Here is a 111,933-nt window from a genome sequence, read left to right as displayed (position 1 = left end):
GTCGGCCGGTGGCGAAGGCGGCTTCGGCGAAAACGACCGCGTCAGCCTGCGCGGCACCAGCCCCAGCTTCCAGCAAACCCTGTTCAACGGCCATGCCATCAGCACGGGTGACTGGTTTGTCTTGAATCAATTTGGCGGCAACGTCGGCCGCAGCAGCAGCTTCTCCCTGTTGCCATCGGAGTTGGTGAGCTCCGTGGTCGTGCACAAGAGCGCCACGGCGGACCTGCCTGAAGGCGGCGTCTCGGGCGTGATCGACGTGATTACCCGCCGTCCGCTGGAATTCAAGAACCAGATCACGGCCGAAGGCTCGATCCAGGCTTTCCATAATGACCTGGCCGGCAAGACGGACCCGCAGTTCTCCGGCCTGGTGAACTGGAAGAATGACACGAATACCCTGGGCATCATGGTGCAGGGTTTCTCGCAAAAATCGACCGTGCGCCGCGATGGCCAGGAAATCCTCGGCTACACGCCGATCTCCGCTACCAGCAATGCGGCCTTGGCCCATCCTGAACTGGCCGGCGTAAAAGTGCCGACCTTTATCGGCGCCAGCCTGTTCGAGCAAAAGAAAACCCGCGAAGGCGGCGCATTCGACATCGAATTCAAGCCCAGCAAGGACCTGACCCTGGACGTGAACGGCTTCTATTCGCAACTGAAGGCACCGCATCAAAACACCAACTGGCTGGCTGCACCGGCCAACTCGGTGAACAGTACCAACGATAAAGGTGTCTCGACCGGTCAGGTGCCGACCAACTACACGGTCAAGAACGGCACGCTGACAGGCGCTACCTTCGCAAAAAACTCTGGTGAAGTCGACAATATCTACCGTCCTGATGCCGGCGGCGAATCGTACTACCTCGATTTCAACTTCAAATACCGCGCCACCAAGGACCTGACCCTGACCGGCAAGCTGGGCAAGACCCATGGCGTCGGCTATGACCGCGACGATGTGTACTACCAGAACAACGTCGATGGCGGCATGGTGTATCAATTGAACGGCATGAGCCCGGCCAGTGTTTCCTATCCGGGCGGCACCACCACCAAGCCAGGCTCGACGGCATGGGCCGGCGGTGGCGAATCGCGTTCCGTCGACCAGGAAAAATATGCCCAGATCGACGCGGAGCTGCGCCTGTCGTCGGGTATCTGGGATTCCGTCAAGTTCGGTGGCCGTTTGACCGATCACAAGCGCGATGCCGAGCATCCGTTCGAAACCCGTCCGGGCGACCTGGGCTTCTCCAATCCGGGCCCCGTGTGGAATGGCACGATGTACCCGAGCGACTTCGCCAACAACCTGGGCGGCAACCTGTCGAGCAACTACTTCAAGTACGACGGTTCGGCACTGGGCGCGTGGGGCGCGGCACCGGGCAACCGCCTGTTCGACTACGTGCGTCGCCATAACTGGACCGACGAATTCAAGCTGAAGGAAAAAACCTCGGCAATCTATGCCATGGCCAACCTGACGGGCGACAACTGGAGCGGCAACTTCGGCCTGCGCGCCGTTCACACCAAGCAGTCGACCCTGGTGAACCAGGCCGGCGGCCCGATCACTGGTTCCGACTGGGGTGCGTACTCGCAGCATCTGTATGAGCGCAGCTACAACGATTTCTTGCCTAGCGCCAACATCAAGTTCGATGTGCGCAACGACCTGGTGGTGCGCGCCGCCGTGGCCCGCACCATCGCCCGTCCCGACTACAGCGCGCTCGGTGGTTCGGTATCGCTGAACGACGATGCATTGAGCGGCAGCGGCGGCAACGTCAACCTCAATCCGGTGAAGTCGGATAACGCCGAAGTCAGCGCCGAATGGTATTTCGCACCGAAGTCGGCCTTCTCGGTGGGCCTGTTCTACATGGACCTGAAATCGGTCGTGTCGAACGGTACCGTCAACGCTACCTACTTCAACAGCAAGCGCAATGCCAACGCCGTGTACCAGATCACGTCGCCATTCAATACCAGCGGCAAGAACAAGGGCGCTGAGTTCAGCTATCAGCAACCGCTGTTCGGCGACTTCGGCATCTTGGCCAACTACACCTATGCCGATGGCAAGCTGGACAACGGTGACGAGCTGGTCAACGCATCGCGCAGCACGTACAACCTGACGGCCTTCTATGAAGCCAATGCCCTCAGCGCACGCCTGGCCTACAACTACCGTTCGTCCTACAAGGCGGGCGTGGATCGTGGCGCCAGCCAGCACGTCGAAGGCGCGGGCGGCCTGGCCGGTTCGCTCAACTACAAGATCAACGAACACTTCACGGTCACGTTCGATGCGCTTAACCTGACGAACACGACCATCAAGATGTACGCTGAAAACCGCGATCAGCCGCGCGCTTTCTACAGCAATGGCCGTACCTTCTACCTGGGCCTGCGCGCCAAGCTGTAAGCAAGACGATCTGGCCTGATGCGCATGCGTCTGGCCGGGTCTTCCTCGGTCTTTTCAAGGCAAGTTCCTGTTCCAGGGGCTTGCCTTTTTTTTCGGCGCTCGCGCCGGTATCAGTCCCTTTCTGCTGCACCCCGTCGTTTGCCGTCTGTACTCATTCATAAAAACCGTCCCGCCAGCGTGGCGGGCATCGATAACGAGGAGTCTATGAACAGCCGTTTGCATCCCGTATTACACCCCATCGCCACCGCAGCCGCTTTGTTGTCCATCAATATCGGCGCCCAGGCGCAGCAAGCCCCCCTGCAGGAGGTGGTCGTGACCGGTATCCGCGCCTCGCTGGAGCAGTCGCTGAGCCAGAAGCGCAACAGCGATTCCGTGATCGACGTCGTCAGCGCGGAAGACATCGGCAAGTTGCCCGACAAGAATGTGGCCGATGCCGTGCAGCGTGTGCCTGGCGCCAACATTTCCTCGTCGGCCGGCGGCGAGGGCGGCTTCTCGGAAAATGACCGTGTGAGTATCCGTGGCACCAGCCCCAGCCTGACGCAAACGCTGATCAACGGCCACGCCGTGGGCACGGGCGACTGGTTTGTCACGGACCAGGTGGGCACCGTGGGGCGCAGCGTCAGCTTTGCCTTGCTGCCGTCGGAAATCGTCAGCCGCGTCACCGTGCAAAAGAGCGCGCAGGCGGACCTGGTGGAAGGGGGCGTGGCCGGCTCCATCAATATCGAGACGCGCAAGCCCCTCAGTTTCAAGCAGCCGTTCACGGCCGAGCTGGCCGTACAGGCCATCTACGCGGACTTGCCGGGCAAGACCGATCCGCAGATGAATGCCCTGTTTAACTGGAAGAACGAAGCGAAGACCATGGGCGTGCTGTTCCAGGTGTTTTCCGAGAAGCGCCACGAACGCCGCGACGGGCAGGAATTCTTCGGCTATGGCGCCATCGACGCCAACAGCCCGGCCGCGCAAAAGCATCCGGAACTGGCCGGCGTGCTGGCGCCGCTGGGGATCAACTCGGCCTTGTTCGAACAGGTACGCAAGCGCCAGGGCGGCAGCCTCGACCTGCAATTCAAGCCGACGTCTGATTTGATGCTGGACGTCAACGGCTTCTATTCCAAGCTGGACGCGGCCAATTACAACCGCAGCTTTTATAACCAGCCCGGCGCCAACCTGAATGCCGTCGACAATGACGGCAAGCATGTGGGCGTGATTCCCAGCGCGTTTACGGTCAAGAACAATACCCTGGTGGCGGCCGATTTTCCCGCGTCGCAGTTTCCTGCCGCCAATGCCACCACGCCCTACAACGGCCAGCTGTATCCGGCCCTGGTGGACCAGATCTACCGCCCCGGCTCGAACTCGTCGACCGCCTACATCGACTTCAACGGCAGCTACCGCGCCAGCGAGCGCCTGCGCATCACGGGCAGCCTCGGCTACACGCGCGGCATAGGCGAAACACCCGTCGACCTCGGCTATGAGGCGGGCTTGACGGGCGTGGGCGTGTCGTACCAGCTGAACGGCCTGTCGCCGGCCAGGCTGAATTTCCCCGGTCTCGACATTTCCAGGTTATCGAATGCGGTAACGGCATCGGCCTGGGGTTCCCACGTGGAAACCCTGGACACGGAAAAATACGGCCAGGCCGATGGCGAGCTGAGCATGGATTATGGCGTGCTGGAATCGCTGAAGTTCGGCGCGCGCTACGCGGAACACCACCGCAATGTGTCGTGGCCGGAAAACCGCAGCTGCGCCGTGTGCGACGGCACGACGAATGCGCCCCTGCCGAAGTGGAATGGCGGCACCTACCCGGGCGACTATGGCAAGGGCCTGGGCGGCAATGCGCAGGGACGCTACTGGCAGCTCGATCCGGCCGACCTGGTGGCATGGGCCAACAAGTACGACAATACGGGCGGCCCGAATTCGCGCAACTGGCCGGCCGAGCTGGATGTGAAGGAAAAGGATAGCGCAGCCTACCTCATGGCCAACCTGGCAGGCAACAAGTGGCGCGGCAACGTGGGCGTGCGCGTGGTGCGCACGCAGCAGACGACGGTGACGAACGTGCCGGGCGGCGAGAACCCGATTGGCCAGGAAAACATCTTTGGCACCTACACGCCCACCGTCGTCAAGCACAGCTACACGGATGTGCTGCCGAGCGCAAACATCAAGTTTGACGTGAGCAAGGACCTGGTGGCCCGCGCGGCAGTGGCGAAAACCATGGCGCGCGCCGACTACAGCGCCCTGGTGGGCGCCGTCAACCTGAACGACCAGTTGCTGACCGGAACGGGCGGCAATCCGGACCTGAAACCGATACGCTCGACCAACTACGACGCCACCCTGGAATGGTATTTCGCGCCGAAAGCCATGCTCTCGGTGGGGGCCTTCTATATGGACATGAAATCGTACGTGACGTTTGGTACGGCGCCCGTGACCTACTACAATAATACCTTCAAGAAATTCAACACCTATGTGATCCAGTCGCCGACGAATATCGGCGCCAGGAACAAGGGTGTAGAACTCAGTTACCAGCAGGGCTTGTGGGGCGGTTTCGGCGTGGTGGGCAATTACACCTATACGAACGGCAAGGCCGACGATGGCGCCGCCGTGGTGGGCAGCTCGCGCGGCACCTACAACCTGGAAGGCTATTACGAGGATGAGCGCCTGAGCGCACGCCTGGCCTATACCTACCGCTCCAGCTTCCTGGCCGGCCTGTTCAGCAGCTCGCCCCAGTATGTGCATGGCGTGGGCAACCTGGCCGCTTCGCTCAACTACAAGATCGACGAGCGCTATTCGCTGACCTTCGATGTGCTGAACCTGAATAATCCGGTGCTCAAGTATTACGGCGCCAACCAGGACCAGCCGACGGCCCTGTATTCGAACGGCCGCCAGTTTTACTTTGGCCTGCGCGCCAAGCTGTAGTTTTTTTTACCGGCTTTCCGCCACAAGCGGGGAGCTGGTTTTTATCTTTTGGAATTGTTTGACCATGACTATTGCTTCTCAACGCTACCTCGCCCTCGACGTGCTGCGCGGCCTGACCGTCGCCCTGATGATCGTCGTCAATACCCCTGGCGACTGGGGTAGCGTGTATGCGCCTTTCCTGCATGCCGAATGGCATGGATTTACCCTCACGGACCTGGTCTTTCCCAGCTTTCTGTTTGTCGTCGGCAATGCCCTGGCGTTTGCGCTGGGCAAGTATGAGCACCTGGGGCATGGCGCCGTGCTGGCCAGGCTGTGCAAGCGCAGCGCGCTGATCTTCTTGCTCGGCTTCCTGCTGTACTGGTTTCCCTTCTTCAAGATCGACGACGCGGGCCAGTTCGCCTGGTCGCCCCTGTCGCACACGCGCATTCCCGGCGTGCTGCAGCGCATTGCCGTGTGCTACCTGGCCGCCGCCCTGATCCTGCATTACTGGAAGACGCGCGGCGCGCTGGTCTTCAGTGCCTGCGCCTTGCTCGGCTACTGGGCCATCCTGGCATGCTTTGGCGACTACAGCCTGCACGGCAATGCGCCGGCCAAGCTCGATCTGTTCCTGCTGGGCGACAGCCATTTGTACCACGGCGAAGGCATTGCCTTCGACCCGGAAGGCGTGCTCGGCACCTTGCCGGCCATCGTCAACGTGATTGCCGGCTATCTGGCGGGCAGCTTCGTGCGCCAGGCAGCGCCGGCGCAGCTGCGCTCCAGCCTGGCTCAACTGGCCGTGGCCGGCGTCATCTGCGTGGCCGTGGCCCTGTGCTGGAATGAAGTGTTTCCGATCAATAAGAAGCTGTGGACCAGCTCTTACGTGATGCTGGGCATCGGCCTGGATTTGCTGCTGCTGGCGTTGTTGATGTTCATCATTGACGTGCGTCAAATGACGGGCTGGACCTACTTCTTTGAAGTCTTCGGCAAGAATACCCTGTTCATCTACCTGGTGTCGGAAGTGCTGGTGATCATCGCGTTTACCGTGCGCATCGGCGGCGGCAACCTGTACCAGTGGCTGTACCAGCACTGGTTTACGGGCTGGGCGCCGGCGCGCGTGGGCTCGCTGCTGTTTGCCGTCAGCTTCATGCTGCTGTGCTGGCTGATCGCCTACGGCATGGACAAGCGCAAGATCTATATCAAGGTCTAGAACTTCAGCTTCAGACCGTACCGGGTTGCCAGCGCGGTCAACAGCAGCATCAGGCCGGTGACGGCGGCGGCATTCCACAGGCCGGCCGTGCCGCCCGTGGCCAGATACGGCCACCAGAAGCGCGGCAGGTGCAGCACGGCCGCCAGCTGCTGCCACAGGTCGGGCACGATGTAGGCGAACAGGGCATTGGTACCGGCCGGCAAGAGCACCACGGCCCAGGCGCGCCAGCGCCACACGTCGATGACGATGTAAAACGCCAGAAACAGGGCCAGGATGAGGGCGCTGCACACGAGTGTGTAGGATTCCGTCGCCGCGATCTTGTTGATGTGGTGATACGGCCGCAGCAGCAGGCCGGCAGCGAACAGGCCCAGCGCGAACCATGCCATGAAGCGGATGCGCTGCCCATGGTTCAGGGCGGCGCCGCGCAGGAACAGCTGGCCCACCAGGGTGCCGGCCAGTACATTGGCCGCCGTCGACCCGAGTACTTGCGGCACGTTGACGAAGGCGTTGATGCTTGCCGGCAGGAAATCCAGGCTGCCCGCCGTGCCGCCCATGTACAGCACGAGCAGCAGGGAAAACATGCCCATCAGGGCCGTGCCGCTGCCCCGGCACGCCAGGTACAGCAGGCTGCACAGCAGGTAGGACCAGCCTATCATGCCGAGGATGCCCCACCAGGACGGCTGCAGCCAGGTGCTGGAAAATTCGCTGTTCAGCTCTCCGCGGAACGTCGCCAGCAGGAACAGCATCAGCGCGCCGCCCGCGGCCAGCTCCAGCTTGCCCGCGCCCTGGCGCCACAGCAGGATCATGGCCACGTAAAACAGCAGGAAATACAGGGCGTGCGGCAGCGGCGCCGCCTGCGCATCGTAGCGGTAGGCGTTGGCCAGCACCACGCCGGCCAGCATCAGGCTGGCGGAGCGCCACAGCAGGCGTCCCAGCAGGGCGGGCGTGACGTGGCCGCAATGGCGCTGCAAGGCCAGCGGTATGGCCATGCCCACCATGAACAGGAAGCCGGGAAAGACCAGGTCGGGCAGGGTGATGCCGTCGGCGCGGGGCCCCGCGTGTTCGAGCCACCAGGCGATGCCGGGCATGCCGGCCAGATAGTTGACCCAGATCATGACGACGATCACGCAGCCGCGGAAGGCATCCAGGCTGGTCAATCGTTCAGGTACAGGTGCGGAGGCGGTGGCTGGCGGCATGGGGGAGTGAAAAAGGTCGAAAAAAAAGCAGCCCCGGCGTGAGCCGGGAACTGCCTTGCGCATGCTGGCGGGAACAGGAATTACTGTGCCGCTGCTGCCGGTGCCGCCGCTGCCGTGGCAGGACGGTTCAGCCACAGGATCCAGTAGCGGGCCAGGTCGCCCACGCCGTCGCCGCCCTTGACGGTTTCCAGGACCTTGATGGCGTCATCTTTCTTGCCAGCCATGGCGTAGGAATAACCGAGGCGCAGCTTGGCGTCTTCAGGACGCTTCAAGCCGCCCTTGGCGATGCCTTTCTGGATCAGGTCGATACCTTTGTCGAACTGGTCCATCGTCACGAAGGCGTAGCCGAGGTTGATCAAGCCCGTGCCATCCTTGCTCTTCATGGCCGACGCTTCGCCGCTGGCGATGTTCTTCGCATCGTCGGCGGCCGCCTTGTTGGCCTGGTCGCGCAGTTTCTTGTGCTTGGCGGCATTTGCGCCCGTGCCCAGCACGCCTTTGGCAAAGCCGGCGTCCAGCACTTTTTTCGCTTCCGTCGGGAAGGCGTTCTGCAAGGCAATTTCAGCCATGTCGCTGTAGTCTTGCGGCGGCATGGTGCCCACGGCCTTGAATTGCAGGCGCAGCACGTCGAGCGCGAAGCGGTCGGAATAGCCGGCCTTGCCTTGCGTGCGGCTCAGCAAATCGCTCCAGTAGTCATCCGACGGGTAGTAGCGCACCAGGTTTTCCATGGCGATCAGGTAGGTGGCCGGGTCCTTGCTTTTCGAACCCGTGTTGGCCAGCAATTGCAGTTCTTCGATGGTCGGCGTCTTGCCCGCTTGCTGCTTGGCCGTCAGGTCGGCCATCAGTTCCTGTTTCGCGCGCGCGAAATCATTGCTGAAGTAGTAGGCGCGGATGATGTACTGGCGCACGCCCGCGACGTCACCTGTTTCCGTCTGGTAACGGGTGAACCATTTGATGGCGTTCGGATAATCCTTGGCGTTGTAGTGGTAGTTGGCCAGCGCCTGGATGAAGTCGCCCTGGGCCTTCTTGTCCAGCTTGCCCGATTCGATGACCGCTTCCAGCGCCGTCATGGCCATCGGCGCATTGTTGGTGGTCGACGCCAGCGCCACGCGCAGGCGGTTCAGCACGAACAATTCGTAGGGCGTCAGGGCGGGAATGGCGGCGGTCTGGTCGATGCGGCTTTGCACGTCGGCGTAGTTTTTCGCATCCATCGAGGCCTTCACGGCGGCCGGATCGAGCAGTTTGAACACTTCAGGACGCACCGAGTCGGCCGGGGCGGCCGCGGGCGCACCGGCGGCTGCGGCCGGCTTGGCATCCTGCGCGTGCGACAGGGCAGGCAGGACGTTCAGGCCGATGGCGGCCAGGAGCAGGCTAAGGCGTGCAAGACGGAATTGGGACATGGTCAATCCTTCAATCAATAACAAAAATACGCTCCGGTACTGGTTGCCGCAACAGCGTGTGGCGGCATTTGCCGGGGGCAGGGAATCTTAAAAAACACGTATTCTGCCATCCTGACCGCACAAGTCAAAGGGCGGCAGCATGGTAAACAACGGCTATTGTCACATAAACGGCTGGGCTGGAGCGCCAAACGTGCGCGCCAGGGCTTGCCCTTTGGCATCGAACAGCAGGCAGCGCTGCGGCGGCAGATGCAGGCGCATGGCGTCGCCTGCCTGGCGCAAGCCAGCCTCGGCCGGCAGCTTGACGGCCAGCATCTCGGTCACGCCCGGCATGCTGGCGTAGACGATGGCCACGTCGCCCAGGTATTCGACGTGGCTGACGGCCGCGTCGACGACGTTGTTGTTCGCCGTCGCCCCGTCCTGCAGGCTGACGTGCTCGGCCCGCACGCCCAGGGTCAGCCGGTCGCCCGGCGCCACGCTCTCGCCGTGCGCTTCGACGTCGATCACGGCGCCGCCGGGCAGGCGCACGGCCACCGAGCCGGGGCCGCAGGCGACGGCGTCGCAAGCGATGAAGTTCATCTTCGGCGCACCGAGGAAGCCGGCCACGAACAGGTTGCCGGGATTGTTGTACAGCGCGTGCGGACTGCCCACCTGCTCGATGCGCCCGCCGTTGAAGACGACGATGCGCTCGCCCAGGGTCATCGCTTCGACCTGGTCGTGCGTGACGTAGATCATGGTGGTCTTCAATTCCTGGTGCAGGCGCGAGATTTCCACGCGCATCTGCACGCGCAGCGAGGCGTCGAGGTTCGACAGCGGTTCGTCGAACAGGAACACCTTGGGTTTGCGCACGATGGCGCGGCCGATGGCCACGCGCTGGCGCTGGCCGCCCGACAGGTCCTTCGGTTTGCGCTTGAGCAAAGGCGTAATCTGCAGGATCTCGGCCGCGCGCTCGACGGCGGCGCGCACCTCGGCCTTTTTATGTCCGGCCAGGCTGAGGGCGAAAGCCATGTTTTCGTACACCGTCATGTGCGGATACAGGGCGTAGCTCTGGAAGACCATGGCCAGGCCCCGCTCGGCCGGCGCGATATCGTTGGCCAGCTGGCCGCCGATATGCAGTTCGCCGTCCGTGATGTCTTCCAGCCCGGCGATCATGCGCAGCAGGGTTGATTTACCGCAACCGGACGGTCCCACGAAGACGACGAATTCACCGTCGCGGATATCGAGGTCGATGCCGTGGATGACGGGGTGCTTGTCGTCGTACAGCTTGACGATATTCTTTAAAACGATGTGTGCCATGGGTTGTGCGATTCCTAGCTGGCGCTGGCCGGCGCGGACGTGGCGCCGGCGTCAGAAGGGTCGGAGGTATCCTTCGGGCCGATGCGCATGAAGCGCGACAGGATCAATACGGGCACGGCCGACACCAGCACCCACAGGAAAAAGGTCTTGTAGCCGAGCGCCGTCTGGATGTCGCCGCTGATCATCTTGAACAGCACGAAGCCCAGCTGCATCACGCCGGTGGCGAACGCATAGTGGGCCGTCTGGTACTTGCCGACAGAAACGACCTGCATCATGAACAGGATCAGGCCGACGAAGCCGAAGCCATAGCCGAACATCTCCACGCTGAGCGCGGCCGTGATCAGGGTCAAATCGGTCGGCATGCTGTGGCTCAGGTAGTAGAACACCAGGTTCGGCAAGTTCATGGCCAGGATCAGGAAGAACATGGCGCGCTTCAGGCCCAGCCACGACGTGAAGTAGCCGCCGCCTATGCTGCCCAGCAAAAAGGCCACGGTGCCGGCCGTGCCGTACACGGCGCCCACTTCCGTCGTCGACAGGCCCAGGCCGCCCAGTTCGCGCGCTTCGCGCAGGAACAGCGGGCCGATGGTCTGCACTTGCGCCTCGCCCGCGCGGAACAGGATGATGAAGGCGATCATGCCCCAGATGCCGGGCTTTTTCAGGAAGTCCGCCAGCACGTTCCACAGCGTGCGGCTGATGCCGGCCACGCTCTTGTCGGCCACGGCCGCGTTGCGCACCTGCGGCAGCGCCCACAGGTGGTAGGCGGCCAGCGACAGCATCATGGCGCCGATGATCAGGAAGATGACCGACCAGGCGGGCTGGATGCCGATTTTCTTCTCCAGGTAGCCGGCCAGGATCACCAGGCCGCCCAGCGAGATGAATTTGCCCGCGTTGAAGAAGGCGCCTTGCCAGCCCGCGTATGCCGCCTGCTGCTTGTCCGACAGGCTGGCGATATACAGGCCGTCGCAGACGATGTCGTGCGTGGACGAGGCCAGCGCGGCGACGAACAGCACGGCGATGCAGGCGGCAAACCACAGCGGCGTCTGCAGCGCCAGCGCGATCAGGCCCAGGCTCAGGCCGCCGAGGAACTGGAACAGCACCACCATGCTCTTCTTGCTCGACGCCAGCTCCAGGAAGGGGCTCCACAGCGACTTGAAGACCCAGGCAAAGCCGATCAGGCCCGTCCAGCGGGCGATCTGGTCGTTCGGCACGCCCATGCTCTTGAACATCAGGCCGGCCACCAGGGCCACGGCGTAGAACGGCAAGCCCTGGGCGAAGTACAAGGTGGGCACCCAGGTGATCGGGCTGCGTGTGTTGGTGCTGATGCGCTTGTCGTGCATGGAGGCTTCCTTATCGAGAGACGTTTTCATTTGACTGCGCCGTCCATGCCGCGCATGAAGAAGCGTTGGGTAAACAGGAAGGCGAGCAGGGTCGGCACGATGGTGATCAGGGTGCCGGCGGCGATCACGCGCGTGCTGCTGCCGAAGGTGCCGCGCAAATACAGCACGCCCACCGACAGGGGGAATTCATCGGGCTTGCTCATGACGATGGAGGGCCAGATGTATTCATTCCACGATTCGACGGCCGTCAGGATGCCGACGGTGGCCAGCCATGGCGTAATCAGGGGCAGCATGATGCGGCTGAAGATGACCCATTCGGAGGCGCCATCGACGCGCGCCGCGTCGATCAGGTCTTGCGGCACTTCCTCGAACGCCTGCTTGAGCAGCAAGATGGCCACGGCCGTCACCACGTTGGGCAGGATCACGCCCGTGTAGGTGTCGACCAGGCTCATTTGCGTGATGGTGATGAAGTTGACGAGGAAATTCACCTCCGACGGCAGCACCAGGGTGGCCAGGATCAGGCCGAACACCAGTTTGCGGCCACGGAATTTCAGGCGCGCCAGCGGATACGCGGCCAGTGAACACAGCAGCAGTTTCCAGAACACGGTAAATACGGCGATCAGCACGGAGTTCTTGAAGAACGACCAGATGGGAATCGCATTGAACACTTCGATGAAGTTCTCGAACGACGGCGCCTTCGGCCAGAAGGTGGGCGGGAAGGCGAAGATATTGCCTTGCGTGGAAATGGCCGTCACCAGCGTCCACCAGAACGGGAAGACGCAGACGACGGCGATCGCGCACAGCACGGCATAGTGGCCGGCATATTGGCCGATGCGCTGCAAGCGGGTCTTGAATGGGCGGGAACGCAGTTTCATGGTCATCGGTGCTTGGGTTTGAGGTAGCGCAGGCACAGCAGGGCGATACCGATGCAAAATAGGGACACGACGAAGCTGGCGGCCAGCGCGCGCGGCAGCTTCAAGTGTTTGAGGCCCTGGTCATACGCGTAATACAGCGCCGTGAAGGTGGAATTCATCGGGCCGCCCTGGGTCAGCACGTCGACTTCCTGGTACGCCTTCAGGGCCGCCAGCACGGACAGGATGGAGCACAGCATGATGGTCGGGCGCAGCATCGGCACGGTGATCTTCCAGAAGCGCTGCCAGCGGTTGGCGCCATCGAGCATGGCCGCTTCCTGCATGTCCGACGGGATCGACTGCAGGGCCGCCAGGTACATCACCATGTACCAGCCCAGGCCGCGCCACAAGGTGACGAACATCACGGCAAACAGGGCCAGGCTGTCGTTCGTCAGCCAGCCCACGGGCGCGTTCACCAGCTTTAGCGTCATCATCACGTAATTGAGCGCACCCTGTTCGTGGAACATGAAGCCCCACATGATGCCGACGACGGACACGGTGGTTACCACAGGCACGTAGAAGGCGGCGCGGAACAAACGGATGCCGGGCAGGCGGTTGTTCACCAGCACGGCGAGAGTGATGGCGCCCACCTGCACGAAGGGCACCATCAGCAGGAACATCAGCGAATTCTTCAGGCCCGAGACGAACATCTCGTTGTTGAAGATGTAGCGGAAGTTATCGAGGCCGACGAAGCGCGTCTCGCGTATCAGGCTGTAGTCGGTGAAGGCCAGCACGGAGCCGTAGCCGACGGGCCAGAAGGAAAAGGCGGCCAGCAGCAGCAGGGCCGGGGCGAGGAACAGCCAGGCTTGCAGGGTGTGGCGGTGGGCGAGTTTCATGGTGTCCTTGTTGGCCTTAATGGCGCGGCAGGGTGGCCAGCTTGCGGTTCCAGATGGCGACGGCCTGGTCCAGCGCCTGCTTGACGTCCTGCTTGCCCGTCACGCCCGCCTCGACGGCTTTCACCAGCGAGCGGCGCAGTTCGTCGTAGTCGTCGATGCCGGCCACGTACAGCGTGCGCGAGTGGCCCATCGACAGGGCGCCGGCGGCCACGGCCTTTTCGGCCGCGCCCGCATTTTTCGGCGTGGACAGGAAGAACGGATCGGCCGCGGCCTTCACGGTGGTGGGGAAGACGCTGGCCTGGCGCGCGAACGCCAGCTGGTTTTCGTCGTTCGTCAGGAAGCGTGCGAACTTGCCCACCGAAGGCAGCTGGCGCGCCGGCACGCCTTTCGGGATGGCGAAGTGCACCAGCCAGCCGCCATCGGCGATGCCGGTGGGGCCCAGCGGCGCGGGCGCCACGTCGGTGATGGCGTAGATGTCCTTCGCGTCGCCGCGGATGCGCTGCATGGCCGTGGGGGGCGCCAGCAGCATGCCCAGGCGGCCGCCCTTGTAGGCGTCGATGACGGCGGGGAAATTGTCTTCGGCGAACAGGCTTTCCTTCAGCAGGCCGCCGACCTTGTAGGTGTCGGCCAGTTTCTGCACCAGCGCCACGTGCTGCGGCGAATTGAAGACGGCGCGGTTGTCCGTGATGACGGACAGGCCCTGCTGCATGAACAGGCCATCGATTTTCGAGAGGGCCGGGGCGATGCCGGCCTTGCCCGTGCGTTGCGCGATCTGGCGCGCGAACGCCAGCTGCTCATCGAGGCTGGCGGGGCCGCGCGTGAGCCCGGCCTGCCTGAAAATGGCGGTATTGAAGGCGATCACCGCGACATTGCTGTACATGGGAAACCCGTAGGTGCGGCCCTTGAAGCGCAGGTCGTCCAGGGCGCTGGGAATGTAGCTGGCGCGCGCTGGCGCGATCAGGCCGTCGACTTGTGTGAGCAAGCCGTCGCGCGCAAATTCGTCGGCCCAGGGCACGTTCAGGCTGACCAGCGCGGGCGGCGTGCCGGCCACGATGCGCGTGACCAGCTTGGTCTGGATGACGTCCCACGGGAAGTCGATCCATTCGATCTTGACGTCGGGATTCTGCGCCTCATAGCGCGCCACCACCGCATTGAAATACGGCGTGAACTTGGGCTTCATGCTGAAGGTCCAGAATTCGATTTTCTCGGCAGCCCATGCCTGTGGCGCGAGCAGGCCCGCGCAGGCAAACACTGCCAACAGTCTCTTGATCGTCATTTTTATCCTGGAGCGTGGCGCTCCAATGTCCATGAGTCCGCGGCGCGGGTACATGCCCTTGCCGTCGCTTATATTCGGGTCCTGCGGACGGCAGCTTCGTCCCGTGCCGGGGGCGCAGCTGCCGCCTACTGCTTAAATACTGCCTAGTTGGTCTTCGTGACCTTGCTCAGGTGGCGCGGCGCGTCCGGGTCCATGCCGCGCGCGGCCGACAGTTTTGCCGCCATCACGTAGAAGGACTGGATGGCGACGATCGGATCGAGGTCCGGCGTGGCCGCCACGGGCAGGGTCAGGTCGCGTTCGGCCACGTCGGCGGGGGCCGCCAGCAAGACCTTGGCGCCGCGGCCGCGCATTTCCGTGGCCAGCTGCAGCAGGCCGGCCTGGGTCGGGCCGCGCGTGGCGAAAATCAGCAGCGGGTAGCCGTCTTCGATCAGTGCCATGGGGCCGTGCTTGATTTCGGCGCCGCTGAAGGCTTCCGCCTGCAGGGCCGAGGTTTCCTTGAATTTCAGGGCCGACTCCAGCGCCACGGGGAAGCTGATGCCGCGGCCCACGACCATGATGTTGCGCGCCGGCGCCAGCACGTCGATGGCGGGCGACCAGTCGACGCGGGTCGCTTCGAGCAGCGCCTCCGGCAGTGCCTCCAGGCCTCCCAGCAGCTCGGGATCGTTCTGCCACTGGGCCACCATGCGCGCGCCGGCGACCAGGCTGGTGATGAAGCTCTTGGTGGCGGCGACGCTTTGTTCCTTGCCGGCGCGCAGGGGCATGGCCCATTCGGCGGCGTGCGCCAGCGGCGAATCGATGTCATTGACGAGGGCCACGGTGGTGGCGCCGCCGTCGCGGAAGTAGCGGATCGGTTCGACCACGTCCGGGCTCTGGCCCGATTGCGAGATCGAGATGGCCAAGGTATCGCGCGTCACCAGCGGCGACTTGTTCAGCGTGACCAGCGACATCGGCAAGGATGCCACGACGCGGCCCAGGCGCGCCATGATCAGGTAGGCGACGTAGTTGCAGGCGTGGTCCGAGCTGCCGCGCGCGATGGTCAGTGCCGTGGAGAACGAGGTGCTCCTCAATTTGCGGCCCAGTTCCGCGTAGCGTTCCGTGTCGCTGGCCAGTTGCAGGGCGACGCATTCGGCGGCGGAAACGGCTTCTTTAAGCATCATTGAGGTCACAGATTTCTCCTTCTATATAGACAGCTTTGAGTTTGAGATCGCGATCGAGTACTACCAGATCGGCGTAAGTGCCGGGGGCCAGCCGGCCGCGTTCTTCCAGGCCCAGGTAATCGGCGGCATTGGTCGACACGCGCTTGGACGCGTCGGCCAGGTCCAGTCCCAGTCCCACCAGGTTGCGCAGCGCCTGGTCCAGGGTCAGGGTGCTGCCCGCCAGGGTGCCGTCGGGCAGGCGCACGCCGCCCATGCATTTCTGCACGGCGTGGCGGCCCAGCATGTATTCGCCGTCCGGCATGCCGGTGGCGGCCGTCGAATCGGTGACGCAGTACAGGCGCGGGATGGCGCGCAGGGCCACCTTGATGGCGCCCGGATGCACGTGCAGCAGGTCGGGGATCAGTTCCGCGTATTCGGCGTGCGCCAGGGCGGCGCCGACCATGCCCGGTTCGCGGTGATGCAGGCCGCTCATGGCGTTGAACAGATGCGTGAAACCCATGGCGCCGTGTTCCAGCGCGGCCACGCCGTCTTCATAGGAGCCCAGCGTGTGGCCGATCTGCACGCGCACGCCGGCGTCGGCCAGGGCGCGCACCAGTTCCAGGTGGCCGGCGATTTCCGGCGCCACGGTGATGACGCGCAGCCTGGCCAGGGTTTGCAGGCGTTCGATTTCGGCCAAGGTGGCGGCGCGAGCGTAGTTCGGCTGCGCTCCGAGCTTGCCGGAATTGATGTACGGGCCTTCCAGGTGGGCGCCCAGCACGCGCGCCGTGTTCGGGCGGCGGTGGTTGGCGGCGATGCCGATGGCCGTCAAGGCCATGTCGATGTCTTCCGGCGGTGCCGTCATGGTGGTGGCCAAGAGGCTGGTGGTGCCGTGGCGCGCATGGATGGCCGCGATAGTGTAGACGGCTTCGCCGCCTTCCATGATGTCCTTGCCGGCGCCGCCATGCACGTGCAGGTCGATAAAGCCGGGCAAGATATAGTCGTCGCTGTTGCCCGACGGGTGGAGGGAATCGCCCGTGATGCTGTCGACTCTTTCGCCGAAGGCGATGGCGCCGTGGATCCAGCCGCCGGGGGTAAGGATATTGCCTTTGATAGTGCTGCTCATCTGCGCGACTCCGCTACGAATTCATAATAATCACTGCGGCAATACGAGTGGGTCAGTTCCACCGCTGCGCCGTTGTCGAGATAACTGACACGGGTGATGTGCAGCATGGCTTCACCCGTCTTGATATTGGCCAGCTTGGCCTGTTCCGCCGTGGCGTTGACGGCGCGGATATGCTGCAGCGCGCGCATCGGGATGGTGCCGCGCGACTCCAGGTAGCCGTACAGCGAATCGGTCACCTGCTGCGGGTCCGGCATGTACAGCGCGGGGATGGTGGTCGTCTCGATCGCCATCACCACTTCGTCGGCCGTGCGCAGGCGGCGCAGGCGCGCCACCGGCATGTGCGGCGACAGGCCCAGCGACAGCAGTTCCAGCGGCGCGGCTGCGCCGATGTCGCGCTGCAGCCAGCGCGAACCGGCCGTGAAGCCCCGCTGGCGCAATTCTTCCGAAAAGCTCGTCAGGCGCGACAGCGGCTGCTCCAGCTTGGGCGTGATGTAGGTGCCCGAGCCGCGCTTGCGCGTCAGCATGCCCCGGTCGCACAGCATGTCGATGGCCTTGCGCGCCGTGACGCGCGAGATTTCCAGGATGTCCGACAGCACGCGCTCGGAAGGCAAGGCCTGGTTGGCGCGCCAGTCGCCGCTGGCGATGCCGTCCGACAACATGTTCGCCAGCTGCATGTAGAGCGGCGTGTCGCTGGCGGGATTGGGTTTGAAGGCGGACAGTTTGGCCAGCATGGTCATTGCTCCTGCAAATGCTTGCGTATCAGGCGCAGGCCGCCTGCGGCCGAGTCGCCCTGTGCCGGCACGACCAGTTTCAGCAGTTCCGCCGGCAGGTAGGCGGACAAGGGCGCCGCCAGGCCGCCGCACAGGGCCACGGGCAAGGTGCCGGCCGGGTCGAGCGCCCTGGCGATGAGGGCGATCTGCTGGCCCGCGTCGACCAGGATGCTGCGCGCCACGGCATTGCTGGCCGCGTGTTCAAGCACCAGCCGTGCCAGTTGCGCGAAGGTAGTCTGGCTGGCGGCGGCCAGCCACACCTGCATGGCGTCGCGCTGGCCGCCGCAGGCGTCGATGACGGCCGTGGCGAAGGCGCTGCCGGGCACGCGGCCGTCGACCACCTGCTGCACGTGGTTGATGGCGCGCATGCCGATCCAGGCGCCACCGGCTTCGTCGCCGGAGGGGAAGCCCCAGCCGCCCACTTCATGGCGGCTGCCGTCCGCGTGCAGCACTTCGCCCACGCTGCCCGTGCCGATGGCAACGATGGCGCCCGGCTGGCCCGCATGCGCGCCCAGCAGGGTGGTCAGGGCATCCGATTCGAGTGCGACGGCGGCATAGCCGGGATTGTGTTCGACGAAGCTGGCGGCCCACTGCTTGTTGTGCACGCCGGCCAGGCCCAGGCCGATGGCCATGCGCTGCAAGGAGGGCTGTTCCAGGCCGGCCGTGCGGAAGGCCAGAGTGACGGCATGCGCTACGGACGTCCACGCCCGTTCGATGCCCAGTCCCAGGCCGGATGGGCCGCTTTGTCCCTGTGCCAGTTCCTGGCCATCGAGGCGCGCCAGGCGTACGCGGGTACCGCTGCCCCCGCCGTCGACGCCGATTATGTATTCGATCATGTTATGCAGTCCCGCGTTTGGTTGAGTGCGCCTGTCTCGTTTCTTTTATTTGTCGGGCGGCGAAAAAGCTGAAGGCACTATATTGTTGCCCCGATGGCTTGTCAACAGGTATTTAAGTGGTATTAATAAATGCGTTGCGCGGAGTCGCGCCATGCCCGATGGTGTGATTGCAAGTATTTGTTAATAAAGGAGTTTTTGTCGATACTGAATGGTATTGAAATTGGCCTTGTTTAATGCCAATTTTTTCCAACTGGTCTGTTGTTGGCCGTGCGGTATTGCTTGTATGCATGCTTGGCAAGGGACGCCATGAAGAGTAAAGTCCGCCTTTTACACCTGAGTTGGAAGAGCATGATGAACGACAAGGCAGCAAAGAGCGAGTACTGGGACGACTGGCAGCAAGAGGCGCTGGCCGCCGGTGTGTCGGCGCCGCTGGCCGCGCTGGGCATGGAAATGATGCGCACGCACCGCAAGAACCGCTGGCCGAAGGATTTCCTGGGCCGCGAAAGCGATGGCCCGGTCATGATCGAAATGTGCCTGGAAGACGAAGCGGAAACGGAATTGTTCTTTATCGAGAACCTGTATCCCTACGATGCGGCGCTGATCGAAAAGACGCGCCGCCGTCTGTGCCTGCACTGATCCGGCACTGACGCGCGACTGGAGCGGCCGCCTTGCGCGGCCGTTTTCACGTCAGGCACTGAATTTTTCGCTGCTGGCGCGCACGCGCATGCGCAGGCTCAGCAGTACGATGGCGACCAGCAGCAGCGACGGCGTGCTCGGTTCATACGGTGCCGGCGCGCGCGGGCTGGCCTCCGGCGACTGGAAGCTGGCCAGGCGCATGGCCAGGGCGGCGGGCGCCGCCTGGTAGGCGGCCAGCTGGATCGGCGGCGTGCCGGCCGCATGCGTGTTGCCAGCGGCCCAGAGCGACAGGGCCGCGCACAGCAAGATCATCTTTCTCATCATGTTCTGTATTTCTGCCGAGGGCTGTAAGTCGATCACACATGGCCCCGCCGTATGCCGGCCCATGTCCTGTCCCCAGTTTGTATGCTTTCCGGCCTTGCTCATGCTGCGCCGAAATAATATCTTTTTATAAAGTTCGTGTATTAAAACATAATAAAATGAAAATGCAAACGTCTTTTTGCAAATAAGCGCATGCGCTGACCGTGCTTGCCAGCCGGGATCTATTGCATGGGGGAAATGACGTGGCATTTTCATGGGGGAGTGTCATAATGGCCCAGGCATTTCCGCCCAGGCATGGAGTAGATGATGAGCAAGGCACAGGACAGCAAGAAGGAAGCCAAGAAAGAACCGGCCAAGACCATGAAGGAAAAGAAGGAAGCCAAGAAGGTCAAGAAAGAAGAGCGCAAGCGCTGATCATGCGCGTGCGCCGTTCATTGACGCGCCCGTGGCGTGCGCCGGCCCTGCTGGCGGCGTTCGCCCTGCTGGCCGTTGGCGTGCCCGTGTCCGGCGTGCTGGCGCAGCAAAAGCCGCCGCCGTCCACGTTCGGCCAGGTGGTGGGCAATGCCGTGCTGTGCATCGACCAGATCGACAACAAGGCCTTTTATGCCTATCTGCTGACGGCTTTCGGCCCCGCCTACAAGCATGAAGGGGGCGCCTACTGGTTCCGCACGGACGCCACCTTGTGGGGCGCGCCGATTACCGACGTGATCGTCAGCGACGATACCAGCCCCCTCGTCTTCATGGGCGTGGTGGCGGACGCGACTCCGGAAAAGCTGGAGCCGGCCATCCGCGGCGCCTCGGGCCTGCGTTTCAACAAACTCGACAATTCCGCCTTTCCTGTCCGTGGTTCCGTGCCTGGCAGTAAAATCGTCTACTTCCGTAGCAAGGCGAAAGTGTATTGCGCCAAATACAAGCCGCTGCCGCCCGCCCGCACCCGCTGAGGGTCTCGGCTTGCCGCCGCGCATTTTGATCGTTTCATCCGCAGGGTCTCCATGTACACGCATTATTTCCAGCTCAAGCAATCGCCGTTTTCGATCGCCCCCGATCCGCGCTACCTGTTCATGAGCGAACGCCACCGCGAAGCGCTGGCGCACCTGCTGTATGGCGTGGGCAGCGGCGGCGGCTTCGTCCTGCTGACGGGAGAAATCGGCGCCGGCAAGACCACCGTGTGCCGCTGCTTCATGGAGCAGATTCCGGAAAATTGCCAGTTGGCCTATATCTTCAATCCGAAATTGTCCGTCGAGGAATTGCTGCTGTCGATCTGCGAGGAATTCCGCATCGCCCTGGCGCCCGGCGTGGCCAGCGTGAAAGGCTATGTCGACGCCATCAATGCGCACTTGCTGGCCAGCCATGCGCAGGGCAAGAATAATGTGCTGATCATTGATGAAGCGCAAAACCTGTCCGCCGCCGTGCTGGAGCAGCTGCGTCTGCTGACCAACCTGGAGACGAGCGAGCGCAAGTTGCTGCAGATTATCCTCATCGGCCAGCCGGAATTGCGCGCCATGCTGGCGCGGCCCGAACTGGAGCAGCTGGCGCAGCGCGTGATCGCCCGGTATCACCTCGGTTCGCTGACGGCGGACGAGACGGCCAGCTATATCCGCCACCGCCTGGCCGTGGCGGGCAGCACGGCGCAGGCGCCGTTCGCGCCGCGCCTGATGGCGTCCATCCATGCCTTGAGTAAAGGCGTGCCGCGCCGCATCAACCTGCTGTGCGACCGCGCGCTGCTGGGCGCCTACGTGGAAAACCAGCCGCAGGTGACGCGCCAGATACTGCGCCGTGCCGCCGAGGAAGTGTTTGCGGAAGAGGGCAAGCCGGTTGCCGGACGTGGCCTGCGCTGGCCGCACGTGGCCGCTGGCGTGCTGGCCGGTGCGCTGGTCACGGCTGCGCTGGCCTGGCATTTCATGCCGCATGCGCCTGCCACTGTGGCCGTGGCGAAAGCACCCGCCGTGGTGGCGCCGCCGGCGCCCGCTGCGGCACCTGTTCCTGCGCCCGCGCCCGTCAGCGTGCCGGACCGCAACGCCGTGCTGCGCCAGCTGGCCGCCCTGTGGGGCGAGCAGTTGCCGGCAGGCGATGCTTGCCAGGCGGGCGCCCGCACGGGCCTGCGCTGCCTGCACAGCCGGGGCGGCATCGCCGAGCTGCGCGTGCTGGACCGTCCCGCCATGCTGGCCGTGCGCGATGCGGGTGGCACGGAACAGCTGGCGCTGCTGACGCGTCTGCAGGAGGATACGGCCACTTTGATGCTCGACGGCCAACAGCAAAGCTTGCCGCTGGCCCAGCTGGCGCAGCGCAGCGATGGCAGTTTCACGACCTTCTGGCGCGCCCCGCGCAGCTGGCGCGACGAAGTGCCGCTGGGCGCGCGCGGCGCCGACGTGGACTGGCTGGCGCAGCGGCTGGCGCAACAGCGGGGCTTGCCGGCGCCGGCCGCCAATCTGCCGCTCGATGCCGAGATGCAAAGCCAGCTGCGCGCCTTCCAGCAAAGCCAGAACCTGCGGGCCGATGGCCTGGCGGGCCCGAAAACGTATATACGCCTGATGCAGCTGGGTGACAACGCGGAGCCGAGCCTGAGCAGCGCAGCTCCTGCCGTGGCAGCGCCCGCTGCGACGGCGATGGTGGCGGGGAAATAAGATGTCCTACATACTTGAAGCACTGAAAAAATCGCAGGCCGAGCGCCAACTGGGCGAGTTGCCCTCGATTCACGCACCGCAAGTGCAGCTGCACGATGGCGCGGCGTCCGGCGCGGCGCGGCGCGCGCCCGTCTGGCTGGCACTGGGCGGCGTGACGCTGGCGGTGGCTGCCGCGTTGCTGCTGTGGCAGCCCTGGCAGGCAGCGGCCACGGCGCCTGCGCCTGCGCTTGCACCTGCCGTGCTGGCCCAGGCTGTGCCGGCGCCGATGCCGGCAGTCGTCCCGCCGGCAGTCCCGGCACCCGCGCCCGCGCCTGCGCCGGCCCCCGTCACGCAAGTCACGCCCGTGCCGCCGGCGGCCACGGCCGCGCCCGTGCACCATGCCAGGCCCGTGGCGGAACCGAAGCAGGAAACACCCGGCCAGGCCGCGCCGCCGCCCGTTGCGGCCCCGGCCCCGGCCCCGGCTTCGGCGCCGGCCGTGCCTGCGCCCACGCCGGCGGGCGAGGAAAGCGTGCCCGGCATGCGCGACTTGCCCGAGCCGATACAGCGGCAAATCCCGCCCATCGCCATCGGCGGCTATATCTACTCGAAGAATCCGGCCGATCGTCTATTGTTGATCGACAAGGTCTTGCGTCACGAAGGCGAGGAGCTGGCGCCCGGCCTGGTGCTGGAAAAGCTGCAGCCGAAGGCGGCCATCTTCAGTTTCAAGGGCTACCGCTACCGCGTGCCGTATTGAGTTGTTGTGCATCAAGGCCGGGCCGCCATAGCTGAACCATACTGGCCTGGCCTGGTCGAACCAGGGTCGCTGCGCCCGTGTGCGCGGCCGGGGAGGTCCCATGATTGCTGCTGCCGGTGAGGGTGTGCTTGATGCGGATGCGCCGGGAAACCTGGCGCGCATCGACCACATCGTCGTGCTGATGATGGAAAACCGCTCGTTCGACCACATGCTCGGCTACCTGAGCCTGGAAGGTGGGCGCGCCGACATCGACGGCTTGCAGGCCGGCCATGCCAACGTGCATGCGGGCGTGCGCTATCCCGTGCACCATTTGCGGCGCACGGCCTTCGGCCCGCAGCAAGACCCCTCGCATACGGGCCTGTCGGTGGCGCAGCAATTGCAAAACAACAATGGCGGCTTTGTCGATGACTATGCGCAAACGCATCCGGGCGACCCCGACATCGATCTGGTGATGGGTTACTATAATGCGGCCGACTTGCCCATGTACGATTTCCTGGCGCAGCAGTTCTGCGTCTGCGACCGCTGCTACAGTTCCGTGCCGGGCGCCACCTGGCCCAACCGCCTGTATGCGGTCAGCGGCAAGGCGGCCGGCAGCAAGGACAGCAAGCGCGTGCCCCTGTATGCCAATAAATCCTTCGTGCGCCACCTGGACCGTGCCCAGGTCGGCTGGAAATTTTATTCCGCCTGGAAACCCTGGAGCCTGGCCCTGACGGATGACCATTACCGCTCGTCCGAGCTGTACGAACCGTTCGGCTCCAGCGCGCGCCGCTATGGCTTCATCGGCGACGCGCTGGCGGGCACCTTGCCCCCGGTCAGCTGGATCGATCCGCATTTCTTTGAAAACGACGACCACCCGCCGGCCGACATCCGCGCCGGCCAGGCGCTGGTGGCGCAGGTCTACCAGGCCCTGTCGCGCGGTCCCGCCTGGGCGCGCACCTTGCTGATCCTCAGCTATGACGAGCACGGCGGCTTTTTCGACCATGTACCGCCGCCTGCCGCCGTCGACGACGACCCCGCGTTTCGCCGGTACGGCGTGCGCGTGCCCATGCTGCTGGTGTCGCCGCTGATCGCGCCGGGCAGCGTCAGCCACGAGGTAGTCGACCACACGTCGATCATCAAGACCATCCTGCAGCGCTTTTGCCGGGCCGCCGATGGCAGCTTGCCCCAGATGGGCGCGCGCGTGGCGGCCGCCAGCGGCCTGGGCGCCGTGCTGACCCTGGCGCAGGCCCGCGCGGCGCCCGTCGTGCCCGCTACGGTGCCGGCGCAGCGGGCCGCCTGGGAAACGGATGGGCGGGCGCAGGATTTCGCCCCGCTGGCGCCCGCCAGCTCGCCTGATGGCGGGCTGGCCGCCGCTGCCGCCGTCCCCTTCCAGTCCGATGCCGAGGCGGGCACGATCGCCGCGCACCGGCAATTGGCGCGCACGGCCAGGAATGCGCAGGCGGTGAATGATAAAAAAGCGGGCAAAACAGCGGGCAAAATGGCGGGCAAGACGGCGGGACGGCGCCCGCGGCAGGGCGGCAAGCCGGCGCCGGCCAGTGCTGGGAATGGCGGAAAATCCGGCGGCGCTTGACCTGGGTGATGCCCTGGGCAATGCATGCCGCTGGCGCCGGTGGGGCTGCGTATAATCATTCCTTCTCAATCAAGGAGTGACCATGCACGATGCGATGCCCGCCCACCCGGTACTGGGTGTGATCGGCCGTTCCGGTAGCGGCAAGACGACCCTGCTGGAATTTGTGGTGAAGGAACTGGCGGCGCGCGGCTTGCGCGTCAACCTGGTCAAGCACAGCCACCATGACCTGGCGCTGGAGCCGCCGCAAAAGGACAGCGCCCGCCTGCGCCAGGCGGGGGCGGCGGAAGTGCTGGTGGCGTCGCCATACCGTTTTGCCATCGTGCATGAGCTGCGCGGCGCGCCCGAACCGAGCCTGGCGCAGCAATTGGCCCGCATGGGGCCGGCAGACCTGACCCTGGTGGAGGGCTTCAAGACGGACCCCATCCCCAAGCTGGAAGTGTTCCGCCCGGAAGTGGGGCAGGCGCCTTTGTATCCGCATGACCCGCACGTGATCGCCGTCGCCTCCGACAGCCCTGCGCCGGCCGGCCTGCGCGAGGGCGTGCAATGGCTGGACTTGAATGCGCGCGAACACGTGCTGGCCTGGCTGCTGCTGCAGTTGGAAAATAAGCTGGAAAAATAAGTTAAAGGTTTGCCGGCGGCATCCGTTAACAAGGGTAGACCCTCATTGGAGAAACGTATGGACGTCGGAAGCATTGCTCAACTGTCAACCACGATGGCGGAGACAGGCACGCGGCAAGCCGTCGGCTTGACTGTCCTGAAAAAAGCCCAGGATATCCAAAGCTCGACTGCCACTGCCTTGCTGGCTGCGCTGCCACCGGTACAGTCGGCGCCGAGTTTGCCGGCTCACCTCGGTAACCGCATCAACACGACAGCCTGAGTGCAGTCCCGCGGCGCCAGCCTGGCGCCTGCACTATTTACGCCCACACCACCGTCATCGACGGTGGCGAGTGGGCGTTTTTGTCTGCTGCCTTCCGCCTTCCTCCTGCCTTCCTCCCCGCCCCAGTAAAGTTAATTAATTTACCATAGTTCGCCATGGCACGGCCGATTCAGTAAAATGACGCCCATCACCTCGCGTTGCCCATCGTGCAGCCTGGGGCGTGCCGTCAGGACTTACCGATTACTTTGACCCATGCAAGAGGATTCTCCATGAACAAACGTCAAGCTCTCATCGCCGCCGCCCTCGCGGGCCTTTGCGCCGGCGCCGCCGTCAATGCGGCCGCGCACGACGGTCCCGCCCCCGGCGACAAGGAAAAATGCTACGGCGTGGCCAAGGCGGGGCAGAACGATTGCGCTTCGTCCGATGGAGCGCATTCCTGCGCGGGCCAGGCAGAGGCAGACAACCTGCCCACGGAATGGACGTATGTTGCCAAGGGCACGTGCGAACAGGCGGGCGGCTCCGTCAAGGCCGGCAAGGCTGCCAAGCCGGCCACGCAGCCGTAAGCGTTCGCCGCCTGCCCATGCCGCCGCCCATCCAGGCGCTTGCCGGCGTCGGCTTGCGCGCCGCGCACTACCGCGACTTCCTCGAACGCCGGCCCGCCGTGGGCTGGCTGGAAGTGCATACCGAAAATTATCTGCAGCCTTCGGGCTGGGACTGGCACGTGCTGCAGACCTTGCGCCAGGATTACCCCGTCAGCCTGCATGGCGTGGGACTGGGCCTGGGTTCTGTGCAGGGCTTTTCCGAGGCCCATTTGCAGCGCGTGCGTGCCGTGGTCGAGCGTATCGAGCCGGCCCTCGTGTCGGAGCACTTGTGCTGGGGCGCCGTGGCGCAGCAGCAACTCAATGATTTGTTGCCGCTGGCCTTGAATGGCGCCGCCCTGGATTTGCTGTGCGCCAGAGTGGGGAGGGTGCAGGATGTGCTGAAAAGGCCGATCTTGCTGGAGAATGTCGCCACTTACCTGCGTTTTGCCGACGATGCCATGAGCGAGGCGCAATTCCTGGCGGAACTGGCACGGCGCAGCGGTTGCGGGCTGCTGCTCGATATCAATAATCTGTATGTGAACCAGTGCAACCACGGCGAAGATGCCTTGGCGGCCATGCAGTCCATCGCGCCGGGCAGCGTGGGCGAACTGCACCTGGGCGGCCATCTGCTGACGCCGCATGCCGTGATCGATCACCATGGCGCCGCCGTGGCCGATCCCGTCTGGGATTTGTATGCAGTCGCCTTGCAGCGCTTTGGCGCCATTCCCACCCTGGTCGAATGGGACACGGATGTGCCGCCGCTCGATATCCTGCTGGGCGAGGCGAGCAAGGCGCAAGCCATGCTGGCGCGCCATGCGCCGCAAACGCCATGGCAGGAGGCGGCGCTGCCGACCCCGCCGCCACCCGCAGCGCCAGACGCGCTGGCGGCAAGCCAGCAAGCGTTTGTCACGGCCCTGCTCGATATGGTGGCAGTCCTGCCGGCGTTCGCGGGAGCGGCGGTGCCGCAGCGTTTTGCACTGTACCGCGGCAATCTGGGCGCCACCTGGCGCCGCACGCTGGCGCACGCCTATCCCGTCGTGCTGGCGCTGGTGGGCGAGGATTTCTTTGGCGGCCTGGCGCGTGCGTATGGCCGGAAGATGCCATCCGATAGCGCCGATTTGAACCAGTTTGGCGCCCGTTTCGCCGATTTTCTCGCTGCGTTCCCGCCAGTGGATGAGTTGCCTTACCTGCCGGACATGGCGCGCCTGGAATGGGCCGTGCACCTGGCCCATTACGCGGCCGACGGACAGGGCCTGGCGCCCGAGTCGCTGGCCGCCCTGCACCCCGATCAGCTGGAAGCGCGTCGTTTTACCCTGCATCCCGCTTGCGCCTTGCTGGCGTCGCGCTGGCAGGTGGCGGCACTGTGGCAGGCGCATCAAGAGGGGGAAGGAGCGGGGGAAGGGCAGCGGGTGTTTTCGCAGGATATGCAGGTGGCCAGCTGGGCACTGGTATGCCGGACGGGCTGGAAGGCGCAGGTGCTGGTGCTGGATGCGGCCGCGCATGCGGCGTTGGCGCTATTGCAGCAAGGGCAGACCTTCGGCGCCGCGCTCGATGTGGCGTTCGAACTGGTCCCGGCATTCGACCTGGCCGCGCACTTGCGCCAGTGGCTGGCGCATGCGGTGCTGGCGGCGTAGCTATTTACTCGAAGGCCCGCAGTACGCGTGCTTCGCCCGTCTGGTCGCGGTACAGCGCGTTGGCGGCCAGGGTGGCGTCCATCATGCGCGTGACTTGCTCTTCTTCAAAACGGGCCAGTTCGGCGGTGGCCGCGACGAGGGCCAGCTGCAGCCTGGCGCGCGCGCTCTGGTAAAGGCTGCTGGTGTATTTGTCTGTGTTACGCAGCAATTCTTCCGCGTTTTCTATTACCTGGCGCAAGTCGCCGATCAGGCGTTCCTGGCTGCGCGTACCTTGTTCGGGATGGTGGTCCATGGCGCTTCCCTTCTGCAATCGATATTTATCTGACAATAGCGACGTCTTGCAGCTTGATCCAGGCAGCCGGGCTGGCAGGCATGCTGGCTGGACGCATGGGGCCGCTTTCGCGCCCCATGCCGGGGTCAGACAGGAGCGACGACCGTGATACGGATATCGCCCACGCTGACGACCTGGCCGGCGCGGATCTTGGCGGTCTTGCGCAATTCCTTCTTGCCATCGACCTTCACCACGCCGCTATCGACCATGACCTTGCCTGCGCCACCGCTGTCGCACAGGCCGACCAGCTTCAGCAGCTGGTTCAGCTCGACGAACTCGGATGTTAAATCAAAGCTTACTTTTTGCATTGTATCCCTTATTGCAACGATGTGTTTTCAACACTGAATGACGGTGTCAACTAAGGTCATAGTTTACATGAAGCCTGGGGCAATGCAGGCTGAGCCTTAACTTTTGTTGGGCTGCGTCATCTCCAGTGGCACGATCCATGCGCTGAATTGCTCTTCCGTCACAAAGCCCAGGGCCAGCGCCGCTTCCTTCAGGGTCGTGCCTTCGTGCTGGGCCTGCTTGGCGATTTGCGCCGCCTTGTCGTAGCCGATGTGCGGCGCCAGCGCCGTGACCAGCATCAAGGAGCGTTCCATCAGTTCGGCGATGCGACCACGGTTCGGCGCGATGCCGTGCGCGCAATGCTCGTCGAAGCTGCGCATGCCGTCGCCGAGCAGGCGCGCGCTTTGCAGGAAGTTGTGTGCAATCAAGGGCTTGAAGACGTTCAGCTCGAAATTGCCCGAGGCGCCGCCCACCGTGATGGCCACGTCGTTGCCGAACACCTGGCAGCAGAGCATGGTCAGCGCTTCGCACTGGGTGGGATTGACCTTGCCCGGCATGATGGAGCTGCCCGGCTCGTTTTCGGGGATGGTGATTTCGCCGAGGCCGGAACGGGGGCCGGACGCCATCCAGCGCACGTCGTTGGCGATTTTCATCAGGGCCGTGGCCAGGGTTTTCAAGGCGCCATGGGCGGCCACCAGCGCGTCGTGGGCGGCCAGCGCGGCAAACTTGTTGCTGGCCGTTTCGAATGGCTGGCCCGTCAGGCGCGCCAGTTCCGCCGCAATGCGACCGCCAAATTCCACGTGGGCATTCAAGCCCGTGCCGACAGCCGTGCCGCCGGCGGCCAGCTGCAGCAGCGGCGGCAACGAGGCGGTAATGATGTGCTCGGCGAAGTCCAGCTGCGCCACGTAGCCGGAAAATTCCTGGCCCAGGGTCAGCGGGGTCGCGTCCTGCAAATGGGTGCGGCCGATCTTGACGATGTCGGCAAATTCCGTGGCTTTCGCATCCAGGGTGGCGCGCAGCTGGCGCAGCGGCGGCAAGACCGTGTTGGCGACGGCCAGCGCGGCCGCCACATGGATTGCGGTGGGAAAGATGTCGTTCGAGGACTGGCCCAGGTTGACGTCGTCGTTCGGGTGCAGCAGGCGCTCGGCGCCCCGCAAGCCGCCGATCAGCTCGGAACCGCGGTTGGCCAGCACTTCGTTCATGTTCATATTGCTTTGCGTGCCGGACCCCGTCTGCCAGACGGCCAGCGGGAATTCTGCGTCATGCTTGCCGGCCAGCACTTCGTCGGCCGCCTGCGTGATGGCGATGGCTTTCTTGCCATCCAGTAATCCCAGGTCCAGGTTGACGTGGGCGGCCGCGCGCTTGACGGTGGCCAGGGCGGCGATCAGTTCGGGCGGCATCTTTTCCGTGGAGATATGGAAGTGCTCGAGCGAGCGCTGCGTTTGCGCTCCCCAAAGCCGGTCGGCGGGTACGTCGATCGGGCCAAAACTGTCGCGTTCGATTCTGCTGCTCATGGCATCCCTTTCATCGATGGAGGTGGATCGAGTGTACTCCAGACGTCAAAAAGGCACAGGATGATGCTGTATTGCATCATTTTTGCCCTGACCCATCTATATTTTTGGGATTTCCTGCCGTTAAAGACGGGCGAGTCCCCATTATTTATCCTGTTATCAAAGCGATCAGTCCATGCAGAGCAGCATCCTTCCCCGTTGGTCCCTGATCGCGTGCGTCGCCGCCAGCCTGGCCTTGCCGCCCGTCATGGCGGCCGAACTGGGCGAGATGGCGGTGCTGTCGCACATGGGCCAGCCCCTGCTGGCCGAGCTCGAACTGACGGCGCTGGCGCCCGATGAGGCTAACGGCGTGGCCGTGCGCCTGGCCTCGCCCGATGTGTACCGGGGCGGCGGCATCGGCATGGACCCGGCGCTGCAAACCTTGACGATCAGTCCGTTTGAGCGCGGTGGACGCCACTATGTGCGCGTGGCCACGCGGCAAGCGATTCAGGCGGGCCATGTGCACCTGTATTTATTGCTGGGCAATGGCAATGGCGCCATCGTGCGCCTGGGCACCTTGTGGCTGACGCCGGCGCCGCCCGCCGCCGTTGCCATCAGTGTGCCAGCCAGGCCAGCCGTTCCGGCGCCCGCGCCTGTCTCCACGCCTGCGCCGTTGCCGCGCGCCGTACCCGTCGCGTCGCCCGACGCCGCCGCGCTGGCGGCCCGCGCGCGGGCCGAGGGCCTCGTGCGTCCGGCGCGCGTGTTCGTGCCGCCGCCCGCTGCCCCCAAACTGACCGCCCCGGCGCTGCCGCGCCGTGCCACGGCGCCCGTGGCCGCCTGTACGCCTCAGGCGGATACGGGGCAGGCGGCAGCGTGCCTGGCGCTGGACGAGAAAAATACGGCCCTGAATGAAAAGCTCGGTGAGCTGGAAGGCAAGATCGGCGTCTTGCAACAGGCGCTGGCCCTGCCTGCGGCCGCGGCCGCCGTGCCGCCCGTCGCCGCGCCAGCCGTGGCGGAAGCGCCCCATGGCAAACCCAAGCCCCTGCACGCGGCGCCTGCCGCCGAGAAGGAAAAGAAATCGGCCAGCAACGGCTTGTTGTGGCTCGGTATCGGCACTTTGCTCTTCCTGCTGCTGACGGCGCTCATCGTGTACATCGTGCGCAAGCGCAGGCAAGCGGCGGGGCCGGGTGCGCCGTCGAAATACTGGGTTCTGCTGCGCAAGCCGTTCGGCCGCAGGAAGAAGGATGTGCCCGTGTTGACGGAAGCGGTGGAGGAGGAAGCGGCCGCGCCGGAAGCAGAGCCGTTCTCGCGTTAATGCTGTTGCAAGGCCGCTCTACAATTTGATATAAAAAAAGATATTGAAAAAATACATGGAAACGCTTGCCAATCACGTTGCCTATTTTTTAAAGATGGTGATATGATTAATTCAGTGGACTTGCTCTACGACAAAACAGCCCCAGCCTGGCGCAGTCACCAACGATAGTGTGGCGCGGCAAACCAGGTGTAGCGTTGCATAAACGCCTGGGTCTGGAAGCGGTTTGCGATGCCGACGATGTGCTCGCGAACGCCGGATGCAACCGGCAGCGAGGCGACGCCAGGAGATACCTGGGGCTCGCCTTCCACATTCCCCTCCTTGTTTTTCGCGCGCCGCAGACGCCGCGCTCCCGGCAAGGCGGCAGACGTAAAAAAAGCACCCGCGGGTGCTTTTGTCGTTTCTGGCGCGGCTAGCTTCTTACATGCGGGCGCGCGAACCTGGCATGGCGTTCGACAGCTGCGTCATCCACGGTTCCGTGATGGCGCGGATTTCGCGGTCATTGGCCAGGATTTGCTTGAGCAAGTCGATCTTGCGCAGGCGCGAGGCGCCGGCCAGGGCAGGCACCTTGCCCGCCATGGTTGCGCTGGCGGCGCTGGCGCACTGGTTTTCCAGGGTGTCCAAGTTGTCCCAGTCGCTCGAACGTGCGGCCACGACCATTTTATTGGTCATTCCTGCAATATTTTCATACATCGAAAGAACGTCGTTGGAGGTCATGAGCACACCCGTAACTAGTGAATGGATTACCGCTTGTCTAGATTAACGGCGGCTCCAACGGGAACTTGAGGGTGTTTTTGAAAAAAAAGTGAAAATAATTGGGACGTTTGCTGGCTGGCCGCCGGAATCGTCCGCAAACCCCCCATGGATGCCGGGGTGGCGCTGCCGGCAGCGGCGGATTTATTTGACGAGTTCTTCCAGTCCGGCACTCAGTTCGGCCGGCGGCGGCATCCTGTCGACCAGCACGGACGGCGGCAAACCGAGCGCTTCGGCCACCTCGTTGGGGTAGCAGGCGATGATTTCTTCATTGCTCAAGGCATTTTCCTCGATGCGCGCGCGCCAGGCGGCCAGGTGGATGATGGCGGCCAGGCGGTTCAACGGCGCCTTGGCCAGCGGATCGGGAAAGGCGGCGATGGCCTCGGCAAAGGCGGGCGGAAACTTCCAGCGGCGCGCCAGTTCGGCGCCCACCTGCGCAAAATCGTAGCCCAGCGATACCCGTTCCGCATCGAGCCGGCGCGCGTCGAGCGGCGGGGCAATCTTGTCGAGCTGCATGGCTTGCTCGGGCATGGCGGCATGGATCACCAGTTGTCCGATCGCATGCATCATGCCGATGGTGAAGGCCAGGTCCTGGTTGTCGCCCGTCTGCCTGGCGATCCAGCGGGCGGATACGGCGCTGTGCAGGCTGTAGCGCCAGAACTGCGGCAAATTCAGTCCCGGCACGGCCTTGAAACCGCTGACCAGGCCGGAACTGATGACGAGGGTGCGCACGGTAACAAAACCGAGCATCAGCACGGCGTCTTCCACCGTGCCGATGCTGCGCGAGACGTGGTAATAGGCCGAGTTGGCCAGCCGCAGCAGCTTGGCGCTCAAGGCCGGGTCCGCTCCCAGTTGGCGCGCGATGTCTTCGGTGGCGATGGCGGGGTTGTCGAAACTGCGCACCAGTTCATCGACGATCTTCGGGGCGGCAGGCAGGGCGTGGGGATGCTGGAACAGCGCTTCCAGTTGCATGGCAATCTCCTTGGCGTTCGCGCGGTACGGCGTGCAGTCGTGCAACTATATGCTGATTTTTTTGTCCGCATGCAAAAAAGTTCCGGGACGGTTTTTTGCCCAAAAAGGCAGGGTTTTCAGGGTATGATTTTGGCTATTACATCGAAAGGATCGCCATGCACGGTTTGCGTTTTTCCTGGTCCCGGACGCCAGTCCAGGCTGCCATTATCCTCGCCCTGGCCGGCGTCTCGCTGACCGGTTTGCCTGTCCAGGCGCATGGCCAGCAAGCGGCCGCCAGCGCCGGCGTTCCCGCTGCCGCGAAGGCCTTGCCCGGCGACGATTTCTACGATTACGTGAATGGCGACTGGCTGCGCAGCACGGAGATTCCTGCCGACCGCAGCAGCTGGGGCTCGTTCGCCATCCTAGCCAACGCCACCAACGAGCGCATCATTGGCCTCGTCGAAGGCCTGGCGGCGGCGCCACAGGCGGATGCGGGCGCGCGCCAGGTCAGCGATTTTTACCGGTCCTGGATGGATGAAGCGGCTATCGAAGCGAAAGGCTGGGCGCCGATCAAGCCCCTATTGACAAAGATCAATGGCATACGCGACCAGGCAGGGCTGGCCCGCGCGCTGGGCGAGAGCTTGCGCGCCGACGTCGATCCGCTCAACTCCACCAATTTTTATACGGAGAACCTGTTCGGCCTGTGGGTGGCGCAAGACTTGAACGACACCACGCGCAATGTGGCCTATCTGCTGCAGGGCGGACTGGGCTTGCCCGACCGCGCGTTCTACCAGAGCGACAGCGCGCGCATGCAGGGCTTGCGCGCGGGCTACCAGGCGCATATCGCAGCCATGCTCAAGCAGGCCGGCTACCGCGATGCGCCGGCCCGCGCCGCGCGCGTGTTTGCGCTGGAGCAACAAATTGCCGCGAGTCACGCCAGCCGCGAGGATTCGGCCGATGTTGCCAAGGGCAACAACGCCTGGCGCGCCGCCGACTTCGCCAGCAAGGCGCCGGGACTCGACTGGAAAGCCTTCTTCCAGGCGGCAGGGCTGGGCCAGCAGACGGATTTCATCGTCTGGCATCCGACGGCCATGACGGGCAGCGCCGCGCTGGTGGCGAGCGTGCCGCTGGCCACTTGGAAGGATTTCCTTGCCTTCCACGCGATCAACCATTTCAGCACCATCTTGCCGAAGGCGGCCGCCGACCAGCGCTTCGCCTTCTATGGCAGCGTCCTGAGCGGCACGCCGCAGCAGTCGCTGCGCAGCAAGCGGGCGCTGGCCGCGACGAATGCGGCCCTCAGCGACGCCGTCGGCAAGCTGTACGTGGAACGCTATTTCCCGCCGGAATCGAAAGCCCGCGTGCAAGACATGGTGACGAATATCGTCGCCGCCTTCTCGCGCCGCATCGACAAGCTGGACTGGATGGCGCCGGCCACCAAGGCGCAGGCGCAGGAAAAGCTCAAGACCCTGTACGTGGGCGTGGGCTACCCCGAGCGCTGGGAAAACTATGCGGGCTTGCGCGTGGTGCGCGGCGATGCACTGGGCAATGTGCAGCGGGCGGAACAGTTTCATTACCGGCATGAGCTGGCCAAGCTGGGCCAGTCGCCCGACCGCAAGGCCTGGGCCATGCCGGCGCAACTGGTCAACGCCGTCAATTTGCCGCTGCAAAATGCACTGAACTTTCCCGCCGCCATCCTGCAGCCGCCATTCTTCGACCCGCAAGCATCCGATGCGGCCAACTATGGCGGCATCGGCGCCACCATCGGCCACGAGATCAGCCACAGTTTTGACGACCAGGGCGCGCAGTTCGACGCCCAGGGCAAGCTGCGCGACTGGTGGACGCCGGCCGACCTGGCGCATTTCCAGTCGGCATCCAAGCAATTGGTGGCGCAGTTCGCGGCCTACAAACCGTTCCCGGACCTGGTCGTGAATGGCCAGCTGACCCTGAGCGAAAACCTGGCCGACCTGGCCGGCGTGGCGGCCGCGCATGACGCGTTTGCGCTATCGCAACAGGGCAAGCCGGCGCAGGCGGACGCGGACCGCGATTTCTTCACCGGCTACGGCGTCAGCTGGCGCAGCAAGGCGCGCGAAGCGGCGGCGCGCCAGCAAATCCTCACGGATGGCCATGCGCCCGCGCAATACCGCGCCGCCACCGTGCGCAACCTCGACGCCTGGTATCCGGCCTTCGACGTCCAGCCGGGGCAGCAGCTGTACCTGGCGCCGGAACAGCGCGTGCGCGTCTGGTAGTCATTGACGGTGCCGGACGCGCAGCGCGCCGGCACCGTAAAATGGCGTGATTACAGATTGGAGCGCCATGAAGCCGACCCCGCCGCAAGATCCCATCCACGCCATCACCGGGCGTACCCTGGCCCATTACGACGCCAGTGCCGAGCAGTTTTTCGAAGGCACGCGCGACCACGACGTCAGCCAGAACATCGCTGCGCTGCTGAACGCCATCGGCCAGCCGGCGCCGCTGGCCATCCTCGACCTGGGCTGCGGCCCCGGCCGCGACCTGAAGGCGTTCACGGCCCTGGGCCACCACGCGACGGGCGTCGATGGCTGCCCCCGTTTCGTCGAGATGGCGCGCGCCTACAGCGGCTGCACCGTATGGCAGCAGGATTTCGTCGACCTCGACTTGCCGGCTGCGCATTTCGACGGCGTGTTCGCGAATGCCGTGCTGTTCCACGTGCCCAGCGCCGCCTTGCCCGGTGTGCTGCGGGCTTTGTACGCGTGCCTGAAACCGGGCGGCGTGCTGTTCAGCTCGAACCCGCGCGGGCAGAACCAGGAAGGCTGGAATGGCGCGCGCTACGGCAGCTACCATGACGAAGCGAGCTGGGCCGCGTACGTGCAGGCGGCCGGTTTCAGCCTGGTCGAACAGTACTACCGTCCGCCGGGCTTGCCGCGCGAACAGCAGCCGTGGCTGGCCACCGTCTGGCGCAAGGATTTGACGGCCTGATCGACGATGTTGGCACTGTGTTAGGAACCGTACAGAGCCTTTGATCCCCACTGCGTACTATGGACACATCGACACGCAACAAGCAGCGTGTGAGCCGCAGTACCGGCCCTTGTCGGGCTGGACAACAGATGTACCAACTACAGTGAGGATCCATCATGAACAAAGATCAAGTCGAAGGTAAACTGAAGGAAGTCGGCGGTAAAATCCAGGAAGCCGCTGGCAAAGTCGTCGGCAGCGAAGAACAGCAAGCCAAGGGCCTGGCAAACCAGGTCGAAGGCAAAGTGCAGAAGAAAGTTGGCGATGTGAAAGAGGCGGTGGAAACTGTCACGCGCAAGCCATAATTTCTGCTCCAGTATAAAAAAACCGCCGCCTGTCGCAAGACAGGCGGCGGTTTTTTATTTGATGCAGCGCAAGCTTACTGTGCCGGCTTCATCAGGTTCTGCTTGAAGAACAGCTCGATTTTCTTGTACACGTGGCGCTGGCCCGCGCGCGACGAGATGCCGTGCTTGGCGCCCGGATACGTCATCAGGTCGAACTGCACGCCGCGGTTGACCAGCGCGTCGATCAGGCGCGTGCTGTTGCTGAACAAGACGTTGTCGTCGGCCATGCCGTGCACCAGCAGCAGCGGCGACTTCAGGCCGTCGAGGTGGGCGAACACGGTGCTGGCCTTGTAGCCATCCACGTTTTCCTTCGGCATGCCGAGGAATTGCTCCGTGTAATGGGTGTCGTACAGCGACCAGTCGGTGACGGGCGCAACCGACACGCCCATGGCGATCTTGTCGGACGCTGCCGACAGCAAACGCAGGGTCATGAAGCCGCCGTAGCTCCAGCCGAACACGCCGATGCGTTTAGGATCGACGAAGCTTTGCTTGCCCAGCCAGTCGATGCCCACCAGCTGGTCCGCCACTTCGGCCGCGCCCAGGTTGTGATAGATGGCGTCCGTGAAGGCGCGCTCGCGGCGCGACGAGCCCCGGTTATCGAGGCGGAAGACGACAAAACCCTGCTGCGCCATGTACTGGTCGAAGTTGTTGCCCCAGCGGCGGGCCACGTGCTGCGAGTGCGGGCCGCCGTACGTCGACAGGTAGACGGGATAGCGCTTGCCCGCGTCGAAGTTCGACGGCTTGACGATCGAATAGTGCAGGGTCTGGCCATCGTTGGCCTTCAGGGTGCCGTACTGCGTCGGCAGGTGGTCGGCCTTGTACTTGAAGTACGGGTGGCTGGCGTTGAGCGCATTTTCTTCCAGCCAGCCCACCATGGCGCCGTCCGGGCGGCGGATGCTCACTTGCGGCGGCGTGGCCGGGTCGGAATACGTGTCGACGAAGACTTCGCCATTGCGCGAGAACGTCGTGTCGTGCCAGCCATCGGCCTTGGTGACGCGCTGCGGCTTGTCGGCCGTGCTGCCGTCCAGCGCCAGGGCGTAGGTCTGCTTGTCGATCACGGCGTCGCGGTTCGACGACACGAACACTTTACCCGTCTTCTGGTTCACGGCCAGCACGCTGTCGATGCCCCATGCGCCGGAAGTGACCGGGTGCAGCAGCTTGCCGCTCATGTCGTACAGGTACAGATGGTTGCGGCCCGTGCGCTCGGACGACCACAGGAAGGTGCCGTTCGACAGGAAGCGCAGGTCGTCATGGATGCTGACCCAGGTTGTCGATGTTTCCGTCAGCAGGGTGCGCTGCGCCAAAGAACCGGCGTCGACGGCGACCAGGTCCAGCGTCTTCTGGTCGCGCGACTGGCGCTGGTAGACCAGCGATTTGCTGTCCGCGCTCCAGTCGGCGCGCACCAGGTAGATGTCCGGGTTCGTGCCCAGGTCCACCTGGCGCTGCGCGCCCGTTTCCGGCGAGACGATCAGCAGCTGCACCAGCACGTTCGGGTCGCCCGCGGCAGGGTAGCGCTGTTCCACGACGTCGGTGCGGTCGGCGAAGATTTCAAAGCGGCGCGCCACGGGCACGGGTGCTTCGTCATAGCGTTTGTAGGCGATGGCGGAATCGTCGGGCGCCCAGTAGTAGCCGGTGCGCTGGCCCATTTCTTCCTGCGCCACGAATTCGGCTTCGCCGTTGCGGATCGTGCCCTTGCCATCGGTGGTGAGCTGGCGTTCCTTGTCCGTCTTGAGATCGATCACATAGATGTTTTGATCGCGCACAAACGACACGTAGCGGCCCTTTGGCGAGATTTTCGGATCGAGCACATTGCCCTTGGCGACCAGGCGCGCCTTGTCCGGGTGGGCCGCGTCGACCAGGTACAGATTGCCGGCCAGCGGCACCAGCAGCTGCTTGCCGTCCGGCGACCAGCTGTAGCTGAGAATGCCGTTCAGGCTGGCCGTGCGCTCGCGTTCGCGGCGCGCCTGCTCTTCGGGCGAAATCGTTTCATTCGGCACCAGTGCCTTGGAGTCGACCAGGCGGTGCGTGCTCTTGTCCTTCAGCTTGAATTCCCACAGGTCGAGCTGGAACTGGTTGTCGGCGCGGCCGCGCAGGAAGGTGACGCGTTCGCCGTCGGGCGAGACCTTCAGGTTGCGTACGCCGGGGCCGGCCAGCGCCGGATCGGCGTGGATGCGTTCCAGGGTCAGCTTTTCAGCCGATGCGGGAACGCTGGCCATCGCGGCCAGAAAACAAAGAATAAAACGCATGGATGTCTCGGTAGTTGGAAGAAGAAGGGCACTGCATGTACAGGCGAGCTTGAGCGTTGCCTAAGCGTAAGACGATACCAGAGCGTGCCTGTTTATGCGATAGCGCCAGCCACGGAATAAACCGTTGCTGGCCGTATTTCCTTCGTCAAAAATGTCCAGCAGCCGCCCATTCCATGGCGCTTTGCCCCGTTCAGGCCAATATCGTGCCTTCGATCACGGTCAGGCATGCGCCGCCTATCCAGGCGTGGCCAGCGCGGAAACTGACGGACACGCGGCCGTCGCGCTGCAGGCAGGTGCCCTGGCGCACCGTGTAGTCGGCGCCCGCCAGCAGCTGCGCGATGCAGGCGTTGGCGCTGCCCGTGACGGGGTCTTCCACCAGCGCGCCGTGTTCGCTGAGCAGCGCGCGCACTTCGTAGTCGGCCGGCCCGCCGGCGTCGTGCGGGCCATACAGCGCCAGGCCGTCGGCGCCGGCGGCGGCCAGCAATGGCGTCAGCGCGGCGATGTCGGCGCGCACGGCCAGGCAGGCGGCGGCGCTGGCCAGCGGCACGCACAGCCAGCGGATGCCCATGTCGGCGACGGTGGCGCCAGCGGCCAGTTCTCCGCCCAGCGCCGTTTGCAGCAGCGGCAGCAGCGCCGGGGCCAGCGTGCGCGTGCTGCAGGGCGGCGCCTGGAACGCCAGCACGCCGCCGGCGCCGCGTTCTATCTGTACCAGGCCGACGCCGCATTCCTGCACGATGCGCGCCCCCTTGGGCTGCATGCCCGCATCGAGCAGGGCGTGCGCCGTGCCCAGGGTCGGGTGGCCGGCGAACGGGAATTCCATCTCGGGGGAAAAGATCCGCACGCGGTAATCGGCTGCCGGGTCGCGCGGCGTCAGCACGAAGGTGGTTTCCGACAGGCCCGTCCAGCGCGCGATGGCCTGCATCTGCGCGGCGTCGAGGCCATTCGCGTCCAGCACCACGGCCAGCGGATTGCCCGAGAAGGGAACCGTGCTAAAGACGTCGACTTGCCTGAAGGGGCGTTGTTGCGGCATGGGGTGCTCCTTGTCTCAGGCTGCGCGCAGGCGCTGCAGCGACAGGCGGTTCAGATACCAGGTCAGCAGCACGGCGGCCACCGTCAAGCCCGTGACCAGGCCGATCCAGAAGCCGGCGGCCGCCATCGGTTCGGCCGGCGACCAGATGAAGCCTTGCGGCGCCAGGCCCAGCACATAGCCGATCGGCAGCGAGAAGCCCCAGAAGGCCAGCAGCTGGATCAGCATCGGCTGGCGCGTCACCTTGTAGCCGCGGATGGCGCAGGAAGTGGCCACCTGCGTCGCGTCGGACAGCTGGAACAGGGCGGCGAACAGCAGCAGCTGCGCGCACAGTTCCTGCACCTGCGGGTCGGACGTGTAGGCTTGCGCGATCTGGTGGCGGAAGATGGTGATGACGGCGGCCGAGACGATGGCCGCCGTCAGCGACATGGCCACGCCCACCCACGAAATGAAGCGCGCGCGGCGCAGATTGGCTTCGCCCACGGCATGGCCCACGCGCGTGACCAGCGCGATGCCGAAGGTGAGCGGCACCATGAAGACGACGGACGAGAAATTGAGGGCGATCTGGTGCGCCGAGACCTGGATCACGCCGAAGCGCGCCACCAGCAGGCTGATGACGCCAAACGCGCTCACTTCGGCAAAATACGTGACGCCGATGGGCAGGCCCAGGCGCAGCATGGGGCCGATCGACGACAGCTGCGGCCATTCCCAGTGCGTGAACGGATACGTGGCGTGATAGGCGGGCGCGATCCGGATCCACGCCAGCATGGCCAGCAGCATCATCCACACGCAGCAGGTGGTGGCCACGGCGCAGCCCACGCCGCCCAGTTTCGGCATGCCCCAGTGGCCGTAGATCAGCAGGTAGTTGACGAAAATATTCAGCGCCAGCGCGGCCAGCGCGATCACCATCACGGGCTTGGTCTGGTTGATGCTGGTGCTGTAGCCGTACAGCGCGCGGTAGGCGGCGAACGGCGGCAGCGCGCAGCTGATGATGTGCACGAACAGCTTGGCCTTGGACGCCACGGCGGGTTCCAGCATCAGGTGGTCGAATACCAGCGCCGCCATGTTCGTCAGCAGGCAAGCGACCAGACCGACGAGCAGCGCCTTCCACAGCGACTGGCGCACGATGTGCGGCACCCGGTCGTGGCGCGCGGCGCCGATTTCATGCGCCACCAGGGTATTGATCGCCATCATGATGCCGCTCACCGTAACCAGTACGATGGACCAGATGGCCGCACCCAGCGACACGGCCGCCAGTTCCTCGGGATTCGTATGCCCCGTCATCGCCACGTCGGCCGCGCCCATGCCGACGGTGGCCAGCTGGCCGATCAGGATGGGCCAGGCCAGCTTCCACAGCGAGGACACTTCAGTACGGATGGCGGGCAGGGTGAACGAGGTAGTGTGTGGCATGGTCTGCAAGCTTGACTAAACACAAGATTCTACCGGCATTCGCCGTGCTTGTCCGCCGCGGCGCCCCGGGGGCCGGCCCGGCACGGTAATCATTTGTTACAGCTAAGTGGGCCAGTCGCGGATAGACTGCGCGCTCTATTTGGCAAAATGACCAAATAGTCACACCGCAATATCCTGACTATGGAGCAAGACCATGCTGAAACACACCCTGAACTGCGCCCTGTTGCTGGGCGCCGCCATGACGGCTGAACTGGCCGGCGCCGGCGAACTGACCCTGTATTCGCGCGACGATTATCACGGCCGCTCGCAAACCGTGCGCGAGGCCGTCGCCGACCTTGAAGACCTGCGTTTCAACGACACGACGCAAAGCATCCGCGTGCGCTCGGGCCGCTGGGAAGCGTGCGAGGACGCCGATTTCCGCGGCGCCTGCTTCCTGCTCGAGACGGGCGAGTACCCGTCGCTGGACGGCCAGGCCAACAAGATCACGTCGCTGCGCGAAGTGCGCGGCGGCTGGGACGGCCATCGGGGCCGCGACCGTGACGGTGACCGCGACCGGGGACGCGACTGGGACGACCGCCGTGACCGCGAGCGCGGCCATTTGCCGGGGCGCTCGCTGGGCGGCGAGCTGACCTTCTATACGCGCGACGATTTCGCCGGCCGCAGCTTGAGCGTGAGCAATGCTTCGGCCGATTTGCGCGAGCGCGACTTCAACGACACGGTGCAAAGCGTGCGCGTGCGCTCCGGCTATTGGGAAGTGTGCGAAGACGTGGGCTTCCGTGGCCGCTGCCGCACCTTGGCGCCGGGCGAGTACGCGAGCCTGGAACGCATGAGCAACCGCATCTCGTCGGTGCGCGAAGTGCGCTGACGCGGGGCAGGTAGTAGCCAAGTGGCAATAACAGGCCCGCGCAGGGCCTGTTATTGCTTTTGGTAACAATTTATTGTGCTTTTCCCATACTTTGTTACACCGTTTTTTCTGTGGATGGCTACACTGACATCAGTTGTCATGTCGATCACTTGCTTTTGCCGCCACCGGAGACCGTCCCATGAATCGCCCGTTCGCCTTTGCTCTGCTGTGTGCCAGTTCGCTGTTTGTCCACCTCGCGGCGCAGGCCGGCGAGATCCGCCTGTACACCGATGACAATTTCAAGGGCAGGGTGGTGGTCTTGCGCGATACGACGGATGACTTGTCGCGCGTCAATTTCAATGACACCGTGTCGAGCATCCAGGTCGATTCGGGCAGCTGGGAAGTGTGCACGCATGCCGATTTCAAGGGCGATTGCAAGACCCTGGAACGGGGCGACTACCGCTCGATGCCGGGCATGAACGATAAAATCTCGTCTGTGCGGGAAACCGGCACCGGGCAGGGCAGCGGCAGCGGCGGTGGACGCCGCGCGGCGCTGGAGCTGTTCGCCGACAGCGGCCAGCGCGGCGCGTCGGCCGGCGTGAACTCGGACCGCGACGACCTGGTCGACATCAGCTTCAACGACCGCGCCAGCAGCGCGCGCGTCGAGTACGGCTACTGGCAGCTGTGCAGCGATTCCAACTACCGTGGCAGCTGCCGCGTGTTCGGGCCTGGCCGCCATGATGATCTGGGCAGCCTGAACGGGCGCGTGTCGTCGGCGCGCCTGGTCGATCCGCGCGAGGAGAACCGTCCGCAAAATGACGAAGGCCTGGTGGTGCTGTATGGCCGCGCGTTCCTGAAGGGGCCCGGGCTGCAGGTGAACCGCGACGTCAGCGACCTGGTGCGCCTGAACTTCAACGACCAGGCCGCATCCCTCGCCATCAACGAAGGCACCTGGGAAGTCTGCACGGACTCGCAGTTCAACGGCAGCTGCGAGCGCATGGGGCCGGGCAAGTATGAAGTGCTGAACACGACGTTTGACAAGCGTATTTCCTCGCTGCGCCGCCTGTACTGAACGCGTGATCGGACCTTCCGCGTGGCCTTGTATTTGTTACACTAACATCCTGGCGTTTTGGCCAGGCAAATCATCACCAAAGAATGAAGAATGGAGTTAATCATGACGGGCCCTTTCAAACACACGCTGGCATGCGCGGCCACCTTGCTGCTCTCGCTGGGGGCCCATGCGGCCGCCCATGCGGGCGATATCACCCTGTTCGAGGACGTGGATCTGCGTGGCCGCGCGGTGAACCTGCGCGAAACGACGGACGACCTGTCGCGCATGGGCTTTAACGACAAGGTGTCGAGCATCCTGGTGCGTTCGGGTACGTGGGATGTGTGTACCGATGCCGGTTTCCGCGGCAATTGCCGCACCCTGGGACCGGGCGAATACCGCTCGCTGCCGGGCATGAATGACGCCATCAGTTCGGTGCGCGAGTCGGGACGCGGCGATGGCAACAATCCGGGACGCCCGGGACGCGATCCCGACCGGGGCCATGGCGGCTATGGCCGTGGCGGCTCGCTGGAAGTGTATTCGGGTGCCGGCCAGAATGGCGGCTCGGCGCGCCTGAACCGCGACACGGACGATTTCGTCAGTATCGGCTTCAACGACCGCACCACCAGCATCGTCGTTTATAACGGCTACTGGCAGCTGTGCAGCGATTCGAACTACAACGGCGTGTGCCGCATCTTCGGCCCTGGCCGCCATGACGACCTGGGACGCGGCCTCGATGGACGGGTCTCGTCGGCGCGCATGGTCGACGAACGCGAAGCGCGCCGCCAGCAGCAGTACGATAATCAGTACCAGCGGCCGCAGTACGACCAGCCGCAATATCCGCAATACCAGCAGCCGCAGTACCAGCAGCGCGGCGCCGTCCTGCTGTTCCCCGAAGCGGGCATGCGCGGCGAGCCGCTGGCGCTGGACCGCAATGCGGAAGACCTGGTGCGCTACAACTTCAACGACCGCGCCTCGTCCATCGTCGTCAACGAGGGCCAGTGGGAAGTGTGCAGCGATTCGAATTTCCATGGCCGCTGCGAAGTGATCGGGCCGGGCGAATATGGCCGCCTGAACAGCATGGAAAACCAGATTTCCTCGCTGCGCCGCGTGCGCTGATCCCGTCCTGACGTCGTGCTGACAGGCCGCCTGCCGGGTTGATCCCTCCAGGCGGTTTTTACATTCGCTGCCGTGCGCTGACATTTGCTTTCCCTTTGTTACACTCGCCGCCTGCCGCCTGGTCTACACTGGCGAAAATGTCATCAGTATTGGAGTTGTCATGGTTCGATCTTTCCGGCCCGCGCTGTTGTGCGCCGCCACCTTCCTTGCCCCCCTCGCCGCATCGGCGGGCGAAATCACGCTGTTCGAGGACGCCGGTTTCCGCGGCCGCCCCGTCACCCTGCGCTCCGACACGGGCGACCTGTCGCGCATGGGCTTTAACGACAAGACCTCGAGCATCATCGTGCGCTCGGGTACCTGGGAAGTGTGCAAGGACGCCAATTACCGGGGCAACTGCCGCGTGCTGCAGCCTGGCCGCTACGACACCATGCCAGGCATGAACGATGCCGTTTCCTCCGTGCGCGAAGTGGGCCGCCCGGGCCATGGCGGCGGCGACCACCGGCCTTACCCGCCGCGTCCGGAACGTCCTCATCCCGGCTATCCCGGCCATGGCGGCGGCCATCGTCCCGACATGAATGGCGCCGTGCTGCTGTTCCCCGATGCCGGCATGCGCGGCCGGCCCGTGCGCCTGGACCGCGAGGTGCACGACTTGAGCCGCTATGGCTTCAACGACCGCGCCGAATCGGTCGTCGTCAATTACGGCCGCTGGGAATTCTGCGTCGATGCCAACTTCCGTGGCCGCTGCGTGGTGATGGGGCCAGGCAGCTACGGCCGCCTGCACGGTGGCCTCGACCGCCGCATTTCTTCCGTGCGCCGCGTGCGCTAGGCGTTTTTCGCTGCCGCTTTCACCGCCCGCGCGCCCTGTGCCCCGTGGGCGGTGTTGTATCGTGCACACGCTGTCCACGGCCCAATTCGTGTACTCTTCCCACAGGCAGTTCAACCATGGGGAGCAGGCACGGTGGAATACAAGGACTACTACAAGGAGCTTGGCGTCGAGAAGACGGCGACCGAGGCCGAGATCAAGAAGGCGTACCGCAAGCTGGTACGCAAATACCATCCCGACGTGAGCAAGGAGCCGGACGCCGACAAGCGCACCAAGGCCCTCAACGAGGCCTACGGCGTGCTGGGCGACGCGGAAAAGCGCGCCGCCTACGATGAACTGGGGCGTAACCAGGGCGCGCAGGGCCAGCCCTTCCGGCCGCCGCCGGACTGGGGTTCGGGCTACGAATCGTCTGGCGCCGACGACAGCGACTTCTTTGCCGACCTGTTCGCCCACGTGGGCGGGCGCCGCCGCGCCGGCGGCAGTTTCCAGATGCAGGGCGAAGACAGTCACGCCGCCATCACCATCGACCTGCAGGACAGCTACCAGGGCGCCAGGCGCCACATCGTCATGCGCGTGCCCGAAGCGGATGCGCAAGGCCACGTGGTGACGCGCGAGCGCACCCTGGAAGTGACGATACCGAAAGGCGTCACGGAAGGGCAGCAGCTGCGCATGAAGGGGCAGGGCAATCCCGGCAGCGGTGGCGCGCCCGCCGGCGACTTGTACCTGGAAATCCGCTTCCGGCCAGACGCGCGCTACAAGGTGGAAGGGCGCGACGTGTTCGAGACGGTGCCCGTCACGCCGTGGGAAGCGGCGCTCGGCGGCGAAATCGATGTGCCTACGCCATCGGGCACGGTGTCCGTCACCGTGCCGCCCAATTCGCAGACGGGGCGCAAGCTGCGCCTGAAGGGGCGCGGTATTCCCGCCGCCCAGCCGGGCGATCTGTATCTGCTGCTGGAAGTGGTGCTGCCGCCGGCGAACGACGACAAGGCGCGCGAACTGTATGCAACCATGGCGCGCGAGATGGCTTTCAATCCACGCCAGAAGCTGGGAGGGTAAATCATGACAAACAAGGTAATTGGCGAACTGCTCGAAGATCGTGCCCTGAGCCTGGAGGAACTGGCGCGCGCCTGCGCCGTGGAACCGGATTGGGTGGTGCAGCATGTGCAGACGGGCGTGCTGCTGCAAGGCGGCCCGCCGGCGGGCCAGCTGACGGCCTGGCGCTTCACCAGTCTGGACCTGGTGCGCGCGCGCCGCCTGCACGAAATCGAATCCGTGTTCGACGCGAACGCGGAACTGGCCGCGCTGGTGGTCGATCTATCGGAAGAAGTGGCGCGCCTGCGCCGCCGCCTGCACGTGCTGGGCGTCGAGTAGCTTTTATTCGGGCTCGCCGTGGCGTGCCACGGTGAGCCTGGCAATATAAAACTGCCCGTCGACGACGACCCGGTGCGGGATGCCGGCCACGTCGAAGCCGGGGCCGCCGTCTTCCATCCATTCCTGCGCCAGCGAGTCGAACTGCTGCGGCGTCATGCGCAGCATCTGCGCCGTGATGACGAAGCGCGCGCCTGGTTTTTGCTTGTTGACGAAGTCGTCGATGCCGGCCATGGTGTTTCCTTTTGATACTGATCAATGTATGCGCGCATGATACCCGTCCGCGCGCGCATCTAGAAGACTTGTTCCAGCAGCGGCAGCTGCTCCGCAAAGCGCTCCGTCAGCCACTTGCCCGCCTGGCCCGGCGGCGTGTCGGCGCGCTGGATCAGGTAAATCGGGTAATTCTCGCCATTGTCGACGGCCAGCGGCAGGTGCACCAGCCGTCCCTCCGTCAAATCCTCGCGCACCATCGCTTCGGGCATATTGCCCCAGCCCAGGCCCGCGCGCAGCAGCGCGTGCTTGGAGCCCAGGTCGCCCAGGCGCCAGTTGCGCAATCCCAGCACGCCGAAATCCTGGCCTTCCGTCAGCACGCTGCGGTCGCTGAGCACCAGCTGCACGTGTTCGCGCGCCACGCCGGAGGCAATCGGGCCGGCCAGCTGCGCCAGCGCGTGGCTGGGCGCGGCCACGGGAATCAGGCGCACGTGGCCGACGGCCAGGCGCTCGAAGACGCTGGCCGTGGCCGTCATCCAGCCGCCGAGGCCGATGTGGCAGCTGCCATCCATCACCAGCTGCGCCACGGCGCCCATGGCTTCGATGCGCAGGCGCAGGGCGACGGTGGGGAACTGCGCCTGGAACGCCTCAAGCACGCGCACCAGCACGCAGGTGGGGAACATCACGTCGACCACCACCGATACTTCCGCCTCCAGCCCGCCGGCCAGCGCCTTGGCGCGCGCACGCATGCCGTCGACCTTCAGGGCCACGGCGCGCGCGTCGGCCAGCAGGGCCTTGCCCGCGTCCGTCAGCGTGGGCTTGCGCTTGCCGCGGTCGAGCAGCACCACATTCAGTTGTTCTTCCAGGTTGGCGATGGTGTAGCTGATCACCGACTGTGTGCGGTGCAGCTGGCGCGCCGCGTGGGCGAAACCGCCCGCGTCGATGACGGCGACGAACACGCGCAACTGATCGAGCGAAGGCTGGCCCGGTTCTCTCATGATGATTCCCTATCTAAAAATTCGATGCTAACCATTTATATTTACATGGTTTTCTCGATGGTAGACCCGAACTATGCTGTATGCAAGGGCTGCGATGCGGCCATTCCCGTCACCCGTTTTCCCAGGAGCACTTCATGAGCAAGGTCTTGTACATCAATAGCAGCGTGCGCAACAGCGGTTCCCTGTCGCGTCAATTGTCCGGCGAATTCGTCGCAAAACTGGCCGCGCAAGGCGCCAGCGTGGTCGAGCGCGACCTGTCCGCGCAACCGGTGCCGCACCTGACGGAAGAGGTGATGGGCGCCTTCTTCACGCCGGCCGACCAGCGCAGCGCGCAGGCGGCAGCGGCGGTGCAGTTGTCCGATACCCTGGTCGATGAATTGCTGGCGGCCGACGTGCTGGTGCTGGCCGCGCCCATGTACAACTTTTCCGTGCCGTCGACCCTGAAGGCGTGGATCGACCACGTGGCGCGCGCGGGCCGCACTTTCCAGTACACGGCGACAGGCCCCGTCGGCCTGGCCACGGGCAAGAAAGCATATATTTTTACGGCCAGCGGTGGCGTCTACAGCGAAGGCCCGGGCGCCGCGTATGACTACCTGAGCACCTATCTGCGTACGGCGCTGGGCTTCATCGGCATCACCGAGATCGAGTTCGTGCAAGCGGAAGGCGTGGCCATGGGCGAGGATGCCGTCGCCAGTGCGATCGCCAAGGGCCGCGCGTCGATCGAGGCCCTGGCTGCCTGAGTTTGCCGCTACTAGTTCCAAAGAGGGATTGCCAATCTGCCATGGTTGACATAAGCTTGCCGGCGGCACGCCCCGTGCCAGGCCGGCGAGCCGTTCGCCATGAAAGTCCCTCATGCACAAGTTGGCAAGCGCAGTACTGTTCGGATGTTCCCTGCTTTCAGCAGGCATTGCGCTGGCGCAAACTGCGCCCGCTGCACCGCCTGCGCCGCCCCATGTGGGCCGCCATGCCTCCTCGCCCGAGGATATCCGCGCCATCGAAAAGGTGGTCGCCGACTTCCAGGCGGCCCTGATCGCCAAGGATGTCAAACTGCTGTCGTCGCTGATGTTGCACACCAACATCCTGTTCGCCTCGCCGGCCGACGACGGTTTCATCAAGAAAATGCGCGATACGACGGACGTCCACTTCGACGGCGTCGGGGCGGCCGGCTATGTCGGTTTCGCCAACTTCATCAAGCGCGAACCGCAGCGCACGGAAGAAAAATTCTACAACGTCAAGATCACCCAGGACCGCCATGTGGCGTGGGTCAACTTCGACTACGAATTCCTCGTCGGCGGCAAATTGTCGAACTATGGCGTGGAAGCCTGGCAGATGGTCAAGCGCGACGGCGCATGGAAAATCCTCAGCGTCGTCTGGTCCATGCATCCCGCGTCCGAGGCGGGAAAATAGCCGCCCGCCTTGCCGCCTCAGTCGCGCGGCAGCGCGCGGATTTCCACCGTGCCCCCCGCGTTCAGTACGGGGTTTCCTATCAACAATTTTTTTGCATCGTCTATACTTTCAGCTTGCACACGTAGATAGCCTGACAAGTGTGGCGTGACCGGTCTGGCCTGGCCTGAGCGGTGCACGCAGATGCCGGGCCCGATGGAGCTGCCGCCGCAGAAGCGGCCGCTGGCCCTGAGCATGGCGAAGTAGTCTTCCCAGGCGGACGTGGCGACGTCCATCGGTGTTTCCGTGTCGTCATGCATGAAGATGATGTAGTCATTCATCCTTTTTCTCCTGTGCCGCGTGATAAAAAGAGAGCTGAATCAAGTATCCCAAGCAATCGCGAGCGCATGGTTTTACCCCCACCGCGTCAGTCCGTAGAGACAAGCTGTCCGGCCATGTCATTTTTGGAGCGAACATCGTGCCGATAAAGTATGTTGATTTTTATGAGGTGAATTACACGGCAGAGCGCTTGCGGGGCTGCAAGCTATGGGGCGCGTACGTCGCCATCTATGCCCCTTCGCCCAACCCCATGCACCGGGTGAACCTGGTGAAAAAGCGCCGGGTGTCGGCCGACCACCAGTTTACAACGGAAGCGGACGCCATGGCGGAAGCGGGCGAGGTGGCCGTCAAGCTGGTCGAGCGGCGCCGGCGCCGTTATGTCTTCCACCCCTGACCTGGCTTGTTCCGACGCAAGTTATTGCGAATGAGCACGGTCCTGGCGCCGGCGGGCTAGGCGCGCCAGCGAAGTTGCCCGTATTATGCAAGATATCGTCACGCCAGAGGACCGCCATGAAACGCCAGCTGCACCTGCTCGTCATCGACCCGCAAAACGATTTTTGCGATTTACCTCCCGCCTGGCTGCCGCCAGATGCGGCGCCGGCGCTGGCCGTGCCCGGCGCCCACGCCGACATGCTGCGCGTGGCGCAGCTGATCCGCGAAGGGGGCGGCGGCTTGACGCAGATCAGCGTGACGCTCGACGCCCACCACCGCTACGATATCGCCCACCCCGCCTTCTGGCGCACGGGCGATGGCGGTCCCGTCGCCCCGTTCACGCAGATCGGCGCGCAGCAGGTGCGCGACCGCCTGTTCCTGCCCGCCGCCAGCGGCGCCTTGCCGCGCGCGCTGGCTTACCTCGATGCCTTGCAGCAAGCGGGGCGCTACCAGCTGATGGTATGGCCCGTGCATTGCGAGATCGGTAGCTGGGGCCAGAATATCCACGCGGCCGTGCGCGCCGCCTACAACGCCTGGGAAGTGGCCAAGCTGCAGGTGGTGGCCAAGCTGAGCAAGGGTTCGAATCCGTGGACCGAGCATTATTCGGCCGTCATGGCGGAAGTGCCCGATGCGCAGGATGCAGCCACGCAGCTGAACCGTGCTTTCCTCGACACCCTGCTGCCGGCGCAGCAGATTTATGTCGCCGGCGAAGCGGGCAGCCACTGCGTCAAAGCCAGTACCGAGCACATCGCCGATTACCTGCAAGCGCAGCAAAGCAAGGCGGCCCTGTCGCGTCTGGTCTTGCTGACCGACTGCATGAGCCCCGTCACGGGCTTTGAAGCGCAGCAGCGCGAGTTTCTTGCTGCCATGCAAGAGCGCGGGGTACGTCTGGCCACGTCTGCCGACATCGTTCCCGAGCTGCTGGCCAATGCGGCTGCCTGAGCCACTGTTAATCGTGCCCTGCTGAAATGCTTGCGGTGGCGTACTATTCTGGCTTCAGGAAGTTGGAGAAAACACACATGACCCCGATAGTGCGCAGTTTGCTGGAAACCGATCTGTATAAATTTACAATGTGGCAAGCATTGCTGCACGGTCATCCGAATACCCATACCGAATACGAATTTGTCTGCCGGAATAAAACGGCGTTCCCCCTGGCCGAACTGAAGGGCGAGCTGGAAGAACAGCTCGACCACCTGTGCTCGATGTCGTTCGCCGACGACGAGCTGGCCTATTTGCGCACCTTGCGCTTCATGAAGAGCGATTTCGTCGACTTTTTGACGGTGTTCCGCTTCCAGCGCAAGTTCATCGAGGTCAGCACGGACGGCGATACCCTGCTGGTGCACGCGGCCGGGCCGCAGGTGCATGTGATGGGCTTCGAGATTTTCGTGCTGTACATCATCAACGAACTGTATTTCCGCCGTTTCGACCTCGATGCGGCCATGCGCGAAGGGCGTCACCGCCTGGGCTTGAAAGTGGCGGCCGTCAAGGAATTCGGCAAGTTGCCACGGCGCAAGCATCCATTTGAATTTTCCGACTTCGGCGTGCGCCGGCGTTTTTCCGGTGCCTGGCACGACGAGGTGGTGCAACGGCTGGCGCGCGAAGTGCCCGAGTATTTCAAGGGCACGTCGAATGTCTACCTGGCGAAAAAGCTCGGTATCGTGCCGATCGGCACCATGGCGCATGAATACATGCAGTCGTTCCAGTCGTTCGGCGTGCGTCTGCGCGACTTTCAAAAGGCGGCACTGGAAGACTGGGTGCAGGAATACCGTGGCGACCTGGGCATCGCCCTGACGGACGTGGTCGGCATGGATGCCTTCCTGGCCGACTTCGACCTGTATTTCGCCAAGCTGTTCGACGGCTTGCGCCACGATTCGGGCGACCCCGTCGAGTGGGGCGAGAAGGCGCTGGCCCACTACGCGGCCCTGCGCATCGACGCCAACACCAAGCGCCTCGTGTTTTCCGACGGCCTGGACCTGGACAAGGCGTTTGCCCTGTACCAGCACTTCGCCGACCGCATCATGACGGGTTTCGGCATCGGCACCAATCTCACCAACGACGTCGGTTTGACGCCGCTCAACATCGTCATGAAACTGGTGCGCTGCAATGGCCAGTCCGTGGCGAAATTGTCGGATTCGCCGGGCAAGACCCTATGCAAGGATGAAACCTTCCTCGCGTATCTGCGGCAAGTGTTCCATCACCCTGCGGCATGACGGCGGCATGACGGCGGCAGGGCAGGCGCTGCCCGCTTAAAAACCCGTCAGCACGGTGTTCATGTGTTCGACCTGCGGCGGAGCGGCGAAGAATTCGCCCACCAGGCCGCGCCAGGCCTGGAAGTCGTCGCTGCCGCGGAAATGCACGGTATGGTCTTCCAGGGTCGTCCAGCCCACGACGAGGCGGTAGGCGTCGCCGTTTTCGATCGAGCGCTCCAGGCGCATCGATTCACAGCCGCGCGCGCGCCGGAACAGGGGCACGGCTTGCGTCACGGCCGCTTCGAAGGCTTCGTGCGTGGCCGATTTGATCTGGATATGGGCAATTTCATAAATCATGGCAAGTTCCACTGTGGAATGAAGGAACGCTGATCTTGCCATAATTTCGCCGCGCGGGGGAGGCGTCAGCCTGCCAGCGCCTGTTTGCCTGCACCTGCGCCCGCGCGCTGGCTGCCCGCGTGGCTGGCCGTGCGCTGTTCGATATCGCAGCCATTGCAGGCCTGCACGATGGCGTGCGCCCGTTCCCGTTCCTGGGAAGTGCCGATGGCGACGACGAGGCGGAACATGCCGCGCCACGCCGCCTTGCCCTGCACGGGAACGGCCTCGTCGTCGACGGTGTCGAGCTGCACGGCGTGCGCGGAAAACCCATCGCCCAGCAGGGCGCTGCGGGCCTGCTGGGCATCGGCAAGATGGTCGAAGATACGGATCAGGGCAGGCGCAGGGTTGGCAAGGGGGCTGGAGGAGGTGCTCATGGCCAGGCTTTCAAGAGGGTCGTCTGTATTTGACCTGTGAGCCTTGAAATAATTCTGCCTCAGCCTCCAAATGCCTGCATTCAGTGGCAAAAGTTTGATAAATATCCAGTATGGCTGCCAAGTCGCGCTAAGATACGCCTTGCGGTGCGTCCGGCAGGCAGGGATGCGGGATCAATCTTTCATAGGAGAACTAAATGGCAGCGAAGAAAATTCTGTTTTTGACCGGCGATTTTGCAGAAGATTATGAAACGATGGTGCCGTTCCAGGCCCTGCTGATGCTGGGCCATACCGTGCATGCCGTCTGCCCCGGCAAGAAGAGCGGCGAGACGATCAAGACGGCCATCCACGATTTCGAGGGCGACCAGACCTACACGGAAAAGCCGGGCCACCTGTTCACCCTCAACGCCAGCTTCGACGAGATCGACCCGGCCCACTATGACGCCGTGATGATCGCCGGCGGCCGCGCACCCGAATATCTGCGCCTGAACGAGAAAGTCATCGCCGCCGTGCGCCATTTCGCCGAAGCGGGCAAGCCCGTCGCGGCCGTCTGCCATGGCGCGCAATTGCTGGCCGCCGCCGACGTCATCCGCGGCAAGCGCATTTCCGCCTATCCCGCTTGCGCGCCGGAAGTGAAATTGGCGGGCGGCACGTATGCGGACATCGCCGTCACGGACGCCGTCACCGATGGCCAGTTCGTCACGGCGCCCGCCTGGCCTGCGCATCCGGCCTGGCTGGCGCAGTTCGTCAAGCTGCTGGGTACCGAGATCCATTTGTAACCTTTACCAGCCCGGCAGGCCGCAGCGTTTGCCGGGCGTACCACTTTTCAGATTCGAGTTCTTCATGCATGCGCCGCGCAGTCAACCTTCCCGCAAACAACTTCCAGCGTCGCGCTGGCGCCAGCGCCGCCTGGCGCAAGCCGCATCGGGCCTGAGCGCCGCGCAGGAACGCCAACTGGCCACCCTGCATGAGATTTCCACCTTGCTGGCGGGCCAGCACGCCATCGATGCCCTGTGCCGCGGCTTTCTGCGCCACGTGATGCAGTTCGCGCAGGCCGAAGGCGGCACCGTGCGCATCCTTGATCCGCAACAAGACACCGTGCACATCATCGTGCATGAAGGCATTTCCGACGCCATGGTGGAAGAGGAACACTGCATCCGCAACAACGATTGCCTGTGCGGCGCGGCCGTGGCGCAGGGCGTGATCCAGATCCGCGATTTCCGCCAGGTCGATGCGCTGCAGCGCTACCGTTGCCAGGACGAAGGTTTCATTGCCATCGCCGTCTTTCCCATCCTCGCGCGCGAGCAGGTGGTGGGCAGTTTTTCGCTGCACTTTGCGCGCCCGCAAGCCGTGCATGCGCAGCAGCAGGGCTGGCTGGAGACACTGGGCCAGAGCCTGGGCATCGCCATCGAAAACCAGCGCCTGATTGCGCGCGAAAAGGAATTCGCCGTAGCGCGCGAACGCAGCCTGCTGGCCGAGGGCTTGCACGACAGTATCGCGCAAAGCCTCAACTTCATCAGCCTGCAAGTGCAGATGCTCGACGATTCCGTGCGCCGGGGCCAGCTCGACGAAGCGGCCGAAGTGTTGCCACTGATGCGCATGGGCGTCGAACAGAGCTACCAGGACGTGCGCGAATTGCTGGTCAATTTCCGCACGCGCTGGCATGGCAGCGACCTGGAAAGCAAACTCAGCGAAGTGCTGGCCAAGTTCGAGCTGCAGACGGGCGTCGCCGGCACGCTGGACATGAGCGGCAATGGCGCGCCGCTGGCGCCCGAGCAGCAGTTGCAGATCCTGTTCATCGTGCAGGAAGCGCTGTCGAATATCCGCAAGCATGCGCAAGCGAGCAACGTGGCGCTGCGCGTGGAAAACGGGCGCGATTTTGCGCTGCAGGTGCGCGACGATGGCGAAGGCTTTGCCGCCAACTTGCGCGACAAGAAAACGGAATTGCAGATCGGCTTGCGTATCATGCAGGAACGGGCAGAGCGGCTCGGTGCGCAATTTGCCATCGACAGCACGCCCGGCGGCGGCACGACGATCTCGCTGGCCTTGCCGGCGGCGCGGCGCCAGGCCGCGTAACAGATGATTCCGAACTTATTCCCGCTATTTATCAGGCAACAAACATAGTGAACGCACCAATCAAAATCCTGCTGGTCGACGACCACACCCTGCTGCGCAGCGGCGTCAAGCTGCTGCTGCAGCGCAATCCTCAATTCCAGGTGGTGGGCGAGGCATCGAACGGGCTCGACGGCGTGCGCCTGACGGCCGAACTGCAGCCCGACGTGGTGCTGATGGACTTGAACATGCCCGGCGTATCCGGCGTCGAGGCGCTGCAGCTGATCTTGCAGGACATGCCGCAGATGGTGGTGCTGATGCTGACCGTGTCGGAAAACGCGGCCGACCTGGGCGCGGCCCTGCGCGCGGGCGCACGCGGCTACTTGTTGAAAAATATAGAAGCCGAGCAGCTGGGGCAGGCCATTTGCCGTGCCGCCGCCGGCGAATCGGTGATTGCCGACGCCATGACGGCCAAGCTCGTGTCGCAGTTCCGCGCCGGTCAGAACGCCCCGCAGGAAGACTATGACAAACTGACGCCGCGCGAACGCGAAGCCATGGCGTGCCTGGCGCAAGGGCTGAGCAACAAGGAAATCGCGCGCCAGCTGGACGTGGCCGAAAGCACGGTGAAAATCCACGTGCAAAACATCCTCAAAAAGCTTAAGCTCAGCAGCCGCGTGCAGATCGCCGTGTATGCCGTCGAGCGCGAACTCGGTAAATAAAGATCAAGCAAAGCATAAATACAGTGCCAAAAAACCACAAGGAATGCGCGATTGTTTGATCTGCATGGCGTTCCGGCCTAGACAACCCTAGTTCCTTTGACGTATGGCCTTGACCGTGCCTGCGCATTACACTCTTAGTCATTCGCTAATCTAATAAGAGAGTGTCATGCATAAGGTCAACGTCGATGGCTTGCTATCGAGCCAGGCTCTGTTCCGCCATATTTCCCCTTCGCAATTAGAGCAATTGCGCCAGGATGTCGTGCGTGTCGAAGTGGAAAAAGGCAAAGTGTTGTTCCGCAAGGGCGAAGTGGCGGAAGGCGCCTACGTGGTGGTCTTCGGCCTCGTCAAGCTGAGCGTGTTTTCCATGGAAGGGACGGACAAGGTCCTGGAGCTGATCCGTCCGGGCCAGAGCTTCGGCGAAGCCATGATTTTCCTTGATGAACCGTACCCGTTCTGCGCCGAAGCGCTCGAGCACTGCCTGCTGCTGCGCATCCCGCCGCACGCGCTGCTGCGCCTGCTGGACCAGTCGCCCCGCATCGCGCGCCAGATGATGAACAGCCTGTCGCACCACCTGATGGGTTTCATTCGCAACGTGGAACGCTGCTCCGTGCAGAACGCCACCCAGCGCGTGGTCGAGTATCTGTTGCAGGCATCGGACCAGCAGCGCTCGAACGAGGTCAAGCTGGACCTGAAGAAAAGCCTGTTGGCATCGTTCCTGAACCTGGCGCCCGCCACCCTGTCGCGCGTGCTGCACCAGCTGACGGACTTGCATTTGATTAAAGTCAGCGGTTCGCTGATCCAGATCCAGTCCGATGCCTTGAAAACCTACCGTCATGGTTCCGCCACCACGGCCATGCTGAACTAAGCTTTTTCAGCCGGCAAGGTCAGCCGCCAGAACAGCAGGGCGAGCAAGCTGACCGCCGCGCCCAGCGCGCATACCCCATGCCAGCCCGCCAGCGCATACACGCTGGTGGCGGCAATCGCCCCGAGTCCGCTTCCCACCGCATAAAACAGCATGTAGCACGCCACCAGGCGGCTGTGCGCGTCGCTGTCCTGCTTGAAAATCAGGCTCTGGTTCGTCACGTGGATGGCCTGGCCTGCCAGGTCCAGCGCGATGATGCCGACGACCAGGGGCCACAGGGCAGCACCGGCAAAGCTGAGCGGCAGCCATGCGGCCAGCAGCAACAGCAGGGCCGCGCCCGTCGTCCACTGCGCGCGTCCGCCGTCGGCCAGCGCCCCGGCCCGCGCGGCACCCAGCGCGCCGATCACGCCCACTAACCCGAAAGCGCCGATGGCCGCATGGCTATAGCCTTGCGCCGTCAGGGGCAGCACCAGGGCGCTCCAGAAGATATTGAACACGGCAAACATCAGCAGGGCCAAGGTGCCGCGCACGCGCAGCACCTTGTTGTGCATCAACATCTCCGCCATCGAGGCGAGCAGGGCGCCGTAAGCCAGCCGTTGACTGGTCGGTTGCGCCGGCGGCAGCTTGCGCCACAGCAGCAACAGCAGGGCGCAGGCGATGGCCGCGGAAACAAAATACACGGCGCGCCAGTCGGCGAGATCGGCCACCACGCCGGACAGGGTGCGCGCCAGCAGCAAGCCGATCACCACGCCGCCCTGCGCCATGCCAACGACCCTGCCCCGCTCATGGCTGGCCGCCGCGCTGGCCGCGTAGGCGATCAAGCCCTGCGTCATGGCCGTGCCCAGCAAGCCCACCAGCAGCATGCCGCCCAGCAAGGCGGCCGTGGAACGGGCACAGCCCAGCGCCGCCAGCGAGACGGCCAGCATGCCCAGCTGGAACAGGGTCAGCCGGCGCCGGTTCAGCATGTCGCCCAGGGGCACGAGCAGCAGCAGGGCCAGCGCGCAGCCGAGTTGCGTGGCCGTGATGACCATGCCGCTGGCGGCCTCCGTCATGCCGAATTCCTGCGCCAGGGTGGCGAGCAAAGGCTGGGCGTAATACACATTGGCCACGCTGAGGCCGGCCGCGCAGGCAAACAGCCAGACAAGGGAGGGGGCAAGCGTTGCCAGGGGAAGGGGAGGGGTCGTGTCGCGCATGGATGCCTATGTGGTTTCAAATTAAAACCAGTTGGAGTCTACGCCGAGAAGTTTTAAAATGCAACCACTCAATCAAGGAGACATCCGTGGCCAAGCGCAAGAGCCTGAAAACTGACCCCTGTCCCGTGGCGCGCGCGCTCGACGTGATCGGCGAGCGCTGGTCGCTCTTGATCGTGCGCGACGCCTTCGACGGCATGCGGCGGTTTGGCGAATTCCAGAAAAGCCTGGGCGTGGCGAAGAACATCCTGGCCGACCGCCTGCACACGCTGGTGGAAGAGGACATTTTTACGGTCGCGCCCGCCTCGGACGGAACGGCCTACCAGGAATACGTGCTGACGGCCAAGGGGCTGGCGCTGTTTCCCGTCGTCGTCGGCTTGCGCCAGTGGAGCGAGGCGCAATTGTTCGCAGCTGGCGAGGCGCATTCCACCTTGCTGCAGCGCGGGTCAGGCTTGCCCGTGCGCAGGCTGGACGTGCTGGCCGAGGATGGCCGCGTCCTGCAGGCGGGCGATACCATCGTGCAGAAGGTGGAGGCGCCATGAGCCGCACGGTGGCCGTCATCGGCGGCGGCATCACGGGCGTCACCACGGCTTACGCGCTGGCGAAACGGGGCGTCGCTGTCACGCTGGTCGAGCGCCACCGCTATGCCGCCATGGAAACGTCGTATGCGAATGGCGGGCAATTGTCGGCCTCGCACGCGGAAGTGTGGAACCACAAGGCGACGATATGGAACGCCTTGAAATGGATGGCGCGGCGCGATGCGCCGCTGCTGCTCAATCCGACTCCCGGCTGGCACAAGCTGAGCTGGTTTGCGGAGTTTCTCGCCGCCATGCCGGATTACGAGCGCAACACCATCGCCACGGCGCGCATGGCGATTGCCGCGCGCGCACACCTGTTTGCGTGGGCCGAGCAAGAAAACATTGATTTTGATCATCGCCGCGCCGGCATCCTGCATGTGTATCGTGACCAGCGCGGCTTCGAGCGGGCGGCCGGCGTGTCGCGCCTGCTGGCGCAGGGCGGACTGGAGCGGCGCGCCGTCACGCTTGCGGAAATGCGCGCCATCGAGCCGGCCCTGCAGGGCGACTTTTACGGCGGCTATTACACGGACAGCGATTCCACGGGCGACATCCACAAATTCACCAGCGGCCTGGCCGATGCCTGCGTGCGCCTGGGCGTGGCCTGCCGCTATGGCGCACAGGTCACCGCGCTGGCGCGCGAGCACGGCAAGGTGCGTGTCTCCATGGGCGAGGACAGCGCCGTGTTCGATGCCGTCGTCATCTGCGCGGGCACGGCCAGCCGCGCCATGGCGGCAATGCTGGGCGACCATGTGAATGTGTATCCCGTGAAAGGCTATTCGATTACCGTGCAGCTCGATGACGCCGCCAGCCAGGCGGCCGCGCCTCAGGTCAGCCTGCTCGACGATGCCACCAAGCTGGTCAGCAGCCGCCTGGGCGAGGACCGGCTCAGGGTGGCGGGCACGGCGGAATTCAATGGCGTCAATCACGACATCCGCGCCGACCGCATCCGTCCGCTATTGGAATGGGTCGAGCAGTGCTTTCCCGGCGTGAGTACGCGCAAGGTCGTGCCGTGGGCCGGTTTGCGGCCCATGCTGCCGGCCATGCTGCCGAAAGTGGGGCCCGGCAAGGCACCGGGCGTGTACTACAACACGGGCCACGGCCACCTGGGCTGGACCCTGGCGGCCGCGACGGCGGAGATGGCGGCAGAGGCGCTGCTTAATTCTTCGGCAGCAAATCGCTGAGCGCGGCGCGGCCCTTGACGGTGAGGAAGGGGCCGACCTTGCTGTAAGGCAGTAAAAAATCGTTTTCGCAGCCGCTGCCGTTCGCGTCTTCCCAGAACGACACGCCTTCGGGTTTCAATGACAGATGGAAGCGGCCGCGGCCATCGTAATCCGTGCCCTTGCACTCGGCGTCGATCTTGACATCCTTGAAGAGGGCCTGGCGCAGGCGGTCCGGCAGTTCGGCCTTGTCGTCGCCATCGCTGGCGCTGGCGCCAAACCAGTTCCACACGTCCGTTTCCTGGCCCGTCTTCACGTCCCAGGTGCGGAAGCGGATGGAAATGCCGCTGGCGCCATAGCCGGCCGGCCAGCGGTAGAATTTGATCGTCACCCAGCGCGGCGACCAGTAAGTCGGCTCCGCATACACTTCGTCTTCCGTCGTGAAACCGTTGCGGCCCAGGTATTCGCGGCGCGTGGCATAAAAGTCTTCCAGGTCTTTCTTGTCCTTGGCCAGTACGGCGCGCAGCTGCGCGTTGATTTTCGCCACACCATCGCCGGGCGCCATCAGTTCCACGGTGATGGTGTCGCCCACTTGCAGGTTGCGGTATTGCTTGCCTTCGAAGGTCATGGGCTTGCTGACCTTGGTGCCGGGAAAGTCTTCCAGCGCCAGGTTGTAGGCATCGCTGGCGCAGGACGGATGGTCGCGGTCGCCCGCCGCTTCCAGCAAGGTCAAGGCCAGGGGCAGGGTCTTGCCGCTTTTCGGCTCGGTCCACGTGCCGGTGAGCTTGCCGCCCTGCGGCGCGTTGAGGCGCCACGTGCCCGTGGTGTCGCCCTTGGCGTCGGATTCGCTCCAGTTGCTCTTGCCGTTCGCCATGGACAGCATGATGGGCGTCTTGTAGCGCGTGTAGTAATAATTGCCGCTGCGGTCAGACCCTTGCGTGGGGCTGGGCTGGTTGAAGCAGGCGACGATATTGGCCTTGCCCAGGGTGCCCTGCCACACGCCTTGCACGGGCGGCTCGGCCGCCATGGCGGCATTCAGGGCGGGCAGGGTCAGACATATAAGCAAAAAGCGGCGCATCGGATTTTCCTGTGACTGGCGATGGCCGATTCTACATGGCCACCGCCTGAAAATGCCGCACACCAACTTTTACGCTTGTCTTTCCTGCGCCACCACGGCCATCGCCGCGCCCAGGTATTGCAGCATGGCGGCGTCGACGAAGCTGCCTTCCATCAGACGCGGTTCCTGCTGGTGCGCCTGGCGGAATTTCAGCTGCGTGGCCGGGGCCGTGCCCGCATACGAGCGGAACAGGTCCAGCCACTGCCGTGCCAGTTGCAGCACGGCCGGGTCGGTGGGCGGCGTGCGCGCATCGATGGCGGCGCGTACGGCGGCGATCAGGGCTGGCCACTCGCCCGAACGCCTGCCGTAGTTGGCGAGTAAATACGCATATTCCTGTTCATCGAGGAAAGGTCGATATAGCGCAATGCGCGAAGCGTTGAAGGCGGCGATGATGAACTGCATCAGCTCCGCATCGATGCTGGTGGTGGCCTGCATCGATGGCTCCTGCTCGTGCATGTCGTTCAGGCGCGCGAACAGGCCAGGGTGGGCGCCCGTGTCGCGCACCAGCTTGACCATCCATTCCGTGGCCAGCGCCTGCGCCTGCGCATCGTCGGGGCCGGCGCCCGCGTCCCTGGCGGCGCGTACTCTCGCCACCAGGGCCTTCCATTCCTGTTCCACGGCGCTATCTGTCAGCAGCGGCATCTGCTGCAATTCCTCGGGACTAAAATATTTGTCGTACATGGTCATCAACTCCATTGTGGTGAGCCACTCGGCCAGTTCCGGTGCCTGTCCTTGCGCCAGTTGCGCCTGCAAGCTGCGCAGGCGTTCGCGCAGGGTGGAGGCTTGCGCGATCTGGTGCTCCAGCATGGCGATCTGCTGCGCCACGATGGCGCTCAAGGGCAGATCCGGGCCGGCGAGTGCGTTGGCGATATCGGCCAGCGACAGCCCAAACTTGCGCAGCGCCATGATCCGGTGCAGCCGGTCCATGTCGCCGTGCTGGTACAGGCGGTAGCCAGCTTGCGTGCGCGCCGAAGGCGAGAGCAGACCGATGCTGTCGTAGTGGTGCAGGGTGCGGATGGTCAGGCCCGTGAGCCTGGCCAGTTCACCGATTTTCAACAGCATCGTCTTCTCCTTGTCTTCAGTACGTACCATCACGATGGTGCCTGACGCTACGTCAGGGGCAAGCAGGAATGTAGCAGAAGACCCGAAAAAACCCGCAAAAGAATCCGTTGACCTTCATTTTTTTGTACGGTATATTTATAAAACCGAATGACGACAGCAGCTAAAGAATGGGGTTCGGGCCAGGCGGCATGACGGCATGATCGTTGTGCGGCGCAGCAAGACGCGCCACTGGCAGGGCTGGAAAGACAATCCGCGCAGACGGATTTTTTTCACAGTTAGTTTGTACGTTAAATATAATATGCCGCCGGCAAGATCCGGACGGCGAGAGAGACGACCATGATGAAAAGCATCGTTTGCGATACGCCCGGCAGTTTGCGCATGGAGCAGCGCCCCGTGCCCGTACCCGCCGAGGGCGAAGTGCTGCTGCGCATACGCCGCGTCGGCATCTGCGGCACCGACATGCATATCTTCCGCGGCACCCAGCCTTTCCTCAGCTATCCGCGCGTGATGGGGCATGAATTGTCCGGCCATATCCACAGCGCGCCGGCCGGCTCGCGCCTGGCCGTGGGCGACCAGGTCTACGTGATGCCCTACCTGTCCTGCGGTACTTGCGTGGCCTGCCGCCAGGGCAAGACCAACTGCTGCACCCGCATCGAAGTGCTGGGCGTGCACCGCGACGGCGGCATGACCGAATACCTGGCGCTGCCCGAGCGCTTCGTCTTCAAGACGGAAGGCATCTCGCTCGACGACGCGGCCATGATCGAATTTCTCGCCATCGGCGCGCATGCCGTCAAGCGCGGCGCGGTCGATGCGGCCAGGCGCGTGCTGGTGGTGGGCGCCGGCCCGATCGGCATGGCCGTGATGTTGTTCGCAGCGTTGAAAGGCGCCGACGTGACGGTGCTCGACGGCCGCGCCGACCGCCTGCAGTTCTGCCGCGACACGCTGGGCATCGCCCGCACGGTGCAGCTGGGCGAGGGCGACAAGGAGCTGCTGTCGGACGCCACGGGCGGCGAATTCTTCGACGTGGTGTTTGACGCCACCGGCAATATCGCCGCCATGGAGCGGGGCCTGGACTTCGTCGCCCATGGCGGTTCCTATGTGCTGGTATCGATCGTGCGCGACCGCCTGTCGTTCTCCGACCCTGAATTCCACAAGCGCGAAACGACCTTGCTGGGCAGCCGCAATGCCACCGTCGATGATTTCGAGGAGGTGGTGGCGGCCATGAAGGCGGGGAAAGTACCCACCGCGCTGCTCAATACCCACCGCACCACGCTCGACGAATTTACCAGCGTGCTTGATCGCTGGATGCAGCCCGAGGCGGGCGTCATCAAGGCCATCGTCGAGGTCTGAGATGGCGCATTCGAACCATAATCCCATCCTGCAGTTCGGCACCAGCCGCTTCCTGCAGGCGCACGCCGACCTGTTCGTCAGCGAAGCGGCCAGCCTCGGCGATATCACCATCGTGCAAACGACCGGCAGCGCGCAGGGCGCGGCCCGCGTGGCGGCGTTTCGCCGCGGCGGCGGCTACCCCGTGCGCATCCGCGGCTGGCAGGACGGCGCGCAAGTCGATGAAGAGCGCCGTGCCCACGCCGTCACGCAAGCGTGGCAAGCGGGCAGCGACTGGCGGCAGGTGCGCGATGCGGCCGTGGCCGCGCGCGTGATCTTGTCGAATACGGGCGACACGGGCTACCAGCTGGACGAATCCGATCACGCCGGCATGCTCGACGGCGCGGCCGTTCCTGCCAGCTTTCCCGCCAAGCTGCTGGTGCTGCTGCACGGGCGCTTCCTGGCCGGCGCCGCGCCCATCTCGATTTTTCCGTGCGAACTGGTGGCCGACAACGGTCATGTACTGCACCAGGTGATCGTGACATTGGCGCGGCAGTGGCGCTGCGATGCCGCGTTCATCGGCTACCTGGAAACGGGCTGCCTGTGGATCAATTCCCTCGTCGACCGCATCGTTTCCGAGCCGATCGAACCGGTAGGCGCCGTGGCCGAGCCCTATGCGCTGTGGGCCATCGAAGCGCAGGAAGGCATGCTGCTGCCGTGCCGCCACCCGCAACTGGTGGTCACAAATAGCCTGCGTGAGTATGAACAGCGCAAGCTGTTCTTGCTGAACCTGGGTCACACCTATCTGGCGCAGCTGTGGATGGAGCGGGGCAGCCCGGCCGGCATGACGGTGCGCGAGGCGATGGACGATGGCGCCATGCGCGCCGCGCTGGAAGCCCTGTGGCAGGAGGAAGTGCTGCCCGTGTTTGCCGCCATGGGAGAACAGCACGGCGACGCCGCGCTGGCCTATGTGGCGCAGGTCAGGGAACGCTTTTGCAATCCCTTCCTCGCGCACCGCCTGGCCGACATCGCCCAGCACCACGCCGGCAAGATCGAGCGCCGCATGGCGCCCGTGGCGGCCCTGGCGCGGCAGTTCTGTCCCGCCCTGGTGCAGCCGCGCCTGCGCGCCATGCTGGTGCCGGGAGCGCAGCCATGAAGGCCTCCGCCACCGCAGTTGTTTCTTTTTCGGCATGCCGATCCAATCCGATATCGACTAAAATGGCCCACTCATCCACTTTCCCTTTCGCTGGCATAGCGCGTTCATTCATCCATGTCCAAACCCGCCACCGTCTTCAAGCGCAGTACCAATCTGCTGTTGCAATTTCTCGCCGAGAATGTCGCAGTGGGCGAGATGCTGCCGACGGAGCAGTTCCTGACCACCATCTGCCAGGGCAGCCGCACGGCGGTCCGCAGCGCGATCGCCTACCTGTCGACGCGGCGGCTGATCGCCAGCCCGGCGGACCGGCGCCTGCTGCGCAAACCCATACCGGGCGACTACTTCGATATCTCCGAATTGCAGTCGGGGGCCGAGCGTATCCAGCAAGTGCTGATGGAACGCGTGTACCAGCGCGACATGCCGCCCGGCGCGGAATTTTCGGAAGCGGAACTGGCGCGCGAGGCGGGCGCCAGTACCGTCAGCGTGCGCGAATTTCTGATCGGCTTTTCGCGCTTCGGCCTGATCGAAAAGAAGCCGCGCGGCGGCTGGCGCCTGTGCGCGTTCGACCGCTCGTTCGCCACCGAACTGGCGGACATGCGGCGCATGTTCGAGATGGCGGCCGTGGAGCAGTTTGCGCACCTGCCGCATGGCGACCCGGCGTATGCGGAACTGGCGCGGCTGATCAAACAGCACGAGAAGCTGGCGGCCAGGATCGATACTCGCCACAACGCCTTTCCGGCGCTGGACCGCGAGTTCCACACCTTTTTGATCGGCCTCTTGAACAACCGCTTCGCGCAGGGCTTCTACGACATCGTCTCGTTTGTCTTCCACTATCACTACCAGTGGGACAAGGGCGAGGAAAAGGGCCGCAACCAGTACGCGGTGCAGGAGCACCTGGCGATCCTGCATGCGCTGGCGGAGCACGACATACCGAAGGCGCTCGAGTGCATGCGCTCGCACCTCGACTCCTCGCGCCGCACCATGCTGTCATCGATAGGCACGCGCGAAAAACTGAGCCAGCCAGGCGCCTAGCCGTTCTTGCCGGGGAGGGTGCGCCATGAGCCTCGCTTCCCGGCCTGCCAGCCTGCTCCTGATGTCGCCCGAGGATAACTGCCTGATCGCCAGGACAGCATTGGCCAGCGGCGACGTCGTCGCCATCGATGGACTGCCCGTCACCCTGGCGCAAGACATCCAGATCGGCCACAAGGTGGCGCGCCGCGCGCTGGCCGTGGGCGACAAGGTGCTGCGCTACGGCGCCCTGATCGGCAGCATCACGGCTCCCGTCGCCATCGGCGAGCATATTCACACGCACAACCTGGCAAGCGACTACATCCCCACGTTTACCCTGGGCCAGGACGGCCACCATTTCCTGCACAAGGACGACCAAGCATGAACGCTCCCGTAACGACACCCGCCCTGTCGGGCTACCTGCGCGCCGATGGCCGCAAGGGCATCCGCAATATCGTGGTGGTGGCCTATATGGTCGAATGCGCGCACCATGTGGCGCGCCTGATGGTCAATGCCTTTCCCGGCCAGCCCGTGCACCTGATCGGCTTTACGGGCTGCTTCCCCAACGAATACGCGGACCAGGTGATGCGCCGCCTGCTGACGCACCCGAACGTGGGCGCCGTGCTGCTGGTCTCCCTGGGCTGCGAAGGCTTCAACAAATATGGCCTCTCCAGCGCCGTGGCCGACAGCGACCGCCCCGTGCACACGATCACCATCCAGGAAAACAGCGGCACGCGCCCCAGCGTGAGCAGCGGCGTCGAATGGATAGGCTGGGCTTTGGAACACCTGGCGCGGCAGGAGCGCGTGCCGATGGGGATCGATGAACTGGTCGTCGCCACCATCTGCGGCGGCTCCGACAGCACCAGCGGCATCAGTGCCAACCCGGCCGTCGGCGTCGCCTTCGACACGCTGATCGCGGCCGGCAGCCCCTGCATCTTCGAGGAGACGGGCGAACTGGTGGGCTGCGAATACCACATGCAGCGGCGCGCCGTCAGCCCGGACCTGGGCAACGCCATCGTCGAAACCGTGGCCAAGGCCGCGCGCTACTACACCATCATGGGTCATGGCAGCTTCTCGCCGGGGAACGCCGATGGCGGTCTGACCACGCAGGAAGAAAAGTCGCTGGGCGCCTACGCCAAGAGCGGGTCCTCGCCCATCGTCGGCATTCTGAAACCGGGCGACCAGCCGGCCGGCGGCGGCCTGTACCTGCTCGACGTGGTACCGGACGGCGAGCCGCGCTTCGGTTTCCCGAACGTGTCGGACAACGCGGAAATCGTCGAACTCATTTCCTGCGGCGCCCACATCACCTTGTTCACTACCGGACGCGGCTCCGTGGTGGGCTCGGCGATTTCTCCCGTCATCAAGGTGTGCGCCAATCCGCAAACCTTCGAGCGCCTGGCCGACGATATGGATATCAACGCCGGCAAGATCCTCACGGGCGCAGCCACGCTGGAAGAGGTGGGCGCCGAGATCGTCACCGCCGTGCTGAACGTGGCCAACGGAGAACTGAGCCGCTCGGAAGACCTGGGCCACCAGGAATTCGTGCTGACCTATAAACAATTCGCCGCGGTGGGGCCAGGCTGCTTCCCCTTGCGTGCTGCTTGAGGGCCGGGCTCATGGATGTCACACAATTGCGTACCTTGCCGCGTGGCGGCCTGTCGCTGCCCTGCATCGGCATGGGCTGCGCACCGCTCGGCGGTTTGTACCAGCCCGTCAGCGACGCGCAGGCGCGCGCCACCCTCGATGGCGCCTGGGACGCCGGCGTGCGCTTCTTCGACACGGCGCCATTCTATGGCTATACCCAGTCCGAGCACCGCCTCGGCGCGGCGCTGCGCGAGCGGCCCCGCGATCATGTTGTCGTCAGTACCAAGGTGGGACGGCTGATGCGGCCCGACGCCTGCGTGCGTCCCGGCGACGACGGCTTTGCCGCGCCGCTGCCGTTCCGTCCCCATTACGACTACACGTATGACGGCGTGCTGCGTTCGCACGACGACAGCCTGCAGCGGCTGGGGCTCGAGCGCATCGATATCCTGTTCGTGCACGATATCGGCAAGGCCACGCATGGCGAACGCGAGCAGCAATACTGGCGCCAGCTGACGACCGGCGGCGGCTTTCGCGCGCTGGACCAGCTGCGCGCCAGCGGCCAGGTGAAGGCCGTGGGCCTCGGCGTCAACGAATCCGAGATCGTGCTGCGGGCGATGGCGGAATTCGACCTCGATTGCACCCTGCTGGCAGGCCGCTATACCTTGCTGGAACAGGCTTCGCTGTCGCCATTGCTGGACCTGTGCGTGGAACGCGGCAACGCCATCGTGATCGGCGGCCCGTTCAACTCGGGCGTGCTGGCCGGGAACGGCAAATTCAATTATGCCGACGCGCCGGAGGCCATACTCCAGCGCGTGGCGCAGCTCGACGCCATCTGCCGCGCATTCAATGTGCCGCTGCAGGCCGCCGCCCTGCAGTTTCCGCTCGCCCATCCGGCCGTCGTTTCCTGCATCCCGGGCGGCCAGGACCTGGCGCAGCTGCGGCAAAACCTCGACTGGTTCGCCACACCCTTGCCGGATGCCTTGTGGACGGCCTTGCAGGAAGCTGGCCTGATCGATGCGCGCGCGCCGGTGCCCAAGGGAGCCGCATGATGCGCATCGACGCCCACCAGCACTTCTGGCAGCTGGCCGCGCGTGCCGGCAGCTGGCCGCCGCCATCCCTGGCCGCCATCCACCGAGATTTTGCTCCCGCCGATCTGGCGCCCCTGCTGGCCGAACATGGCATCGCTGGAACGGTGCTGGTGCAGTCGCTGCCGTCCTCCGCCGATACCGATTACCTGCTGGCGCTAGCGGAAAAGACCAGCTTTATCCGTGCCGTCGTGGGCTGGACCGACTTGTTGGCCAAAGACGCACCGGCGGCGATTGCCCGCCTGGCGTCGCACGGCAAGCTCAAAGGCCTGCGCCCGATGCTGCAGGACCTCGACGACGATGCATGGATCGCCAATCCCGCGCTGGCGCCAGCCTTGGCCTCCATGGCGGCACACGGCTTGCGCTTTGACGCGCTGGTGCTGCCGCGCCACTTGCCCGCGCTGCTGCAATGCGCGCGCGATTATCCGCTGCTTTCCATCGTGATCGACCATGCGGCCAAACCGCCGATCGCCGATGCTGCCTTCGGTACCTGGCGCGAAGATATGGCGCAGCTGGCCGCGCTGCCGAACGTGCATTGCAAGCTGTCCGGGCTGGTGACGGAAGCGCGGCCCGGCTGGAACGTGGATGATTTGCGGCCGTATGTGGCGCATGTGCTGGAAGTCTTTGGTATCCAGCGCGTGATCTGGGGCAGCGACTGGCCGGTAGTCGACCTGGCGGGCGGCTATGGCGCCTGGCTGGCGGCCAGCGAAACCTTGCTGGCGCACCTGGGGCAGCAGGACCGGAACGATATTTTCGGCCTCAATGCGCTGCGCTTTTACGGCATCAAACAGGGCACGTCATGAAAAGAATGGGCATGGTCATCGGCATCGCGCCGGAGCGCATCGCTGAATACAAAAACCTGCATGCCGCAGTCTGGCCGCAGGTGCAGGAACGGCTGGCGCAAGCGCATGTCGGCAATTATTCGATCTTTTTGCGCGAGCCGGAAAACCTGCTGTTTGGCTACTGGGAGTACCACGGCGAGGATTTTGACGCGGACATGGCGGCCATCGCCGCCGACCCGGAAACGCAGCGCTGGTGGACCTTTTGCGCCCCGTGTCAGCAGCCGCTGGCCTCGCGAGCCGAGGGCGAGCACTGGGCGATGATGGAACACGTATTTCATATGGCTTAGGCCCAAAACAAGGAGACAACATGACCGCCAGACTACAAGGAAAAATCGCCCTGCTCACCGCCGCCGGCCAGGGCATCGGCCGGGCCACGGCCGAAGCGTTCGTGCGCGAAGGCGCCACCGTGATCGCCACCGATATCAACCAGGCGCAGCTCGACGCGCTGAAGGAAGCGACGGGCTGCGCCATCCGCCTGCTCGACGTGACCGATGGCGCGGCGATCACTGCGCTGGCCGACGAGATCGGCCCCGTCGATATCCTGTTCAATTGCGCCGGCTTCGTCGATGGCGGCACCATTCTCGATTGCGACGATGCGGCCTGGGACCGTTCCTTCGACATCAATGCCCGCTCCATGTACCGGCTGATGCGCGCCGTGCTGCCCGGCATGCTGGCCAGGGGCGGCGGTTCCATCGTCAATATGTCGTCGGTGGCGTCGAGCGTGAAGGGGGCGCCGAACCGCTTTATCTATGGCACCTCGAAGGCGGCCGTGGTGGGCATGACCAAGTCGGTGGCCGCCGATTTCGTCACGCGCGGCATCCGCTGCAATGCGATCTGTCCCGGCACCATCGAGTCGCCGTCGCTGAAGGAACGCATTGCCGCCCAGGCGGCAGCGACGGGCGTGAGCGTCGATGAAGTGCAAGCCGCTTTCGTGGCCCGCCAGCCGATGGGACGAGTGGGCAGGGCAGAGGAAATCGCCGCCCTGGCCGTGTATCTGGCCTCCGACGAATCCGCCTTTACCACCGGCATGGTGCACGTCATCGATGGCGGCTGGTCAAATTAATCACTACAACGAGAGAACCACATGAAACTGATGCGTTATGGCGCCAAGGGCGCTGAAAAACCTGCCTTGATCGATGCTGACGGCGCCGTACGCGACCTGTCCGGCGTGCTGCCCGATATTACGGCTGCGACCCTGGGCAAGGATGGCCTGGCGACCCTGGCCGCCATCGACATCGCCAGCCTGCCGGTGGTGGCCAACCCCGGCCGCATCGCGCCGCCGTGGCAGGGCGTGGGCAAGTTTTTGTGCGTGGGCCTGAACTATGCCGACCATGCGGCCGAATCGGGCATGGCCGTGCCGTTTGAGCCGGTGCTGTTCATGAAGGCCACCAGCGCCATCATCGGCGCCAACGACGCCGTCGTGCTGCCGCAGGATTCGCACAAAAGCGACTGGGAAGTGGAGCTGGGCGTGGTGATCGGCACCACCGCGCGCTATGTGAGCGAAGCGGAGGCGCTGTCGCACGTGGCCGGCTACTGCGTGGTGAACGATTTGTCGGAACGCGAATACCAATTGGAGCGCGGCGGCCAGTGGGACAAGGGCAAGGGATGCGATACCTTCGGCCCGATCGGCCCCTGGCTGGTCACAAGCGACGAAGTGGTGGACCCGCAAAACCTGGGCCTGTGGCTGGAAGTGAACGGCAAGCGCGTCCAGGACGGCAATACCAAAACGATGGTCTTCGGCGTGGCGAACCTGGTCAGCTACATCAGCCGCTTCATGACCTTGTATCCGGGCGACATCATCAGCACCGGCACGCCACCGGGCGTGGGCATGGGGCAGAAGCCGTCAGCCGTGTATTTGAAACCGGGCGACACCATGCGCCTGGGGATCGAAGGCCTCGGCGAACAGCGGCAGACCGTGCATGCGTGGAATCCGCAGCTGATCGACAGTTAATACGGCAGCAGACCGGCGTGCCGCCAAGGTGCTCAGACATCGGCGCGCCGGCCTATGGCAGTGGAGTGGAGGAGACACACCATGAATCAATCCGAAGAGATACTGGCCTTGAACAAGGTCAGCAAGCGCTTTCCTGGCGTGCTGGCCCTGGACAACGTCAGTTTCAGCCTGCGCAAGGGCGAGGCCCATGCGCTGTGCGGCGAAAATGGCGCCGGCAAGTCCACACTGATGAAGGTGATGAGCGGCGTGTACCAGGCCGACGAGGGGGAACTGGTCTACAAGGGCAAGGTGTGCAGCTTTGCCAGCAGCGTGGATGCGGAGGCGGCCGGCATCGCCATCATCCACCAGGAACTGAACCTGATCCCGCATTTGAGCGTGGCGGAGAATATTTTCCTCGCACGCGAACCGGTGCGCGGTATCTTCATCGACCGCAAGAAGATGCGCGCTGACGCGCAGGCGCTGCTGGACCGCTTGAAACTGCGCATCGACCCGCGCCAGCTGGTGAAGAATCTGTCCTGCGCCCAGCAGCAGATGGTGGAAATCGCCAAGGCGCTGTCGCTCAATACGGAAGTGCTGATCATGGACGAGCCCACGTCGTCGCTGACGGAAAGCGAGACGGGCCAGCTGTTCGACATCATCAATGAACTCAAGCGCAACGGCGTGAGCGTGGTCTACATCTCGCACCGGCTCGAAGAAATGCAGCACATCATCGACAGGGTGACGGTGCTGCGCGACGGAAAATTCGTCTGCACCGACGATTTTGCCAGCACCACCCTGGACGCCATCGTGGCCAGGATGGTGGGCCGCACCCTCGATGAAAAATTTCCCGACCGCGTCTCGACGCCGACGGCTGAAGTACTGCTGCGCGTGAGCGATTTGCACCGCAAGGATGTCTTCGGCCCGCTGAGCTTTGATTTGCGGCGCGGCGAGATACTCGGCTTTTCCGGCCTGATGGGTGCCGGGCGCACGGAAGTGGCGCGCGCCATCTTCGGCGCCGACCCGCTCACCAGCGGCGCCATCCACCTGGGCGACGTGGCGGTGACGATCGCCAGTCCCATCGACGCCATCGGACACGGCATCGCCTACCTGTCGGAAGACCGCAAGAGCCACGGCCTGGCGATCCGCATGTCGGTGGCGGCCAACCTGACCCTGACGAATGTATCGGCGCTGGCCAACCGTTTCGGCTTCATCGATTTTGCCAGGGAAGAGGCTGTGGCGCAGCAGTACATCGCGGCGCTGGGCATCAAGACGCCGACCTCGAAACAGGTCGCGCGCAACCTCTCGGGCGGCAATCAGCAAAAGATCGTCATCAGCAAATGGCTGTACCGCGAATCGAAAATCATCTTCTTCGACGAACCCACGCGCGGCATCGACGTGGGGGCCAAGTTCGCCATCTACCAGCTGCTCGACAAGCTCGCGTCGGAAGGCATCGGCGTGGTGCTCATCACGTCCGAGCTGCCCGAGATCATGGGCATGACGGACCGCGTGGCCGTGTTCCATGAAGGGCGCATCAGCGGCATCGTCAATACGCGCGAGTCGTCACAGGAAGAGATCATGCAGCTGGCGTCGGGTCGCGTCGTCGCTCCCACCCCTGGCCAGGCGGCAGTCCATTAAAACAGAAAGCTTAAAAAAAATGAACAAAGAACTGATCCAAAAATTCGCCGCGCTGGGCAGCCTGTCGCTGTTGCTGCTGGTGTTTTCCCTGACCAGCAACGCCTTTTTCTCCGTCAGCAACGGCATGAGCGTGGCCTTGCAAGTGACGTCGATCGCCTACCTGGGCATAGCCGCCACCTGCGTCATCATCACGGGCGGCATCGACCTCAGTTCCGGCTCCGTGCTGGCGCTGGCCGGCGTGGCCGCCGCGCTGCTGGTGAAAAGCGGCGTGCCCGTGCCGGTCGCCATGCTGGGCGGCGTCGTGGTGGGCGCCATGTGCGGCGCCGTCAACGGCTTTTGCATCACGCAGCTGAAACTGCCGCCCTTCATCGCCACCCTGGGCATGATGCTGATCGCGCGTGGCCTGGCGCTGCAGGTGACGGGCGCGCGCGCCATTTCCGGTCTGGGCGAGTCGTTCGGCGAACTGGGCAACGGCGTGCTGTGGCGCATCGAGCGAGACACGGGCGGCACCTTTCCCGAAGTCGTGTTTCCTGGCATTCCGTATCCGGTGGTGCTGATGGTGGTGATCGCCGTGGCCGTCTCCATCATGCTCAGCCGCACCACCTTCGGCCGGCATATCTATGCCGTCGGCTCGAATGCGGAAGCGGCGCGCCTGTCGGGCGTGAAGGTGGGCCGCGTGACCCTGCTGGTGTACACCTTGTCCGGCGCCTTGTCGGGCCTGACGGGCTGCGTGCTGATGTCGCGCCTGGTGACGGCGCAGCCGAACGAGGGCGTGATGTACGAACTCGATGCCATCGCCAGCGCCGTGATCGGCGGTGCCTCGCTGATCGGCGGCATCGGCACCATTTCCGGCACCGTCATCGGCTCCTTCGTCATCGGCATCCTGCGCAACGGCTTGAACATGAACGGGGTATCGAGCTTTATCCAGCAAATCATTATCGGACTGGTCATCCTGCTGACCGTCTGGATCGATCAGAAGCGCAACCGCGCCTGAAGCAGTAGCTGAAAGTAGTCACATCCATAAATCTATAATTACATGAGGACGACAATGAAAACCTTCAAAGCCTTCAACACCACCTTGCTCGGTCTGTTGACCGCAGCCTCTGCCCTGAGCGCCAGCGCTGCCTTCGCCGCCCCGGGCGAGATCGCCGTGATCGTCAAGACGACCAATTCCAACTACTGGCAAAACGTCAGGAAGGGCGCCACGGCCAGCGCCGCCGATGCCAAGGGCTACAGCCTGACCTTTCAGGGGCCGGCCTCGGAATCGGCCATCGCCGATCAGGTCAGCATGGTGGAAAACGCCGTCACGCGCAAGGTGGCCGGCATCGTGCTGGCCGCGTCGGACCCGGACGCGCTGGTGCCGGCCCTGAAGAAGGCGTGGGAGGCGAAGATTCCCGTGGTGCTGATCGATTCGCTGGTGGCCGACAGCGGCAAGCGCTATTACCAGTCCTTCCTGTCGACCGACAATGAAGCGGCCGGCGAGCAAAGCGCCAAGGCCCTCATTTCGCAGGTCGGCAAGACGGGCAAGATCGCCGTGATGTCGTACGTGGCCGGCGCCGGTTCGGAAACGGGCAGGGTGGGCGGCTTCAAGCGTTATATCGAAAAGAACTCGCAGCTGCAGATCGTCGGCACGTATTACTCGCAGTCGCAGATGGCCACGGCATTGAACCAGACGACCGACGTGCTGGCCTCGAATCCGGACTTGAAGGGCATCTTCGGGGCCAACGAGCCGACGGCTGTGGGCATGGGCCGCGCCATCGCGCAGGCTGGCAAGGCCGGCAAGGTGATCGCCGTGGGCTTCGACGGCAATGAAGACCTGAAAAACTTCGTCAAGGACGGCACCCTGTATGCGACCGCCGTGCAGGGTTCGTACTCGATGGGCGCGCTGGGCGTGAAAACCCTGGTCAGCCTGATCGAAGGCAAGAAGGTCGCACCGTTCGTCAATACGGGCGTGGTGATCGTCACCAAGGCCAATGTCGATCTGCCGGAAGCGAAGAACGTTTTATATTGAACGTCAACCGATCGTCAGGCGCTGCTTCAATTCCTTGAGCAGCGTACCGGTCCTGGCGGTCAGCTGGCGTGCCAGCGGCCAGGCCAGCGAGAGCGGCAAGCCTGGCGTGGCGCAGGCCGGCAGCACTTCGACGATGGCGCCGCTGGCCAAGTGCTCGTGCACCAGCCAGGTCGCCTGCTGCGCGATGCCCAGGCCGGCCAGCACGGCGGCCGTCTGCGCCTCGGCGTCCCCCACCGTCAGACGCGGACGCACCGCGCGCCGTTCCACCCCGTCCTCGCCTGCAAACAGCCACGGCGCCGCCGTGCCGTCTCCCCGGCCATAGGCGATGCAGTCGTGGCCATCGAGGTCCATAATGGCGGCCAGCGTGCCGCGCCGCGCCAGGTAGGCGGGCGCCGCGCAAAAGATCAGGCGCTCTTCGCCCAGCTGCATCTGTCCCAGCGTGGGCGGCCAGTTGCCCGGCGCGCCGATGCGCACGGCGATATCGATGCGCTCTTCGAACAGGTCGGCAAAGCGGTCGCTGAAGGCGATCGACGGCTGCAACTGCGGATATTTTTCGCACAGATCGATCAGCGCCGGCATTACGCGCATGCGGCCGTATGACGCGGGCACGCCGATGCGCACCTTGCCTGCCAGTTCGCCTTCCTGCTCGGCCAGCACGTTTTCCGCATCGACCAGTTCCTGCAGCACGCGCTTGCAGGTGGCGTAATAGGCATGCCCCGCGCTGCTCAACTGCAAACGCCGCGTGCTGCGTTCGAACAGGATCACGCCCAAGCGCGCTTCCAGGCGCGCCACGCTCTTGCTCACGGCCGAGCTGCTCAGGTGCAGTCTTTCGGCCGCCCGGGTGAAACTGCCGGCGTCGGCGGTGGCAAGAAACGGCGCGATGCCTTTCAAGTGGTCGGACATGATTGCGGAATATTTTTCATGAATAAGGTGAAATACTATCGCGGATAGGAATTCCTGTCCGCTATATCATGGTTTTTTACACAGGCATTGGAGTATTCATGAAGAAGCACGCATTGATTATCGGCGCCAGCGGCGTTATCGGCAGCAAGCTGGCCACGCACTTGCTGGCGCAGGGCTGGCAGGTGACGGGCGTCTCGCGAGGCCGCACGCCAGTCCCCGCCGGTTGCGCATGCTTGCCGCTCGATGCGACGGATGGCGCGGCAGTTCACGCCGCGCTGGCGGGCCTGGACGCCAGCCACGTCTTTTTCACGGCCTGGGCGCGCCAGGCCAACGAACAGGAAAACATCCGCGTCAATGGCGCCATGGTCGCCAATGTGCTGGCCGCGCTGGGACCGAACGGCCACTTGCGCCATGCGGCGCTGGTCACGGGCCTCAAGCACTATCTGGGGCCGTTCGACGCGTATGGACAGGGAGCCGTGCCCGTCACGCCGTTTCGCGAAGAGCAGGGCCGGCAAGCTGTCGAGAATTTTTACTATGCACAGGAAGACCGGCTGTTCGACGCGGCCGCGCAATACGGTTTTACGTGGAGCGTGCACCGTCCGCACACCATCATCGGCTACGCGCTGGGCAATGCCATGAACATGGGCCTGACCTTGGCCGTGTATGCGAATCTGTGCAAGGCCAGCGGCGCGCCATTCGTCTTTCCCGGTTCGCCCGCGCAGTGGCACGGCTTGTCCGACATGACGGACGCGGGCCAGATCGCGCGCCACCTGGCATGGGCGGCTGACAGCCCCGCCGCGCGCAACGAAGACTTCAATATCGTCAATGGCGACGTGTTCCGCTGGAAGTGGCTGTGGCCGCGCCTTGCCGCCTACTTCGGCGTGGCAGCGGCGGATTTGCCGGAGACGATGGCGCCACTGGCTGGCCGCATGCAGGACGCGCCCGCCCAATGGCGCGCCATCGCGCAGCAGCATGGGCTGGCGGAGCCCGATATCGGCCGCCTCGCCTCCTGGTGGCATACGGATGCCGACCTGGGACGGCCGATGGAAGTCATGACGGACATGGGCAAGAGCCGCAATGCGGGCTTTCTTGATTACCAGGATACGCAGGATGCCTTCATCAATCTGTTCGAGAAGTTGAAGGCAGAACGCATCATTCCGCGCTGACGTTGCCGGTCGCGGCAGGCGGAGCGGGCGGCGCTGCCGCCGCTGCCGTCGCCACATTTTGCTTGTGCTGCTGCGCCCGCTGCCACTCGAGGCCCGGGCGGTCGACGCGGAACTGCAGCAGACGTCCCTGCACCACTTCCGTCACGTACGCCGTGCGGCCATCGGGGCCGCCAAAGGTGATGTTACTGGGTTTGGCACCGGGCACGCTGATCTCGCGCAAGATGCGGCCCTGCGGCGACAATTTGACGACGCTGCCCTTGCCGTAGCGCGTCACGTAAAGGTTGCCGTCGACGTCCACGCGCATGCCGTCCATGCCGAAATCGTCGAACTTGATCAGCAATCGCTTGCCGCTCAGGCTGCCGTCCGCGGCGATGTCATACATCCAGATATTGCGCTGCACGCTTTCATTTACATACAAAATCTTACCGTCGGGACTCACTTCGATGCCGTTGGCCGTGCCCATGGTGTCGAGCGCCAGTGTCACCGTGCCATCTTGCGCGATGCGCCACACGCGGCCCGTGTTTTCCTTCCAGTTCGGGTCGCTCGCATACAGCACGTCGTCGGCCGTGATGGCGATGTCATTCGGCTGCGTCATGCGCGGCTCGCGCGCATGGATGGACAATGCGCGCGTGGCCGGATCGACCAGGTAGATCGTGTGTTCCATGTAGTCGGCCAGGTACATCTGCCCCCGGCTGCCGAAGCGGATACCGTTGGCGATGCTGGTACCGGGCAGGGTCAGGTAGACCTCGCCAAGGCCGCCGGGGCTGACCTTGCCGATGGTTTGCTGGCGCGCAAAGTTGACGGCATAGATATTGCCATCCGCATCGACGGCGGGCCCTTCGATGCCCTTGGTGAAGGAATGCGGGGCGGTCAGGGTGGTGGCGAGGAACAGCGTTTCGTGCGCGGGCGGGCTGGCGCAGGCGGACAGGCTGGCCAGCGCGGCGGCCAGCACGGCGGCGCGCAGCGGCGGCAGGACGGTTCGGAAATCGGGCATCAAGGTTCTCTGTAGGGCAAAGGTGGCGTATGTTACCCGACGCGCGCCAGGCGGGGCGCCAGTCTATGCCGCCACGACGACGAGGTCGGGGAAGTCGTCCTGCCAGCCTTCCCACTCGTCTTGCAGATGCGCGTGCATGCCGGCCCGGTCTTGCGCCAGATCAAACGCGTCCGCGCTGGCCAGCAAAAAATGGGCAATGGCGCGCAAGGTGGCCGGGTCGGCCTGGATGGTCACGTCGGAACAGGGCAGGGGCCGCTCGGCGGCGGCGTCCTGCAGATAGCAGTGCAGCGATAAATGTGTGCTCATGGGTGTCGGTGGTTGATGTAGGCGCCCAGCATGGCGTGTGCGTTCAGTGCGGCGCGGGCCGCTTCCAGTTCCCCGGGCTGCAGGTACCAGAAGATCCAGCCGGCATGGTCTTCACAGCGACCATGGGCTTGCATCGCAGCGCGCAGCGCTTGCCGGCGCCCGGGCGGCAGCGCATCCAGCCTGGCTGGCGTGAAACCGTTGATGGGATAGACATCGCGCAGGTGCGCATCTTGCAACCCGCGCCGCTTGACGGCGGCCCAGTTATTGGCGGGGCAAGGCGTGCCAAAGGTCATCGGATGGGCCTCATCGATCTGCCGGTAGCCGAGTGCGTAGCCGGTGCCATAGCCCTGCGTTTCAGCGTAGCAGTACACGTATTCGCAATGCTCAAACAGGCCGGGTATGGCCCGCGCACCGTCGAACAGCGGCGCCAGCGCAAGCTTGCTGGCGCGGATGGACAGAACCAGCTCCGAGCCCGATGAATACATCGCCTGCGCGTCGCAGTTGACGGCCTCGTCAGCTTCGTCGGGCGGCACGATGCGCGGCGAAAGCAGCCCGATGCCGTCGGTCTCTGGCGCGAACAGCATCTTCTCGTAATTTCGCTGTGAGAACTTGACGATCTTGCCGCGCTTGTTGCCGTAGCGCTCGACGGATTCGCCGATGTGCTCGAACCAGGTGAACAACTGCGCGCTGGCCGTGGCGGGAATAAAGGGGCTATTTTTCTTGAATTCGCCTACGAGGAAGTGATATTGGTCCATATGTCGTTATTAGGGATGGGCAACGCGCATGATGCCATGCGCGGGATCACACGGCTAGCGTGCGCACCGTAGCGATGGCACCGGACGGGCGCGATAGAAAAAGATGCACGGCAGGACGGCGCAACGGCCGGCTTGAGGCGTATGATGGAAATACGGATGTGGTTGCCGCAAGGCAGTGCGACCGGCACGGGCTTGCCGTGCCGAATTGACGTCCTGGCGGATTTTTTCGTGGTTTCGGCAGCAATAACAACGAGGAGACATCATGGACAAACCCGAATTCATCCTGGCCGCCAAGGCCATGGAAACCCTTGAGATGTATCAAACGTTTTATGGCAACTCCGGTGAATACCAGGCGCACCAGCAGGAAGTCTTGAAACTGCTGCGCCACAAGGGCGCTTCCCTGCTGGTGTCCGAACATGGCCCGGCGAAGTTTTTATTGGCGTTTGCCGATGCGCTGGAAGTGGCGGGCTTGCCGGGCGAGTATGTGCCGTTGAGTCGAAGATAGGAGGGCTGCAGCGCCATGTGCCTGGCCTTGGTTCTACCAAAGTCAGGCAGAATTCAGGCTAGCAGATCGCTCCATACATCCCTTTTCCCGTACGCAAATCGAGTCCGAAATAGCATGCGTATGCTGCTCCTTTTGTATGAGAGCAGGTAATGTCCCCCCTGCGCCGCTCCCGGTAGTCTGCCGAGGAGCTGCATGCCTGCTCCTGTTTCACGTCGGGCCCGATCTTGGTAAATAGTTCCCGTGCCAATTCCCTTTTGACCATGATTGCCACTTTCCGGTCGTTTCGCGTGGGCGGCAGCATTTCGGACAAGGTTCCTCCATAGATCTGATAGTCACCCCGCAAGGGCCGTGGTTCGCCAGTCCATGCCGGCGGCTTGTCCGCGGCTTGGGACGGCGAGAATAGAGCGAGCGCCATGGTGCAGCATGCAAGCCGAGTATTCAGCCTCCGGTGCCTGGGGCAGGATGAAAAAGCCACGCTTGTCCCTGGGCTGTACTTCGAGCATGCTCGACTCCGCTATACGCAACGCTGGGGGAACTAGTATTGTTTCGCATTCCGCTCCATACAGGATTGCGCTACCGCAAACAATTGCGGGCTGGAACAGGATTCGCGCCACCATGGCGGAGAGAACACCTTGCCCGGCAAGTGTCGTCGTGACTTTTTTATATCTTTCGTGACGATGTGTGAGTATGTCGCTGCCTATTTCGTGCACACTTTGCCGGATATCAAACCGGGAGTGTATCCATGACCAGGTCACGCAGCTTGCCGCCACGATTGCTGGGAGCTGGCTTCCGGGGATTCTCCTTGCTGCCGTTGGCGATCTCATTTGTCGTGCTGGTGTGCCTGTCGCTGCTGGCGATCCAGTTATGGATGACCTTGCGTGCACGCGAGGTGCAACTGAATGAAGCGGCCCGTGAAAGCGCCAACCTGGCGCAATCTGTTGCCCAGCATGCTTATGACACCATCAAGGAGGCCGATACGGTGCTGGTCGGCCTGGTGGAGCGGGTGGAGGCGGACGGTGTCTCCGACCTTGAACTGGCCCGTATCCATAAATTGCTGGTCACCCGCGTAGCCGAGCTGCCGCAGCTGCACGGCATCTTCGTCTATGCCAGGGATGGCAGCTGGCTCGTGAACTCTCAGAAAACGTTGTTGAGCAATCTGAATAATTCCGATCGAGATTATTTCAACTACCATCGAACGCATGATGATCGGGGGCCCTATGTCGGACCTCCCGTGCGCAGCAAATCGACGGGGGACTGGATTGTGACCGTATCGCGGCGTATCAATTTGCCTGACGGCAGCTTCGGCGGCGTGGCGCTGGCGACCATCGATATGCATTATTTCAGGCTGTTTTATGAACGTTTTTCGATAGGAAAGAAAGGCGCCATTTTCATCGCGAATGGAAAAGGCATTCTTTTATTGCGCAGGCCGTTCGATGAAAGTTTGCTGGGGCGCGATCTTTCGCAGTTTCCCTTATTTCATGATTATTTGCCCAAAAGTCCCGTTGGCACTGCCGTGTTCAGGTCGCGGGTCGATGGCGTGATGCGTATCAACAGCTATCGAAGAGTCGAAGAATACCCGCTGGTGGTCTCTGCCGCATTGTCACAGGATGAAGTCCTCGCTGCTTGGCGCCTCGATACGGTGATGCAAAACGCCGTGGGCGGGGTGCTGGTACTGCTGATCGCGTTTATCGGATACCGCGTGGTGCGGCTGATCGATTTGCGGGTAAAAAGCGAGGCGGGACTGGTCGAGGCGCGCAACGAGCTGGAATTGATCAATGAAACCCTGGCCCGCCTTGCCAGTCAGGATGGGTTGACGGGGCTCGCGAACCGGCGCCACTTTGACCAGTCGCTGCTTGCAGAGTTCAGCCGTGCGCAGCGTGAAAATAGTTCACTTGGGCTGGTGTTGATCGATGTCGACTTCTTTAAACAATATAACGACATCTATGGTCATGTGGCCGGCGACGAATGCCTGAGAAAACTCGGCAAAGTGGTGGCCTACAGCATGCGCAGGCCGGGCGACCTTGCGGCGCGCTATGGCGGCGAGGAAATGGTCATTTTATTGCCGGGGACGGATCTGCCGGGCGCATTGGCGGTGGCGGAAGGCGTCCGCCAGGCTGTGCAATCGCTGGGAATCGAGCATCGGGGCAATTCTCTCGGCGTGGTGACGGCCAGCGTTGGTGTGGCGGCGTTTATGCCGACGCACCTGGAAAACCAGGCGGTTGAGCTGGTTGAGCTCGCGGATAAGGCGCTGTACAAGGCCAAGGCATCGGGGAGAAACCGGGTCTGCCATGCATCTGCTTGCGACAGTGCCGAGCAGGCTGCGACTGCTTTTGCGTTTCGATAGCCGTTGTTGAAGGCCGATGGCGCTGCGTCGGGTCTGTCCTGCGCTGCGCGTGCGCTAGCCTTGTCCATGTACAATCGGCAACATACGGATCGACGTATCCGCCTCTTCATTGCGGAGTACGCCCGAAGGTGACACAAACATTGCAAACCTGGCTGCTGGCCTGGCGGGAAGCCTTCACCTGCGTCTGCCTGGGTCTGCGCGATGCCCGCCATGCGGGGCTGGTGTCCGTCACCGGTTTGCTGGGACTGGGCGTGATGCATGGCGTCGGGACACTCGCCAACGGGCCATCCACTGCGCGCCGCTATGCCGCTTGGCAAGCGCCGGCCGGCCTGGATGCGTGCGCCGCGCGCCCAGCCTGGCGGCGCAAGCCGTTGCTGCTGCTTTCCCTGCTGCTTTCCCTGTTGATCCCCGTGTGGGCCATGTGCGCGCTGATCGCGTACTTGCTGGCCTGGAATGTGCAGATGATCTACGGCGTGGCGGCCGAAGATGTGCTTGGCGCGGAACGGCAAGCGACATTGCGCCGCGAACAGCGTCAGGCGATTGTTGCCCTGGGCCTGCTGCTGTGCTTGCTGATGCTGGTGCCGGTCCTGAATTTATTGTTGCCAGCCTTGCTGTGCACCAGCGTGTGCCACTTGCAGCACCGTGGCTGGCGCGCAACGGACACATCAATCAACCTGGAGTGAACAAGGAGTAAGCATGAGTGAACAAGCAAGTCGCGGCGCGCTGGAGCGCGCCATTGAAATCGCCGCCGCCATCCATGCCGGCCAGACGGACAAGGGCGGCGCGCCCTACATTTTGCACCCTTTGCGCGTGATGCTGCGCGTCGCCCCCGGCGCCCAGCAGATCGTCGCCGTGCTGCATGACGTGGTGGAAGACAGCGATGGCAAAGTCACCTTCGACGACCTGGCGCGCGAAGGATTTTCCCAGGAAGTCATCGACGGCGTGCGCGCCGTGACCAAGATCGAGGGGGAGTCGTATGAAGCGTTCATCGCCCGCGCGGCCTTGAACCCGGTCGGCAAGGCAGTCAAGTTGGCTGATCTGGCTGAGAATAGCGACTTGTCGCGGATAGGGGATCCGACGCAAAAAGATCTGGAGAGGATAGAGAAATACCGGAGGGCCATCGGGTATTTGCGGGGGGATGTTTTTTGATTTCAAGGTGGCGCGGTGCATCTTTGCGCTGGCTCAACGTCATCGCTTCAACTAGCGACAACTCCCGCATATATTCACTGTAACGCATGGATGTTTGATCCTTCGCAATGCCCAGAAATGCATAGCGGAAAAAATTATCGAGTGAGCATGTTTCTTTGCGAACGGGCGGGGACTCTTTGGCAAAATGCATACAATCAACCCGCAACGGCAGCTGTCGGCTGCGGATTCAATCGACCACCTTTTTAAACTGAGCATGTTGGAGATACCGAAGCTAATAGAGTCCGTCTTTCGAGAGGCCGGCTGGAAGGGGCCGAAGAGGCTAGCCCCGCCAGGCAAGACGTCAGCGTCTGCCTATGCCATCGCCAATCAAATAGTTGATGAGTTCGGAGGGTTGACTGTAGGCACATGTGGTTTAGGAACAGAAATGGCATCGAGCGACGTGCGCTTTTACGAGCAGCTTCGTTGTGGTCTGTTTCAAGCTTGGGCAGAACAAATTGGTGAGGTTGTCGCATTTGCATCAGCCCACCATGAGCACATGATCTTGTCAGTCGGTACTGACGGGACCTATTATGTATTTACCGATCCTGACGGTCAGTTATACCAAGGCCCGCAGGATTTCGGAGAGCTGATGCGTCGTTTGCTTTGGGGCTATTCGTACGGTCCCACAATTTCAAAAGACGCATACCAGTTCTAAGTCAGCATCCGCCTTGGGGCGGAAGCGGGCGGAGCCGATTAGCGCTCTGAATCGCCGCCAGTAGCGTAAGACCGCGATTTTCAGCGTGGGAATTTATACCGTACCAGCAGCGTAGGTCCTTTGCCGCCGGTTGGCGTCAGCAGTATCTCGTCACCCGGCTGCATTTCCTCATACATTACCGTGCAACAGGTCGGCATCGAATGGCCGCGCGCGGGATAAACGCCAACGTCGGTGTGCAGGTTCGCAGCGCGGACGTCCACGCTGGTCTCGCCGGCCTTTCCTGCTTCTTGCAGCAGCTTGCGCAGTGCGGTGACGAAGTCCCCTTTGCTGAGTCTGGCAGGTGCTTGGGTTGCTTGCGGGCGAGCGGTTGCGTCGTTTTTCATGCAGTTTCTTTCAGTGAATATGTTCCCGCCACTATATCATTGGCCTCTGATCGGGCGAGGGTCAGGTCCGGCATTTGCATACAGCCTGAGCAGCTAAGGTTGTCGTTAGGAAAAACCGCCTGCGGCGCAAAAGCTAGTCAGACGAATCGGAGGGGATTGCGCTTGCAAGCGCAATCCGGTTTTGCGGCGTCGAGCTGCGCTCGCCGAAGGCCTCGCAAAAACCCCCGCGCCCGTACCGGACGCGGATTCGACGCCCGCATTCTGCATGCATGGAATAAATAAAAAGGGCCTCCCCGCCAAAACGGGGAAGCCCTTTTATTTATTCAGTGGTGGAGACGGCGGGAATCGAACCCGCGTCCGCAAGCACTCTACAGACAGTTCTACATACTTAGCACTATCATTTAATTTAACTCAGCCAGCACGGATGTGCACGTTATGGGCAAGCGAGTTACCTATTATTTAGTCGGACGCTAAGTAACCCAGCATACGACGAGTCCCTGTAAATGACTCTAGAGCTTTTGACGGCCCACCCCAGGGACGAGGTGTTCTAGAGCTAACAGCGATTAAGCTGCCAGTGCGTACGAGTTATCGTTTGCAGTTAAGTTTTTTCAGGTTGTATTTACGAGGTAGCCCGCCCTCGGTATGCCCTGCGCTGCTTTGCAACCCACGTCGAAACCAGGTCGTCCCCACAGAACCTTCATTGTAGCGCAATCTTCACACTCTTGCATGATGCATTCGCCTGTTTGCGCGCCAGATCAAGCGGACGCTGATTTATGCCGCCAGTTGCCGTGCCTGCGCCGCCTTCACCACCGCGCTGACCAGTTCGAGCAACGCTTGCGGCGTGTCCAGCAGGTGGTCGGCATTCCAATGCTGCGGTTCGACGGGGCCGCAGTAGCCCCAGGCGCAGGCGACCGTGCGCATGCCGGCGGCGCGGCCGGCCTGGATGTCGCGCAGGTCGTCGCCCACGTACCAGCAGTCTTGCGGCGCCAGGTCCAGGCGCCGCGCCGCTTCCAGCAGGGGGGCGGGGTGCGGTTTCGGGTGCGGCATGGTGTCGCCCGAGATCACGCAGCCGGCGCCACCCAAGCCGATCTGGCCGACCAGCGGGTCGGTGAAGCGGGCGGCCTTGTTGGTGACCACGCCCCAGGCCAGGCCCAGCGCTTGCAAGCCGTCGAGCATGGCGGGGATACCGTCAAATAAACGGCTTTCCACGGCCAGGGCCGCTTCGTAATTGTTCAGGAAGCCGTCTTTCAGGGCTTCGTAGCCGCTTTCGCCCGGGGCAATGCCATACGACGCGCCGATCATGCCGCGCGCGCCGGCCGAGGCGGTGGGGCGCAGGATGTCATACGGGGTCGGCGCCAGGCCGGCGCGCGCGCGCAGCAGGTTGATGGCCGCTGCCAGGTCGGGCGCGGTGTCGGCCAGGGTGCCGTCGAGGTCGAACAGGATGGCGCGCGGGGCTGGCAGATGGTCAGTGATCATGGCGGGCAAATTGTGTCAAGTGGGAATGAAAAATGGCGGCCGCAGCCGCCTTGTATTGTGCGTGATGGTTACAGCGGCCGGGTGCAGGCCACCAGGTAATTGACGCTGGTATCGCTATTAAGTGAGTAAATCTTGGTCAGCGGATTGTAGCCCATGCCGCGCATGCTGTTGACGTCCAGGCCGGCGCTGCGCACGTATTGCGACAGTTCGGCCGGGGTGATGAATTTGTCATAGTCGTGCGTGCCTTTCGGCAACAGGCGCAGCAGGTATTCGGCGCCCAGGATGGCAAACAGGTACGCTTTCGGGTTGCGGTTCAGGGTCGACAGGAAGACGTGGCCGCCCGGTTTCACCAGCGTGGCGCAAGCCTTGACGATGGCGGCGGGGTCCGGCACGTGCTCGAGCATTTCCATGCACGTCACGACGTCGTACTGGCCCGGCTCTTCCTCGGCCATGGCTTCGGCGGCAATCAGCTTGTAGCGTACCTTGGCGCCCGACTCCAGGCTGTGCAGGTCGGCCACTTTCAAGGCCTTGTCGGACAGGTCGATGCCCGTCACGTCGGCGCCCTTGCGGGCCATCGATTCGGCCAGGATGCCGCCGCCGCAGCCGATGTCGATCACGCGCTTGCCGGCCAGCGGCACTTTCGCGTTGATCCATTCCAGGCGCAGGGGGTTAATTTCGTGCAGGGGACGAAACTCGGAAGTGGGGTCCCACCAGCGGTGGGCCAGCTCACTGAATTTTTGGATTTCGAGAGGGTCGGCGTTCATAGGTCGAATAATAGCGGCAATTTTACAATTGGGCAGCCACGGACGAAAAAAAACCCCGCCGTAGCGGGGTTTTTCATGCTGTTCTTGACTTGCGCGATGACTTGCGGCAAGTCCAGAGGTTCAGCTATTACTTGTTGCGGGTACCAACAACTTCGATTTCCACGCGACGGTTTTTCGCACGGCCTTCGGCAGTTTTGTTATCAGCAACAGGTTGTTTCTCGCCTTTGCCTTCGGTGTACACGCGGTTGCTTTCAACGCCTTTGGTGACCAGGTAGGCTTTGACAGCATCAGCACGACGTACCGACAGTTTTTGGTTGTAAGCATCGGTGCCGACGGAGTCGGTGTGACCCACAGCGATGATGACTTCCAGGTTGATGCCGCCCAGTTGTGCGGACAGCTCGTCCAGCTTGGCTTTGCCTTCTGGCTTCAGCGTAGCTTTGTCGAAATCGAAGAAGGCATCAGCAGCGAAGCTGACTTTTTCCGAGGTAGGAGCAACGACGACTGGTACTGGCGCAACAACGACTGGTGCCGGTGCTGGTACGACTGGCGCTGGAGGAGCTACGCATTTGCCGTCTTGCAGGGTTTCTGGCTCTACGCACAGTGGCACGTCGCAACCTGGCACTGCGTCAGCAGGTGTCCAGTAGCCGGTACGCCAGCACAGGCCGAATGGGTCACGCACGATTACGCCGCGGGCATCTTGCACGTAAGCGCTTTTTGGGCTTGGTGCTTTGATGTCAGTGGTAACTGGCGCGAATGGTGGGGAGGTTGGGGTTTGGGCCGAAGCCGAGCCAGCAATCACTGCGGATGCAGCGAAAAACAGCGTTACAAATTTATTCATTCTTTTTTCCTTTCGGGGGGTGATATCCGCAGAACAACACTGCGCTACTGGTGCTACGTGCCAAGATTTTATCATGTAGACCATATGCGCTCGTTTCAGATTGCGAAACTAGCAATTAACTTCCCAGTCATTTTGCCACACGCATCAGGGGCACACGACCGTGGTTAAATCAAAGCTTGCCCGATTTTAGACCGTGCGTTGTTTTTGCGCAACGAAAATGCCCATTTGTAACGCACCTGTAACAATTGATCGCTTTTTTTGCCTCTTTTAAGGGCAGGTGTCTTGAACTGATATTGCCATTGTGCATTATCGACAGGTCAACATGCACGGCCCCGGTGCAAACTGCCAATCTTGTTGGTATGGCCAATTTGTACAGGTAGCTGGGCGCGCATGCTAAAATCGTGCGCTTGACTGTTAAGAGTGTCGGGCAAATGCCCACGGCGGCACTGCATGGCCAGCACCTACCCTTGCGGTATCCGTACTGGCCGCGCCGCCAGCCCGCCGATTTGTTCTGGCACTCTGCGACATGGAAGTTGGGCCACGCCAGCAGCGCGCGGCGCGGCGTCCACGACGACAGCCACCCAGGATATGCAGTATTGCGTCATACATTGCGTAACAGATAAGTTAACCACAGCCTGAGATCAGTCGAACCGCCAATGGATCAATTCGCAAAAGAAACAATTCCTATTTCCCTCGAAGAAGAGATGCGCAAGAGCTACCTCGATTACGCCATGAGCGTGATCGTCGGTCGTGCCTTGCCCGATGCGCGCGATGGCTTGAAGCCAGTGCACCGCCGCGTCTTGTTCGCGATGCATGAAATGAATAACGTGTGGAACCGCCCTTACGTCAAGTGCGCCCGCGTGGTCGGCGAAACCATGGGTAAATACCATCCCCACGGCGATGCCTCGATCTACGACACGCTGGTGCGCATGGCGCAAGATTTTTCGCTGCGCTACATGCTCGTCGATGGCCAGGGCAACTTCGGTTCCGTCGACGGCGACGGCGCCGCGGCGATGCGTTACACCGAGTGCCGCCTGGACAAGATCGCCAGCGAGCTGCTGGCCGATATCGACAAGGATACCGTCGACTTCCAGCCCAACTACGATGGCAAGGAAAAGGAGCCGACGGTCTTGCCGACGCGTATCCCGAACCTGCTGATCAATGGCTCGTCCGGTATCGCCGTCGGCATGGCGACGAACATTCCGCCACACAACATCACCGAAGTCATCGACGGCGCGCTGCACGTGCTGCGCAACCCCGAGTGCACGATCGATGAATTGATCGAGCTGATCCCGGCGCCGGACTTCCCGACGGCCGGCATCATCTATGGCGTGTCCGGCGTGCGCGACGGTTACCGCACGGGCCGCGGCCGCGTCGTCATGCGCGCCAAGACCCATTTCGAGGAATACGGCAAGGATGGCGGCCGCATCGCCATCATCGTCGACGAGCTGCCATTCCAGGTCAACAAGAAATCCTTGCTGGAACGCATCGCTGAAAACGTGCGCGACAAGAAGCTCGACGGCATTTCCGACATCCGCGACGAATCCGACAAGTCGGGCATGCGCGTGGTGATCGAGCTGAAACGGGGCGAAGTGCCGGAAGTGGTGCTGAACAACCTGTACAAGCAGACCCAGTTGCAGGACACCTTCGGCATGAACATGGTGGCCCTGGTCGATGGTCAGCCGAAGCTGCTGAACCTCAAGCAGATGCTGCAATGCTTCCTGTCGCACCGCCGCGAAGTGGTCACGCGCCGCACCGTGTTCGAACTGCGCAAGGCGCGCGAACGCGGTCACGTGCTCGAAGGCCTGGCGGTCGCACTGGCCAACATCGATGACTTCATCGCCATCATCAAGGCCGCGCCGACGCCGCCGATCGCCAAGGTCGAGCTGATGGCCAAGGCCTGGGATTCGTCCGTCGTGCGCGAAATGCTGGCCCGTACGGGCGACGGCACGACGCCGGGCGGCGTGGATGCCTACCGTCCGGAAAACCTGCCGAAGCACTACGGCATGCAGACGGATGGCCTGTACAAGCTGTCGGACGACCAGGCGCAGGAAATCTTGCAGATGCGTCTGCAGCGCCTGACCGGTCTGGAGCAGGACAAGATCGTCAACGAGTACAAGGACGTGATGGAACATATCGCCGACTTGCTCGACATCCTGGCCAAGCCGGAACGCGTTACCGTCATCATCACCGATGAAATGACGGCGGCGAAGAACGAATACGGCGCCGGCAACAAGGACGTGCGTCGCTCGCAGATTGAGCTGAATGCCACTGACCTGGAAACGGAAGACCTGATCACGCCGCAAGACATGGTCGTGACCCTGTCGCACACCGGCTACATGAAGGCCCAGCCGATCACCGAATACCGCGCGCAGAAGCGCGGCGGTCGCGGCAAGCAGGCCATGGCGACGAAAGAGGAAGACTGGATCGACCAGCTGTTCATCGCCAACACGCACGACTACATCCTGTGCTTCTCGGATCGTGGCCGCATGTACTGGCTGAAGGTATGGGAAGTGCCGCAAGGCTCGCGCAATTCGCGCGGTAAGCCGATCGTCAACATGTTCCCGCTGCAGGACAACGAAAAGATCACCGTGATCCTGCCGCTGTCGGGCGAGAACCGCACGTTCCCGGAAGACCATTACGTCTTCATGTCGACCAGCCTGGGCACCGTCAAGAAGACGCCGCTGAAGGACTTCAGCAATCCACGCAAGGCCGGCATCATCGCGGTCGACCTGGACGACGGCGACTTCCTGATCGGCGCGGCGCTGACCGATGGCCAGCACGACGTGATGCTGTTCTCCGATTCGGGCAAGGCAGTGCGCTTCGACGAAAACGACGTGCGTCCGATGGGCCGCACGGCGCGTGGCGTGCGCGGCATGAACCTGGAAGAGGGCCAGCACGTGATCGCGCTGCTGGTGGCCGAGAACGAGCAGCAGTCGGTGCTGACGGCCACGGAAAACGGCTACGGCAAGCGTACGCCGATCACTGAGTACACGCGCCATGGCCGTGGCACGAAAGGCATGATCGCCATCCAGACCAGCGAGCGCAACGGTAAAGTGGTTGCCGCGACCCTGGTCGATACCAGCGATGAAATCATGCTGATCACTACCGGTGGCGTATTGATCCGCACCCGCGTGTCGGAAATCCGCGAGATGGGCCGCGCGACGCAGGGCGTGACCCTGATCGCCGTGGAAGACGGCACCAAGCTGTCCGGCCTGCAGCGCGTGGTGGAAACGGATATCGACGAAGTCGAGCTGACGACGGAGGCGGATGCCGCGCCTGCGCCGGCAGCGGCTGAACCAGCCGATCCTGTCGACCCGGCCCAGCCGGAGTAAGATGATTGGGGCTCTTTCGGGAGCCCCAATTGCTGTTGGCGTGCCGGTTACGGCGCCAGCCAGCATGTCCCAAGTTGTTCCCCGCTTTTATAAAGTCCCGCATGCCATGAGAAAAATCGTCGCCACCTTCTTCGCTGCATTTTCGCTGGCCTTTCTCGCGACCCTGCCGGCCCTGGCCCAGAGCACGCAAGCCACGCCCGCGCGCCAGGCGGCGCCCAGCCCCGCCATGAAAGTGGCCGTGCGGCGCATGCTCGACGCGATGCAGTTCCCGCAACTGACGCGCAGCATCTTCGACCAGATGCTGCAATCGGTGCCGGCCATGATCCGCCAGTCGGCCCTGCAGCAAATCAGCAGCAACCCGAACCTGGACGAGCAGCGCAAGGCGCGCGCGCTGGCCAATGCCGAAGAAGAGATTCCCCTCGCCGTCGCCACCCTGACGCAGGTGCTGGCCGATCCGACCCTGATCGATGAGCTGGGCGCCGAAATGGTGCCCCTGTACGCGCGTTTTTACACGGTGCCGGAAGTCGAGCAGCTGACGGCCTTCTACAAGACGCCGCTGGGACGCAAGATGCTGGCCACCATGCCGCAACTGTCTGCCGAGTCGATGGCCATCAGCCAGCGCGTGCTGATCCCCCGCGTGAATGCCGTGCTCGACCAGGTCATACGGACGGCCACGCAGTCGCCCCAATAATTCTCATTTTCGCCAAGGACTGTATCGTGACCCATCAAGCCTTAAGCCCTATTTACAACTTCTCCGCCGGCCCCGCCGTCCTGCCCAAGGAAGTGCTGGCGCAAGCGGCCGCCGAGATGCAGGACTGGCATGGCAGCGGCATGTCGGTGATGGAAATGAGCCACCGTGGTCCCGAATTCATTTCCATCTACAAGCAGGCAGTGGCCGATCTGCGACAACTGCTGGCCGTGCCCGAGAACTATAAAATCCTGTTCCTGCAGGGCGGCGGCCTGGGCGAGAACGCCATCATCCCCATGAACCTGGTGGGCCTGGCCGCGCAGCAGCCGGCCACCATCGACTTCGTGCATACGGGCTCGTGGTCGGGCAAGTCGATCCAGGAAGCGGCCAAGTATGCCAGCGTGAACGTGGCCGCGTCGTCCAAGGCTGCCCATTTCACGGGCGTGCCGCCCGTCGCAGAATGGAGGCTGACGCCAGGCGCCGCCTATCTGCATATCTGCACCAATGAAACCATCGACGGCGTGGAATTCCAGCAGGCGCCAAGCGTGCCGGCAGGCACCACCATCGTGGCTGACACGTCGTCGCACATTTTGTCGCGTGTCATTGATGTATCGCAATATGGCGTCATTTTTGGCGGCGCACAGAAAAATATCGGCCCGGCCGGCCTGACCCTGGTCATCGTGCGCGAAGACTTGCTGGGCAAGGCGCTGCCGATCTGCCCGTCGGCTTTCGACTGGACCATCGTGGCCGAACATGAGTCGATGTACAACACGCCGCCCACCTACGGCATCTATATCGCCGGCCTGGTTTTCCAGTGGCTGAAACGGCAAGGTGGCATTGCAGCCATGGAACAGCGTAATATTGAGAAAGCGGCGCTGCTGTACGCGGCGCTCGATGCGGACGACTTCTACCAGAACCGGGTCGACCCCGCATACCGCTCGCGCATGACCATCCCGTTCTATCTGCGCGATGAAAGTCTGAACGACGCATTCCTGGCCGGCGCCAAGCAGCGCGGCCTGCTGCAACTGAAGGGCCACAAGTCCGTCGGCGGCATGCGTGCATCGATCTATAACGCGATGCCGATCGAGGGCGTGCAAGCCCTGGTCACCTATTTGAACGAGTTTGCCGGACGCTGAGTCGCTTAAGCGATCGCGCCGGCCCGCCGCCGGCGCAGGCCGCGCGGCAATGATTGAAGTACAGCTGACGAAACAAACCAACCATGACCGATAAATTGAAACCGCTGCGTGAACAGATCGATGCCATCGACGCGCAAATCCTCGAACTGCTGAACCGCCGCGCGCAAATCGCCCAGCAGGTGGGCCACGTGAAGGCCGAGACGCAGGCGCCCGTGTTCCGCCCCGAGCGCGAGGCGCAGGTGCTGCGCGGCGTGGCTGAGCGCAATCCCGGGCCCATGGGCGACCGCGAAGTGCAGACCATCTTCCGCGAAATCATGTCGTCCTGCCGCTCGCTGGAGAAACGCGTCACCGTGGCCTACCTTGGCCCGGCCGGCACTTTCAGCGAACAGGCCGTGTACCAGCAGTTCGGCAGCGCCGTCGAAGGCTTGCCGTGCGCGTCCATCGATGAAGTGTTCCGTTCCGCCGAGGCGGGAACGGCGGACTTTGGCGTCGTGCCGATCGAGAATTCCTCGGAAGGCGCCGTCAACCGCACCCTGGACATGATGCTGCAGACGAGCCTTATCATCAGCGGGGAGGTGGCGATTGCCGTGCACCACAGCCTGATGACGAAGAGCGGCAACATGGATGGCGTCACGGCCATCTGCGCCCATTCGCAGGCGCTGGCGCAGTGCCAGGTCTGGCTGAACCAGAACTACCCGCACATCGAGCGCCGCGCCGTGGCCTCGAACGCCGAGGCGGCGCGCATGGCGGGCGAAGACGGCACGGTGGCCGCGATTGCCAGCGAACTGGCGGGCGCGCAGTACAAGCTGGGCGTGGTCAAGGGCCACATCCAGGACGACCCGCACAACCGCACGCGCTTTGCCGTCGTGGGCACCCTGCAGACGGCGCCGTCGGGCAAGGACCAGACCTCGCTGGTGCTGGCCGTGCCGAACAAGGCGGGCGCCGTGTACCAGTTGCTGGCGCCCCTGGCCAAGCACGGCGTGTCGATGACGCGCTTCGAGTCGCGCCCGGCGCGCATGGGCAGCTGGGAGTATTATTTCTACGTCGACGTGGAGGGCCACGTGCATGACGCGGCCGTCGCCCAGGCACTGGCCGAACTGCAAGGCAACGCGGCGTTTTTCAAGGTGCTGGGGTCGTATCCGGTCAGTCTCTGACGCCGACGGTGGTGTCGGATTACGGCCTGCGGCCTGATCCGACCTACAATAAGCTGTAGCTTGGGTCAGCGCAGCGTAACCCAACAACAGCCACCAGCCTAATCATTCACCAACTTTTAAAGAACACCATGTCTAAAAATATCGGTCCAGAATACGTCCGCGCCATCGCCCCTTACCAGAGCGGCAAACCGATCGCGGAAGTCGCGCGCGAATTCGGCCTCGACGAGGCAGCCATCGTCAAGCTGGCATCGAATGAAAACCCGTACGGCATGCCGGAATCTGCGAAGCAGGCGATGATTGCCGCCATCGATGACCTGGGCCGCTACCCGGACGCCAACGGCTTCGACTTGAAAGCCGTGCTGTCGAAGCGCTACGACGTGCCTGCCGACTGGATCACCCTGGGCAATGGCAGCAACGACATCCTGGAAATCGCCGCGCACGCGTTTGTCGAGCACGGCCAGTCCGTCGTCTACTCGCAGTATTCGTTCGCCGTGTATGCGCTGGCCACGCAAGGCCTGGGCGCGCGCCACATCGTCGTGCCGGCGCAAGCCTACGGCCATGACCTCGACGCCATGGCGGCAGCGATTGCCGACGACACGCGTCTGGTGTTCATCGCCAATCCGAACAACCCGACCGGCACCTTCCTGTCGGCGGCGCAGCTCGAAGCATTCCTGCAAAAAGTGCCTGCGCATGTCGTCGTCGTGCTGGACGAGGCCTACAACGAATTCCTGTCGGCCGACGACCAGTACGAGTCGACGGCGTGGGTGCGTCAGTATCCGAACCTGGTGGTCTCGCGCACCTTGTCGAAGGCGTATGGCCTGGCCGGCCTGCGCATCGGCTTCGCCATAGCCCAGCCGGTGCTGACGGACCTGATGAACCGCATCCGCCAGCCGTTCAACGTCAATTCGCTGGCGCAGGCCGCCGCGATTGCCGCCTTGAACGACAAGGCCTTCCTCGAGCAAAGCGCGCGCAACAACGCGGCCGGCTACCAGCAGTTTACGGAAGCGTTTACGCAACTGGGCCTGGAATACGTGCCGTCGCACGGCAATTTCGTGCTGGTGAAGGTGGGCGACGATGATGAAGCTGGCGCGAGAGTCAACCTGGCATTGCTCAAACAGGGCGTGATCGTGCGTCCCGTCGGCAGCTACGGCTTGCCGCAATGGCTGCGCATTTCCATCGGCCTGCCGCAGGAAAACGCCATCTTCATCGCCGCGCTGACGAAAGCGCTGGCCTGACGATATGACGACGCCTGCACTGAAAAAAATCGTCATCTTCGGCGTAGGCCTGATCGGCGGCTCGTTCGCGCGTGCGTTAAAGCACGCGGGGGCGGTCGCCACGGTGGTCGGCATGGGCCGCTCGCCGGCCTCGATGGCGCGCGCTTTGGAGCTGAGCATCATCGACGAGATCGGCGGCGGCATGGCTGCTGCCTTGCTTGGCGCCGACCTGGTGCTGCTGGCCACGCCCGTGGCGCAGACGGGCGCCATCCTGGCATCCATTGCACCGCACCTGCAGCCGGGCACCGTCGTGACCGACGCAGGCAGCACGAAAAGCGACGTGGTGGCGGCCGCGCGCGCAGCATTGGGCAGCAAGGTGGCGCAATTCGTGCCCGGGCACCCGATTGCGGGACGCGAGACGAATGGCCCCGACGCGGCCATCATTGATTTATATCAAGGCAAGAAGGTGGTGCTCACGCCGCTGGCGGAAAATAGCGCCGCCGATGTGGAACGGGTGGCGGCCGCCTGGCGCGCCTGCGGCGCCATCTTGCACACCTTGAGCCCCGAAGAACACGACAAGGTGTTTGCCGCCGTCAGCCATCTGCCGCATTTGCTGGCTTTTGCGCTGGTCGACGACATCGCCAACAAACCGCACGCGGGCCTGCTGTTCCAATACGCGGCCAGCGGCTTTCGCGACTTTACGCGCATCGCCGGCTCATCGCCGGAAATGTGGCGCGACATCAGCCTGGCCAACCAGCCGGCGCTGCTGCATGAACTGGACGCCTACCTGGCGCAGTTGACGACCTTGCGCGCCCACCTGGCCGCGAACGACGGCGCCGCCATCGAGGGCGTGTATGCGAACGCCCAGCACGCGCGGCAGCAATGGATCGAGGCGATCGAAACGGCGGAAATGCCGGCCGCGCCCACACGATAAATACTCAAGGATTCCAGCATGACCCAGACCAAGCACTACCCCCACCATATCGATTTGAAGCCGGTGATGCACGCCGAAGGCACGGTGCGCTTGCCCGGCTCCAAAAGCATTTCCAACCGCGTGCTGCTGCTGGCCGCGCTGGCCAAGGGCACGACGAAAATCATCGACTTGCTCGCCTCCGACGACACCTTCGTCATGCTGACGGCATTGACGTCGCTGGGCGTCAAATGGACGCAGGATGAATTGACGGGCGACCCGGCCACGGCCCACCAGGTGCACCACGTGGAAGGCTGCGGCGGCGTGTTTCCGCACCACGAGGCGGACCTGTTCATGGGCAATGCCGGCACGGCGATCCGCCCGCTGACGGCGGCGCTGGCCGTGATCGGCGGCGACTACACGCTGCATGGCGTGTCGCGCATGCACGAGCGCCCCATCGGCGACCTGGTCGACGCGCTGAACGCCGTCGGCACGCAGATCGAGTACACGGGCGAGCAGGGCTTCCCGCCGCTGCGCATCCGCCGCGGCCACATCCACGCGCAGCGCATCGCCGTGCGCGGCAACGTGTCGAGCCAGTTCCTGACGGCCCTGCTGATGGTGGCGCCGCTGATGGCACGCGACCATGCGGTGACCATCGATGTGACGGGCGAGCTCATTTCGAAGCCGTATATCGAGATCACCCTGAACCTGATGCGCCGTTTCGGCGTGACGGTCGAGCATGACGGCTGGCAGTCGTTCACCGTGCAACCGGGTCAGCAGTACCAGAGCCCGGGCACCATCCACGTCGAGGGCGACGCCTCGTCGGCGTCCTATTTCCTGGCGGCCGGCGCCATCGGCGGCGGTCCCGTGCGCGTGGAAGGCGTGGGGCGCGACAGCATCCAGGGCGACGTGCGCTTCGTCGAAGCCTTGCAGCAGATGGGCGCGACCATCACCATGGGCGAGAACTGGATCGAGGCCCGCTCGAACGGCGTGCTGAAAGCCGTCGACATGGACTTTAACCATATTCCCGACGCAGCCATGACGATCGCCGTGGCGGCCCTGTACGCGGACGGCACCTCGACCTTGCGCAATATCGCCAGCTGGCGGGTGAAGGAAACGGACCGCCTGGCCGCCATGGCGACGGAATTGCGCAAGCTGGGTGCGGAAGTGGAAGAGGGCGCAGACTACCTGCGCGTGACGCCGCCAGCCGAAATTCAGGCAGCGACCATCGACACGTATGACGACCACCGCATGGCCATGTGCTTCTCGCTCGCCTCGCTGGACGGCGCCGCCCGCCGCGGCAACGAGATGCGCATCAACGACCCGAAATGCGTGGCCAAGACCTTCCCCGAATATTTCGCCGCATTTGCGGGGATTGCCAAAGACACATTAATTTAATTGATAAATAATATAATGCCGACCTCCAACATCCCAGTCATCGCCATCGACGGCCCCACCGCTTCCGGCAAGGGCACGGTGGCGCACCGCGTGGCCGACAAGCTGGGTTTTCATTACCTGGACTCGGGCGCGCTGTACCGGCTGACGGCCCTGACGGCGCTGCGCCGCGGCACGGACTTGCGCGACGAGCACGCGCTGGCCAAGCTGGCTGAACACTTGCCTTGCCACTTTGCCAATGGCGAGATCCTGCTGGCGCAGGAAAACGTCACCGAGCACATCCGTGCCGAGGAAGTCGGCAACACGGCGTCGAAAATTGCCGTGTTGCCAACGGTGCGCCAGGCTCTGATCAGCTTGCAGCTGGGTTTTCGCAAGACGCCTGGCCTGGTGGCCGATGGGCGCGACATGGGCACGGTGATCTTCCCGCATGCCCAATTGAAGGTGTTCCTCACGGCCAGTGTCGAGGCGCGCGCGCAACGGCGCTACAAGCAATTGATAGACAAGGGTTTTTCTGCTAATATGGAAGACCTTCTGATGGATTTGCAGGCGCGGGACGAACGTGATACTCACCGTGCGATTGCGCCGCTGGTCCCCGCGGAAGGGGCGCATGTCCTCGATACGTCGGAAATGACGGCAGATGTTGCCGTTGAAACCGTGTTGAAATGGTATGCAGCTGCAGCAAAATAGCGTGTTGTTGTGCTATGTGGTGCCCGTTGACGGCTCCTGGCCTGTCCGGGTGTGTCAAAAACCTAACCCAGTTTAAGTCGCATCGTGCGATCTCTGCTGGATAACCTGTGTGAACCCTATGTCTACTGTTACAACTAACGAATCTACCGGTATGGAAAGTTTTGCTGCGCTCTTCGAGGAATCGTTGTCGCGTCAAGATATGCGCTCCGGCGAAGTTATTTCCGCTGAAGTCGTGCGCCTCGACCACAATTTCGTGATCGTGAACGCCGGCCTCAAATCCGAAGCATTCATCCCTGTCGAAGAATTCAAGAACGACCACGGCGAACTGGAAGTCAAAGTTGGTGACTTCGTTTCCGTGGCGATCGAATCGCTGGAAAACGGTTTCGGCGATACCATCCTGTCGCGCGATAAAGCCAAGCGTCTGGCTTCGTGGCTGGCTCTGGAAAAAGCGATGGAATCGGGCGAAATCGTCGTCGGTACCGTCAATGGTAAAGTCAAAGGCGGTCTGACCGTGTTGACCAACGGCATCCGCGCATTCCTGCCGGGCTCGCTGGTTGATACCCGTCCTGTCAAAGACACCACCCCATTCGAAGGCAAAACCCTCGAATTCAAAGTGATCAAGCTGGATCGCAAGCGTAACAACGTGGTTCTGTCCCGCCGCGCCGTCATCGAAGCTTCGATGGGCGAAGAGCGTCAGAAACTGATGGAAACGCTGAAAGAAGGCACGGTCGTGACCGGCGTCGTCAAAAATATCACCGACTACGGCGCGTTCGTGGATCTGGGCGGTATCGATGGCCTGCTGCACATCACCGACCTGGCATGGCGCCGTGTACGTCACCCGTCGGAAGTTCTGACGGTTGGCCAGGAAATCACCGCCAAAGTCCTGAAGTACGATCAAGAGAAAAACCGTGTTTCGCTGGGCGTGAAACAACTGGGCGACGATCCTTGGACCGGTCTGTCCCGTCGTTACCCACAAAGCACCCGTCTGTTCGGTAAAGTAACGAACCTGACCGACTACGGCGCGTTCGTTGAAGTGGAACAGGGTATCGAAGGTCTGGTACACGTTTCCGAAATGGACTGGACGAACAAAAACGTTGCTCCTAACAAAGTCGTCCAACTGGGCGACGAAGTAGAAGTGATGGTTCTGGAAATCGACGAAGAGCGTCGTCGTATTTCGCTGGGCATGAAACAGTGCAAAGCCAATCCATGGGACGACTTCGGTGTTACCCATAAGAAAGGTGACAAAGTCCGCGGCGCGATCAAATCGATCACCGACTTCGGCGTGTTCATCGGCCTGGCCGGCAACATCGACGGTCTGGTGCACCTGTCCGACCTGTCCTGGACCGAAACCGGCGAAGAAGCCGTGCGTCGCTTCAAGAAAGGTGACGAACTGGAAGCCATCGTTCTGGCCATCGACGTTGAGCGCGAGCGCGTTTCCCTGGGCGTCAAGCAACTGGAAGGTGACCCATTCAACAACTTCGCAGCCATGAACGACAAAGGCTCGCTGGTAACCGGCACCGTTAAATCGGTTGAGCCTAAAGGCGCCGTGATCCAACTGTCCGAAGAAGTCGAAGGCTACCTGCGCGCTTCCGAAATCTCACGCGACCGCGTTGAAGATGCTGGTACGCACCTGAAAGTTGGCGACACCGTCGAAGCGATGGTGTTGAACATCGACCGCAAAGCCCGTGGTATCCAACTGTCGATCAAAGCGAAAGACAACGTTGAAACCCAGGAAGCAATGCAGAAGATGGCAGCTACCGACAACAACGCAGCTTCGGGCACCACCAGCCTGGGCGCCTTGTTGAAAGCTAAGTTCGATAACAAGAACTAAGACTTCGCGGATACTGGCAGATGACAAAGTCCGAGCTGATCAACCGCCTCGCTGAGCGTTATTCTCAGCTGGTGGCGAAAGATGCGGAGTATGCCGTCAAGACCATTCTCGATGCGATGACCAACGCCCTGGCGACTGGTCAGCGTATCGAGATCCGCGGTTTTGGCAGTTTTGCCCTGAACAGCAGGCCCCCGCGCATTGGCCGCAACCCGAAGTCCGGCGACAAGGTGATGGTTCCTGAAAAACGGGTACCCCACTTCAAACCGGGCAAACAGTTGCGCGAGCGGGTGGACGCGATGGTCGGGCAACCGATTATCGAGGATTAATCGTCTGCTGGAAGGCGGAAAATAAAGAGCGGCGTCCTTGGATGCCGCTTTTTTTTGTTAATATGCTGAGAATACCTGACATAAGCTACTGCGCGTCGCGCTTTGCGGCCTGCGATGCTCACCGTACTTCAGTACGGTTGCGCTTCTCGGCCACAAATCACTGACGCTCGCTACGCTTCTGCCAGGCATTCCGAGGTTGTGCCATACGGCATTTTTTGTACTTTCTGGGCGTATCGATGAAAATCATCTCCACCATCGTTGGCTGTGTTCTTTTCGTCCTGTTCTTCAGTTTTGCGCTGAAGAATGCGCAGGTTGTCGACCTGCATGTTTTCCTCAATTATGAAATTCGCGGCCCCCTGGTCCTGATGCTGCTGGGCTTTTTTGTCGCCGGCGCCAGCCTGGGCGTATTGGCGCTGACGCCGACCGTGTTCCGTCACCGCCGCGAAGCGACCAAGCAAAAAACCACCATTGCCGCGCTGCAGACCGTTGGCGTGCCCAGCAATGTCCAGCCGCAACCGGACAGCGTGAGCGCGCAATAAGCGGCGCCGTCGCTCCTATCTCTCTTACTCGAATAAAAACAATCGCATGGATTTTGAACTCTGGTGGCTCTTGGGTATCCCGGTGTTTTTCGCGCTGGGCTGGATTGCCGCGCGTGTTGACATTCATCAACTGGTGTCCGAATCGCGCAGTCTGCCGCGCAATTACTTCAAGGGCTTGAATTTCCTGCTCAATGAACAGCACGACAAGGCCATCGACGCCTTCATCGAAGTCGTCAAGCTGGACCCGGAATCGGCCGATATGCACTTTGCGCTGGGCAACCTGTTCCGCCGCCGCGGCGAAACGGAGCGCGCCATCCGCGTGCACCAGAACTTGCTGGCCCGTCCGGACTTGCCGCTGGAACAGCAGGGCCATGCCGCCTACGAGCTGGGCATGGACTACCTGAAGGCGGGCTTGCTGGACCGCGCCGAAGAAACCTTCAACAGCCTGGTCGACACGCAATATGCGGCCCAGGCGCGCCGCGCGCTGCTGGAAATCTACCAGCGCGAAAAGGAATGGCCGCGCGCCATCGAAGCGGCCGTGGGCTTGCAGGAATCGGGCGCCGGCGCGCGCCAGAAGGAAATCGCCCAGTTCTATTGCGAACTGGCGCATGACGCGCTCGTGCACATGAAGCCGGACGACGCCATGCCGCTGCTGGAAAAAGCCCTGCAGACGGACCGCAAGAGCGTGCGCGCCACCATCCTGACGGGCGACGTGCTGCTGGCGCGCGGCGACGTGGAAGGCGCGCTGACCACCTGGCGCCGCGTGGAGCAGCAAAGCGTGCCGCACGTGGCCCTGGTGGCGCAGCGCCTGATGGATGGCTACACCAAGGTGGGCCGTGCACAGGAAGGCGTCAACCTGCTGCGTTCCTACCTGGAAGAGGCGTCGTCGATCGACCTGATCGAAGTCGTCTTCAAGGCCGTCATCGAGCTCGACGGCGTGGAAGCGGCGAAGCAGCTGGTCAGCGCCGAGCTGCGCCGCACGCCGACCCTGCTGGGCCTGGATAAACTGCTGGAAGCGCGCATGATGGACGCCCCGGCCGCCATCTGGTCGGAGCTGTCGATGGTGAAAAACCTCGTGCACGGCTACACGCAGAAGCTGGCCCGCTACCAGTGCAGCCACTGCGGCTTCAAGGCGCGCCAGTTCTATTGGCACTGCCCTGGCTGCAACAAGTGGGAAACCTACCCGCCGCGCCGCACAGAAGAGCTCAACGTCATGAATTAACCCGACACGCCACCTTGCCCCAGTGCAACGTGGCGTGTACTTGTTTGCAGCATCCATATTTAGAAATACGGCACAACCATGAAAATCACCATTATCGGCACAGGCTATGTGGGCCTCGTGACCGGCGCCTGCCTGGCGGAACTGGGCAACGACGTCTTTTGCCTCGACCTGGACGCACAGAAGGTAGCCTTGCTCAACAGCGGCGGCATCCCCATCCATGAACCGGGCCTGGAAGAGGTCGTGGCGCGTAACCGCGCCGCCGGGCGCATGACCTTTTCCACCGACGTCGAGGCCGCCGCCGCGCACGGCGCGATGCAATTCATCGCCGTCGGCACGCCGCCCGATGAAGACGGCTCGGCCGACCTGCAATACGTGCTGGCCGCCGCGCGCGGCATCGGCAAGTACATGACGGACTTCAAGGTCATCGTCGACAAGTCCACCGTGCCGGTCGGCACGGCCGAAAAAGTGCGCGCCGCCATCCAGGGCGAACTCGACGCGCGCGGCGTGGCCGCCACGTTCTCGGTGGCGTCGAACCCGGAATTCCTCAAGGAAGGCGCGGCCGTCGAAGACTTCATGCGCCCGGACCGCATCGTCATCGGCGTCGATGCTACGCCGGAAGGCGAGCGCGCGCGCGAATTGCTGAAAAGCCTGTACGCGCCGTTCAACCGCAACCACGAACGCACCCACTGGATGGATGTGCGTTCGGCCGAATTCACGAAGTATGCGGCGAATGCCATGCTGGCCACGCGTATTTCCTTCATGAATGAACTGGCAAACCTGGCCGACAAGGTGGGCGTCGACATCGAAGCCGTGCGCCACGGCATCGGTTCCGACCCGCGCATCGGCCACAGCTTCCTGTACGCCGGTTGCGGCTATGGCGGGTCCTGCTTCCCGAAAGACGTGCAGGCGCTCGAGCGCACGGCACGCGGCTACGGCCAGGAATTGCTGATCCTGCGCGCCGTCGAAGCCGTCAACGACCAGCAGAAGCAGGTGCTGGGACGCAAAGTGGTCACTCGCTTCGGCGAAGATCTGACGGGCCGGCATTTCGCCGTGTGGGGACTGGCCTTCAAGCCGAATACGGACGACATGCGCGAAGCGTCGGCCCGCGTGCTGCTGGCCGACTTGCTGGTGCGCGGCGCCACCGTGGCCGTGTACGATCCCGTCGCCATGGCCGAGGCGCGCCGCGTGCTGCAGCTGGACTTGACGCCGGAGCAATTGGCGAAGGTACGCTTTGCCGACAGTCCGAAGGATGCGCTGACGGACGCCGATGCGCTGGTCATCGTGACCGAATGGAAAGCCTTCCGCAGCCCCGACTTCGAGCAGGTCAAGGCGCGCCTGAAGCAGGCCGTGATCTTTGACGGGCGCAACCTGTTCGAGCCGGCCGTCATGGCCGAGAATGGCATCGAATACCACGGGATCGGTCGCTCGATCCTGACGCGCGCATGAGCGCCCAGGAGGTGGTCGCCTTGACGGCGCCGGCCGCGCTGGCCCAGGTACGTCTGCTGGTGGTGGGCGATGTGATGCTGGACCGCTACTGGTTCGGTGATGTCAGCCGTATTTCGCCGGAAGCGCCCGTGCCCATCGTGCGCATCGAGAAGCGCGAAGAGCGCCTGGGCGGCGCGGCCAACGTGGCGCGCAATGCGGCCGCGCTGGGAGCGAAGACGAGCTTGCTGGGCGTGGTCGGCGACGACGAGGCCGGCAGCCAGGTCGAGCGCCTGCTTGAAGGCGGCGGCATCCACAGCTATCTGCAGCGTGACGCGGCCATTTCCACCATCATCAAGCTGCGCGTGATCGGCCGCCAGCAGCAGATGCTGCGCATCGACTTCGAGGATGCGCCCAGCGATACGGTGCTGCGCGACAAGCTGGCGCAGTTTAATGCCCTCTTGCCGCACTACGACGTGGTGATCCTGTCGGACTACGCCAAGGGCAGCCTGGTGAACGTGGCCGAGATGATCAAGGCGGCGAGAAAGGCCGGCAAGATCGTCATGGTCGACCCGAAAGGCGACGATTTCAGCCGCTATACGGGGGCGTCAGTGCTCACTCCGAACAAGTCGGAACTGCGCCGCGTGATCGGCAACTGGAGCACGGAAGAGCAGCTCACGGAGCGCGCGCAGCAGATGCGCGCGCAGCTGGGCCTGGACGCCTTGCTGCTGACCCGTTCCGAGGAAGGCATGAGCTTGTACACGGCCGACGAGGTGCTGCACATGCCCACCGATGCGCGCGAAGTGTTCGACGTCTCGGGCGCCGGCGACACGGTGATCGCCACCATGGCGGCCATGCTGGGCGCCGGGATGGGCCTGGGCGACGCCGTGCGCACGGCCAACCGGGCCGGCGGCATCGTCGTCGGCAAGCTGGGCACGGCCACCGTCACCCGCGACGAGCTGTTCCCGCAGTAATTATGCTGTCTCGCCTGCGCCAGAGCGTTTGATCTGGCGCAGGTTTTCCCATCCTTCCGCTGTCCTGTCTTGTCAACCGTATCACGTCCCAGCCGTTAAAGCCGTTAAGGCGCTGCTCTTCCCTTGCGTTCGAGTCATCTTGAAACCACACCACGGAGAGATACCCATGTTCAAAAAAATACTGCTGGCCATCGCCACCTTGATCGCGACGATGGGCTTTGCCTTTGCCCAGGTCGATGTCAACAAGGCGGACCAGGCGGCACTCGACAGCGTCAAGGGCATCGGCCCTGTCACGTCGAAAGCCATCATCGATGAGCGTGCCAAGGGCGGCGCCTTCAAGGATTGGGCCGATTTCGAAACCCGCGTGAAGGGCATCGGTCCGAAAAGTTCCGTGAAGCTGTCGGAAGCGGGCTTGCAAGTGAATGGCCAGGCCAAGTCCGGTGCGCCCGCGGCGCCCGCTCCGGCGGCGAAAGCTGCCCCGGCAAAAAAGGAAGCTGCTGTGAAGGAAGTTGCAGCGAAAGAAGCCGCACCGAAGCCAGCTGCTGCGACCGACACCGCTGCGGCGCCAGCCAAGACCGCCGCTGAAACGAAGAAAGAAGCTGCTGCCGCTAAGAAAGAAGCCAAGGCTGCCGCCGCTGCCGCCAAGAAAGAAGCCGCCGCCGCCAAGGCAGTGCCCGCTGCAGCCGATGGCGCCGCGCCAGTGAAGACGGCCGCCGAAGCGAAGAAGGAAGCTGCCGCTGCCAAGAAAGAAGCGAAGGCTGCTGCCGCTGCCGCGAAGAAAGAAGCGAAACTGGCTGCCGCCGAGGCGAAGAAGGCAGAAGCCGAGAAAAAGTAAGCGTGTTGCTGTAAGGCGTGTTGCGTGGTGGTGCCGCGCAGCACGAAAAGAAAACCCCGCGTGGTACCGGCCGCGCGGGGTTTTTTTATGCGCCTACAGCTGCGACTCGATCGGCAGCCAGCGCATCACGGACACCAGCAGGCGGCGCCAGATGCCTGACTCCGGATCGTGCGTCCACACTTTGGCTGGCTGTTCGGTGGCGTCGGACCAGCGCAGGGCGCCGTTGTCAAGGAATACACGGTAGCTGGTGTCGCTCGCCGTCGAGTGCAGGAACAGGGCGCGCATGTCGGCCGCCAGCGCGGCATCGTCGAACAGCACGCCCATCTCCGTGTTCAGCTGGGCCGAGCGGGGATCGAGGTTGAAAGAGCCGACGAAGCCCCGCTGGCCATCGACCACCACGGCCTTGGTATGCAGGCTGGCGCGGCTCGAACCCATCAGGCTGATGCGCTTGCGATGCTGGGTCTTCAATTCATACAGGTCGACGCCGCCATCGAGCAGCAGCTGGCGGTAGCGCGCATAGCCCGCATGCACGAGGGCCACGTCGGTGGCGGCCAGCGAGTTGGTCAGCACCTTGACCTGGACGCCTGCCGCGACCTTGTCGCCCAGCGTCTGCGTCAGCGCCGCGCCGGGCACGAAATAGGGCGAGGTCAGCAGCGCTTCTTCGCGCGCCTCGGTCAGCAGGGGCAGCAAGCTGTGCATGAGCCAGTGCTCGCTGCGCTGCAAACTGGCCACGGGCGCGGCTTTTTCCGGCGGGTCCGACAGCACCTGCACCTGTGCACTCCAGTGCAGGCGCAACCGGCCATCGAGGTGGGCTTGCAGCTGGCCCGCATCGGTCAGCTGCCGCAGGTAGGGCGAAGCGCCCACTTCGCCCGTCAGGGTGTCGAGACGGGCGCGCACCGCCTGCAATTCCGGCGCGCCCGCGTTCTTGCCAGCGTGCAAGGCGCCGATGGGGAGGACGGCTCGGCTGTTCCAGAAGCGGTCGAAGATGTCGCTCGTCTGCTGCACGGCGGGGCCCACCAGCAGCAGGTCGGCATCCTGGAAATTGACTTGCTCGGCGGCATCAAAATATTCATCGCCGATATTGCGCCCGCCGACGAGGGCGACCCTGCCGTCGACGATCCAGGCCTTGTTGTGCATGCGCCGGTTCAGGCTGACGGCGCGCAAGGCCATTTCCACGGCGCGCAACCAGATGCCGTCGCGGTTGCGGCCCGGATTGAAGATGCGCACGTCGATCAGCGGATGGCTGTCGAGCGCGAGGATGGCGGCGTCCTGGCCGCGCGCATTGATATCGTCGAGCAACACGCGTACGCGCACGCCGCGGTCGGCCGCGCGCAGCAGTTCGCGTACCAGCAGGCGTCCCGTGACGTCGTTATGCCAGATGTAATACTGCAGGTCGATGCTGCGGCCCGCTTCGCGCGCGCTCAGGGCGCGCAGGGCGAACGCTTCCAGATTGTCGTCGATCAAGGCCGTACCGCTCTGGTCCGGACGTTGCGCCAGCTGCGGCGCCAGTACGCGGTCGAGCAGGGTGGCATCCATCGTCACGGGCAAGGCCATTCCCGGCGCGCCCAGCGACCGTTCGGCGAAGCGCCCGTAGCTGTATAGGGCGGCGATGCTGAGCACGGCAAACAAGGTGGCCAGCAACAACAGTTTGACGAGCATGCGGCGCACCGTCAGCGGACCACGCGCGTGCTGCGGCGTGCGGGTGGAAGGGTGGTCTGGCGCATGCTGGTAGCTTTCGTGAGCGGGACGGGAAGTGGCCGATTGTAGCAGTTTCTACAATGCACGATTTTCGACCTGGAACATCCTTGCTTGCCGTCAAAAATGCGAGAATGATCACTTGTTAATGATCAGGAGACGGCGGCATGGTACGGATTTTGACGGGAATGACGGCAGTCATGCTGTCGGCTAGTGTGGCGGCGGCACCTGGCGCCGAACCGGTGCAGCAGATACGGCAAGTGGTGGCCGACATCTCGCCGCAGCGCATCGAGGCGCACGTGCGCAAGCTGGTCGGTTTCCAGACGCGCCACACCATGTCCGATACCGTGTCCGACACGCGCGGCATCGGCGCGGCCCGGCGCTGGATCAAGGCGGAACTGGAGCGCTGCGGTGCGCAGGTGGGCGGACGGCTGCAGGTAGCGTTCGACAGCCATATCGCGCCCGTGTCGAAACGCATTGCGCGGCCGACGGAAATCGTCAACGTGGTGGCGACCCTGCCCGGCAGCCAGCCGCAGTCGGCCGGCCGCATATATGTCGTCAGCGGCCATTACGATTCGCGCGCCACCGACGTGATGGATGCGCAGGGCGATGCGCCCGGCGCCAACGATGACGCGTCCGGCACGGCGGCCGTGATAGAGATGGCTTGCGCGATGGCGCGCTATCAGTTCGACGCCACGCTCGTCTTCATGGCCGTGGCGGCCGAGGAACAGGGGCTATTGGGTTCCGGCCACTGGGCGCAGCAGGCGAAGTTAAATAAACTCAACATCGCCGGCATGCTCAATAACGACATCATCGGCAGTTCGCGCGCCGACGACGGCAGCGTCGATGGCGGCCAGGTACGCCTGTTTGCCGAGGGTATCCCGGCCGTGAAGGAGATGAGCGACGGCGTGCGCGCCCTGGTGGCGACGGGCGGCGAAAACGATTCCATCTCGCGCCAGCTGGCGCGCCATGTGAAACAGGTGGGCGAGCGCTACGTGCCCGGTTTCAAGGTCAACGTCATCCAGCGCGCCGACCGCTACCTGCGCGGCGGCGATCACATGCCGTTTCTGGCGCAAGGCTACGCGGCGCTGCGTTTTACGGAACCGCACGAGAATTTTGCTCACCAGCACCAGGATGTGCGCGTGGAAAATGGCCTGCAGTATGGCGACCTGCCGCAATTCGTCGATTACGACTACGTGGCGAAAGTGGCGCGCGTGAATGCGGCGGCGCTCGCTTCGCTGGCCCTGGCGCCGGCGGCGCCCGCCGGCGTACAGGTCCGCACGGCCCAGCTGGAAAACGCAACCACGCTGTTGTGGCAGCCGAATACGGAGCCGGACCTGGCCGGCTACCGTATCGTCTGGCGCGCCACGACGGCGGACCAGTGGCAGGGCGCGCAAGACGTGGGCAATGTCACCGAGGCCAAGGTAAAGTTGTCGAAAGATAACTATTTCTTTGGCGTCCAAGCCATCGATCGCGACGGCAATGTCAGTGTGGCAACATACCCCATGCCGTTGCGCTGATCAGGAACCGACTGGCAGGCGCGCAAGAAAGCCGTGAATCTGGGAAACGACCGCCGCGCCTTCGCCCACGGCGGCAGCGACGCGCTTGGTGGAGCCGGCCCGCACGTCGCCGATGGCGAACACGCCCGGCACGCTCGTTTCCAGCGCGGCCCGCTCGGGCAGGTTGGGTGGCGGATAGGGTAAGTGCGCGGCGTGGCCGTGGGCGCGGCATTCGGCGCGCGTGACGTCGAAGCCCGTGCGGATGAAACCCTGTTCGTCGACGGCCACGGCGCAGTCGTGCAGCCAGTCCGTGTTCGGATCGGCGCCGACAAACAGGAATACGCGGCGCACGGCGCAATCGCACTCCTTGCCCGTCTGGTTGTTGCGCCAGCGCACCTCCGTCAAGCCATCGTCATCGCCTTCGAGGGCGATGATTTCCGTGTGCGTGTGCAAGGTGATGTTGGGCGTGGCGGCGATGCGCTCGATCAGGTAGCTCGACATGCTGGCCGCCAGGCCCTCGCCGCGGATCACCATGTGGACCTTTGCGGCGTGGCCGGAGAGAAACACGGCGGCCTGGCCGGCCGAATTGCCGCCGCCGACCAGGACGATCTCTTCCTGCCGGCACAGCTTGGCTTCGATGGGCGAGGCCCAGTAATACACGCCCCGTCCTTCATATGTTTTCAGATTGGCCAGCGAGGGGCGGCGGTAGCGCGCGCCGCACGACAGCACCACCGTGCGGGCGCGCACCTGCGTGCCGTCGCACAGTTTGACGCGCAGGGGCCAGCTGTCGCACAACAGATTGGCGGCGCTGGCCGGGGTGGCGATCTCGACGCCGAACTTTTGCGCCTGCACATAGGCGCGCCCTGCCAGCGCGCGGCCGGAAATGCCGGTAGGAAAGCCCAGGTAATTTTCGATGCGCGCGCTGGCGCCTGCCTGGCCGCCGTACGCGCGCTGCTCGAGCGCCAGGACCGATAAGCCTTCCGAGGCCGCATACACGGCCGTGGCCAGGCCTGCCGGACCGGCGCCCACCACCAGCACGTCGAAAATCTTGTCGCCGGACAAATCGGGCAGCATGCCCAGGCAGCGGCCCAGTTCCGCATTGCCGGGATTTTTCATGATCTTGCCGTCCGGACAGACCACCAGCGGCCAATCCTGCGGCGTGGGCTGGTAGCGCCCGGCCAGCGCGGCGGCCGCCGCATCGTTGGCCGGGTCGAGCACCGTGTGCGGATGGCCATTGCTCGATAAAAAGCTTTGCAGGTGGAACAGATTGCCATTGCCGCGCGGGCCCACCAGCACGGGGCCGCCCGAATTCGATTCGATCAGCGCCACGCGGCGCAGGATCAGGGCGCGCACGATGCGTTCGCCCATCTCCGCCTCGGCCACGATCAGCGCGCGCAGGGATTCCGAGCTGATGTCGAGCAATTCCACCTCGCCCACGGCGCTGCCGTTGACGAGGGTGGGGCGGCCGGACAATTGCGCCACCTCGGCAATGAAGTGGCCGACGCCCACTTCGCGCAGCACGGACGCCTGCCCCAGCACCTCGTGGCGCTTGATGCTGACCCGCCCGGACAGTATCACCAGCATGCCGAAGCTGCTGCTGCCCGCCTCGAACAGCGTCTCGCCATCGGCAAAGCGATGCCGGGTGCCATAGCGCTGCAAGCGCTGCAGCTCGAGCGCATTGAAGACGGGCGAGATCTGGTGGCTGCGGCCCTGCAAGTCGAGTGTGGCGAACTGGACGGGATCGTCCTGCGTCGTTTCGGGAATGAATTCGGGTGTGCTGCTGGCCATGGCGAGTCCGTTCGGAGGCTGAATAAGCAAATAACAAAAATAACTAACAGTGACGAGTCTAGCGCATGTGGCGCGCGCCCGCCGCAATACCCCTGGCGCACGCCCGGAAATGGCCGGGCGGCAGGCACCATGCGGCCAGTGGCGGCGCAGCCGCCCGCGCACGCGGGCCCGGATGCCGCCGCCGATCAGCGATACGCCGTCCAGCATCTCATATTAGAATGGGTCTTTGTTGAAATTACTCAAACAGACACGATGGCTTACAAGACACTTGAAGATACGATAGGCAATACCCCGCTGGTGCAGCTGACGCGCTTGCCGGGTGCCGATGCGCTTGCGCGCAACAACGTCATCCTGGGCAAGCTGGAAGGCAACAATCCGGCCGGCTCCGTGAAGGACCGCGCGGCCATGTCCATGCTCAAGCGCGCTGAAGAGCGTGGCGTCATCAAGCCGGGCGATACCCTGATCGAGGCGACCAGCGGCAATACGGGCATCGCGCTGGCCATGGCTGCCGCCTTGCGCGGCTACAAGATGCTGTTGTTGATGCCCGACAACCTGAGCGTGGAGCGCCGCCAGAGCATGGCCGCCTACGGCGCCGACATTTTATTGACGCCGAAGACGGGCGGCATGGAATATGCGCGCGACCTGGCCGAGCAGATGCAGAAGGATGGCCGCGGCGTCATCCTCGACCAGTTCGCCAACGAAGACAATTCGCGCGCGCACTATGAAAGCACGGGACCGGAAATCTGGCGCGATACCAATGGCCAGGTCACGCACTTCGTCAGCGCCATGGGCACGACGGGCACCATCATGGGCGTGTCGCGTTACCTGAAAGAACAGAATCCCGCCATCCAGATCATCGGCGCCCAGCCCGAGGAAGGTTCGCAGATTCCCGGCATCCGCAAGTGGCCGGAAGCCTATCTGCCGAAAATCTACGACAAGTCGCGCGTCGACCAGGTGGAATACGTGAGCCAGGGCGTGGCCGAGCGCATGGCGCGCAGCCTGGCGGCGGAAGAGGGCTTGTTCTGCGGCATCTCGGCCGCCGGCGCGTGCGAAATCGCGCTGCGCATCTCGCAAACGGTGGAAAACGCGACCATCGTGTTCGTCGTCTGCGACCGCGGCGACCGGTACCTGTCTACAGGCGTGTTTCCTGCTTGATAGAGGACGCCCAACCAAACCTACTGCGCGGCGCGCTTTGCGGCCTGCGATGCTCACCGGCTCGGCGCCCCCGTGCAGAGCACGGTTGCGCTTCTTAGCCACAAATCACTGCCGCTCGCTACGGTTTTGTTGGGCATCGATGCAGCTTGGAAAATACGGTGGTAAGGCGGAAATATATTATGGCCAGAACGGCCTGAGAACTGCTGGAAATACCCCCTCCCCATGGCGGGGAGGGAAAACCTGCGAAATTGGCAGGATCAGCCTTGTGGCGTTTCGCCTTCTTTTGGCTTGAATTGCTTGTCGCTGATGCGGAATTTGTTACGACGGTCACCCATCAGGTAACGCAGGTCGCGGATGCTCAGGTCGCTGACTTCGTGCATGCGGATCAACAGCGATGCGCCGACCGGCAGGCGGTGGTGGCGGATTTTGCTGATGACCGGTGGCGCCACTTCCAGCGCGCGGGACAGGGCTGCGTCGTTTTTCAGGCGCAGGTTTTCGATCAGGGTATCGAGCAGTCTGTTTGGGTTGTACTGGAGCAGATCGTCGGAGTCCGAATCGCTGTTCATATCAATGCCGACTTGGTTTGTCATGATGTTGTTGTTCCTTCTGTAGTTGCACTGCAAAGTAAAAAACACTCGGAGCTCGCTCTTGCTGCGTTCATGTTCATTCTTTACTAAAAGGAACGAATTCACACACGGTACGATCCGGGAGACAGTTTTTCATGATATATACACAATTGTACAACAGGATTCAATTTCAAGCTGGAAAGCCCGATAATCTTGCTTTGTACAGAATCGGCGTTGTCTAGTTGCAACACCTATTTATTCTTTATTATGCTCTATGATAGAACAAAAATTGTACTTTGACAAAAGTTAAGTATAAAACCATTACTGCTTCCCGTGCCGCACAAAGGCTGGCGAGCGAGGCTGGCACATGTTATCGGCCCTACCATAGACGTGTTTGCTGGCCGCTTCAACATCCCTTACGCTTTCTTACAAGTAATATTATAACTTTACACTGACTTTCGGTTAGCGTGCGCGCACTTGACTGATGGCCTTGCCCAGGTCGATGACTGACATGGCATAAAAATAACTTCTGTTGTACTGAGTTATAGCAAAGAAGTTATTGGTTGCCAAGTGATACTCAGTTGCTTCTGAACCATTTTGCAAGTCAATCAGGCCGAACAACATGTTCTGAGGCGTGGACGGGGCGGCACTCACGCCGGCCTCCTGCAATTCCGCCAGCCGGTACTTGGCCTGCAAGCCCTGGCCGATGAACTTTTCCCACGTGCGGCTGGCCGAGACGGTGACTGGATACGTGCTGATGGCCGGGTCGTCGCGGCGCCAGCCATGTTCGACGAGGAAATGCGCGACGCTGCCGATGGCGTCGGCCGTGGAATTGCGCAAGTCGATGTGACTATCGCCATCGAAGTCCACTGCATATTTCATGATGCTGCTGGGCATGAATTGCGGCAAGCCGATGGCGCCCGCATACGAGCCGAGCAGGGTCAATGGATCGATGCCATCCTTGCGCGCGTACAGCAGCGCGTTTTCCAGTTCCCCTTTGAAAAATTCCATGCGCGCGGCGCGGTTCGGGCTTTCCGGATAGGAAAACGCCAGGGTGGTCAGCGCGTCGACCACGCGGAAACGGCCCGTATTGCGTCCGTACACGGTTTCCACGCCGATGATGCCGACGATGATCTCGGCCGGCACGCCATATTCGCGTTCGGCGCGCGCCAGCGCTTCCGCATTCTCTTCCCAGAATTTCACGCCCGCATTGATACGCACCGGTTCGATGAAGCGGGCGCTGTACGCTTGCCAGTTCTTCGGCTTGCCGGGCGGGGCCGGCTTCATCAGCTGCACGGTCGACTCGACATAGCGCACCTTGCCGATCAGGGTATCGAGTTCGGCGCGGTCAAAGCCATGCTTGACGGACATTTCATCGAGGAAGGCGCGGACCTCTTTCCAGTTGGCATAGTCGACGAATTCGCCTTCGAAGTCGAATTTTGCCGGTGCTTTTTTGGCTGCCGCCTTGGCGGGCGGGGCCTTGGCTGCGCGCACGGCACGGGCGCGGTCGGCGGCGGAAATATTGCTGTTTTCGCCAGCGTGCGCGGTGGACAGGCACAGGGGAAGGGAGAGGAGCAGGGACAGGGCGGAGGTTTTGATCGGTAACAAGGAGCGTCTCATCGGCATTGGGTTAACAGGCGGCGCAAGCTGCGCCGCGCGCGGAATTGTTCGTCTGGGTTGGCATTACCATACTTCATCGCGGCATAGATTGCCAGATACTCTGCGATGGCGGCGTGCGCCTTTTGTGTGGCCTGGCCCGC

General features: G+C 63.4%; 111 protein-coding genes and 1 other RNA gene (2 of these 112 running past the window's edge). 69 read left to right on the top strand and 43 right to left on the bottom strand.

The genetic code is table 11. The annotated features are described in order from the left end of the window. The 3 genes from AC1RJW_RS13590 to AC1RJW_RS13580 all read left to right on the top strand — a co-directional run. Positions 1-2,374 carry the 3' portion of a TonB-dependent receptor gene (locus AC1RJW_RS13590; RefSeq protein WP_493045384.1) on the top strand. The gene continues 311 nt to the left of window position 1, outside the view, so the window shows 2,374 of its 2,685 coding nt (coding positions 312-2,685); its start codon lies off the left edge, out of view; the stop codon is at positions 2,372-2,374. Positions 2,375-2,578: 204 nt separating this feature from the next. Then, complete coding sequence (locus AC1RJW_RS13585; RefSeq protein WP_493045383.1) at positions 2,579-5,278, top strand: TonB-dependent receptor; 2,700 nt, start codon at positions 2,579-2,581, stop codon at positions 5,276-5,278. 64 nt (positions 5,279-5,342) lie between these two features. Then, positions 5,343-6,464 carry an acyltransferase family protein gene (locus AC1RJW_RS13580; RefSeq protein WP_493045382.1) on the top strand — a complete coding sequence of 374 codons (1,122 nt, stop codon included), beginning with the start codon at positions 5,343-5,345 and terminating at the stop codon, positions 6,462-6,464. Here AC1RJW_RS13580 and AC1RJW_RS13575 read toward each other — a convergent pair. From AC1RJW_RS13575 to AC1RJW_RS13525, 11 genes are all read right to left on the bottom strand, one after another. Continuing rightward, positions 6,461-7,660: a DUF5009 domain-containing protein gene (locus AC1RJW_RS13575; protein WP_493045381.1), complete on the bottom strand. Its 1,200-nt coding sequence runs from the start codon at positions 7,658-7,660 to the stop codon at positions 6,461-6,463. The genes AC1RJW_RS13580 and AC1RJW_RS13575 overlap by 4 nt on opposite strands. 80 nt (positions 7,661-7,740) lie before the next feature. Continuing rightward, on the bottom strand, positions 7,741-9,057 hold the full coding sequence (locus AC1RJW_RS13570) for a tetratricopeptide repeat protein (protein ID WP_493045380.1): 1,317 nt from the start codon (positions 9,055-9,057) through the stop codon (positions 7,741-7,743). A 159-nt stretch (positions 9,058-9,216) separates the two neighbouring features. Continuing rightward, positions 9,217-10,350 (bottom strand): ABC transporter ATP-binding protein, encoded by a 1,134-nt coding sequence (locus AC1RJW_RS13565; protein WP_493045379.1) that lies wholly within the window; start codon positions 10,348-10,350, stop codon positions 9,217-9,219. Between the two features lie 14 nt (positions 10,351-10,364). Continuing rightward, entirely contained in the window at positions 10,365-11,687 is a 1,323-nt protein-coding gene (locus AC1RJW_RS13560) for an MFS transporter (RefSeq protein WP_493045378.1), read from the bottom strand. Positions 11,688-11,713: 26 nt separating this feature from the next. Continuing rightward, a complete protein-coding gene (locus AC1RJW_RS13555; protein WP_493045376.1) occupies positions 11,714-12,562 on the bottom strand; it encodes a carbohydrate ABC transporter permease in 849 nt (282 codons plus the stop codon). Between the two features lie 2 nt (positions 12,563-12,564). Next, positions 12,565-13,434, bottom strand: coding sequence for a carbohydrate ABC transporter permease (locus AC1RJW_RS13550; RefSeq protein WP_493045375.1), 870 nt, complete (start codon positions 13,432-13,434; stop codon positions 12,565-12,567). Positions 13,435-13,450: 16 nt separating this feature from the next. Further along, positions 13,451-14,710 carry an ABC transporter substrate-binding protein gene (locus AC1RJW_RS13545; protein WP_493045374.1) on the bottom strand — a complete coding sequence of 420 codons (1,260 nt, stop codon included), beginning with the start codon at positions 14,708-14,710 and terminating at the stop codon, positions 13,451-13,453. A 143-nt stretch (positions 14,711-14,853) separates the two neighbouring features. Beyond that, positions 14,854-15,867 carry an SIS domain-containing protein gene (locus tag AC1RJW_RS13540; RefSeq protein WP_070221837.1) on the bottom strand — a complete coding sequence of 338 codons (1,014 nt, stop codon included), beginning with the start codon at positions 15,865-15,867 and terminating at the stop codon, positions 14,854-14,856. After that, positions 15,857-16,969: an N-acetylglucosamine-6-phosphate deacetylase gene (gene nagA, locus AC1RJW_RS13535; protein ID WP_493045373.1), complete on the bottom strand. Its 1,113-nt coding sequence runs from the start codon at positions 16,967-16,969 to the stop codon at positions 15,857-15,859. Before nagA ends, AC1RJW_RS13540 begins: the two co-directional genes overlap by 11 nt. Then, a complete protein-coding gene (locus AC1RJW_RS13530) occupies positions 16,966-17,700 on the bottom strand; it encodes a GntR family transcriptional regulator (RefSeq protein WP_070282815.1) in 735 nt (244 codons plus the stop codon). The genes nagA and AC1RJW_RS13530 overlap by 4 nt, the downstream gene beginning before the upstream one ends. A 2-nt stretch (positions 17,701-17,702) precedes the next feature. Beyond that, positions 17,703-18,575 carry a glucosamine kinase nucleotide-binding domain-containing protein gene (locus AC1RJW_RS13525; protein ID WP_493045372.1) on the bottom strand — a complete coding sequence of 291 codons (873 nt, stop codon included), beginning with the start codon at positions 18,573-18,575 and terminating at the stop codon, positions 17,703-17,705. Between the two features lie 348 nt (positions 18,576-18,923). Here AC1RJW_RS13525 and AC1RJW_RS13520 point away from each other — a divergent pair, with 348 nt between their 5' ends. Beyond that, entirely contained in the window at positions 18,924-19,211 is a 288-nt protein-coding gene (locus AC1RJW_RS13520; protein ID WP_034759823.1) for a hypothetical protein, read from the top strand. Positions 19,212-19,262: 51 nt separating this feature from the next. Here AC1RJW_RS13520 and AC1RJW_RS13515 read toward each other — a convergent pair whose 3' ends face one another. Further along, positions 19,263-19,535: a hypothetical protein gene (locus tag AC1RJW_RS13515; protein ID WP_493045371.1), complete on the bottom strand. Its 273-nt coding sequence runs from the start codon at positions 19,533-19,535 to the stop codon at positions 19,263-19,265. Between the two features lie 413 nt (positions 19,536-19,948). Here AC1RJW_RS13515 and AC1RJW_RS13510 point away from each other — a divergent pair, with 413 nt between their 5' ends. From AC1RJW_RS13510 to bufB, 8 genes are all read left to right on the top strand, one after another. Further along, positions 19,949-20,473 carry a hypothetical protein gene (locus AC1RJW_RS13510; protein ID WP_493045369.1) on the top strand — a complete coding sequence of 175 codons (525 nt, stop codon included), beginning with the start codon at positions 19,949-19,951 and terminating at the stop codon, positions 20,471-20,473. 51 nt (positions 20,474-20,524) lie between these two features. Further along, positions 20,525-22,156: an ExeA family protein gene (locus AC1RJW_RS13505; RefSeq protein ID WP_493045368.1), complete on the top strand. Its 1,632-nt coding sequence runs from the start codon at positions 20,525-20,527 to the stop codon at positions 22,154-22,156. Between the two features lies 1 nt (position 22,157). Next, entirely contained in the window at positions 22,158-22,889 is a 732-nt protein-coding gene (locus tag AC1RJW_RS13500; RefSeq protein WP_493045367.1) for a general secretion pathway protein GspB, read from the top strand. A 100-nt stretch (positions 22,890-22,989) separates the two neighbouring features. Then, complete coding sequence (locus AC1RJW_RS13495; protein WP_493045366.1) at positions 22,990-24,459, top strand: alkaline phosphatase family protein; 1,470 nt, start codon at positions 22,990-22,992, stop codon at positions 24,457-24,459. 82 nt (positions 24,460-24,541) lie between these two features. After that, positions 24,542-25,078, top strand: coding sequence for a molybdopterin-guanine dinucleotide biosynthesis protein B (gene mobB, locus AC1RJW_RS13490; RefSeq protein WP_493045365.1), 537 nt, complete (start codon positions 24,542-24,544; stop codon positions 25,076-25,078). 57 nt (positions 25,079-25,135) lie between these two features. Continuing rightward, a complete protein-coding gene (locus AC1RJW_RS13485; protein ID WP_034781856.1) occupies positions 25,136-25,336 on the top strand; it encodes a YjfB family protein in 201 nt (66 codons plus the stop codon). 269 nt (positions 25,337-25,605) lie between these two features. Further along, positions 25,606-25,899 carry a BufA1 family periplasmic bufferin-type metallophore gene (locus tag AC1RJW_RS13480; RefSeq protein WP_493045364.1) on the top strand — a complete coding sequence of 98 codons (294 nt, stop codon included), beginning with the start codon at positions 25,606-25,608 and terminating at the stop codon, positions 25,897-25,899. A gap of 17 nt (positions 25,900-25,916) precedes the next feature. Continuing rightward, positions 25,917-27,551 (top strand): MNIO family bufferin maturase, encoded by a 1,635-nt coding sequence (gene bufB, locus AC1RJW_RS13475; protein WP_493045363.1) that lies wholly within the window; start codon positions 25,917-25,919, stop codon positions 27,549-27,551. A 4-nt stretch (positions 27,552-27,555) separates the two neighbouring features. Here bufB and AC1RJW_RS13470 read toward each other — a convergent pair whose 3' ends face one another. From AC1RJW_RS13470 to fumC, 3 genes are all read right to left on the bottom strand, one after another. Further along, on the bottom strand, positions 27,556-27,843 hold the full coding sequence (locus AC1RJW_RS13470; protein ID WP_493045362.1) for a hypothetical protein: 288 nt from the start codon (positions 27,841-27,843) through the stop codon (positions 27,556-27,558). A gap of 125 nt (positions 27,844-27,968) precedes the next feature. Next, positions 27,969-28,190, bottom strand: a complete 222-nt coding sequence (locus AC1RJW_RS13465) for an RNA-binding S4 domain-containing protein (RefSeq protein WP_035825476.1) — start codon at positions 28,188-28,190, stop codon at positions 27,969-27,971. Positions 28,191-28,286: 96 nt separating this feature from the next. Then, a complete protein-coding gene (fumC, locus tag AC1RJW_RS13460) occupies positions 28,287-29,681 on the bottom strand; it encodes a class II fumarate hydratase (RefSeq protein ID WP_493045361.1) in 1,395 nt (464 codons plus the stop codon). Between the two features lie 172 nt (positions 29,682-29,853). Here fumC and AC1RJW_RS13455 point away from each other — a divergent pair, with 172 nt between their 5' ends. Further along, positions 29,854-30,972 carry a type IV pilus assembly protein FimV gene (locus AC1RJW_RS13455; protein WP_493045360.1) on the top strand — a complete coding sequence of 373 codons (1,119 nt, stop codon included), beginning with the start codon at positions 29,854-29,856 and terminating at the stop codon, positions 30,970-30,972. Between the two features lie 155 nt (positions 30,973-31,127). On the opposite strand, the gene AC1RJW_RS13450 is transcribed toward AC1RJW_RS13455, so the two are convergent. The 3 genes from AC1RJW_RS13450 to AC1RJW_RS13440 all read right to left on the bottom strand — a co-directional run bounded on the left by AC1RJW_RS13450 (position 31,128) and on the right by AC1RJW_RS13440 (position 32,694). Next, positions 31,128-31,280: a hypothetical protein gene (locus AC1RJW_RS13450; protein WP_161911801.1), complete on the bottom strand. Its 153-nt coding sequence runs from the start codon at positions 31,278-31,280 to the stop codon at positions 31,128-31,130. A 109-nt stretch (positions 31,281-31,389) separates the two neighbouring features. Beyond that, entirely contained in the window at positions 31,390-31,662 is a 273-nt protein-coding gene (locus AC1RJW_RS13445) for a flagellar protein FliT (protein WP_493045584.1), read from the bottom strand. Between the two features lie 204 nt (positions 31,663-31,866). Then, positions 31,867-32,694 (bottom strand): HDOD domain-containing protein, encoded by an 828-nt coding sequence (locus AC1RJW_RS13440; protein WP_493045359.1) that lies wholly within the window; start codon positions 32,692-32,694, stop codon positions 31,867-31,869. A 155-nt stretch (positions 32,695-32,849) separates the two neighbouring features. Between AC1RJW_RS13440 and AC1RJW_RS13435 the strand changes: the two genes are divergently transcribed. The 3 genes from AC1RJW_RS13435 (at position 32,850) to AC1RJW_RS13425 (ending at position 35,969) form a co-directional block, all read left to right on the top strand. Next, positions 32,850-34,919 (top strand): M13 family metallopeptidase, encoded by a 2,070-nt coding sequence (locus AC1RJW_RS13435; RefSeq protein WP_493045358.1) that lies wholly within the window; start codon positions 32,850-32,852, stop codon positions 34,917-34,919. Positions 34,920-34,986: 67 nt separating this feature from the next. Then, positions 34,987-35,628: a class I SAM-dependent methyltransferase gene (locus AC1RJW_RS13430; protein ID WP_493045357.1), complete on the top strand. Its 642-nt coding sequence runs from the start codon at positions 34,987-34,989 to the stop codon at positions 35,626-35,628. A 155-nt stretch (positions 35,629-35,783) separates the two neighbouring features. Then, positions 35,784-35,969, top strand: a complete 186-nt coding sequence (locus tag AC1RJW_RS13425; RefSeq protein ID WP_071324957.1) for a CsbD family protein — start codon at positions 35,784-35,786, stop codon at positions 35,967-35,969. A 74-nt stretch (positions 35,970-36,043) separates the two neighbouring features. Here AC1RJW_RS13425 and AC1RJW_RS13420 read toward each other — a convergent pair whose 3' ends face one another. From AC1RJW_RS13420 to AC1RJW_RS13410, 3 genes are all read right to left on the bottom strand, one after another. Beyond that, complete coding sequence (locus AC1RJW_RS13420; protein WP_493045356.1) at positions 36,044-38,254, bottom strand: S9 family peptidase; 2,211 nt, start codon at positions 38,252-38,254, stop codon at positions 36,044-36,046. A gap of 190 nt (positions 38,255-38,444) precedes the next feature. Next, positions 38,445-39,284 (bottom strand): PhzF family phenazine biosynthesis protein, encoded by an 840-nt coding sequence (locus tag AC1RJW_RS13415; RefSeq protein WP_493045355.1) that lies wholly within the window; start codon positions 39,282-39,284, stop codon positions 38,445-38,447. Between the two features lie 15 nt (positions 39,285-39,299). Further along, positions 39,300-40,691 carry an MATE family efflux transporter gene (locus AC1RJW_RS13410; protein WP_493045354.1) on the bottom strand — a complete coding sequence of 464 codons (1,392 nt, stop codon included), beginning with the start codon at positions 40,689-40,691 and terminating at the stop codon, positions 39,300-39,302. A 193-nt stretch (positions 40,692-40,884) separates the two neighbouring features. On the opposite strand from AC1RJW_RS13410, the gene AC1RJW_RS13405 reads away from it, so the two are divergent. From AC1RJW_RS13405 to AC1RJW_RS13380, 6 genes are all read left to right on the top strand, one after another. Beyond that, positions 40,885-41,556, top strand: coding sequence for a beta/gamma-crystallin (locus AC1RJW_RS13405; RefSeq protein ID WP_493045353.1), 672 nt, complete (start codon positions 40,885-40,887; stop codon positions 41,554-41,556). Between the two features lie 178 nt (positions 41,557-41,734). Next, complete coding sequence (locus AC1RJW_RS13400; RefSeq protein WP_493045352.1) at positions 41,735-42,607, top strand: beta/gamma crystallin family protein; 873 nt, start codon at positions 41,735-41,737, stop codon at positions 42,605-42,607. A gap of 102 nt (positions 42,608-42,709) precedes the next feature. After that, positions 42,710-43,702 (top strand): beta/gamma crystallin-related protein, encoded by a 993-nt coding sequence (locus AC1RJW_RS13395; RefSeq protein WP_493045351.1) that lies wholly within the window; start codon positions 42,710-42,712, stop codon positions 43,700-43,702. A gap of 160 nt (positions 43,703-43,862) precedes the next feature. After that, positions 43,863-44,528, top strand: coding sequence for a beta/gamma crystallin family protein (locus AC1RJW_RS13390; RefSeq protein ID WP_493045350.1), 666 nt, complete (start codon positions 43,863-43,865; stop codon positions 44,526-44,528). Positions 44,529-44,660: 132 nt separating this feature from the next. Continuing rightward, the gene (locus AC1RJW_RS13385; protein ID WP_493045349.1) at positions 44,661-45,581 is read left to right on the top strand and encodes a DnaJ C-terminal domain-containing protein; all 921 of its coding nucleotides are present in this window, start codon (positions 44,661-44,663) and stop codon (positions 45,579-45,581) included. A gap of 3 nt (positions 45,582-45,584) precedes the next feature. Further along, positions 45,585-45,896: a chaperone modulator CbpM gene (locus tag AC1RJW_RS13380; protein WP_493045348.1), complete on the top strand. Its 312-nt coding sequence runs from the start codon at positions 45,585-45,587 to the stop codon at positions 45,894-45,896. A 3-nt stretch (positions 45,897-45,899) separates the two neighbouring features. Here the strand turns inward: AC1RJW_RS13380 and AC1RJW_RS13375 are convergent, their stop codons facing one another. Both AC1RJW_RS13375 and AC1RJW_RS13370 read right to left on the bottom strand, forming a co-directional pair. Continuing rightward, positions 45,900-46,127: a hypothetical protein gene (locus tag AC1RJW_RS13375; protein WP_086138121.1), complete on the bottom strand. Its 228-nt coding sequence runs from the start codon at positions 46,125-46,127 to the stop codon at positions 45,900-45,902. Between the two features lie 59 nt (positions 46,128-46,186). Next, complete coding sequence (locus AC1RJW_RS13370) at positions 46,187-47,101, bottom strand: LysR family transcriptional regulator (RefSeq protein ID WP_493045347.1); 915 nt, start codon at positions 47,099-47,101, stop codon at positions 46,187-46,189. A 134-nt stretch (positions 47,102-47,235) separates the two neighbouring features. On the opposite strand from AC1RJW_RS13370, the gene AC1RJW_RS13365 reads away from it, so the two are divergent. Together AC1RJW_RS13365 and AC1RJW_RS13360 are read left to right on the top strand one after the other, a co-directional pair. After that, entirely contained in the window at positions 47,236-47,841 is a 606-nt protein-coding gene (locus tag AC1RJW_RS13365; RefSeq protein WP_493045346.1) for an FMN-dependent NADH-azoreductase, read from the top strand. 112 nt (positions 47,842-47,953) lie between these two features. Next, positions 47,954-48,508, top strand: coding sequence for a Cif family virulence factor (locus tag AC1RJW_RS13360; protein WP_493045345.1), 555 nt, complete (start codon positions 47,954-47,956; stop codon positions 48,506-48,508). A 17-nt stretch (positions 48,509-48,525) separates the two neighbouring features. Here AC1RJW_RS13360 and AC1RJW_RS13355 read toward each other — a convergent pair whose 3' ends face one another. Next, positions 48,526-48,825: a hypothetical protein gene (locus tag AC1RJW_RS13355; protein ID WP_353658545.1), complete on the bottom strand. Its 300-nt coding sequence runs from the start codon at positions 48,823-48,825 to the stop codon at positions 48,526-48,528. 137 nt (positions 48,826-48,962) lie between these two features. Between AC1RJW_RS13355 and AC1RJW_RS13350 the strand changes: the two genes are divergently transcribed. The 3 genes from AC1RJW_RS13350 (at position 48,963) to pncB (ending at position 51,465) form a co-directional block, all read left to right on the top strand. After that, positions 48,963-49,217, top strand: coding sequence for a hypothetical protein (locus tag AC1RJW_RS13350; protein ID WP_493045344.1), 255 nt, complete (start codon positions 48,963-48,965; stop codon positions 49,215-49,217). Positions 49,218-49,333: 116 nt separating this feature from the next. Continuing rightward, positions 49,334-50,197, top strand: a complete 864-nt coding sequence (locus tag AC1RJW_RS13345; RefSeq protein WP_493045343.1) for a cysteine hydrolase family protein — start codon at positions 49,334-49,336, stop codon at positions 50,195-50,197. Positions 50,198-50,274: 77 nt separating this feature from the next. Then, positions 50,275-51,465, top strand: a complete 1,191-nt coding sequence (pncB, locus tag AC1RJW_RS13340) for a nicotinate phosphoribosyltransferase (RefSeq protein WP_230538562.1) — start codon at positions 50,275-50,277, stop codon at positions 51,463-51,465. 36 nt (positions 51,466-51,501) lie between these two features. Here the strand turns inward: pncB and AC1RJW_RS13335 are convergent, their stop codons facing one another. Continuing rightward, positions 51,502-51,801, bottom strand: a complete 300-nt coding sequence (locus AC1RJW_RS13335; RefSeq protein WP_493045342.1) for an antibiotic biosynthesis monooxygenase family protein — start codon at positions 51,799-51,801, stop codon at positions 51,502-51,504. 65 nt (positions 51,802-51,866) lie between these two features. Beyond that, positions 51,867-52,214 carry a hypothetical protein gene (locus AC1RJW_RS13330; RefSeq protein WP_493045341.1) on the bottom strand — a complete coding sequence of 116 codons (348 nt, stop codon included), beginning with the start codon at positions 52,212-52,214 and terminating at the stop codon, positions 51,867-51,869. Between the two features lie 194 nt (positions 52,215-52,408). On the opposite strand from AC1RJW_RS13330, the gene AC1RJW_RS13325 reads away from it, so the two are divergent. The 4 genes from AC1RJW_RS13325 to AC1RJW_RS13310 all read left to right on the top strand — a co-directional run bounded on the left by AC1RJW_RS13325 (position 52,409) and on the right by AC1RJW_RS13310 (position 55,847). Continuing rightward, complete coding sequence (locus AC1RJW_RS13325) at positions 52,409-52,990, top strand: DJ-1/PfpI family protein (RefSeq protein WP_287777691.1); 582 nt, start codon at positions 52,409-52,411, stop codon at positions 52,988-52,990. 64 nt (positions 52,991-53,054) lie between these two features. Beyond that, positions 53,055-54,287: a GAF domain-containing sensor histidine kinase gene (locus AC1RJW_RS13320; RefSeq protein WP_493045340.1), complete on the top strand. Its 1,233-nt coding sequence runs from the start codon at positions 53,055-53,057 to the stop codon at positions 54,285-54,287. Positions 54,288-54,334: 47 nt separating this feature from the next. Continuing rightward, positions 54,335-54,982 carry a response regulator gene (locus tag AC1RJW_RS13315; RefSeq protein ID WP_493045339.1) on the top strand — a complete coding sequence of 216 codons (648 nt, stop codon included), beginning with the start codon at positions 54,335-54,337 and terminating at the stop codon, positions 54,980-54,982. Between the two features lie 166 nt (positions 54,983-55,148). Then, complete coding sequence (locus AC1RJW_RS13310; protein ID WP_493045338.1) at positions 55,149-55,847, top strand: Crp/Fnr family transcriptional regulator; 699 nt, start codon at positions 55,149-55,151, stop codon at positions 55,845-55,847. Here AC1RJW_RS13310 and AC1RJW_RS13305 read toward each other — a convergent pair. Then, positions 55,844-57,037 carry an MFS transporter gene (locus tag AC1RJW_RS13305; protein WP_493045337.1) on the bottom strand — a complete coding sequence of 398 codons (1,194 nt, stop codon included), beginning with the start codon at positions 57,035-57,037 and terminating at the stop codon, positions 55,844-55,846. The two genes, AC1RJW_RS13310 and AC1RJW_RS13305, sit on opposite strands and share 4 nt — an antisense overlap. A gap of 86 nt (positions 57,038-57,123) precedes the next feature. On the opposite strand from AC1RJW_RS13305, the gene AC1RJW_RS13300 reads away from it, so the two are divergent. Then, positions 57,124-57,576, top strand: coding sequence for a winged helix-turn-helix transcriptional regulator (locus AC1RJW_RS13300; protein ID WP_493045336.1), 453 nt, complete (start codon positions 57,124-57,126; stop codon positions 57,574-57,576). Next, the gene (locus AC1RJW_RS13295; protein WP_493045335.1) at positions 57,573-58,793 is read left to right on the top strand and encodes a D-amino acid dehydrogenase; all 1,221 of its coding nucleotides are present in this window, start codon (positions 57,573-57,575) and stop codon (positions 58,791-58,793) included. Before AC1RJW_RS13300 ends, AC1RJW_RS13295 begins: the two co-directional genes overlap by 4 nt. Here the strand turns inward: AC1RJW_RS13295 and AC1RJW_RS13290 are convergent. Both AC1RJW_RS13290 and AC1RJW_RS13285 read right to left on the bottom strand, forming a co-directional pair. After that, the gene (locus AC1RJW_RS13290; protein WP_493045334.1) at positions 58,768-59,847 is read right to left on the bottom strand and encodes a hypothetical protein; all 1,080 of its coding nucleotides are present in this window, start codon (positions 59,845-59,847) and stop codon (positions 58,768-58,770) included. The genes AC1RJW_RS13295 and AC1RJW_RS13290 overlap by 26 nt on opposite strands. A 69-nt stretch (positions 59,848-59,916) precedes the next feature. Next, the gene (locus AC1RJW_RS13285; RefSeq protein ID WP_493045583.1) at positions 59,917-60,948 is read right to left on the bottom strand and encodes a MerR family transcriptional regulator; all 1,032 of its coding nucleotides are present in this window, start codon (positions 60,946-60,948) and stop codon (positions 59,917-59,919) included. A gap of 339 nt (positions 60,949-61,287) precedes the next feature. Here AC1RJW_RS13285 and AC1RJW_RS13280 point away from each other — a divergent pair, with 339 nt between their 5' ends. From AC1RJW_RS13280 to AC1RJW_RS13220, 13 genes are all read left to right on the top strand, one after another. Next, on the top strand, positions 61,288-62,298 hold the full coding sequence (locus AC1RJW_RS13280; RefSeq protein ID WP_493045582.1) for a zinc-binding alcohol dehydrogenase family protein: 1,011 nt from the start codon (positions 61,288-61,290) through the stop codon (positions 62,296-62,298). Position 62,299: 1 nt separating this feature from the next. Further along, a complete protein-coding gene (locus AC1RJW_RS13275) occupies positions 62,300-63,430 on the top strand; it encodes a mannitol dehydrogenase family protein (RefSeq protein WP_493045333.1) in 1,131 nt (376 codons plus the stop codon). A gap of 114 nt (positions 63,431-63,544) precedes the next feature. Continuing rightward, positions 63,545-64,462 (top strand): GntR family transcriptional regulator, encoded by a 918-nt coding sequence (locus AC1RJW_RS13270; RefSeq protein WP_070313719.1) that lies wholly within the window; start codon positions 63,545-63,547, stop codon positions 64,460-64,462. Positions 64,463-64,487: 25 nt separating this feature from the next. Beyond that, positions 64,488-64,823, top strand: coding sequence for a UxaA family hydrolase (locus tag AC1RJW_RS13265; protein ID WP_070221792.1), 336 nt, complete (start codon positions 64,488-64,490; stop codon positions 64,821-64,823). Next, positions 64,820-66,043, top strand: a complete 1,224-nt coding sequence (locus tag AC1RJW_RS13260) for a UxaA family hydrolase (RefSeq protein WP_493045332.1) — start codon at positions 64,820-64,822, stop codon at positions 66,041-66,043. Before AC1RJW_RS13265 ends, AC1RJW_RS13260 begins: the two co-directional genes overlap by 4 nt. Before the next feature lie 11 nt (positions 66,044-66,054). Further along, positions 66,055-67,071, top strand: coding sequence for an aldo/keto reductase (locus AC1RJW_RS13255; protein WP_493045331.1), 1,017 nt, complete (start codon positions 66,055-66,057; stop codon positions 67,069-67,071). Then, entirely contained in the window at positions 67,068-67,910 is an 843-nt protein-coding gene (locus tag AC1RJW_RS13250) for an amidohydrolase family protein (protein ID WP_493045330.1), read from the top strand. The genes AC1RJW_RS13255 and AC1RJW_RS13250 overlap by 4 nt, the downstream gene beginning before the upstream one ends. Further along, positions 67,907-68,236 (top strand): L-rhamnose mutarotase, encoded by a 330-nt coding sequence (locus AC1RJW_RS13245; protein ID WP_493045329.1) that lies wholly within the window; start codon positions 67,907-67,909, stop codon positions 68,234-68,236. Before AC1RJW_RS13250 ends, AC1RJW_RS13245 begins: the two co-directional genes overlap by 4 nt. Before the next feature lie 20 nt (positions 68,237-68,256). Then, positions 68,257-69,012 carry an SDR family oxidoreductase gene (locus AC1RJW_RS13240; protein ID WP_493045328.1) on the top strand — a complete coding sequence of 252 codons (756 nt, stop codon included), beginning with the start codon at positions 68,257-68,259 and terminating at the stop codon, positions 69,010-69,012. 21 nt (positions 69,013-69,033) lie between these two features. Beyond that, complete coding sequence (locus AC1RJW_RS13235; protein WP_493045327.1) at positions 69,034-69,900, top strand: fumarylacetoacetate hydrolase family protein; 867 nt, start codon at positions 69,034-69,036, stop codon at positions 69,898-69,900. 81 nt (positions 69,901-69,981) lie between these two features. Beyond that, on the top strand, positions 69,982-71,514 hold the full coding sequence (locus AC1RJW_RS13230) for a sugar ABC transporter ATP-binding protein (protein WP_493045326.1): 1,533 nt from the start codon (positions 69,982-69,984) through the stop codon (positions 71,512-71,514). A 19-nt stretch (positions 71,515-71,533) separates the two neighbouring features. After that, complete coding sequence (locus tag AC1RJW_RS13225; RefSeq protein ID WP_034759656.1) at positions 71,534-72,508, top strand: ABC transporter permease; 975 nt, start codon at positions 71,534-71,536, stop codon at positions 72,506-72,508. A 54-nt stretch (positions 72,509-72,562) separates the two neighbouring features. After that, complete coding sequence (locus AC1RJW_RS13220; protein ID WP_493045325.1) at positions 72,563-73,525, top strand: ABC transporter substrate-binding protein; 963 nt, start codon at positions 72,563-72,565, stop codon at positions 73,523-73,525. A 3-nt stretch (positions 73,526-73,528) separates the two neighbouring features. Here the strand turns inward: AC1RJW_RS13220 and AC1RJW_RS13215 are convergent, their stop codons facing one another. After that, positions 73,529-74,428, bottom strand: a complete 900-nt coding sequence (locus AC1RJW_RS13215) for a LysR family transcriptional regulator (RefSeq protein ID WP_493045324.1) — start codon at positions 74,426-74,428, stop codon at positions 73,529-73,531. Positions 74,429-74,526: 98 nt separating this feature from the next. On the opposite strand from AC1RJW_RS13215, the gene AC1RJW_RS13210 reads away from it, so the two are divergent. After that, entirely contained in the window at positions 74,527-75,594 is a 1,068-nt protein-coding gene (locus AC1RJW_RS13210; protein WP_493045323.1) for an SDR family oxidoreductase, read from the top strand. On the opposite strand, the gene AC1RJW_RS13205 is transcribed toward AC1RJW_RS13210, so the two are convergent. The 3 genes from AC1RJW_RS13205 to AC1RJW_RS13195 form a co-directional block, all read right to left on the bottom strand. After that, positions 75,581-76,588: an SMP-30/gluconolactonase/LRE family protein gene (locus AC1RJW_RS13205; RefSeq protein WP_493045322.1), complete on the bottom strand. Its 1,008-nt coding sequence runs from the start codon at positions 76,586-76,588 to the stop codon at positions 75,581-75,583. The two genes, AC1RJW_RS13210 and AC1RJW_RS13205, sit on opposite strands and share 14 nt — an antisense overlap. Positions 76,589-76,651: 63 nt before the next feature. Continuing rightward, positions 76,652-76,894 (bottom strand): Imm32 family immunity protein, encoded by a 243-nt coding sequence (locus tag AC1RJW_RS13200; protein WP_493045321.1) that lies wholly within the window; start codon positions 76,892-76,894, stop codon positions 76,652-76,654. Beyond that, complete coding sequence (locus AC1RJW_RS13195; RefSeq protein ID WP_493045320.1) at positions 76,891-77,649, bottom strand: hypothetical protein; 759 nt, start codon at positions 77,647-77,649, stop codon at positions 76,891-76,893. Before AC1RJW_RS13195 ends, AC1RJW_RS13200 begins: the two co-directional genes overlap by 4 nt. A 262-nt stretch (positions 77,650-77,911) precedes the next feature. Here AC1RJW_RS13195 and AC1RJW_RS13190 point away from each other — a divergent pair, with 262 nt between their 5' ends. The 5 genes from AC1RJW_RS13190 to AC1RJW_RS13170 all read left to right on the top strand — a co-directional run bounded on the left by AC1RJW_RS13190 (position 77,912) and on the right by AC1RJW_RS13170 (position 82,341). Then, positions 77,912-78,154, top strand: coding sequence for a hypothetical protein (locus tag AC1RJW_RS13190; RefSeq protein ID WP_493045319.1), 243 nt, complete (start codon positions 77,912-77,914; stop codon positions 78,152-78,154). Between the two features lie 742 nt (positions 78,155-78,896). Further along, positions 78,897-80,498, top strand: coding sequence for a sensor domain-containing diguanylate cyclase (locus tag AC1RJW_RS13185; RefSeq protein ID WP_493045318.1), 1,602 nt, complete (start codon positions 78,897-78,899; stop codon positions 80,496-80,498). A 128-nt stretch (positions 80,499-80,626) separates the two neighbouring features. After that, positions 80,627-81,181 (top strand): hypothetical protein, encoded by a 555-nt coding sequence (locus tag AC1RJW_RS13180; RefSeq protein WP_493045317.1) that lies wholly within the window; start codon positions 80,627-80,629, stop codon positions 81,179-81,181. A 13-nt stretch (positions 81,182-81,194) separates the two neighbouring features. Further along, positions 81,195-81,647, top strand: coding sequence for an HD domain-containing protein (locus tag AC1RJW_RS13175; protein ID WP_493045316.1), 453 nt, complete (start codon positions 81,195-81,197; stop codon positions 81,645-81,647). A gap of 184 nt (positions 81,648-81,831) precedes the next feature. Continuing rightward, the gene (locus tag AC1RJW_RS13170) at positions 81,832-82,341 is read left to right on the top strand and encodes a hypothetical protein (RefSeq protein WP_493045315.1); all 510 of its coding nucleotides are present in this window, start codon (positions 81,832-81,834) and stop codon (positions 82,339-82,341) included. A gap of 80 nt (positions 82,342-82,421) precedes the next feature. On the opposite strand, the gene AC1RJW_RS13165 is transcribed toward AC1RJW_RS13170, so the two are convergent. The 5 genes from AC1RJW_RS13165 to ompA all read right to left on the bottom strand — a co-directional run bounded on the left by AC1RJW_RS13165 (position 82,422) and on the right by ompA (position 85,802). Beyond that, complete coding sequence (locus tag AC1RJW_RS13165; RefSeq protein WP_493045313.1) at positions 82,422-82,724, bottom strand: HNH endonuclease; 303 nt, start codon at positions 82,722-82,724, stop codon at positions 82,422-82,424. 327 nt (positions 82,725-83,051) lie between these two features. Continuing rightward, positions 83,052-83,412, bottom strand: a transfer-messenger RNA (tmRNA) gene (gene ssrA, locus AC1RJW_RS13160). Between the two features lie 83 nt (positions 83,413-83,495). After that, positions 83,496-84,200: an HAD family hydrolase gene (locus tag AC1RJW_RS13155; RefSeq protein ID WP_493045312.1), complete on the bottom strand. Its 705-nt coding sequence runs from the start codon at positions 84,198-84,200 to the stop codon at positions 83,496-83,498. Positions 84,201-84,268: 68 nt separating this feature from the next. After that, positions 84,269-84,964 (bottom strand): bifunctional 2-polyprenyl-6-hydroxyphenol methylase/3-demethylubiquinol 3-O-methyltransferase UbiG, encoded by a 696-nt coding sequence (ubiG, locus tag AC1RJW_RS13150; protein ID WP_230538500.1) that lies wholly within the window; start codon positions 84,962-84,964, stop codon positions 84,269-84,271. A gap of 127 nt (positions 84,965-85,091) precedes the next feature. Then, complete coding sequence (ompA, locus tag AC1RJW_RS13145; RefSeq protein WP_475415715.1) at positions 85,092-85,802, bottom strand: outer membrane protein OmpA; 711 nt, start codon at positions 85,800-85,802, stop codon at positions 85,092-85,094. A gap of 656 nt (positions 85,803-86,458) precedes the next feature. Between ompA and gyrA the strand changes: the two genes are divergently transcribed. The 15 genes from gyrA to AC1RJW_RS13070 all read left to right on the top strand — a co-directional run bounded on the left by gyrA (position 86,459) and on the right by AC1RJW_RS13070 (position 103,470). After that, complete coding sequence (gene gyrA, locus AC1RJW_RS13140; protein WP_128140252.1) at positions 86,459-89,137, top strand: DNA gyrase subunit A; 2,679 nt, start codon at positions 86,459-86,461, stop codon at positions 89,135-89,137. 106 nt (positions 89,138-89,243) lie between these two features. Next, the gene (locus AC1RJW_RS13135) at positions 89,244-89,828 is read left to right on the top strand and encodes a DUF2059 domain-containing protein (protein ID WP_493045311.1); all 585 of its coding nucleotides are present in this window, start codon (positions 89,244-89,246) and stop codon (positions 89,826-89,828) included. 26 nt (positions 89,829-89,854) lie between these two features. After that, positions 89,855-90,961, top strand: coding sequence for a 3-phosphoserine/phosphohydroxythreonine transaminase (gene serC, locus AC1RJW_RS13130; RefSeq protein ID WP_493045310.1), 1,107 nt, complete (start codon positions 89,855-89,857; stop codon positions 90,959-90,961). An 83-nt stretch (positions 90,962-91,044) separates the two neighbouring features. After that, positions 91,045-92,115 carry a prephenate dehydratase gene (gene pheA, locus AC1RJW_RS13125; protein ID WP_493045309.1) on the top strand — a complete coding sequence of 357 codons (1,071 nt, stop codon included), beginning with the start codon at positions 91,045-91,047 and terminating at the stop codon, positions 92,113-92,115. A 128-nt stretch (positions 92,116-92,243) separates the two neighbouring features. Next, positions 92,244-93,350, top strand: coding sequence for a histidinol-phosphate transaminase (gene hisC, locus AC1RJW_RS13120; protein ID WP_493045308.1), 1,107 nt, complete (start codon positions 92,244-92,246; stop codon positions 93,348-93,350). Positions 93,351-93,354: 4 nt separating this feature from the next. Further along, positions 93,355-94,263 carry a prephenate dehydrogenase gene (locus AC1RJW_RS13115; protein WP_493045307.1) on the top strand — a complete coding sequence of 303 codons (909 nt, stop codon included), beginning with the start codon at positions 93,355-93,357 and terminating at the stop codon, positions 94,261-94,263. A gap of 18 nt (positions 94,264-94,281) precedes the next feature. Further along, entirely contained in the window at positions 94,282-95,637 is a 1,356-nt protein-coding gene (gene aroA, locus AC1RJW_RS13110; protein WP_034751802.1) for a 3-phosphoshikimate 1-carboxyvinyltransferase, read from the top strand. Between the two features lie 15 nt (positions 95,638-95,652). Beyond that, the gene (cmk, locus tag AC1RJW_RS13105) at positions 95,653-96,321 is read left to right on the top strand and encodes a (d)CMP kinase (protein ID WP_493045306.1); all 669 of its coding nucleotides are present in this window, start codon (positions 95,653-95,655) and stop codon (positions 96,319-96,321) included. A gap of 118 nt (positions 96,322-96,439) precedes the next feature. Then, a complete protein-coding gene (gene rpsA / locus AC1RJW_RS13100; RefSeq protein ID WP_071650172.1) occupies positions 96,440-98,152 on the top strand; it encodes a 30S ribosomal protein S1 in 1,713 nt (570 codons plus the stop codon). Positions 98,153-98,172: 20 nt separating this feature from the next. Next, positions 98,173-98,478 (top strand): integration host factor subunit beta, encoded by a 306-nt coding sequence (locus AC1RJW_RS13095; protein WP_008446215.1) that lies wholly within the window; start codon positions 98,173-98,175, stop codon positions 98,476-98,478. 236 nt (positions 98,479-98,714) lie between these two features. Further along, complete coding sequence (locus AC1RJW_RS13090) at positions 98,715-99,017, top strand: LapA family protein (protein WP_426072856.1); 303 nt, start codon at positions 98,715-98,717, stop codon at positions 99,015-99,017. Between the two features lie 46 nt (positions 99,018-99,063). Beyond that, positions 99,064-100,239: a lipopolysaccharide assembly protein LapB gene (gene lapB / locus AC1RJW_RS13085; RefSeq protein WP_034782020.1), complete on the top strand. Its 1,176-nt coding sequence runs from the start codon at positions 99,064-99,066 to the stop codon at positions 100,237-100,239. Between the two features lie 78 nt (positions 100,240-100,317). Then, a complete protein-coding gene (locus AC1RJW_RS13080; protein ID WP_493045305.1) occupies positions 100,318-101,685 on the top strand; it encodes a UDP-glucose dehydrogenase family protein in 1,368 nt (455 codons plus the stop codon). Further along, on the top strand, positions 101,682-102,635 hold the full coding sequence (rfaE1, locus tag AC1RJW_RS13075) for a D-glycero-beta-D-manno-heptose-7-phosphate kinase (RefSeq protein ID WP_493045304.1): 954 nt from the start codon (positions 101,682-101,684) through the stop codon (positions 102,633-102,635). Before AC1RJW_RS13080 ends, rfaE1 begins: the two co-directional genes overlap by 4 nt. Positions 102,636-102,801: 166 nt before the next feature. After that, positions 102,802-103,470, top strand: coding sequence for a ComEA family DNA-binding protein (locus tag AC1RJW_RS13070; protein ID WP_493045303.1), 669 nt, complete (start codon positions 102,802-102,804; stop codon positions 103,468-103,470). A gap of 93 nt (positions 103,471-103,563) precedes the next feature. On the opposite strand, the gene AC1RJW_RS13065 is transcribed toward AC1RJW_RS13070, so the two are convergent. Continuing rightward, positions 103,564-105,129 carry a phospholipase D family protein gene (locus tag AC1RJW_RS13065; protein ID WP_493045302.1) on the bottom strand — a complete coding sequence of 522 codons (1,566 nt, stop codon included), beginning with the start codon at positions 105,127-105,129 and terminating at the stop codon, positions 103,564-103,566. A 203-nt stretch (positions 105,130-105,332) separates the two neighbouring features. Here AC1RJW_RS13065 and AC1RJW_RS13060 point away from each other — a divergent pair, with 203 nt between their 5' ends. Next, on the top strand, positions 105,333-106,685 hold the full coding sequence (locus AC1RJW_RS13060; RefSeq protein WP_493045301.1) for a M20/M25/M40 family metallo-hydrolase: 1,353 nt from the start codon (positions 105,333-105,335) through the stop codon (positions 106,683-106,685). On the opposite strand, the gene AC1RJW_RS13055 is transcribed toward AC1RJW_RS13060, so the two are convergent. After that, on the bottom strand, positions 106,686-108,452 hold the full coding sequence (locus tag AC1RJW_RS13055) for an FAD-dependent oxidoreductase (RefSeq protein ID WP_493045300.1): 1,767 nt from the start codon (positions 108,450-108,452) through the stop codon (positions 106,686-106,688). Positions 108,453-108,704: 252 nt separating this feature from the next. Between AC1RJW_RS13055 and cysM the strand changes: the two genes are divergently transcribed. Then, positions 108,705-109,607, top strand: coding sequence for a cysteine synthase CysM (gene cysM / locus AC1RJW_RS13050; protein WP_035825682.1), 903 nt, complete (start codon positions 108,705-108,707; stop codon positions 109,605-109,607). 257 nt (positions 109,608-109,864) lie between these two features. Here the strand turns inward: cysM and AC1RJW_RS13045 are convergent, their stop codons facing one another. The 3 genes from AC1RJW_RS13045 to AC1RJW_RS13035 all read right to left on the bottom strand — a co-directional run. After that, positions 109,865-110,197 carry a hypothetical protein gene (locus AC1RJW_RS13045; RefSeq protein ID WP_034751784.1) on the bottom strand — a complete coding sequence of 111 codons (333 nt, stop codon included), beginning with the start codon at positions 110,195-110,197 and terminating at the stop codon, positions 109,865-109,867. A 438-nt stretch (positions 110,198-110,635) separates the two neighbouring features. Further along, the gene (mltB, locus tag AC1RJW_RS13040) at positions 110,636-111,799 is read right to left on the bottom strand and encodes a lytic murein transglycosylase B (RefSeq protein WP_493045299.1); all 1,164 of its coding nucleotides are present in this window, start codon (positions 111,797-111,799) and stop codon (positions 110,636-110,638) included. Continuing rightward, positions 111,790-111,933, bottom strand: the 3' end of a protein-coding gene (locus tag AC1RJW_RS13035; RefSeq protein WP_493045298.1) for a transglutaminase TgpA family protein. Its footprint extends 1,878 nt past the window's final position; only the last 144 of its 2,022 coding nucleotides appear in the window; its start codon lies off the right edge, out of view — the gene reads right to left on this strand; its stop codon occupies positions 111,790-111,792. The genes mltB and AC1RJW_RS13035 overlap by 10 nt, the downstream gene beginning before the upstream one ends.

This window comes from Janthinobacterium sp. GW822-FHT07A03 (assembly GCF_058798815.1).
Note: the sequence above shows the minus strand (reverse complement) of the source record. Positions and strands in the feature narration are given on the sequence as shown.

Bases quoted from the DNA above. Each gene is read 5' to 3' on its own strand.
- AC1RJW_RS13585 (WP_493045383.1), top strand. From the start codon at position 2,579: ATGAACAGCCGTTTGCATCCCGTATTACACCCCATCGCCACCGCAGCC.
- AC1RJW_RS13580 (WP_493045382.1), top strand. From the start codon at position 5,343: ATGACTATTGCTTCTCAACGCTACCTCGCCCTCGACGTGCTGCGCGGC.
- AC1RJW_RS13575 (WP_493045381.1), bottom strand. From the start codon at position 7,660: ATGCCGCCAGCCACCGCCTCCGCACCTGTACCTGAACGATTGACCAGC.
- AC1RJW_RS13570 (WP_493045380.1), bottom strand. From the start codon at position 9,057: ATGTCCCAATTCCGTCTTGCACGCCTTAGCCTGCTCCTGGCCGCCATC.
- AC1RJW_RS13565 (WP_493045379.1), bottom strand. From the start codon at position 10,350: ATGGCACACATCGTTTTAAAGAATATCGTCAAGCTGTACGACGACAAG.
- AC1RJW_RS13560 (WP_493045378.1), bottom strand. From the start codon at position 11,687: ATGCACGACAAGCGCATCAGCACCAACACACGCAGCCCGATCACCTGG.
- AC1RJW_RS13555 (WP_493045376.1), bottom strand. From the start codon at position 12,562: ATGAAACTGCGTTCCCGCCCATTCAAGACCCGCTTGCAGCGCATCGGC.
- AC1RJW_RS13550 (WP_493045375.1), bottom strand. From the start codon at position 13,434: ATGAAACTCGCCCACCGCCACACCCTGCAAGCCTGGCTGTTCCTCGCC.
- AC1RJW_RS13545 (WP_493045374.1), bottom strand. From the start codon at position 14,710: ATGACGATCAAGAGACTGTTGGCAGTGTTTGCCTGCGCGGGCCTGCTC.
- AC1RJW_RS13540 (WP_070221837.1), bottom strand. From the start codon at position 15,867: ATGATGCTTAAAGAAGCCGTTTCCGCCGCCGAATGCGTCGCCCTGCAA.
- nagA (WP_493045373.1), bottom strand. From the start codon at position 16,969: ATGAGCAGCACTATCAAAGGCAATATCCTTACCCCCGGCGGCTGGATC.
- AC1RJW_RS13530 (WP_070282815.1), bottom strand. From the start codon at position 17,700: ATGCTGGCCAAACTGTCCGCCTTCAAACCCAATCCCGCCAGCGACACG.
- AC1RJW_RS13525 (WP_493045372.1), bottom strand. From the start codon at position 18,575: ATGATCGAATACATAATCGGCGTCGACGGCGGGGGCAGCGGTACCCGC.
- AC1RJW_RS13520 (WP_034759823.1), top strand. From the start codon at position 18,924: ATGATGAACGACAAGGCAGCAAAGAGCGAGTACTGGGACGACTGGCAG.
- AC1RJW_RS13515 (WP_493045371.1), bottom strand. From the start codon at position 19,535: ATGATGAGAAAGATGATCTTGCTGTGCGCGGCCCTGTCGCTCTGGGCC.
- AC1RJW_RS13510 (WP_493045369.1), top strand. From the start codon at position 19,949: ATGCGCGTGCGCCGTTCATTGACGCGCCCGTGGCGTGCGCCGGCCCTG.
- AC1RJW_RS13505 (WP_493045368.1), top strand. From the start codon at position 20,525: ATGTACACGCATTATTTCCAGCTCAAGCAATCGCCGTTTTCGATCGCC.
- AC1RJW_RS13500 (WP_493045367.1), top strand. From the start codon at position 22,158: ATGTCCTACATACTTGAAGCACTGAAAAAATCGCAGGCCGAGCGCCAA.
- AC1RJW_RS13495 (WP_493045366.1), top strand. From the start codon at position 22,990: ATGATTGCTGCTGCCGGTGAGGGTGTGCTTGATGCGGATGCGCCGGGA.
- mobB (WP_493045365.1), top strand. From the start codon at position 24,542: ATGCACGATGCGATGCCCGCCCACCCGGTACTGGGTGTGATCGGCCGT.
- AC1RJW_RS13485 (WP_034781856.1), top strand. From the start codon at position 25,136: ATGGACGTCGGAAGCATTGCTCAACTGTCAACCACGATGGCGGAGACA.
- AC1RJW_RS13480 (WP_493045364.1), top strand. From the start codon at position 25,606: ATGAACAAACGTCAAGCTCTCATCGCCGCCGCCCTCGCGGGCCTTTGC.
- bufB (WP_493045363.1), top strand. From the start codon at position 25,917: ATGCCGCCGCCCATCCAGGCGCTTGCCGGCGTCGGCTTGCGCGCCGCG.
- AC1RJW_RS13470 (WP_493045362.1), bottom strand. From the start codon at position 27,843: ATGGACCACCATCCCGAACAAGGTACGCGCAGCCAGGAACGCCTGATC.
- AC1RJW_RS13465 (WP_035825476.1), bottom strand. From the start codon at position 28,190: ATGCAAAAAGTAAGCTTTGATTTAACATCCGAGTTCGTCGAGCTGAAC.
- fumC (WP_493045361.1), bottom strand. From the start codon at position 29,681: ATGAGCAGCAGAATCGAACGCGACAGTTTTGGCCCGATCGACGTACCC.
- AC1RJW_RS13455 (WP_493045360.1), top strand. From the start codon at position 29,854: ATGCAGAGCAGCATCCTTCCCCGTTGGTCCCTGATCGCGTGCGTCGCC.
- AC1RJW_RS13445 (WP_493045584.1), bottom strand. From the start codon at position 31,662: ATGTATGAAAATATTGCAGGAATGACCAATAAAATGGTCGTGGCCGCA.
- AC1RJW_RS13440 (WP_493045359.1), bottom strand. From the start codon at position 32,694: ATGCAACTGGAAGCGCTGTTCCAGCATCCCCACGCCCTGCCTGCCGCC.
- AC1RJW_RS13435 (WP_493045358.1), top strand. From the start codon at position 32,850: ATGCACGGTTTGCGTTTTTCCTGGTCCCGGACGCCAGTCCAGGCTGCC.
- AC1RJW_RS13430 (WP_493045357.1), top strand. From the start codon at position 34,987: ATGAAGCCGACCCCGCCGCAAGATCCCATCCACGCCATCACCGGGCGT.
- AC1RJW_RS13425 (WP_071324957.1), top strand. From the start codon at position 35,784: ATGAACAAAGATCAAGTCGAAGGTAAACTGAAGGAAGTCGGCGGTAAA.
- AC1RJW_RS13420 (WP_493045356.1), bottom strand. From the start codon at position 38,254: ATGCGTTTTATTCTTTGTTTTCTGGCCGCGATGGCCAGCGTTCCCGCA.
- AC1RJW_RS13415 (WP_493045355.1), bottom strand. From the start codon at position 39,284: ATGCCGCAACAACGCCCCTTCAGGCAAGTCGACGTCTTTAGCACGGTT.
- AC1RJW_RS13410 (WP_493045354.1), bottom strand. From the start codon at position 40,691: ATGCCACACACTACCTCGTTCACCCTGCCCGCCATCCGTACTGAAGTG.
- AC1RJW_RS13405 (WP_493045353.1), top strand. From the start codon at position 40,885: ATGCTGAAACACACCCTGAACTGCGCCCTGTTGCTGGGCGCCGCCATG.
- AC1RJW_RS13400 (WP_493045352.1), top strand. From the start codon at position 41,735: ATGAATCGCCCGTTCGCCTTTGCTCTGCTGTGTGCCAGTTCGCTGTTT.
- AC1RJW_RS13395 (WP_493045351.1), top strand. From the start codon at position 42,710: ATGACGGGCCCTTTCAAACACACGCTGGCATGCGCGGCCACCTTGCTG.
- AC1RJW_RS13390 (WP_493045350.1), top strand. From the start codon at position 43,863: ATGGTTCGATCTTTCCGGCCCGCGCTGTTGTGCGCCGCCACCTTCCTT.
- AC1RJW_RS13380 (WP_493045348.1), top strand. From the start codon at position 45,585: ATGACAAACAAGGTAATTGGCGAACTGCTCGAAGATCGTGCCCTGAGC.
- AC1RJW_RS13375 (WP_086138121.1), bottom strand. From the start codon at position 46,127: ATGGCCGGCATCGACGACTTCGTCAACAAGCAAAAACCAGGCGCGCGC.
- AC1RJW_RS13370 (WP_493045347.1), bottom strand. From the start codon at position 47,101: ATGAGAGAACCGGGCCAGCCTTCGCTCGATCAGTTGCGCGTGTTCGTC.
- AC1RJW_RS13365 (WP_493045346.1), top strand. From the start codon at position 47,236: ATGAGCAAGGTCTTGTACATCAATAGCAGCGTGCGCAACAGCGGTTCC.
- AC1RJW_RS13360 (WP_493045345.1), top strand. From the start codon at position 47,954: ATGCACAAGTTGGCAAGCGCAGTACTGTTCGGATGTTCCCTGCTTTCA.
- AC1RJW_RS13355 (WP_353658545.1), bottom strand. From the start codon at position 48,825: ATGAATGACTACATCATCTTCATGCATGACGACACGGAAACACCGATG.
- AC1RJW_RS13345 (WP_493045343.1), top strand. From the start codon at position 49,334: ATGAAACGCCAGCTGCACCTGCTCGTCATCGACCCGCAAAACGATTTT.
- pncB (WP_230538562.1), top strand. From the start codon at position 50,275: ATGACCCCGATAGTGCGCAGTTTGCTGGAAACCGATCTGTATAAATTT.
- AC1RJW_RS13335 (WP_493045342.1), bottom strand. From the start codon at position 51,801: ATGATTTATGAAATTGCCCATATCCAGATCAAATCGGCCACGCACGAA.
- AC1RJW_RS13330 (WP_493045341.1), bottom strand. From the start codon at position 52,214: ATGAGCACCTCCTCCAGCCCCCTTGCCAACCCTGCGCCTGCCCTGATC.
- AC1RJW_RS13325 (WP_287777691.1), top strand. From the start codon at position 52,409: ATGGCAGCGAAGAAAATTCTGTTTTTGACCGGCGATTTTGCAGAAGAT.
- AC1RJW_RS13320 (WP_493045340.1), top strand. From the start codon at position 53,055: ATGCATGCGCCGCGCAGTCAACCTTCCCGCAAACAACTTCCAGCGTCG.
- AC1RJW_RS13310 (WP_493045338.1), top strand. From the start codon at position 55,149: ATGCATAAGGTCAACGTCGATGGCTTGCTATCGAGCCAGGCTCTGTTC.
- AC1RJW_RS13305 (WP_493045337.1), bottom strand. From the start codon at position 57,037: ATGCGCGACACGACCCCTCCCCTTCCCCTGGCAACGCTTGCCCCCTCC.
- AC1RJW_RS13295 (WP_493045335.1), top strand. From the start codon at position 57,573: ATGAGCCGCACGGTGGCCGTCATCGGCGGCGGCATCACGGGCGTCACC.
- AC1RJW_RS13290 (WP_493045334.1), bottom strand. From the start codon at position 59,847: ATGCGCCGCTTTTTGCTTATATGTCTGACCCTGCCCGCCCTGAATGCC.
- AC1RJW_RS13285 (WP_493045583.1), bottom strand. From the start codon at position 60,948: ATGCTGTTGAAAATCGGTGAACTGGCCAGGCTCACGGGCCTGACCATC.
- AC1RJW_RS13280 (WP_493045582.1), top strand. From the start codon at position 61,288: ATGAAAAGCATCGTTTGCGATACGCCCGGCAGTTTGCGCATGGAGCAG.
- AC1RJW_RS13275 (WP_493045333.1), top strand. From the start codon at position 62,300: ATGGCGCATTCGAACCATAATCCCATCCTGCAGTTCGGCACCAGCCGC.
- AC1RJW_RS13270 (WP_070313719.1), top strand. From the start codon at position 63,545: ATGTCCAAACCCGCCACCGTCTTCAAGCGCAGTACCAATCTGCTGTTG.
- AC1RJW_RS13265 (WP_070221792.1), top strand. From the start codon at position 64,488: ATGAGCCTCGCTTCCCGGCCTGCCAGCCTGCTCCTGATGTCGCCCGAG.
- AC1RJW_RS13260 (WP_493045332.1), top strand. From the start codon at position 64,820: ATGAACGCTCCCGTAACGACACCCGCCCTGTCGGGCTACCTGCGCGCC.
- AC1RJW_RS13255 (WP_493045331.1), top strand. From the start codon at position 66,055: ATGGATGTCACACAATTGCGTACCTTGCCGCGTGGCGGCCTGTCGCTG.
- AC1RJW_RS13250 (WP_493045330.1), top strand. From the start codon at position 67,068: ATGATGCGCATCGACGCCCACCAGCACTTCTGGCAGCTGGCCGCGCGT.
- AC1RJW_RS13245 (WP_493045329.1), top strand. From the start codon at position 67,907: ATGAAAAGAATGGGCATGGTCATCGGCATCGCGCCGGAGCGCATCGCT.
- AC1RJW_RS13240 (WP_493045328.1), top strand. From the start codon at position 68,257: ATGACCGCCAGACTACAAGGAAAAATCGCCCTGCTCACCGCCGCCGGC.
- AC1RJW_RS13235 (WP_493045327.1), top strand. From the start codon at position 69,034: ATGAAACTGATGCGTTATGGCGCCAAGGGCGCTGAAAAACCTGCCTTG.
- AC1RJW_RS13230 (WP_493045326.1), top strand. From the start codon at position 69,982: ATGAATCAATCCGAAGAGATACTGGCCTTGAACAAGGTCAGCAAGCGC.
- AC1RJW_RS13225 (WP_034759656.1), top strand. From the start codon at position 71,534: ATGAACAAAGAACTGATCCAAAAATTCGCCGCGCTGGGCAGCCTGTCG.
- AC1RJW_RS13220 (WP_493045325.1), top strand. From the start codon at position 72,563: ATGAAAACCTTCAAAGCCTTCAACACCACCTTGCTCGGTCTGTTGACC.
- AC1RJW_RS13215 (WP_493045324.1), bottom strand. From the start codon at position 74,428: ATGTCCGACCACTTGAAAGGCATCGCGCCGTTTCTTGCCACCGCCGAC.
- AC1RJW_RS13210 (WP_493045323.1), top strand. From the start codon at position 74,527: ATGAAGAAGCACGCATTGATTATCGGCGCCAGCGGCGTTATCGGCAGC.
- AC1RJW_RS13205 (WP_493045322.1), bottom strand. From the start codon at position 76,588: ATGCCCGATTTCCGAACCGTCCTGCCGCCGCTGCGCGCCGCCGTGCTG.
- AC1RJW_RS13200 (WP_493045321.1), bottom strand. From the start codon at position 76,894: ATGAGCACACATTTATCGCTGCACTGCTATCTGCAGGACGCCGCCGCC.
- AC1RJW_RS13195 (WP_493045320.1), bottom strand. From the start codon at position 77,649: ATGGACCAATATCACTTCCTCGTAGGCGAATTCAAGAAAAATAGCCCC.
- AC1RJW_RS13190 (WP_493045319.1), top strand. From the start codon at position 77,912: ATGGACAAACCCGAATTCATCCTGGCCGCCAAGGCCATGGAAACCCTT.
- AC1RJW_RS13185 (WP_493045318.1), top strand. From the start codon at position 78,897: ATGACCAGGTCACGCAGCTTGCCGCCACGATTGCTGGGAGCTGGCTTC.
- AC1RJW_RS13175 (WP_493045316.1), top strand. From the start codon at position 81,195: ATGAGTGAACAAGCAAGTCGCGGCGCGCTGGAGCGCGCCATTGAAATC.
- AC1RJW_RS13170 (WP_493045315.1), top strand. From the start codon at position 81,832: ATGCATACAATCAACCCGCAACGGCAGCTGTCGGCTGCGGATTCAATC.
- AC1RJW_RS13165 (WP_493045313.1), bottom strand. From the start codon at position 82,724: ATGAAAAACGACGCAACCGCTCGCCCGCAAGCAACCCAAGCACCTGCC.
- AC1RJW_RS13155 (WP_493045312.1), bottom strand. From the start codon at position 84,200: ATGATCACTGACCATCTGCCAGCCCCGCGCGCCATCCTGTTCGACCTC.
- ubiG (WP_230538500.1), bottom strand. From the start codon at position 84,964: ATGAACGCCGACCCTCTCGAAATCCAAAAATTCAGTGAGCTGGCCCAC.
- ompA (WP_475415715.1), bottom strand. From the start codon at position 85,802: ATGAATAAATTTGTAACGCTGTTTTTCGCTGCATCCGCAGTGATTGCT.
- gyrA (WP_128140252.1), top strand. From the start codon at position 86,459: ATGGATCAATTCGCAAAAGAAACAATTCCTATTTCCCTCGAAGAAGAG.
- AC1RJW_RS13135 (WP_493045311.1), top strand. From the start codon at position 89,244: ATGAGAAAAATCGTCGCCACCTTCTTCGCTGCATTTTCGCTGGCCTTT.
- pheA (WP_493045309.1), top strand. From the start codon at position 91,045: ATGACCGATAAATTGAAACCGCTGCGTGAACAGATCGATGCCATCGAC.
- hisC (WP_493045308.1), top strand. From the start codon at position 92,244: ATGTCTAAAAATATCGGTCCAGAATACGTCCGCGCCATCGCCCCTTAC.
- AC1RJW_RS13115 (WP_493045307.1), top strand. From the start codon at position 93,355: ATGACGACGCCTGCACTGAAAAAAATCGTCATCTTCGGCGTAGGCCTG.
- aroA (WP_034751802.1), top strand. From the start codon at position 94,282: ATGACCCAGACCAAGCACTACCCCCACCATATCGATTTGAAGCCGGTG.
- cmk (WP_493045306.1), top strand. From the start codon at position 95,653: ATGCCGACCTCCAACATCCCAGTCATCGCCATCGACGGCCCCACCGCT.
- rpsA (WP_071650172.1), top strand. From the start codon at position 96,440: ATGTCTACTGTTACAACTAACGAATCTACCGGTATGGAAAGTTTTGCT.
- AC1RJW_RS13095 (WP_008446215.1), top strand. From the start codon at position 98,173: ATGACAAAGTCCGAGCTGATCAACCGCCTCGCTGAGCGTTATTCTCAG.
- AC1RJW_RS13090 (WP_426072856.1), top strand. From the start codon at position 98,715: ATGAAAATCATCTCCACCATCGTTGGCTGTGTTCTTTTCGTCCTGTTC.
- lapB (WP_034782020.1), top strand. From the start codon at position 99,064: ATGGATTTTGAACTCTGGTGGCTCTTGGGTATCCCGGTGTTTTTCGCG.
- AC1RJW_RS13080 (WP_493045305.1), top strand. From the start codon at position 100,318: ATGAAAATCACCATTATCGGCACAGGCTATGTGGGCCTCGTGACCGGC.
- rfaE1 (WP_493045304.1), top strand. From the start codon at position 101,682: ATGAGCGCCCAGGAGGTGGTCGCCTTGACGGCGCCGGCCGCGCTGGCC.
- AC1RJW_RS13070 (WP_493045303.1), top strand. From the start codon at position 102,802: ATGTTCAAAAAAATACTGCTGGCCATCGCCACCTTGATCGCGACGATG.
- AC1RJW_RS13065 (WP_493045302.1), bottom strand. From the start codon at position 105,129: ATGCTCGTCAAACTGTTGTTGCTGGCCACCTTGTTTGCCGTGCTCAGC.
- AC1RJW_RS13060 (WP_493045301.1), top strand. From the start codon at position 105,333: ATGGTACGGATTTTGACGGGAATGACGGCAGTCATGCTGTCGGCTAGT.
- AC1RJW_RS13055 (WP_493045300.1), bottom strand. From the start codon at position 108,452: ATGGCCAGCAGCACACCCGAATTCATTCCCGAAACGACGCAGGACGAT.
- cysM (WP_035825682.1), top strand. From the start codon at position 108,705: ATGGCTTACAAGACACTTGAAGATACGATAGGCAATACCCCGCTGGTG.
- AC1RJW_RS13045 (WP_034751784.1), bottom strand. From the start codon at position 110,197: ATGACAAACCAAGTCGGCATTGATATGAACAGCGATTCGGACTCCGAC.
- mltB (WP_493045299.1), bottom strand. From the start codon at position 111,799: ATGCCGATGAGACGCTCCTTGTTACCGATCAAAACCTCCGCCCTGTCC.